We start from the raw sequence: 114,065 nt of genomic DNA, 5'->3' as shown, positions 1-114,065 counted from the left end.
TCCACCGCCGGTGGCGGCCGTCGGTCCGCTCGGCGGGACCGATCCCGTACCGGCGGTCCCAGGACCGCAGTGTCGTGGGCGACACCCCGAGTGTCCGCGCCAGGGAACCGGTGGTCACACCCACACCCGTGCTGCGCGCGGCCATGTGCTCGCTCACCTCCACAGGGCGGCCCCCGCCGGCACGGCGCCGGGCGGCGCCTGGGTGCGGGAGCACGGCCTTCTGAGGCGCCCGAGTGGGTGGAAGCAGCGGGTCGTCACCAGTGATTCGCCTCGATTCGAGCACCGTGCCGGAGCGGGGGTCCGTCCGGCTCACCGTTTCTTCGGCGCTCGGGGGTCCCATGGATGCGAGAACACCCGGCCCCACTCGATCGGTGTCGGTTCTGGAGTCCCCGCCCTCGGCGAAGTCGACGATAAGCGCCCGCCCCACCACCTCGGGGTCACGAGCCGGTGATCGCGTCGTGTTGTCCCAGCCCCGCCTGATCGAGCAAACGGTGCATCGTGATCACGGGAAGCAGCCGGTTCGCGGCGGCTCCTGCCGCGACGGCGGGATCAGCGGACCCGAGCAGTTCCACCAGCCGGTCGGCCGGAACGGCGGGGTTGGTCGCGGCTCGACCTCGCACGGTGGCCTCGTCGTCGGTCAGCAGCGCCTCGACCGTACTGGCCGGCAGGCCGGGATGTGCCGCGGCGACCGCGCGGTCGCGGACTTCGGCGGAGCGGGCCAGGCGATCGGCGGCCTCGGCGGGGAAGTTCTTGTGGGCGAGCATGTCCCATCGGCTGTAGCCGGTCCACTGCTCGGCGATCCGAGCCAGCAGCCGGCCGGGGGCGTTCGGCTGTCGCTCGCACACGAAAAGCCGAACCGCGAAGCTTTCGTCGCCGGCGAGGATCTCGACGATCTCGTCCGGCAGATCGGGACGCATGGCCAGGGTCTTGCGGAAGATCTGGTGACGGCTTCGGGCGAACGCCGGCCGATCCTGGTCGGACAGGTCTTCGGTCAGCAGCCAGTCGACGATCTTGCTGCTCCCGTCGTCGTAGTCGACCGGTATCGACTCGCGCGACACCGGGTCGAGGTCGCACCGTGCGACGACAGCCGCGCGTACGTCGTTGTCCGGATCGTCCGCCAACTCCGCGACGTGCTCGGCCGACAGCGTCGGGTTGGCCGCCACCGCCGCGCGCGAGTCCGGACTTGCCAGGAACCGGTCGGCCAGGTCGGCGTCCAGGTCGGCGACTTCGGCGACCTGCCGCAGCAGACCCTCGCTGTACGCAGTGCCCGCCGCGGCGTCGATGTCGGCAAGAATGGCGCGTGCTGACTCAGCGGGAAGCGGACCGTCCAGGTGGCTCAGAAGCATCTCCCGGCCAAAAGCGCCGGTCACCCTCGACAGGAGCTCTCCGATCCGGCCGGTCGGCGCCAGGGGCCATTCGGCTGCGGCTATGGCGGCTGTTCGCCAGTCCCTGTCATCGAGCATCCCGGCGCGCACATCCTCCGGCAGGCGACGGTTGAAGGCGAGAGCGCGGCGGACTTTCGGTTCCGGGTCGCGGGCCAGCAGTTCGTAGACCTCGCGCGGCAACGGGTCCGGGACCTGGCGTCCGTGCACACCGACCGTGGTGAAGTACTCCGCGCCTTCAGCCAGCCGGCCCCGTACCCGCGGGTCGGCGTCGCCGGCGAGGACGATCTGCACCGCAGGCGGGATGTTCGGATTCGAGGCGAGCTCCGACCGCACACTCGCATCACGGTCGTCGGCGAGCGCGGCCGCGGCGTTCGCGGGAAGGTCGCGGCGCCGGGCCAGCGCGGACCGATCGATGTCCGCCGACGCGAGGCGGACCAGGACCTCCGGCGGTGCGGACGGGTTGCCGGCCAGACCACGCAGCAGCGCTTCCAGTCCGGGTTGTGCGAGGGCGGGAAGATCGAAGGAAGCGGACACCGCCCCATGGTGCCAGGCATGCCGGTGGAATTGTCCCGGCATCTGCGCGCCCGTCGCGCCAAGGGGCTCGACCACGTTCCGGCCGCTCCGCCGCCGAGGGCGGCGGAGCGGCCGTGAGGCACGCGGGAACTGCCGTGCCGTCAGCGTCGATTGCGCTCACCTGGTACAACACCGTTCAGGATCAAGGTGGTTTCCCGCCCGCCTGCCGTGTCCCCGGGGGCAGGGTTGGCGCCGGGAGCCACGTGAACGCCGAATCGACGATCAGCGCGAGTCCGCCTCCTCGATGTCACGGCCGGCCGTCGGCGACGTGCCCCGCGAGGCCGGAAGCGCCCGTCCCAGGCGTGCGAGCGGGGACGAAGCCATCACCGCCGGCGACAGCAGCATGCCCCCGGCCGTCACCAGGAGGCTGGTGCGCAACCCCCAGGCGTCCGCGAGGAATCCGCCGAGCAGGGAGCCGAGCGGGGTCAGCCCCATGCCCATACAGGTGATCGTCGCAGCCGCGCGGCCCTGCATCCCGTCCGGAGTGACGGCCTGCCGGACGGCCATGACCGTGACGTTCACCAATTGGCCGCCGGTCCCGAACACGAAGCCGGATGCCAGGAGCGTGGCGACCGTCGGCGCGGAGGAGCCGTGCAGCGCGGGCACACACAGGAACGCGCCGTCTCCGACCGCCGCCGCTGACACGAGTACCGCGCCATGCCCGAACCGGTTGGGCAGGCGGGCGGCCAGCAGCGAGCCCAGGAGCGCGCCGGGTCCCGCCGCGGCGAGCGCCAGCCCGACGACGGTGCCCGACAGGTGGAGTTCCCGCGGCAGGAAGAGCAGGTAGACGGTCATCATCGCCGCGAAGGAGAACTGGAAGGCGGCCGAGGCCAGGCACACGGTTCGAAGCGCGGTATCGCCGACGACGAAGCGCAGGCCCTCATGAATGCGGTGCCAGACGCGAGGGGGACGTTCCGAGTGTTCCGGGATCGATTCGATCCGGCGGATCCGCCGGATCGACAGGAACGACAGCGCGAAGAACAGCGCGCCGACGGCGGCGGCCAACGGCGCCGACAGGGACACCAACGCACCGCCGAGGGCGGGGCCGCCGATCTGGGCGGCGGACCGGCTGCCCTCGAGCGCGCTGTTGCCGCGCACGAGGTGGTCGCGTTCCACCAGCCGTACCAGAGACGCCTGGTAGGCCACGTCGAAGAACACGGACAGGGCCCCGATGGCGAAGGCGAGCGCAAGCAGAGCGGGCAGGCCGAGCCGGTCGAAGAGGCAGGCCACGGCGGCGGCGCCCAGAGCCAGGGCCCGACCGACGTCCGTGAGCACCATCGTCGTGCGAGTCCGCCATCCGTCCACCCACGCGCCGGCGAAGAGCGAGAGCAACAGGATCGGCGCCTGCCCCACGGCGCGAAGGACACCCAGCCGGCCGGCACTGGCGTGGAGCGTCAGGACGGCGATGAGCGGCAGAACCACCAGACTCGCGTGCTCACCGAGTTGGGAGGCCGTCTGACCCGTCCAGAGTCTGCGGAAGTCGACGTCCCGCCACAGGCTTGACGGAACAGGTCGGTCGGAATCGGATACAGCGGAGGAAGCGGACGGCACGGGAATCCCTTGTGTTGCCGACAACGACGCCCGCCACCGGGCACCCGAGAGGCGCACCGACGGTTCAGGCAGGAGGAGGCTCGCTGTGCCGCAACGTCAAGGGCAGCACGCGATGACGGGCCGGTCACGGCCCACAACGTCAGCGCGCGCTCGGAAAACCGACCATGTTCTCGCTCCTCATGGGTCACTCGCCGCACCCGAACAGTAGCCCTCGGCCGCCCGGCGCGAAAGGCGAAGGCGCCCGCGGGACGTGATCCGCCGCCTGCTCCCGGTGTGGCAAGGGAGGGCGCATACCCGGCCTTCCGCGGGGTCCGTCACGTCGTGACGTCCCGCTGTTACTGCCGAGGGGTGGTGTCCTTGCGGAGGCAGGCCTGCTGCTCCCGGCGGTCGATCCGCTCGCTGATCTTCTCGGCGGCGATGCGCAGACTGTCCAGTACGCCGGGGTCGAGTACGTCGAAGACGAGGTCGCGGACCCGGGCCACGTGTCCCGGGGCGGCCTCGACGAGATGGGCGTGGCCGGCTTCGGTCAGGATCGCCTGGGTGTAGCGGCCGTTGGTGGGGTCGGGCTCGCGGCGGACGAAATCCCGGCGTTCCAGCCTGCTGATCAGGTGGGAGAGACGGGACTGCTCGGAGTTGGCGAGGACGGCAAGGTCGCTCATCCGCATCCGGTGTCCCGGCTGGTCGGACAGTCCGGCGAGGACGTAGTACTCGATGTAACTGAGGTGCGCGTCCTGCTGCAGCTGCACTTCCAGGGCGGCGGACAGTCTGTGCACCATCAGGCCGACCTGCCGCCATGTCTCCAGCTCGTCCGGGGTCAGCCAGTGGGGCTGATCGTTCGGGTGCGGAGGCTGTTCGGGCATGACGGGAGTCTAGCGGGCGTGAACGTTCACGAGTCCTCGCGCTTGAACTTTCATGTGCCACTCGTCTAGGATGTGACATGAAACTTCAAGTGCGAGGATCGGCCTCGGACCGGCCGGCCCATCAAGGAGAAGACCCCATGAGTGATCTGAAGATCGCCGTCATCCTCGGCAGCACCCGGCCGGGCCGCAACGGGAAGGCCGTCGCGGACTGGGTGGTGGACCGGTCCGGTGCCCGCGCCGGTGTCGAGTACGAGCTGGTCGACCTCGCCGACTACCCGCTGCCCCACCTGGACGAGGCGATGCCGCCGGCCATGGGTCAGTACCAGGGTGAGCACACGAAGACCTGGGCGGCGAAGATCGCCGAGTTCGACGGGTACATCTTCGTGACCCCCGAGTACAACCACTCCACCTCCGGCGTGCTCAAGAACGCGATCGACTACCTGTACGGCGAGTGGAACAACAAGGCCGCCGCCTTCGTCTCCTACGGTTCTCTCGGCGGCGCCCGGGCCATCGAGCACCTGCGGGCCGTGGCCAGCGAACTGCAGCTGGCCCATGTGCGTCAGCAGCTGTCCTTCTCGCTGTTCACCGACTTCGAGAACTTCTCCGTCTTCAAGCCGGGCGAGCAGCACGACGCTTCCGCGACCGCCCTGTTCGACCAGCTGGAGTCCTGGGCCCGCGCCCTCAAGACGGTCCGGGTCTGACACCGGGCCTGACATGGGGTCTGACGCCCCGCCCCTCGCAGGACGGGTGACGGCCACCTGAGGTGCGGTCCTGGAACAGACCGAGGTCGGGTTCCGGGACCGCATCCGAGAACCGCACTGTCCGCGGTGTCGTTCGTTGTCAGTGGGTCCGGGGGCGCTTCGTCAGTGGGGCCGGGCGCAACTCCTCGAAATGGCGCTGCGGCCCAGGCGCACGCTTGGCGACGGCCAGGTCCCACCGGTCCTGCGTCGGTCGGCGAGAGGAAGGAAGCGACCACCACGGCGAAGTCGGATGCCGTCGCGGCGATGAGTCCGCCGGCGCCCAGAGGTCTACCTGCCGACCGGTACACCCACATCGTCGGGAGCAAGGCATGGGCCTCATCCACATCGAGCTGTTCGCAACCCTCGACCTCGTCGGGCAGGCGCCCGGCGGCCCGGAGGAGGACCCGGTGGGGTTCCCGTTCGGCGGCTGGCAGGCGCCCCTGTTGGACGAGGTCGCCGGGGCACAGGTCGGTGCCGCGTACGAGGGCACGGACGCCCTCCTGCTCGGTCGGCGGACGTTCGACATCTTCGCCGCCTACTGGCCGCACCAGGAGGGCGGCCAGGACAACGAGATCGCCACGCTCTTCAACAGCGTCCCGAAGTACGTGGCCTCCCGCGGCAGGCCCGACCTCTCGTGGGCCGGGTCCACGCAGCTCGGCCCGGATCTGGCCGCCGCGGTGCGCGAGATCCGTGACCGGCACGAGCACGTGAAGGTCGTCGGGAGCCTGAACCTGGTGCAGACCCTGCTGCGCGAGAAGCTCTTCGACCGTCTCGACCTCTGGGTGCACCCGGTCGTGCTCGGCGTCGGGAAGAAGGTGTTCGACGGTGGCGAGGTGCCCACGAACGTCACACTCCTCGAACCGCCGGCAGCCGGTCCGAAGGGCATCGTGTACCTGCGCTACGGGCTCGCCGACGGGACGCCCGCGACGGGGGACATGAGCGCACCCGCCCGCGGCGCCGGGCGCGACGACTGAAGCCGCCCCGCGATAGGTGGGCCCGTGTCGTCGCCGGTGAATCTGCCAGGCCGCCCCCGTCACGCGTCGGCCTGGCGGGCCCGGACGCCCTAGAAGAGGTCGATCGACCCTTCCTGCGTGAGTTTCTCGAGGACCGTGCGCATCCACGGGCCGCGGACGGCCGGCAGCCGGACCAAGGTGTGCCGGAACGTTCCCCGGTCGGCCTGGAACGGATGGTTGGGGAGCAGCGGGAGGGGGTCGTCGCGGAGTACGTCCTGGGGCACGCGGCCGCCACGGGCAGGTCGCACGTCAGGCAGGCCATGTTGGGTCCGTCGGCTTCGTCGAGGCCACAGCAGGCACCGCCGCGCTTCTCGGGGATCAACCGGGTTCCGCGGACATCACCGGGCGCGATGACACTCGCGCCGGGCGCGCCGTCGGACAGGGCGTGGACAGGCGCGTAGATGCCGCGTGCCTCCGCCTCGCCCGGATGGATCTCGTCCCACATCCGCCACGGCCCTCCCCAGGGGTCCGGGTCCACGGCAAAGGTCCCCGCCTCCATGAGCACCGGAAGCTGGACCCCGTTCCCGTATACCTGGCGTGTGTGGGCCGGAAGGGAGACCTGGGACAAGGGGACGGTCAGCTCGGCATCGCACCTCGCACAAACGAATACGAACAAGGACCCTCCGCGTCGGAAACAGCCGCATCGTCGCAGCTCGGCGGCGGCCGGCCACCATGTTTTCTCGTCCGTGGGCTCGCGCTGCCGGGGAGGCCGGATCAGCTCAAGCCCCGACTCGCCGAACTCCTACGCGTGGGGGGGGTGCCCCTCGCGCCCGGGTTACGCCTGGCCCTGGGCGGTCGGGTCCTGGTCCACGTGATGTGGCTGCTGTGATCCGCATGTCCGACCCACCGGAGGATCAGTGGCACTGCTGTGGCCATACACGGAGCAGCAGTTGACGGGCCGTCACTCGACGGGGGAGGGCAGCCGGCTCCGCGAGGGTGCCATCGCCCATCGAACCACCGAGGTCACGACACCGCCGAGGGGGCGTACGAACAGACCGTCGACCACCGGCAGTCGGGGCAACCCGAGCTCCGCGGCGGCCCAGGAGGGCAGCAGCGAGACGGCGTTGGCGGCGAGCACCCCGTACGGCACGCGGGCGACCAGCGGCACGGGCGGGTCGAGCAGCAGGAAGCGCGCGGTGGCCCGCGCCTCGGGGGTGGCCCGTAGCTCGCCCCGGTACGCGGTCAGGCGCGCGGCCAGCTCGGCGCGGTTCGTCGGCGGGTCGGGGACACCGAGCGCGACGGCGACCCGGGCGGTGTCGGCGACGTACGCGTCGCAGTCGCCGTCGGACAGGGGGCGGACGCCGTAACGCTGGTGCGCGCGCAGGAAGCTGTCCGTCTCCGCGAGGTGGACCCAGCCGAGCAGCCGCGGGTCCGAGGCGTGGTACGGCGTTCCCTCACCGGTGACCCCACGCACCCGCTCGTGGACCGCACGAACCCGGGCGCAGGCCTCCTGCGCACTGTCGGCGGTGCCGTACGTCGTCACCGCCAGGAAGGTGCTCGTGCGCTGCAGCCTCCCCCAGGGGTCGCCCCGGAAGCCGGAGTGGGCGGACACGGCGGCCATGGCGAGCGGATGGAGCGACTGGAGCAGGAGCGCCGAGAGCCCGCCGATGAACATCGACGCGTCCCCGTGCACCGTGCGGATGGGGCGGTCCGGGCCGAACCACCGGGGTCCGGGCGTGCCGTGGATCCGGGCGCGGTTCTCGGGGCCGTCGGGTCCGGCGACACGGGCGAAGAGGCTGTTCCCCAGCCGTTCGCGCAGGCGGGCATGGGGCACGGTCGGCTGCGGTCCGGTCGGTCTCGTCATGGTGGCCTTCCGTCGGACGGTGTTCCCGGCGGTCCCGCCGTGCGGGCCTTCCACCCTTGACCGCGAAACGCCCGGGGACCACGGTCCATTGTCCTCACGGGCGGGGCCACGGCACCGTCCCGTCGTGGATTCCGTTCCCCACGGGCCCTCGGATGCGGTCCGGGACCGGTCCTTGCCTGCGACCGCCCCGGACTCCCTGCCTCGTCTCTCCCCCGTGCTCGTGGCTCAGGGCTCCTGCGGGGGCGGGGAGGGGAGAAGTCGATGCAGAGTCGATGCAAGTTGCCACGTCGCATCGAATCTCCGCATGGTGGCGGGGACGGAACGGCTCCGGACGACGGGAGCCCCCGACACCTCCGGGACGGCACGCCCTGACGGTGGGGCAGACAGTCCCGGAAGCCGGGGCGGATTCCGCCCGGCACGAGGAGCAGTCACCATGACCGCACAGCAGAGCACCGAGCGGAACCCCGACGCCGCGGTGCTGAGGGCCGCGGTGCGCGACTCGCTCACCGACGAGGAACTCGCCACCGGATTCACCGACGGCGACGAGGAGTGCCTCGCCGCCGCGTACCACCGCTGGGGCCGCCTCGTGTACACCCTGGCCCGGCGTTCCCTCGGGGACGCCGCCGAGGCGGAGGACGTCACCCAACTCGTCTTCCTCGCCGCGTGGCGGGGGCGCGCCGGGTACTCGCCCGAGCGCGGCGCCCTCGCCGCCTGGCTCGTCGGGATCACCCGCCGCAAGATCGCCGACGCGCTGACGGCCCGTACCCGGCGCGCCGACCTCGTCGCGGCGGCCGGCGCGGTGATGTCCCTGACCGCACACGACTCCGCGTCCCCGGCCGACACGGTCCTCGACCGGGTCCTCGTCCGGCAGGAACTGGCTCGACTGCCCGCACCGCAGCGCCGGGCCCTGAGCCTCGCGTTCTACGACGACCTCACGCACACCCAGATCGCCCAGCTCACCGGATGGCCACTGGGGACGGTCAAGAGCCACGCCCGGCGCGGGCTGCACCGACTCGGCCGTCGGCTGCGGGAGGAGACGGGCACCGGCAGTCGTCGCGGTTAGGGCGTACGTGAGGACGACGAGGAAGCCCGGCCGTCTCGTGAGCGCACGGTGCGCCGCGCGGCCCTCGCCGTTCTGTTAGGCGGCGGGACCCTGCGAGGGCGCCGTCTTCCGCGAGGACGCGGCCCCCGGGGACGACACGCCTTCACCGGTCGAGACGGGGACACCGAGCGGGCGGGCCAGACCGACCACCCCCTCGTCCAGCCGCTGCAGATGCCGCAGGACACGCGTGGTGACCCGGTCGTGGCGCGGGCCGTCGGGACCTTCCGGCTCCAGCAGGGCCGCGAGACTGGCACCGGTCTCGGCCACGCCCTCGCTGTCGTCGTCCTCGACGCGCGCGACGAGGACCTCGATGTTGTGCGCGATGCGCCGGCCGGCCTTCTTCAGACGCGGATCGGCCGCGACGGTCTTGCTGTGGGGGAGGAGTTGCGCCGTCGCCGCCAGGGAACGCGCGTGATAGGCGCACGTCTCCAGGAGGGCCACCAGATAGCGCGCCGTCTGACGGCGGGAGCGCAGCGGGGTGATCGGATGGGTCAGCGGCTGGACGGAGGACCGCAGATCGTCCAGCGCCTTGTCGAGGTCCCGCGCCCTGTCCAGCAGATCGAGCGTGGGGCCGCCGCTGAGCTGATCCACCGCCGCGCCGGTGACGTCCTCGAGCCGGCGCAGCACCGTGGCCAGCAGTTCGTCGGTCCGGCGGTCGGTGTGCACCGGCAGGACCAGGGCGGCCGCGATGACCCCGCAGACGGCACCGAGCGCGGTCTCCTCGATACGCAGGACCAGCACCGCGGTGCTGTAGGTGTTGAGCAGGGTGTACAGCAGGCCCAGCATCGCCGTGACGAAGAACGACATCAGGGCGTAGGACAGCGGCGCGGTGAAGAACATGGCGAAGATGAACAGCAGGACGAGCCCGAACGCCGTCCACGTGTGGGTGCCGACCAGGCCCGCCAGGAGGGCGCCGGCGACGACACCGAGGACGGTGCCGATCAGCCGGCGGTACCCCTTGACGAGGATCTCCCCGGTGGACGCCGTGTTCAGGAACACGACCCAGCAGGTCAGCACCGCCCAGTACCAGCGCTGACTGGAGAGGAACTCACCGCCGACGATGGCCAGCGCCGAGCCGACCGCGACCTGGACCGCGGTCCGCGTCGTCGGACGCTCCCAGCCCCGGCGACCGCTCTCCTCCCGCTCGGCCTCCTCGGACCCGGCGATGGAGACGTCCTCGGCGTCCAGTTCCTCGCGCGAACGGGTCGTCGACGGGGTGTCGTCGGACTCGTCCTGGGGCCCGTCGAGAGCCAGTCGCAGTCCGAGCACGGAGCGCGCCGTCTCGCCGATGCCACGGAAGACGTCCTGCACGGCGGTCGAGGCCTGCGGCAGGTTCTCCTCGTCGCGGTAGCCGAGGAGCCGGTTGCGCAGGTGGGCCAGCGCGGTGCCGCGGTCGTCGGCGATCGGGCGCAGGACCAGCAGGCGCAGCGCTTCGAGATCGCGGCGCAGGGTGGCGGTGATCCCGTCCTGGGCCCTGAGGCGGTCCCCGGGCGCGGGGACGGGTGCGTGCGGCAGATGCAGGGTGAGCGTGTCCGCCCGTTCCGCGCTGCGGGCGGTGAGCAGGAGCACGCCGAGCCGTTCGGCGGCGATCTCGGCTTCGGCGACCCGGCGCTGCACGAGCGAGGCGGTGGCGCTGTCACTGGTCCCCTCCGCCAGCTGCCCCTGGATCATCATCGCGCTCTCGTGGAGCCGGGCCGTGTGCCGCCGCAGTTCCTCCAGGGCCTTCTCGACGCGGTCGGGCCCGGCGTCCAGCAGCTCGATCTGGGCGGACACGAGCTGTGCCAGACGAGTCCGGAAGGCCTTGCGCAGCCGGTCCAGAACGCGTTCGGGCGTCTCGGGCACGACGACGAACCGCACCAGCGCGCTGCACACGAACGCGATGGCGAGCGTGACGCACAGGCCGGGCAGAGCGGAGAAGGTGGCCCTGACGAAGAGCGACACGAAGTAGATCTGGAACCCGATGAGCCCCAGGGCGGTCCCGCGGTCGCCGAACCGGCGGCTGTACACGGCGGCGAAGATCAGCGCGACGAAGAAGAGGTCGCCCACGACGACGGTCTTGTTGAGCAGCGCCCCCAGTGACATCGCCGCGAGCGCCACGGGCAGTCCCAGCAGGAGCGTCAGTGCCTGGTCGCGGCGCTGTTTGTCCTTGATGGCGAAGGTGCCGACCATAGCCGCCATGGCTCCGGCCACCATGTGCGTCACATCCACACTCATGACAGCCAGTACGGCGAGCGTGAGCGCGATGGCCCCCACCGTCCGCAGGCCGGCCATGAGCCGCAGCAGCCCGGGATCCGATGCCGCGAATCGGTCCCAGATCCTTGCCCGGCCCGGCCGTGTCGCTGTGCTCACGCTGCCTTTCGTCCCCGCTCTCCGCCATGATCAGCGTGTCCAGCATGGCACGACTCGATGTTTGTGCCGCCGACCGGGGGCCCGGCCGGCCGCCTCGTGGCGGGCGCCGCGACGGGCCGAACGCCGCGAGGGGGCGAACGCTGCGACGGGCCGAACGTCGCGAGGGGCCGAACGCCGCGAGGGGGCGAACGCTGCCTGCCGCGAGGAGGGGCCCGTCGCACCACGGCTCAGCTTCGCGCGACACTGGAGGTCGACGAGTCCGACCGTTCCGGAGCCGTGCAGTCGGGCCAGGAGGTCCGGCGGCTCCTTCGGGCCCCGTTTCCCGGAGGGCACGATCCGCACAGGGGGCTCGGGGTGACCCACGGCCTTTTCGATCCTGCCGAGTTCCGGACGAGGATGACCATGCCCAGGGAGGTGCCGCGGCCGGCCGGGTCCACCCCACCGAGGACGAACATCATCGCCTGGTGCGGGAAGACGACGAACGCCTACGTGTACCCCCGCCTGGTGGGCTTCCTCGACGACCTGCCCGTCAACGCCACGGGCAAGGTCCTCAAGCGCGAACTGCGGGAGGCTGACCTGTGGGTACGGGCTGGAGCGAAGCCGTGGAGAACACCGGCCGCCCGGCGGTTCTGGGGCTGTTCGGGTACCCGACGTGGCGTGGTGGTCCATCGGGACGCCGCTCGGGCAGTCTGGGTGGCGGAGGTGATTTCTGTGGCGGACGAGGACCCGACGCGATGGACGCCGGCGGGTGGGGACGTGGGGGACAAAGTGGGAGGGGCGATCTTGGATGCCTTGTTCACACAGTCACCGGTGGGGCTGCACGTTCTCGATACGGAACTTCGGGTCGTGCGGGTCAACACCGCCACGCAGGGCATGCGCGGCGTGCCCGTCGAAAGCCTGCTCGGACTGCATTTCGCCGAGGCGTACGCCGGACTGTCCGCCCCCGACGAGGCGGAGGCGATGCTGCGTGGCGTGCTGGAAAGCGGCGTGCCCGTGCGCGAGTACCTGGTCCCCATGCGGCTGGTGACCGAACAGGGGCGGGAAAAGATCCGGTCGGTCTCGGCGTTCCGCCTGCAGGACCCGCAAGGGACGGTCCTGGGGCTGGCCGTCACGGTGGTGGACGTCACGGAGGAGGAACAGGCGCGTGCCAGGCTGCGTGTCCTGAACGCCGTGCGCGAGCGTGTGGGACGGACCCTGGACGTGATCTCCACCTGCCACGAGCTGGTGGACACCCTGGTGCCCGACTTCGCCGACGTCGCCGTGGTGGAAGTCGTGGATGCCGTGGTACGCGGCGAGGAGCCCGCGACAGGGCCCCTCGCTCAGGATGTTCCCCTGCTCCGCGCCGCGTTCCGCACCCGCGACGCCCGGCAGACACGGGCCCACCCGGTGGGCGACGTGCGGAGCCTCAATTTCGTGACCCCCTACGCGGAGGCCATGACCGATTTCCGTCCCCGCCTCGTGGCCCTGAGTCCCGCAAGCCCCTGGCTCGACGCCGACCCCGCCAGGGCCGGGGCGATCCGTACGACCGGATCGCACACACTCATCGTGGCGCCCCTGGCTCTGCGTGGAACCCCACTGGGAGTACTGAGCCTCTATCGCATCGGCGCGTCCGACCCCTACACCGAGGACGATGTCGGCCTTGCTCTCGATGTGGCCTCCCATACCGCTCTGTGCATCGACAACGCCCGCCGGTTCACCCGCGAGCACACCATCGCCGCGACGGTCCAGCGACACCAGCTTCCCCGCTGTTCCGCCTCGGACACCACCGTCGAGACCGCGCACCTGTACGTGCCCGGCGCCGACGGCGGGGGAGGCTGGTTCGACACGATCCCCTTGTCCGGCGCCCGCACGGCCCTGGTCGTCGGAGAGGTCGCCGGCCGCGGCATCCAGGCCGCCACCACCATGGGACAACTGCGCACCGTCGTCCGCTCCCTTGCCGCGCTGGACCTGCAACCCGACGAGCTCCTCGCACGCCTCAACGACACGGCGGCATTCCTGGCAGCAGAGCGCGCGACTCTGCCCGTCGGCGACCCCCTGCACCGGCAACCGCTCTCGGCGAGTTGCGTCTACGCGGTCTACGACCCGCTCAGCCGCACATGCACCTTCGCACGGGCCGGGAACACCACACCCGTGATCGTCCGCCCCGACAGCAGCACCGAGGTCCCGGACGGCGCCCCAGGCCCTGACCTGGGCGGCGCGGAAGGTCCCCCCTTCGCCGCCACGACCACCGAACTGCCCCACGGCAGCATCCTCGCCCTCTGCACCCCCACGATCCTGCCCACACCCCCCGCCCATTCCGACGCTGCCGCCGCACTCCTGTCCGACGTCCTTGCTCAACCCGGCCGGCCCCTCCAGGACCTGCGCGACGACCTCCTCTCCACCCTCCGCGGCACGGACCGCGCCGGTGACGCGGTCGTCCTCCTCGCCCGCACCCGGCCCCTTCCCGCACACTCCCTGGCCGGCTGGCTCCTCGAACACGACCCCGCAGCGGCGGCCACCGCCCGCGAACACACCCGCCGGACACTCGCAGACTGGAACGTGGACGAAGACACCGCCTACGCAGCCGAACTGATCGTCAGCGAACTCGTCACCAACGCGATCCGCTACGGTGCCCCGCCCCTGCGGCTACGCCTCATCAAGAACCGCACCCTCACCTGCGAAGTGCACGACGACGCGGCCGCTTCCCCCCGCCTGCGCCACGCCCGCACAGTCGACGAAGGGGGACGCGGTCTGTTCATCGTCGCTCAACTCGCCCAACGATGGGGTACCCGCTACACCGCGGAAGGCAAGACGGTGTGGAGCGAACAGGCCCTCCCTCTCACCTCGGAATCTTCGGCCTCTCCGGAGACTGGATGATGCCTGTGTATCTGGACCGTGTACGCACCGCGGGCGACCGGACCGGACGACGTTGCGGCGACGCACTGGACGTCGGTTGCGGGGACGGGCTATCCGCACGGAAGCTCGCCGTGAGGGCGAAGCGCGTCACAGGAGATCGACAAGTCGCCTGCGACGGTTGCTTTCACCATCCTGGACCATCCGAGTGTCAGGTGATCGGCGGAGGCGGCCGTGCGGGTCAAGTCATCGGGGGGTGCCTGCGCGCGGTGGCATAGGCCTGTCGACTCGGGGCACACGAAGTCAGGCCTGACGCCCGCTCGGTGCTGAGTGCGGTGCCAGATGCCATACATGCGACCTGTTTCTCGCGCTGTCGGTCAGCTGTCACGCGAGCTGTGTTCTGGGGAGAGGAACCATCATGATCCTTCCGGCGGAGAGGGAACTGCGCGCGGTACTGGCCCGGTTCGCGCAGACGCGTATCGATCACGATGTCTGCCCCACCGGCCGTACCAGCCGGGCGCTGGACGACGTGACGTACACGCTGTGCGTGATGACCGGGGCCCGGACGGCCGAGCAGGCTCTGCGCGCAGCGGACGCCCTGCTGGAGCGCTACAGCACCGACCGTGAGGGCGGCACGCAAGCGGACGAGACCTTGGCCGCGTAGCAGCGGCGGCTCCTCCCCGCCCGCGAGATGAGGCGCACCACCGGGACCCGTTCAAGGCGCGGTCAGGAGCGGACCTCGTCGCCGACAGCACCGCCACCGCGGGCATCCGGGTCTGCCCAGCACCGCCGATCGCGACACCCGCACCCCTCCGGACAGTCCCCAACTCTCCAACTCTCCAAGGTTCAGGCGAATTCACATGGAAGCTGATGGAGTACAGGGATGAGGACCTGATCTCTGATCACCGGCAGTCCGATCACGGAAGCACCGGGCGAAGGAGTTCGGCGGATGGCGTTCCTGGTGTCGTCGACGGCGGGGCCATGGAGAGAGTCGGTGACAACTCCTCATTCTCCCGAATCAGAGCGATCACTTGGTCACTTGCTTCGGCAGCGGACCCTGTGATGGATATCCCGGACCTGTCAGTGCCGGGGAAGCCGGCCCCGTAGAAGGCGCGGTCATCGGCTACTGCCACTGCTGAGGAATCGAATGAATATGGGCACCCATCGGAATGACCCGTACCCGGACGTGACCGCTTCGGGCGGTCTCGCGGCTGCCATGAGAGAGGTGGCGGAGCTACGCGGACGCGACATCGGGCTGTCGCCTTGGGTCACGGACGTCATCAGTATCGAAACAGACAGAGGGTTCCTGTTGGTCGATCCTGCGGCTGAGGAACGTCTGTTCCGGCTGCATGCGCACATCCCCGGGTACGCCCGGGAGATCGGTTCTACGGGGGATCTCGGATTGCTTGTGGAGGCCGTCGCGGCGTGGCGGGAAGGCACGCCCCTGGACGAGTTGAAGGAGACATTCGAGTTCATGGAGCTCGATGAATTCGCCCGTGCGATCGCAAGTGGAGAGCCCACCTCGTTGCAGTGGTCCGAGCTCCTGTCGTCCGACTTCCACCGACGACAATGGAACCTGCTGCGCCGCCTCCATGCGGATGAGGTACTGCAGAACATGTTCCCGACGATCACGCACGGTGCCGTACGCCTGCGTGTTGATCCGTTGGACGCAACGAGCCGTCAGGTTCTGGTGCATGAGTTGGACGGGGAACGTTATGAGGTCAGACGTGTCGGAGGGCCTGAGGCCGCCTGGGTCGAGGTGCCGACCGGTGACCTGATCGCCTACCTGCGAGCTGCCTTGAGCCAAGAGTGATCTCGGCAGATCGATGAAGTCGAAACCCCGCCGGGCAGCCCGTACCCGCCCGTGGCCGCGCGTCCTGGCGCGCCACGCTGCCGCCCCGGTTCGCTGCCCGTGGCCCTGGTGATCGCTCCTGCCAAGGCGGCAGCAGCGGCTCGATCAGTGCCCATAAGTTGTCGTCCACGATCCACGGCCGAGTACTCACACCCTCTGAACGGCCGCATCGTCACCTCGGTCACGCCGCACCGGAGCCAACGCTCGAGCTCTTGTCACGAGCTCCGACTTGGGCTTTGACATCGGTCTCAAGATCGTTTCCGCCGTGGTGCCGCTGTGCAGCTCAGCGCCTAGGTGGCCCGGTTCTCGCATAGCTACGGCAGACAGAATGTTCCGGAGAGCGACGGCCCGTCTGGGCTTACCGCGGTACATGCGTGCAGCTCCCCGGGGACAACACGGCCGTCCCTGCTGGAGTGGCCCAGGCCGCTGATCAAGACGGATGGCTACAGGCGTCACCTGGCCGCAGCCAGACGAGAACAGTGCCGACACCGTTGTCGGTGCCGGATGACACCATCCGGCCATGAGTGATGAGTCTTTCAACTGGCACGCGTTCCTGGGACGGTGGCAGGAGGAGTGGGTTCCGCGCGCGGACGAGGACGAGGACGGCGGGCATTCCCTCGTCCGCCCCGGCAGGCCAGCGGCGGACGAGGCCGCGATCGCTGCGGCCGAGGAGCGGCTGGGTCGGCGGCTGCCGCCCTCGTACCGGGAGTTCCTGGCCGTGAGCGACGGGTGGCACGTGGACCAGACGGCCGGGGTCTATCAGCTTGGCGGCGCCGCGGACATCGACTGGTTCCAGGATCCGTTCGGCATGACCCCGCTGTACGAGGAGAACCTGGGCGACAACCCGCGCGAGGAGGACATCCTGCTGGCCGGGATGTGGCAACGGGCGCTACGGCTGGAGACGGACTCCGACATGTCGTACGCCCTGCTCGACCCGGGCGACAGTGACCAGGACGGTGAGTGGGCGCTCTACCTCTACAAGGGCTGGGGCGGTGAACTGCCAGACCGCTACCCGTCGTTCCGCGCGTACATGGAGGCCATGTACCGCGGCTTCCACTCGGACCGAGTGGAGCGGCCCGACTTCGTGAACACGACCACGCGCGACCAGGATGCCCAGGTGGAGGAGGCCCGCCTGCTGGCCCTGCGCGGACGGTACGAGGAGGCCCTGCCCCTGCTCGAGGAAGCACTGTCCTTCGGACGGCCACGCAGCGCCGTCCTCCTGAACCAGCTCCGGCATCTGCTGGCTCCGTGCAGTTCCCGGGATTACGGCAACCTGGTGGCCGACCCGCGCTACCTGCCCGAGCTTCTGCCCGTGCATGCCATGGCGCCGGCACGCGGCGAATGGCGGCTGGGCGGGGATGACCACTGGCTCGGGATGATGACCGCCCGCGGGGCCGCCCGGAAGACCGTCGAGACCGTACTGAGCACGATGCGGGACGGCACCCACCTCTACACGCCTCCCGGTCCATGGGGCCGGGCCGTCGCCGAGGCCCGGGAATCAGCCTGCTGGGGGGCGACCGACGCCGCGTGGCGGGTGCTGCGGGACGCACTCCCGCTGTGGGAGGCTCCCGGGCCCTTGCTGATCGCCCCGATCGGCCTGCTCGCCGATCCGGTCCTGGGTCCGCTGATCACCCCGGAGCGTGGGCGGGAAATCCTCGCGACACCGCGGGCCGGGGAGCGGGGTCCCGCTCCCGAGCCGGTGCCCGACCTCGACCCGCCAGGACTCGCCTGGTTGGCGGAGCCCGCGGCGAGCCGGCGGCCGCTCGACGGATACCGCTGTGTCTGGGTGGAGGGGATCGATCCCGCCCGACTTCCCGCCCTGATCGGGGAGGAAGGCACCGGACTGAGCGCGCCCACGGATCAGCGTGAGGCGTCCTGGCGGGCGCCCCGGCCTCGAGAGCGGGAGGGCGTGGAACTCTGGGAGGACCGTGCCGTGGTCGCCGTCGGCCGCACCCCCGAAGGGTGGGCCTTCGCCTTCGACGGCCACCCCCACCACCTGAACAAGCTGTTCCTGTCCCTCGCTCCGGCTGCCTCCTCGTCCGGCCGCGTGGTGGTGGTGTGGCGCGAGCCGAGGCGCTCGTCGCCGGGTGACCACCCGGCCGCATTCCACCTGTCGGTGGCCGAACAGAGCGAGGAGCTCTACGCGTTCACCGTGCGGGGTACAGAGATCCAGCGCTCCGGCGCAATACCCGAGGCGCTGGACCCCGCACGGCTGTTCCACCCGCAGGACACCGAACTGGACAACGAGCTGCGTGTACTGGAGGCCCTGCACGCCGAGCTCGGGCTCTCGCTCCCCCGCTTCGCGCTGACCCAGGGCAGGCTCCGCACCTTCACCACCCGGTCCTGGACCCGGGCGCCACGCGCGGGCGAGGGGTTCGCCTATGCCGGCTTCGTACGGCACCGGCCCTGAGCGGGTGCGGGCCCGCACCCCCGTGGAAGGCGGGCCCGCCCGGCACACCGGCCGTGGTCTCAGCTCAGGTCGATCGCGCGGGCGCTTGCTGCGCCGACCTCTTGGGCGACCTTCGTGAGGACCGGCTGCGGCTGCGTGTCGTCCGTGGTCAGAGCCCTGTTCTCGTCTGGCTGCGGCCAGGTGACGTCCGTAGCCATCCGTGGCTGCCCCAGCCGGCGGATTCCCCGTCAAGCTCCGCAGGTTGACGTGCAACGGCCCACCCGTCAGATCGACCGATGACCGGGCTGCAGCGTTCGACGGGACCCGGTCCCTCGTCGAACGAGTCGGCCCGATGCTGCGTCCACCGGAGAGGTTGCCGTTCCGCTACTCGGTGATACCGTATAGCGATACTCGGTACCACGTAGTACCGGCAGGGCTGAGGAGCACCCGCGATGGACGACCTGACGGAGATGTTGAAGGGCACGCTCGAAGGGTGCGTGCTCGAAATCATCGGCAGCGAGGAAACCTACGGGTATGCCATCACCCGCCGGCTGAACGAGCTCGGCTTCGCCGACGTCATCGAGGGGACGGTGTACACCATCTTGCTGCGGCTGGAGAGGAACGGGCTCGTCCAGGTGACGAAACGACCATCCGGGGTCGGTCCGCCGCGCAAGTTCTACGCGCTCAACGACGCCGGGCGCGAGGAGCTCGCGAAGTTCTGGGCGAAGTGGCAGTACCTCTCCTCACGCATCGACAGGCTCAAGGAGGGCGGGAGATGAACTTCTGGGAGAAGGTCACAGGCAGCGATCTCACCAGGGAATGGAAGGCGTTCGAAGCCCGGGCCGAGGCCCTGCCGGACGACTACCGGGCGGCGTGGGGACAGATCATCGCCCACCTCTTCCCCTACGGGGACCTCACCGGCCGCAACCTGATGCCGATCCTCGACGCCGCCCTGGGGCTGCTCGAAGTAGCGGCGGCGGACGGACAGAGCGTCCACGAGGTGCTCGGCGAGGACATCCGAGGCTTCTGCGCAGCACTTGCCGGCGGAGAAGGGGCCCGGACCTATCGCGACCGGTGGCGCGAGCAGTTGAACAGGAACGTCGCGAGGAAACTGAGCAGGTTGGGAGGCTGACGTGAGCATCCAGGACATCATCGAAGGCAAGAAGCAGTGGCGGGCGCACGTGGCCCGGGTCAAGGCACTCCCGCCGGATTACCAGATCGTTTACAGGGAAATGCAGAAGTACCTGTTCAAGGTCGGGCCGGTCAGCCTGTCCGACGGGCCCCTCCTCTCTGGAATCGTCGACTTCTTCGAGGAGGGCGTCGCCGCGGGCAGGGGAGTGGTGGAACTCATCGGCATCGACGTCGCCGCGTTCTGCGACGACCTGATCAAGGACTCTCCCACCTACGCGGATGCCTACCAGGAATCGATCGGCGGGGAACCCGGCGCGGCCGGGAAGTGACAGCCGCCGGACCGGTTCGCGACCGCCGATGGAACCGGTCGCGGCGACGGGCCTTCCGCCGGTTCCGGGAGAGGACCCGATGCCCGGAACCAGCCGCCCCCAGGTGCGAGCAGTTCTCCCTTCGGCGCGCCCTCGTCCGCGGCGACCGTCCATGTCTCCATCGGCCCTCCACGGCGTGGGCAGCGGGTTACCCGCCGGGCGCCGGTGCGCGCCTTCGGGTGCCGGGCGCGGATCAGCACGGCTGGCGCCACACCCCGAGCTCCAGCTTCTTGCGCATGGAAGACAGCTTCAGTCTGCGTGACTCGGCGCAGAACGCGCTGGTCGGCTCCTTGTACTCGACATGGAAGACCGCCTTGCCCGCCGCGATGAACGGACTGAGCCGTTCGCACTCGTCGTACTGGGCGCACTCCTCGTTGACCGCGAAGTCGAAGTCGCCCAGGAGCTGCGGGATCTGCGGGAGGTCGTTCTTGAGCCCCACGGACATCCCGCGCGCGTGCGTGATCCGCGCGATCATGCGGTTGTACGCGAGCTGGTCGCGCGCGGTCAGCGGGAACCCGGTGTCGTTGCCGTACCCCTCCACCAGGTCGGGTTCCACCGCGTCGAACCCCTTGTCGCGGCACATGTCGATACGGCGTTCCATGATCGGCCGCAGGACGGACAGACGGCGGATGTCCAGCCAGCGTTCGCCCGCCCAGCCGTTGTCGGCACCCAGCACGGAGCGTGGGAAGTCGTCCCTGTCGGGCCGGAAGTTCTCCCAGGCGCCGGCGTTGAGGTAGCAGATGACCTTGCGGCCGGCGCGGTGGAGACGGGCCACGTCCGTGGCGGTGTTCTCGAAGCCGTCGATGTCGTAGACGGGCACGTCGGCCGACGGCTGGACCTCTCCGTCGAGCTGCCACTGCCAGGCCACCCCCGGGCGCGGCCGCCAGCGGCCGGGCCGGTGAAAGCGGGTGGCGGGCGGCGCGGGCGAGCCGGCCGAGGCGCTCGTGCCGCCGCCACCGGACGCCTGCCCGGTGCCGGACGGCGGTCGGTGTGTCGCGCCGGGGGAGGCGTCGCCCGGCCCGCCCGAAGAAGAGGGACGACCGACCGCGGAGGGGCGTCGTCCGTCCGAGGCCCGGTCCTTGCCGTCGGACCCCGAGCACCCCGTCAGCATCGCGGTCACCAGCAGGCCGACCAGTGTCAGACGTGTCACCGCAGGGTGTCTCATCGCTCGGCCTCGCTCAGTGCCGGCGTCAACTGTGCCCAGGGATTCGGGGGTTCGCCGGTCACGGGTCCCGAGACCGCCGCGCCGCGTTCGCGCGCGGTGCGCACGGCGAGCGGCACCAGCGCCTCGGGCACTCCGTAGACCAGATGGCAGAACCTCTCGGGCGGGTGCCGCGCGGTCCACGCCGGTCGGCTGAACGCCGACACGTACGTCGACCAGTGCCCCTCGAAGGTGACGATCAGGTCGGCGACACGGGCGTAGCCGGGAGCCGGATGGACCCCCGGGTTGAGTACGACCGTTCCGGCGCCCAGTCGGCGGGCCTCCCGCACCAGCCTTCTGCAGGCGGGGAGTTCGGCCGGGGCCGAGGTCACCCGGTCGAGGAAGCAGCCGTCGGCCGCGTACCACTCCCGGTGCCGTACGACGTCGTCCGCGACCTCCGCCCGTGGACGCGCGCCGTAGTCGGTGTCCACATATCCGAGCAGGCGCGCGCCGGCCGCCCGCAGTGCCCCGGCCGCCGCGGTGAACGCGGGGTCGGGGCTCGTGCCGGGTCCGTTCGCGGGATTGAGGACGACCGCGTACGTGTGGGTGGCGGCGGTGATCAGCCGGTGCCAGGCACCGGGATCCTCGGCCGGATGGACGTAGAGCGGAATCAGCAGACTCACGGCGCGTGGCCGCCTTCCGGGCCGATGGGCGTGTCCGCGGTCGTGGCCGCCCAGAGTGCGGCCAGTGAGTCCTCCAGGGTGTGGGACGGCCGCCAGCCCAGGGCGTCGGCGGCGGCGGTGATGTCGGAGCACTGCCACGACACCTCACCCGAGCGCGCGGATCCGCCGCCGTTCTCCTCGATCCGCCCTCGGAACCCCGCGGTGCGCGCCAGCGTCCGTACCAGCTCGCGCACCGGGACCGCCACCCCTCCACCGATGTTGAGGACACGTGGCAGCGGTCCGGCCGACGTGGCCGCGAGCGCCGCCGCCTCCGCCACGTCGCGTACGTCCACGAAATCGCGGTAGGCCGACAGGTCGCCCAGCCGGATCACCGCGTCCGGGTCCTGGCCGGCCGCACGCAGCAGCCCGGCGATCCGGCCGGGCAGCCCGGTGGCCGGCGCGCCGGGCCCCACCGGGTTGCCCACGCGCAGCACCACCGCGTCGAGTCCGGACGTGGTGACGGTGATCGTGCCGGCGAGCTTGCCTGCGCCGTAGGCGGTGACGGGTCGGGTGGCCGCCGACTCGTCCACCGCCGTCCTCGGCGTGCCGGGGCCGTACTCGGCGGCCGAGCCGAGATGGACGAGGCGGGCGGCGGGGGCCGCCTCCCGCAGCGCCGCGCACAGCACGGCGGGGCCACGGGAATTGGCCTCGGCGAGGGTCACGGCGTCGCCGTCGGTGGATCCCGCGCAGTTGATCACGGCGTCGGGCGCCACCGACGCCATGGCCTTGGCCAGCAGGTCGGTTCGGGCGGTGGCGAGGTCGACGCCCAGGTCCGCGGCGGCTGAGCGCCCGCCGCCGAGCACGCGGGTGCCCGGCAGGGCGCGCAGCCGCTCGACGACGTGACCGCCCAGATAGCCGGTGAAGCCCAGGACGAGAATGCGCATGCGGTGGTCAGGCTCCCTTGAGCAGCATCGACTTGCGGGTGGTGAACTCGGCGTTGGCCCGGTCGTAGTCGTCGGGGCGCCCTATGTCGAGCCAGTACCCGTCGAACTCGTACGCGTGCGGGGGTTTCTGAGCTCCCAGCAGGTCGAGCACCAGCTCGTCGAAGCCCAGGGGCAGGCCCGCGGTGTAGCCGTCGAGGGTCGACCTCGACAGTCCGTAGACGCCCATGGAGACGTTGTAGTCCATGCTCGGCTTCTCGGTGAACCCGACGACCCTGCTCGCGTCGGTGGTCAGTACCCCGAAGTCGATGTGCACCTTGCGGGTGTAGGTGGCGATCGTCAGCGGTGCCCCCACGGTCCGGTGGCGCCGCAGGACGTCGGCGTAGTCGAGGTCGGTGAGGATGTCGCCGTTCATCACCAGGAACGACTCGGGCAGGCGCTCGCGCATGGTGAGCAGCGGGCCCATGGTGCCGAGCGGGCTCTCCTCGGTGGCGTAGTCGACGGCCATGCCCCACTGCGAACCGTCGCCGACATAGGCGCGGATGATCTCACCGAGGTGACCGATGGCGATGGTGCAGCCGGTGAATCCGGCCGTGGCGAGCTGGCGCAGCACGATCTCGAGGATGGCGTGCTGGTCGCCGATGGGAACGAGCGGCTTGGGCAGCGCGGTGGTGTAGGGCCGCAGCCGGACGCCCTTGCCTCCCGCCAGGATCACTGCGTGCATGGGACTCCTCCTTCATGGACGTGCCGGACGGTCAGATGTTGTAGATGCCGGTCTTGTAGCGGGCGAGATTGGCCGGGTCGCGGAAGAACTCCACGGTGTGCGCGAGGCCCTGCTCCAGGTCGTGGCCGGGGCTCCAGCCGGTCGCCTCGCCCAGCCGCGTGGCGTCGGCGACCAGCCGCATCACCTCGGAGTTGGCGGGCCGGATCCGCTGGGCGTCCTCGCGCACCTCGATGGCGGTGTCCATCACCTTGCCGATCAGCGTGACCAGGTCGCCGACCGAGATCTCCCCTCCGGTACCGGCGTTGAAGGTACGGCCGACCACCCGCGCGGCGGGTGCGGTGCCGACCGCGAGGAACGCCTGCGCGGTGTCCTTGACGTAGGTGAAGTCGCGGGTGGGGCGCAGATCGCCGAGGGTGATGGTGTGCGCGCCGGCCGCCACCTGTCCGATGACGCTCGGGATCACCGCCCGCATCGACTGGCGCGGGCCGAAGGTGTTGAACGGCCGCAGTGTCACCACCGGGGTGTCGAAGCTCGCGTGGTAGCTGTCGGCGAGCCGGTCCCCTCCCGCCTTCGAAGCGGCGTACGGCGACTGGGTGTTGATGGGGTGGTCCTCGGTGATCGGCACGGTCTGCGCGGTGCCGTAGGTCTCACTGGTGGAGGTGTGCACCAGGCGCGGGATGCCGAGGGCACGCACCGCCTCCAGCACGTTGAGCGTGCCGGTGACGTTGGTGTCCACGTAGCTGTGCGGAGCCTGGTAGGAGTACGGGATGGCGATGAGGGCGGCCAAGTGGTAGACGCAGTCGGCGCCTTCGAGGAGACCGCGGACCGAGCCGGGGTCCCGGACGTCTCCGAGGACGATCTCCACCTGGTCGAGGACGTCGGAGGGCAGGGTCTCCAGCCAGCCGTAGGAGGCGAAGGAGTTGTACTGCGCCATGGCCCTCACCCGGTGCCCGGAGGCGACCAGCGCCTCGGTGAGGTGCGAGCCGATGAAACCCTCGGCTCCGGTGACGGCGGCGAGCGGTGCGGAGGTCAACGCGTGGTTCCTTCCGGTCGGTTGCGCGGATCGGTTCGAGGCGTCCTGCACGGCCCGCAGGGGCCGGATTCGTGTGGTGGTTCCGTACGACGGTGTGCTGTTCGGTGGTACGTGGTGGCGTGCGGTGGTCGGTGGTGGCGTGCGGCGGTGCGGTGGTGCGGCAGTGCGGCAGTGCGGTGGTCGGTGGTGCGTGGTGGCGTGCGGCGGCACCGACCGGGCGGGTCAGGCATGCGCGGCGGGGCGCCCGAGCAGCCGTAGCGCGCACGCCGTGAGACACAGCGCGGCCGCTCCACAGCACAGCGGCAGCACCGCCGTGCCCGGTGGCAGCGAGAAGAGGGTGAGCGCTCCGGCCGCCGCGGCTGCCGTGAGGCACACCCCCGCCGGTGTCCAGGCCACCCCGAACGCCTGGAGCAGCAGCGCCGTCCACAGCGTCGCCGCGAGCGGCAGGAGCGAGGCCGGCTCGGCACCGGTGAGGAGGGACGCGGGCAGCAGTGGAAGCAGATAGACGAGCAGACACAGCGCGAGGACGCCGGCCGAACGCCACAGGAACGCGGCAGGGGTTGCGGTCGCCCGCAGGGCCGCCACCGAAAGCCCCCGGTAGCGGTACAGCAGCCACTCGGCCGGTCCCATGCTGACGGTCAGCACGATCACGCCGTACGGATCCCGGTGGCCCTCCAGGAGGACCAGCGTCCCGGCGGCCAGCCCGAACAGTCCGTAGGGCAGCGACCGCAACAGCCGCGGACGCGTGTCGTCCACCACCGGGGCGGCCACCAGGGTGGTCCGCAGGGCCCAGCCCGCCGCGGCGACCGTGCCGAGGAGCGCCAGCAGTGGCAGCCCGGCGCGCAGCGGATTACCCGGCTCCCACCACGGCAGCACCGCGGCGCCGCCGATCAGCGGGGTGAGCGCCGCCAGCAGCAACCGCTCCCGGCCCAGCACCAACAGCACCCCGGCAGCCGCCAGATACACCGACTGCGCGGCCGCCACCAGGGTCGCCGTGCCGGCCCCTGCGAGGATCGCCCCGGCGGCCGTCGCCACCGCCGCTCCCAGGGGCGCGCCCTTGAGGAGCGTACGGCCCGCTTCCCTGCGACCCGTGGTCATCCGCAGATAGGCCCGGTGCCCCAGCGCCTGGCCCCAGGCCCAGGAGACCAGCCCGGCCAGGATCAGGACATGGGTGTGGCGGTCGGCCTGCCACAGCGGCGCGGTGAGCAGATAGGCCAGTCCGGGCAGCGCGAACAGTGCCCCGCGCAGGGCGCACCGCACATGGTCGGGGCGCCACGGGTCGGACGGCTTCGCGGGCTCGGGGAAGGTGCGCGGCACCCGCTCGAACAGTGTGGAGGCGAGCGAGAAGAGATGGGGGTGTCCGTACCGCTGCTGGATCACCTCCGCGGTCAGCCCTTCCGACTCCAGCAGCGCCGCCACCTCGTACGGGTGGACGGCGGGCCCGACCCGGTCGGCCAGTTCGGCGGCGAGCCGGTCGACCGCGTCGTGGTCCGGTCCCTGGTCCGGCAGGCGCAGGGCGAGGGTGCGGTCCTCGGCGAGGCGGAAGGACAGCGTGTCCCCTTCCGCCGCCCCGGGTTCGAGCGCCATCGGTCCGCTCATCCGGCCAGGCTCCTCTGCCGCTCGTCCGCCGTGGTGAGCTCGGCGGCGGGGTCCGCCACCCACGGGTCGCGCGTCGTGATCCGGCCGAGCGCCGACAGCTCCAGATAGATGGAGCGGAAGGTGTCGACGGTCTGGCGGAGGGTGAACTGCTCGATCACCCGCAGTCGTGCCGCCTCGCCCATCGACCGCCGTCGAGCGGGGTCGCCCAGCAGTTCCAGCGCGGCGGCGGCCATGGCGGCCGGATCGCGCGGTGGTACGACGAGACCGGTGTCGCCGACGGCCTCCCGGACGCCCCCGACGTCCGTGGAGACGGTCGCACGCCCGCAGGACATGGCCTCGATCAGGGTGAACGGAAAACCCTCGCTGATGCTGGAGAGCATGACCACGTTGCCCGCGGCGTAGGCGTCCTTGATGTCCTCGACGCGGCCCTCGAACGTGACCGCGTCCGCGTGACCGAGTTCGGCGGCGAGCGCCTCGCACCGCTCCCGGTAGCCCTCACCTCCGCGTGGTGTCCCCCCGAACAACCGCAGCCGCAGGGACGGGAGTTGGGCGCGGGCGAGAGCGAAGGCGCGGATGAGGGTCTCCAGGTCCTTGATCGGGTCGACGCGGCCGGCCCAGCTGAGGGTGGGCTCGGCCGGCTCGGGTCCGGCGGCCGGGAACGCGGCCGGGTCCACCCCGTTGTAGACGGTGCGGATCGAATCGGGGTCGGCGCCGCCCTGTTCCTCCCACAGCCGGTTGTAGCGGTTGCCCGGAGTGATCAACGCGGCCCGCCGGTAGGTCTCCTCGGCCAGCAGCCGGAAGAAGCCGAGGACGACGGCCTTGACCGGCCAGCGGTAGGGCGCCGTGCGGTATCCGAGGTAGCGCTCGCGCAGGTAGACGCCGTGCTCGGTCAGCAACAGCGGTACGCCGTGCTGTTCGAGCGCCGCCAGCCCGGGCAGGACGGCCACGCCGCCGCTGACGGCGTGCGCCACGCCGTCCTCCGGCGGCGGTACCGCCAGGGGGCGCAGCGCGTGTTCCAGCAGGGCGGTGGCGGTGATCGCGTCGTGGAGGGTCGGGCGGGCCTCGCGCACGGCCAGTCCGGGGCGGTTCCAGACCGAGGTCAGGATGGCGATCGCCCGGTCACCACGCAGGAAGGGGCTGAGCATGCCGTCCGCCGCGGCCCGCGCCATCACCTGGAGGGCGGCGCCGAACCTGTCCTCGGCGCACGGATCGAGCAGGGCGGTCAGGAACTGCTCGTACGCGGTGGCGAGGCGGTTCCGGCGGCGCCCGCGCGGCTGACGGCCGTCGGGCGCGGGTCCCCACATGGGGACGGAGACGACGCGTGTGACGTGTTCGGGGATGTCCCAGACGAGCGGTTCGCGCCCGGTGCCGGTGACGGCGACGACGTCGAAGTCGATGTCGGGCATGCCGCCGACGAGTTGGTCGCACCACACACTCACGCCACCGTGACTGTGTGGATACGTTCCTTCGGTGAGCAGGGTGACGCGCGTCGCGCCGGGGCGTCGCGCGCCGTGGTGAACGTGCATCGGTGTGCTCCACGGCCGAGGTGTGGGGTGGTCGCTCCGGTCCCGGCCGCCGAGAGAGCGGCCGGGACCTGCGGTCGGTGCGCCGTTCAGCTGTGCGGGGTGTACGGCGTCCGCCGGGTCACGCCGGACGGCACCCGGGTGTGCGGCGTGGTGCGGGTGGCGGGAACCCTGGCCGCGGGGTGGACGGTCGCGGGCATCCGTGCGGCGGCCGACGGCAGGCCGAGCGTGAGCGGCACGCCGGCCGACGCGGTCCAGCCGGACACCTCACCGGCGTACGCGGAGCCGAAGCCGCCGGCGCCGTTCGTGGTGCCCGCGGGCATGGTGGCGGTCACCGCGACGCCGGCGGGCGCCTGGACGGTGACCGCGTCGCCGATGCGGTAGGCGGTGATCTGACCGGCGGCGACCGCGGTCCTCCACGCGCCGCGGCGCTGCATCTCGGTGCCGATGTCCTTCATCCGCAGGTTCACCACCGGGGTGTTGTCCGCGAACAGGCCGGAGTAGGCGTTAAGGACGCCGTCGAGCACCGGGTAGGCGATGCGGTCCTCGGCCAGGTTCGACTGGTGGATGAAGTGCGGCTTGGGGTCGTTGGAGAGGACGTGACCGAGGTCGATCCGGGTCTCCAGCGGCACGATGTAGTCGGTGTAACCGGTGCTGGTGTCGAGCGGAGCGGGCAGGCAGGTGGAGGTGTCGGGGTGGTCCTCGCAGATGCCGCTGCCGCCCTGGGCCCGGCTGGTGTAGATCCAGTTGTACTCGTCGACCTGTTCGGCCGCGCGCCCCGCGTTGTAGAACACGTTCATCGGGTAGCGGGGCACGGTCACCGCGGGACCGACCTGACGCTGCTGCGGATCACGGGAGTTGTCGGAGGCGAGCCAGCTGACGCCGTTGTCGGCGAGTGCGGGGGCGAGGTTGGGGTTGTCCTGCGGCTGCTGCGGGGTGACCTTCAGACCGGAGTGCTCTCCGGTCACCAACTCGCTGGTGTCCAGCGGCAGTCCGGCCGTCTGTCCCCAGACGCGGTTGTTGGCGATCTCGTCCGAGATGGCGTTGCGGCTGACCCACTTGGTGCTGCCGTCGGCGTTGGTGGAGCACTTCCACGGCACGACGGTGGTGTCCTGGTCGCAGCCGAGGAAGGCGTGCGTGTAGGTGTGGTTGATCCAGCGGAACCGGTTGCGGTCGGCGATCAGTTGGTCGGCGAGGAGGTCGACGCCGTTGTTGTCCTCGCGCTGGTCGACACTGCCGGCGCCGTTGTAGGCCAGGTCGAGGGTGAAGTTCCGGCTGCTCTCCCAGGCGGTGGCGTGGTCGACGTCGGCCGGGGTCATCCGGATCGGGTGGGGGACGCCCTGCCCGGGCGTGCAGTCCACGTCGCCGGGCGTGCAGTTGAGCTGGGTGTCCCAGCGGTCGTCCGCGGCGAAGACGTCGTCCACGTGGACGGCGAAGTAGTTGCGCGAGGCGCCGAGGTGCACGCCCCCGGTCATCCACTCGACGATGCCGCGGGCCAGCAGCCGGAACTGCTGCTGGTACTGGTTGTAGACGAACGTGACGACGAGCTCGCGACGCCCGTCGTGCCGGTACTCGCCCACCAGCGAGCCCCGCGTCGACTGCCCCGGTATCGGCGCGTCGACGTACGGCGTGAAGTCCGCCCCGGCGGCGGGTGTGGACAGGTAGGCGTAACTCTCGCTCACCGTGGGGGAGTTGTCCTCGAACGGCACGGCACCGGCGAGATAGGCGAATGGACCGGCCTTGCCCGCCGTTGTGACCTGGGCCCGCACGCCGTCGAGGCTTCCGGAGTAACCGCCGCTGACCGGGTACTGGAGACCGGCCTCCGGCCGCGCGTAGGTGTAGGCGTCGACCTGCGGGATGGCGTACGACTGCTCATAGGCGGACAGTGCGGCCATCTCGGCGGAGCCGGCCGGGAACGGATTGTCGTTGGGCAGGACGACGGCCTGGAACCTGGCGCGCGGCCGGCCGTCCACCGTGTCCGCGAGGAACCCGGCGTCGATCACGGGCCGCCCGGACTGCTGGAGGTCGACCTTGGTGTACGGCGTTCCGGAGGCGTCCAGTTCGGCCGCGATGGCGTCGGTCGAAGGCCCCCCGTCGCTCACGACCAGCACCCGCAGGTCGATACGGGGCGTGGTGGTGTCGGCCCGTGCCGCGCCGGCCGGCAGGGCGAGCGAGGCGATCAGCGTGCCCACGGTGAGCGCGGTCGTGCGTATGGTCCGCTTCATGCGGCGAAGTCCCCTCCCCGGGCAGGGGTGAGTACTGCTCCACCGGAGCGGACGCACCCCCTTGCGCGACGCCGCAGCCCCCCTCAGGTGTTGGTCGTCGACGCATCCGTCGCGTCACATAGTGGTGTCTGTGTGTAGCTTTCGTGGTCATGTTGCGAAACATGACGGAAAAGCGCAGGCGTCCATTTGGTCACGCCCGTGTCCGGAACGCCCATCCGGCGGTCGTCGTGGGACCAGGGGCGCTGAGGGCCACCGCGTCCCGTGGGCTGGTGGTGACCTGAGGCGGAGCCGATGCGGAGCGGCAACGTCCGTTCGTCCGACCGCCAGTGGTTCAGACCACGTGAACTCCCCGACTCCTGACCGGAATCGAGTTGACCCAAGAGCCCGGAACGCCGGGTGGCGGCCGGTCCGCGCGTCGCGCGGACCGGCCGCCACCCGGGCTCGGTGTCCCGCGGATGCCCTGTGCGGGGCTTGATCCGACGTGGACACCGGCCCGTTGTCGGGGCCCCGTTGTCAGGAGCAGAGGACGCGGGTCTCGGGCGTGTAGGCCGGGCCACCACTGGAGTTCGTGCTGTCGCTGAACTCGGCGTAGAAGTACGAGTAGAAGCCGATGTTCCCGTTGCATCCGGAGTCGGCGGCTACCTGGAGCGTCAGAGTGACGGTCCGGCTCTGGCCGGGCGGGACGGTCGCCCCGTAGTTGGCGCCGAGGTTGGCGGGTCCGGTGCCGGAACAGGGCGTGCTGCCGGCCGCCGTGGCCAGACTGCACCCGGTGAAGCTGTACTTGAGATCGGGCCGCTGCGTGGTCAGCCACGTCGGGTCGATCGTCTGGTACACGAACCAGATGTCGTAGGTCCTGTTGTTGGTGATCGTCATCGACAGGTTCACCGTGCCACCCGGATGGGTGGTGGCGCTGTCGGTCGTGAACGTCAGGTCGGCCGGAGCCGGTTCGGCCGCGCTGGCCTGCGGGGCCAGACCGAACACGGCGAGGACAAGGGCGAAGACGGCGGCGAGACCAAGGCGTCTCATCAGAGTGGATCGCATGGGCCGGGAGGCTAGGCAAACCGCGAGCGCACCGTCTGCCCCTGGCGGCACACCGGAAGCGCCGGTCGGCCGGAAGTGTACGTCGCGTGAAGGCGGTGTAACGGTGCTGTCACACAGAGTGATCTCCCTCATCGCCGCACGACATCGAAGGTGTGGAGCGCCGGAAGGGCGAACTCGCCGCGCCTCACGATTCCATGGCGTCACCGGACGCTATTGGCGAGTACCGCGTACGCCGGGCACCGCGGAAGGATTCCTACCGGATTCCCGTCGGAGATGTTCTCGGCCAACCCATGATTTCCGGCCGGGTCACGCCCGACCCCACGCTCCGGGAGCGGCAGGACGGTCCGGCGCGGGGCCATTCGCCCGGCCTCGAGCGGCGGGCCCTTCCGGCGCGTCCGAGCCACCCGTGTCAGACCTCTGTTCCAGCGACCTACCGGCCGGTATACAAGCGATGTTGAATCTGCAAGGGCAGGGCTCTCCTGACCGTGGTGGCGCTCGGCGTGGCCGGAGCGCCGGCGACGGCTGTGATCGGGCTTGCTGTGTCAGCGACGACGGAGGAGAGTTGATGAACCATCACATGGTCCCGAGCGGCACGGCCCCACGACGGCGACACGCACCCGCGCTGGGAGCGGCCCTCGGCTGCGGCGTCCTGTTCCTCGGCGTCGTCGCGGCGTCCCCCGCCGCGGCCGACGGAGGTCACGCGCACCGGGGCGAGAAGTACGTGGCACTCGGCGACTCGTACACCTCGGGCCCTCTGATCCCGCGTCAGGTCGACGCGAACTGTGCCCGGTCCGACCAGAACTACCCCTCCCTGGTCTCGGCCGCGCGCAGGACCGGCGCCTTCACGGACGTCAGCTGCAGCGGCGCGACGACCGAGGACATGTGGAAGGCGCAGGGGACCAACGGTCCCCAGCTGAACGCGCTGGGGCGCTCCACGGATCTGGTGACGGTGCAGATCGGTGGGAACGACGTCGGCTTCAGCTCCATCATCGGCACCTGTGCCGCGCTGAGTTCGAAGGACCTGTCGGGCGACCCCTGCCGGCAGTACTACAACGCGTCGGGTCTCGACCAGCTGACCCTGAGCATCCTGCAGACGGCTCCCAAGCTGGCGCGGGTACTGCGCGCGGTCCACGACCGGGCCCCGCACGCCCGCGTGCTCGTGGTCGGCTACCCGGACCTGCTGCCCGACGACGGCAGTGGCTGCTATCCGTCCGTCCCGTTCGCCGCGGGGGACTTTCCCTACCTGCGCGACGTGGGCAAGCGGCTCAATCTGGTGATGCGCGCGGTGGCGCTGTTCAACCGCGCCGACTACGTCGACACCTACAAACCCACGATCGGGCACGACATGTGCAAGGCGCCCGCCGACCGCTGGATCGAACCGCTGAAGCCCGCCTCACCCGCCGGTCCGGCGCACCCCAACGCCAAGGGCGAGGCGGCGATGGCCCGCGCGGTCCTCGCGCAGGTGTCCAGGGGTGACGGACACCGCCACTGAACCCCCGCCGTCGGGATGTCGCGGACGCCGGCGGAATGCCCCCGCACCGCATCCGGTGCGGGGGCATCGCCGTGTCGTCCCCCACGTCGGACGGCCCAGGCGAAGCGGGGGCGCTAGAGTCCCGAGTGCTGGAGGCCACTTCGGCCGGACCTGACGCCCGTCGGCCCGGCGGTCCGTTTCCGTGATCGCGGCGGCGGTCGCCGACGACGACGTCGGACCGTGCCGTGCGGCCGCACACCGGATGCCCGTCCGTTGTCCGCGCAGTACCAGGACACCTGCTCAGCGACCTGTCGCCGGCGATGACTCTGTGGGAGATCCCTTCATGACCACGGCCAAGGACCTCTTGATCATCGCCATCGAGGTGGACACAGGCGGCCCCGTGGGACAGGGCGATCTGTCCCTCGCGCTCGCCGGGGCCGAGCTGATCGATCTCCTCGGCGCGCGGGCCGTCACCCTGACGGGCGATCGCGTCGTGCCGGCCGGGCAGACCGCGGCCGAGGACCGCCTCCTGGCCGAGGCCCTGGCGTCGCTCGTACGGCAGGTGCCGTACGAGTCGGTCGACGACTGGCTGTGGCGCAGGGGCCGTGATCTGTTCTCGGCCTATACGGCCGTCCTGGAGGAGGAAGGCCAGCTCACGCGGGAACGCCGTCGCCGGATGTCTTTCGCGGCCGCCCGGACGACGGTGGCCGATTCTGCCGCCCGCCGTCGCGCCCTGCACCGCTGGGCGGCGGACGAGCCCGTGGTACTCGCCCTCGCGGCGGCCGTCGGGATCCAGGGCGACCAGACCGCGGACGAACCGGTCGTCACCGACGACGCGGTGACGACCGTACTGGCCGCCGTCCACGACGCGGTCATGGAGCTGGAAGCCGTCCGCCAGCGCCGGTCCTTCGAGAACGCGGCGTTCGCCAACGTGTGGCGAGGAGCGTGACGCCAGGGGCCGTCCTGGGCCGAGGGGGCCAACCCAGCGGTACGCTCACCGGCCGTACGCTCACTCGGACGTCTCGGACCCGTCCCCGGACGTGCCCGCGTTCCGGCCGGAGACGCCGTCCCGTGCCGTACGGCGTGGACGGATGACCCCGGCCACCCGCTGGAACGTCCGCGTCAGCTGCTGGGGCAGCCCGCGCCCGCCCGCGTCGTCGAACCCCTCGTGGGCCCGGGACGCGGCCCCTCGGAACTCCTTGATCTCGGCCAGCGCCGCGTGCGCGAGTTCGGTCGCCTCGCGGTACTGGTCGCGCGACCTGGTCATCGCGTCGAGCGCTTCGGCGTAGGCGGCCACCAGCGCGCGGGCGCGGTCCAGCTCCTCCTCCATCGTCAGCAGCTGCCACTGCTCCCGGAGCGCGGTCACGGCCTCCTCCGCCTCGTCGGCCAGCGGCCTGGGCAGGGCGGCGTACTTTACGACCTTCTCCAGGAGCTCCGTCGGCTCCGACCCGTCGAGGAACACACTGCGCACGGTGAAGTCCTGCTCCGTGTACCCCGTCCGGGCCGGCGAGCCGGGCAGGATCACGGCGCCTCCGCGCGGCACCCGTACGCCCAGGTCGTAAAGGGCCCAGTTGACCGTCTGGAACTGGTCGGGCGCGGCCCGGTGCTCCACGACGCGGTGGCGCAGGGCCGGCGGCAGCAGGCGCGCCAGGGGGACGCGGCCGCGCTGGTCGGTCGTCATCGCCTCGTGGACGACGACGTTGATGCTCCAGCTGTGCTGCGCCGACTCCCGGAGCAGGCGGCGCAGCGCCTTGTCCTCCTGCGGAAGTGGGTTGATGTCCTGCAGGGCGAGATCGCCGACCACGTCGTGGTCCCAGCGGACCTCGTCGTTCCCGGGCCAGAACATCGTCGCGGGAGAGGGCCAGGAGAGGTCCCAGGGCCGGTCCGCCTCGGCGGCCAGCGTCCAGCGTCGCTCCTCGCCCACGTGCTCGCGTCCGTCGGTCGTGAGGCGCGCACGCACGGTGACGGTGTCGTCGACGACCCAGCGAGCTTCGTAGACGTGCGCGTCGGGCTCCGTGGAGTTCCCGGTCTCCAGGAAGTCCTGGATGGTCTCGGCGGCCTTCAGTCTCCGCAGGTTCTCGCGGAGGATCTCCTGCGGCGCGGGCCCGGCCTGGCGTCCTCTGGCCAGCCAGACGGTGTCCGGAGCGGTGGGGCGGGCGGTGGTCGACTTGGGCATGAGTCACTTTGCAGGTGGGAGGCGGCGTGCGCTCCCCAGTATGGTCGCTACGGAGGGCGGGCGGCGAGGTGAGGGTCGGGTGGATCACCGACCTCCGCTCCCGTCCCCCTGTGGCCGGTTTTCTGCCGTGCGTACATCCCTGGGCATTAAGGGCCCATATGGATGCTTGTGTCCGCTGAGTCGGCATTCGCGGACGGCGTGTTCGCGGGCGTGAGGAATCGCAAAAAAACCCTGAGGGGGAACTCAGGAGGTTCGGCTCGCGCTGCCCTGGGTCAGGGCCGGCCGGACGTCGGCCTGGCGGAGTTCGGCCAGCAGTTCGCTCTGGCCGACGAGGAGTTCGGTCAGGATGCGGCGGGCGGCACGCAGGAGTTCGGCGACATCGCCGCCGGCGAGCGCGTAACTGACGGTGGAACCCTCCCGAATGGACACCACGATCCCGGAGCGGCGCAGCACTGCCAGTTGCTGGGAGAGGCTGGAGGGTTCGATCTCGATCTCGTTGAGCAGGTCGCGCACGGGCACGGGGCCGTTCTGCAGCAGCTCCAGAACGCGGATGCGCACGGGGTGCCCGAGCATGCGGAAGAACTCGGCCTTGGCCTGGTAGAGGGGGACCTGCATGGTGATCGTTCGCTCCCTACCGCGGTTGACGGACTGGGCTCTGGCCGGCGCGGCGGCCCTGCGCGTACCGCCGCGGGCGGACGCTTGCGGACCGATGACCGATCCTCGCGTCTCCCGCCCCGCACACCCATCGGATTGGCCTGATCTGGATGTGCCCAGATGAAGAACTCTTCAATTCGTGGGCGTGCGGAGGCGTGGAGGACGCGGCTGGCTAGACCTCCAGTTCGGCCTCGATGCGCTTGAGCTGGTGGCGGGCCATGGCCAGGTTGGATTTCGCCTTGTCGAGCACGAGGTAGAGGAACAGGCCGTTCCCGTCCCGGCCCTTGAGGGGCCGGATGAGGTGGTACTGATTCGAGAGGGTGATCAGCATGTCCTCGATGTCACTCTTGAGGCCGAGGTGTTCCATGGTGCGGGTCTTGGCGCGGATGACATCGGTGTTGCCCGCGGCGGCGACCGCCAGGTCGAGGTCCTTGCCCCCTCCCAGGGTGCCCAGCGCCATGCCGCTGGTGTAGTCGACGAGAGCGGCACCCAGCGCGCCCTCGATCGACGTCATGGTCTCCTTCAAAGAGATGTCCACACTTGCCATACCGGTCTCTCCTCGCTCTGCGCGGCCCGGAATCCCCGGGCGGCTCCGTGAGCGGACCCTACGTACCGTGCGGCCCGGTCGGCCGAGTTGTTCCGGGACTGACGGAAGGAGCGGCGGAGCGGATAACAGCCTGCTCTCTTCTGATCGTTGACATGCGGTGGGTGACCGTTGCGGTACTCCTGGTGCGGCAGGTGAACCCCCCGAACAGCGGTCCCGAACACCGGTCCCGACCGTCGGCGATCTTCGCCTGCCGCGCCTGCCGCGCCTGCCGCGCCTGCCGCGCCCGCCCCGTGGCCCCCCCCGCACGCTGGAGCATCCGGCAGGTGCCTGCCGCAGCGACCGCGTCCGCGCAGATCGGCATTGCATACCAGACAATCCGTCCGAAATTGCCACCTGGGAAAGGCGCCCGCGACGCTGGTCCGCACGAGCGGCTGTGATGGTGGCGATTCCGCCACTACATTTGGTGTCATGACTGCCATCACACTGAGGATCCCCGACACCATGGACAAGCCCCTGCGGGACGCGGCGGCGGCCGCCCCCTCGCTGAACGACTACATCCTCCGGGCCGTGCGCCGGCAGATGACCCTGGACGCCGCCCGCGTACTCGCCACGCTCGAGCCCCTCGACCTCGACGGCGAGGGCGACGCCCTGTGATGATCCGCAAGGGCGACGTCTGGGACATCGACACCGGCAAGGGTGTCCGCACGGTGCTCGTCGTGAGCCTCGACGGACTCGCCGACGCCTACGGTGCCGTGGTCGTCCTCGTCCTGCATGCCCCGGCCGTGCATCCCGACACGGCCATGAGCGTGCGCCTGACGACCCCGGTCGACGCCTCGGTCGTCGCCGTCAACGTCCTTCAGCTGTCCGCGGCACGGTTCGAGACCGCCACCCCGCTCGGCACCATCGGGCCCCAGCAGCAGGAGCTCGTCGACAACGCGCTCCGGGCGGTCCTCGACCTGTGAGCGGGGCCGTCCCGGCTCCGCCGGGGCGACTCGACCCGGCGTGACCGGGGCACCTTCGAAGCACGGTCGGCAGCCGGGGCCCGCCGACGTGTGTCAGCTCCGGCTCAGCAACCTGCTCGCCCCCGCCACCACCGAAGTGGCGAGCAGCCAGCCCGCGACGATCAGCAGGACGGCCACCACCTTGTCCACTCCGGCCGGATCCCAGGCGGTCCGCTGGCCGAGGCCGGCGACAGGGACGATCAGGTCGAGGGTGTAGAGCACGGGGTCCCAGTTCCGCTGCGTCCCGCCCTTGACCGGCGGCGGCGCGTGCGTGGCGAACCACGCGGAGCCCGCCCCCACCAGGACGATCAGCCAGACCAGGGCGCGCCCTGGCGCATACCCGTAGCCGAACAGCGCGTCCTGGACGGCGCCCCAGACGCGGGCGGGCAGCCGTTCCGACCGCCGAGTCCGGCGCTCGCGGGCGCGCCGGACGACCCGCGCGGACCGTTCGTCGCCGGTGCGCTGGTAGGACAGCGCAAGCTGTTCGAAAGAACCGGCGGTGGCCGCGCCGTCCCTGGCCAGCCAGGTCAGCCGTTCCTTCACCCCGACAGGTTCGACCGACCCGAGCCGGTCGTAGGTGAGCCCCTCCACGTCGAGCGCGCCCTCGGCCGGCCAGCTGCCCGGGGCATCCACGTACGAGCCGATCCGCGCGTCGCGAAGCACGACCGCGCCCGCCGGGTTCGTACGGAAATCCACGCGCAGGCGGGCCGTGCGCAGCCGGGTGAGGATCGCGGCACCAGCAGGGGCGCCGAGCACGGCGTCATGAAAGGTGACGATGCCGGCGACCTCGGCGCTGCGCAGGCGAACAGGTCCCGAGCAGCTGAAACCCCAGTCGGCGTAGAAGCCACCGTCGCAGCGCAGACCCGTGGCGTCGATCGCGGTCACCGAGGCGCCCTCGAAGAGCAACGAGTGACTGACCTGCCCGTCCCTGAGGTAGAGGCCGCCGGACGACTCCAGGCCGCTCGCGCGCAGTGAGTCACCGACCGTGACGCGTGGGGCGAACAGCGCCCACGGGCCGGGGCCGCCCAGCACCGCCCGTTCGAGGACGAGTGCGCCGTCCACGTGCGCGGCCACCAGGCGCAGCGGTGCGGTGGTCAGTTCCTCGGACACCCGACGTGCGGCCGGCACCCGGTCGCCGTCCGTACGGAAGTCGACGAACGGAGTCGCAGCGGTGGCGGCTCCGATCCGCGCTTCGCGCAGCACCAGGTCCCCGCGCACCCGCAGCCCGTCGGCGAGGAGAGTGGTCACCCGACTACCGCTGAGGTCTAGGGAGTTGACGACAGCGCCGGACAACCGGATCTCTCCGTCGAAGACGCAGTTCACGAACTCCAGGTGGGCATCGAGAACGGCCTGGCGCAGATCCACGGTCCCCGTGCACCGTGCCCCGGCGATGAGGACGCGCTGGGTGCGCGCGGCAGCACGCAGCACGTACGCGGCGAAGCGGACACCGTCGATCTCCCGACCCCGCGCGACGTCCCGGCGCAGACCGCGCACCCCACCGTGACCGGATGTCATCCGCCCTCAATGTCCCTTGTCCGTAGGAAAGTTGCCGCACTGCGTTGATGATGGCAGTTCGGTATCCGGGGGGGAAGAAGGGCGATATTTCCCCGGGGCGTGTGGGCAGAACCAGTCACAGGTACGGCAGCGGCGACCGGAAGAGAGAGGGCGCCAGACCATGGCAGGATTTCACTTCGCCCCCAGACTCACTCCCAGCAGCTGGGAGAAGGTGATGCAGCCCCGGCGCGCACCCCTGGCGGCGGACGGGCGGTGGACGCACCGGACTCTGGAGCAGGGGCTCCATCTGGACTTCGCCCGGGTCGAGTTCGCCGACATGGCGGCACTGGCGCGAGCCCTGCTGCTGATCGACGCGGCGGTCCGCGACAGTGTTCCGGTCCGGGTCACGCTGCCCACCGCGGAACTGCCCGGGTCGGGTGGTGATCCGGTGGACACCGACGGCGCGGAAGGCGAAGCGGATGCGGTGGGTGCGGAGCGGGATCGGGCGGCGGCGCAGCGGCTGCTGACCCGGCAGGCCCGGGCGCGCGGCGACGCGCGGGCCTTCATGGGGCAGGTCGGCTTCCTGGACGGCCTGCGGCCCGGCCGTTGGCCGGAAGGAGCGGTCGTGGTGGACGACGCGGCTGCGGTGGACCACCTTCCGCCCGCCGACGACGCGACACCGGGCGGCGGCAAGTCCACGGCCCGCGACGAGTCCCCCTACGTGAGGCGGCGCATCCTGCCGTTTCAGTGGCTGTCGCCGCTGGACGGCGACGAGTTGCGCGTGTCGCAGGCCTTCCTGGGGATCGTGGCCCGGCTCCGTGATCTCGGGCTGTCGGAGCCGGATGCCGACGCGCTGAGCCAGACGGTCCTTCTGGAGCTCCTGGAGAACGTGGCGGAGCATGGTGCTGCCGGAGTGGTCGGTGAACCGCCCCGCTGCCTCGTGGGCGCGGTCCTGCTCGACTCCGTGACGTATGGCCGGCGCCACGCCGACATGCCGCCCGCGTCCGCCGACCTGGCGGAACTGGCCACCACGACCCGCAGTCAGGTGCTGCGTCTGCTGGTCGGCGACTCGGGCAGCGGGCTGGGGACCCGGCTGGACCCGGCGCAGGCGCGGCACGGAGTTCCGTTCGGCGTGCGGCCGGCCTCGGGACACCGGCTGACCGAGGCTGAGGACACGGTGTTCCACGCCTTCGGGCACCACTTCCCCGTGCCGGACGGTACGCGTGCCGACGCGCAAGCGCCGCGGCCCGGCCAGAACGGGCTGTGGCGGGTGGCACACCTGGTCAGGAGTTACGGTGGCAGCATCATCGTGCGCACCGCGGACACGATGACCGGCTGGGTGTACACGGAGTCCGACGGTCAGGCGGTCATCACCGAGGGCTCACTCGGTCACGCGCCGGGCACACTGCACGAAGTGCAGGTCCTCACCGATCCGAAGACACACCGCACTCCGGTGTCGTGGATCGACCGCCCCCAGGCAGCAATGGGTCATCAACTGCGCTGGATCCGCTGCGAGTTCGACGCGGCGAATGGCCTGGACGAGGCCGGCCGTGCCGCGCTGGTGGACGCGGCCCGTGAAACCGCGGGGGATCCGGCGCTGGGCGGAGTGGTCGTGTCGGTGCCGTTACGGGACACCGGTTACCTCAGCCCCTCCGGGTTGCAGGACGCGCTGAGCGCGGCACTCGGTGTGGCCGACGGGCTGGCCGACCTCACGGCTGTCGCCGTCCTCTTCCCCGACGCCGACCCGCGGATCGTCGACCTGAGCGTGAGTGGGCTGCACGCCGAGCAGCGCCCCGGCGCGGTCGCACCACCGAGCCCGACACTGGTGCACGGCTGCTACGGACCACCCATCTGGTACGGCGGCTCGGCGGCCGTCCGCGCCGTCCTGACCGAACTGAGCAGAGTCGGAGGAGTGGTCTCGACGGAGACCGCGATGCGGTGTTGGAGACAGGCCGGAGGGGCACCGGGCGACGGCCTGTGGCGTGCCCTGGAGGAGTACCCACGGCTTTTCGAGGTCTCCGGCGGACGGGTGTCCCTTGCTCTGACCCCACTGGGGGTGCTGCGCACCCTGGAGCGGGAGGCGCACCGCGAGCTGGCCGAGGTCGTCGAGCACGGGGGAGAGGCCGCGGGTGTGGCGAACGGTCTGTTCCGGACGCCCGGGCTCCGGATCACCCGGCGCTGGGTCGACTCCGCGCTGCTCCTGGACGCGACGATCGGCACGGCGACGGCGGCGTACGTACTGGCCCGCAAGGTGGAGGCCGTGCTGAACGAACGCGGACACGGTGAGGTGCCCACGATGGTCGCGCATGTATCGGCGGCACCGAGGCCGCTGGCCGCGCGGCTGAGCGAGTGCCTGGCACTGGGTGGGAGGCACCACGCCATGCCGGGTGAACTCGACCTGGAGGGGCTGCATCCGAGCGAACCGGTCCAGGCCGGCGAACGGGTGGTGCTCATCACCGACCTGTTGTCGACGGAGAACACCACGCGGCGTGCGGCGGCGGCCATCGCGGGTGCGGGGGCCGAACCCGCGCTGATCGCCTGCGTCGTGGACGCGCGGCCGGAGCGCCGCGACATCCAGCTGCTCAACCGGAGCATTCCCGTGGTCTCGCTCACCGACGTCGCCATCGACATCTACGCGGCCGACGGGCGCACTCCGCCGACCGGTGACGCGGTCGGAGTGGACGTGGTGGACATCGATCCGATCCTGCGTCATCCGGTCGTTCCCTCGCCCCCGGAGCCGCCCCGCATCTCGGAGCTCGACTTCCTGCGGCTGTGCACGGGCGCGCCCGACACACTCTCGCTCGGGCATCTGGCGGGGCCGCGGTCCCACTCAAGCGCGATGCTGCACCTCGACCGCGCGCTGCGGCACCCGGAGACGGGCGCCCGGATCACGGACGCCGTCCTCGACGTGCTGGGCGAATCGCTCGCCTCCCTGGGGGAGACGCTCGGACCGGCGGACGCACGGACGCTTCAGCTCTGGTACGCGGGCACTCCGGACGCCATATTCGACAGCAGGCTCCCGGACGCCGTGCACGCCCGGCTGGGCGAACTCGGCCATGCGGTCGGATCGTTGGTGGCCGTGCCGCGCGGGGTGGCTCAAAACCAGTGGATCTTTCCGACGGCCGTACGGTACGACGCGCGCGGCCAGACCGTAGTGGTGGTGGACGGCCGTGCGACGACCGGGACGACACTCCAGCAGATGATCCGGCTGGCGGCGGCGAGCGGGGCGGTAGCTGTCGTCGCGGTGGTGCTGCTCGACCGGCTCGACCACCAGGAGGCAGCGGCGCTGCGCATGCTGCGGGCCGTGGCCCCGCCGGGCGGCGGTGCACCCGTGCCGGCGGTGGTCCGGTTCGTGAGCGCGAGCAGCATCCCGGGCGAGCCGCCGCACGACTGCGCGATCTGTGCCGCCCGGCTGCGCGTCCAGGACGACTCGGCCGCACCCGACCGGCTCCGGAGACACGCGGACCAGCTGCGCGAGCTGTTGCGTCCGCGACGCCGCGAGGAGGTGTTCAGCAGTGCGGCGGCGGACCTGTTCGCGGTTCCGATCGGCTCGGACGACGTGATCGACTACATCCGTTGGCGCGCGCTGCTGCGGGAGTCCCTGCGCGACACGGGCTCGCGACAGCGAGTGGTGGACGCGCTGCGCGCGCTCCTGGACGGCTCGCCGCGGTCCGCGTTCACGCGGTCCAACCTCATCCGGCTTCTCGCCGCCGAACAGCAGTGGCTGAAGCTGCCGCCGCTTCGGTTCACGGTGGCCCGGGACCTGCTGGCAGAGATCTGTGTGGCCGGGGTCGGCAAGTCGGTCAACGTCTCGCCGTGGCTTCGCGTGCAGGCGCTGATGGTGCTGGCGGCAACCACGCCACAGCAACTGACCGAGATGCTGCCCCGGTTGCTCAACCTGGCGCTGGACGAGCCGGTCCTGGTCGACCAGATGCTTCTGGAGTGCCAGCGGCTCCTGAGTCGTCCACCGCACGATTCCCCCATCGACGTGGTACGGCTGCGCAAGAGCCTGCTGCGCTGTCGCAAGAGCCTGGAGGAGCGGCGCGAGGCACGCGTCCCCGGTCTCGCGGACGAGTATCTGCACGTGGTGCAGCAGCTGATCACCGTCGCGGACCACAAGGTGGGACCCAAGCCGGATGATCCGCAGAAGGCGTGGGAACAGCTTCGCGAGGACTTGGGGCACGCGGTGATGCGGCACCGGCTGGACTCGGGGCTGTTGCGCGTACGGGACTACGTGGAGGACCTGGAGGACGCGGCACCCTCGCAGCGCGCGGCGCTCGACGCCCGCTCCGACTGGGAGACGTGCAAACGGCACCTTGCCGAGCGGGCGCTGGTCTGTCTGCCCGCTCTGCGGCACATCCTGGCCGGAGAGTACGTGGACGACCGGCTCGGCCGACGCGACCACGAACGGCTGATGCGCCTGGTGCCCAACGGGATCACGGCGCTCAGCGAGGTGACGGAGCGGCTCGACCGGCTGCTGCGCGCACCGCGCCAGGTGGATGACCCCGACTGGCAGACCGTACGGTACGAACTGCTCGACCGGCTCGACTGGTGGTACCGGATGTTCCTCGCGACGCATCTGCCGGAGACGGGCAAGCGCGCCCATCTCGTGGACCTGGTGTCGTCGGCCCCGGCCAGACTCGGGCCTCGGCTGGAGGCCCTCCGTGCCGCGCAGGACCCCGCGGTCGAGGTGGTGGCGCGCGGAGCCGCGGGGGAGGCCGAGGTGTTCTGTCCGCTGCCGCTGCTGACCGAGGCCGTGGAACACGTCCTGGACAACACGCGGCGCCATCGCGTTCCGGACGCCGAGTGCCGTGTCCACGTGGCGTACGCGACGTCCGGGCCGGGCACCGTCGAGGTCTCCTTCCGCAATACCGGCACCCGGCCGCGGCGCGCGCCCGGCCAGGGGCTGCGGGCACTGGACGCCAAACTCCGGCCTTTGGGCGCGTCGTTGACGGGGCACGCCCTCGACGAGGAGGACGGCGAGAAGGGCTGGACGTTCGAGACGCTCCTGGCACTGCGTCTGTGGGAGGGAGCCTGATCATGCAGGAGATCAGAGGGCTGATCATCGATGACGAGGAGCGCAACCAGCGGCGGTCCAAGGCCCGCCTCCAGGCGCACTTCGCAAAGATCGGCTGGGACGTCCTGTGGGACTCGGCCACCGAGCCGGACCGGGGCCAGGAACTGATCCGGGACGCGGACCGGCCCTACGACGTCGTCCTCGTCGACCTGCTGTTCGCGCGGGAGGACCTGCCGGACCTGCCGGAGCCGCGTGGCCTGGAGCTGATCGCCGAGGCGAAGGAGCGCTCGCCGCGCACGTACATCATCGCCGTCAGCTCCGGTGACGACACGAGGCCCGACCTGTTCGACCAGGCGCGCCGTTCCGGGGCGCATCACGTCTTCCGGCGCTACGAGTTCACCCAGGGATCGCTGGACAACAGTCCGGCAGCCGTGGTCCGGGCCGTGCGCGAGCATCTCCTCAACAACGGGACCGTGCGCGCGATCCAGGTGGAGGCGGACGCCGACGACCCTGCGGTTCAGTCCATCGTCGACGAGGTCGGCGCGCCGACGTTGTCACAGCTGTACAGTCGCGTCCTGGAGGCTGAGGGCGCGGAGACGGCGACGATGCGGCTGGCTCATCTCACGCCGGGGGCCTCGGGAGCGGTGGTGTGCTCGGTCGCGGCGATCTCACCGGGCAGTCCGGTGCTGCGGCATGTCCTGAAGGCCTCCCGCGACGAGCAGGCGCTGGCACACGAGGCGGAGCAGAACGCCCGGGCGGCGAAGGTGTTCCCCGCGCTGCTGTTGATCAGGCAGCGGCCCGAACGACCGGTGGGCCCGGTCAACGGCTGGTACGCGCTCGGCGCTCCGCTGCCCGAGAACGCGAGGACGCTGCGTGCTTGGCTCGCGGCGGGGCCGCCGAAACCGGACGTCGAGGACGTGATGTTCAAACTGTTCTGGGAGGGGCTGCGTACGCCGCACACCGAGAACCGGGAGAGCGCCGTCCCGCTGGTGGAGTTGCTGCGGTTCTCGTCCCTGCGTCGCCGGCTGGTGCTCCAGGCGCTGGAGGAGTTCTCGCCCGCGTTGAGGCGCCCGGACGGGGGCGGCCTGTCCGACGTGAAGGAACTGACCCGGGAGCTGCGGTCGTTCCTGGAGGAGGGCAGACCACTCGGCGTACCGCTGAGCGAGCTGACCCGGCCGACCGTGACGACATACGCCCACGGCGATCTGCACGGAGGCAACGTACTGATCTGCCTGGGCCGGCATCCGACGCCGGTGCTCATCGACACCAGCGCGTTCGGTCGGCTCAACTGGGCAGCGGACGCCGCCCGGTTCGGCGTGGACCTGCTGATGCGGTCGATCGACGCGGGTGTGGAATCGATGTTCTTCACTCGGTTCGCCACCTGGCGCGCTCTGGCGTCGAGGCTGGGCAGCCGCACCCCACCCGCCGAACCGGACGCCACGGGTACCACAGCCGCCCTGACGGCCTTGTCATGGCTGCTGACGCATCTGCACTCGGTGTGCCCGGACGCCGCGGAGCCCGAGCGCGGCTGGGAGTGGCACGTGGTGCTCGCCGAGTACTTGCTGCGCGCGGCCTGTCACACCGACGTACCACCCCCCAAGCGGGCTCTCGCCCTGGTGGCGGCCCACGATCAACTGAGGGCAGCCACCGTGATGTTGATGTCCTGAGTCAGTCGTACGGCGGCGGATGTCAGGACGCCGTGGTGTCGCCGACGGGCACCGCGTCGTCCTCGCCCTCCTCCAGCAGGTTCGCCGCCGCGCCCACGATGCTGGGGTCGGGGCTGCCGACGACCTCCTCGTCCTTGTCGGCGTAGGCGAAGCGGGCCAGCACGCTGCGCATGGCCTCGACGCGGGCCCGCTTCTTGTCGTTGCTCTTCACCACGGTCCAGGGCGCCTGCTCGGTGTCCGTCTCGCGGAACATGGCGACCTTGGCCGCCGTGTAGTCGTCCCAGAGGTCCAGTGAGGCCAGGTCCATGGGGCTCAGTTTCCACTGCCGTACCGGGTCGACCTGCCGGATGGTGAACCGGGTGCGCTGCTCACTCTGGGAGACCGAGAACCAGAACTTGACCAGGTCCACGCCGTCGTCGACGAGCATCCGCTCGAAGGCGGGCGCCTGCCGCATGAAGCGCCGGTACTCGTCGTCGCCGCAGAAACCCATCACGCGCTCCACACCCGCCCTGTTGTACCAGGACCGGTCGAACATCACGATCTCGCCCGCGGTCGGCAGATGCTCCACGTACCGCTGGAAGTACCACTGCCCGCGCTCCCGCTCCGTCGGCTTCTCCAGCGCCACCACCCGAGCCCCGCGCGGGTTCAGATGCTCGGTGAAGCGCTTGATCGTGCCGCCCTTGCCGGCCGCGTCACGTCCCTCGAAGACGATGACGAGCCGCCTGCCGGTCTCCTTGATCCAGCTCTGCAGCTTCAGCAGCTCTATCTGCTGGAGCCGCTTGTGCCAGTCGTACTCCTTGCGCTCCATGCGCTGCTCGTACGGGTAGTTCTCCCGCCACGTGTCGACCGGGCTGCCGTCCGGCCGGATCAGTACGGGGTCGTCGTGGTCGGAGTAGTCGACCCGCATGCCAGCCAGCAGTTCCGTCATCCGGCCCTCCTCTTTCCGTGCTTCGGGTTTCCCGCCACCCAGGTTCTTCCCGCTGTGTCAGTGGAACTGCGGCACGATCAGATATATGCCGTACGCCACCACGGCCGCGCAGGCCAGGAAACAGAGCCCGGCCTGGGCGAACCCCAGGGTGTCGCTGCCGCCGCCGCTGTCGCGCGAGCCCTCGACCCGGGCGATGCCCAGCACGCCGAGGGCGAAGACGACGACCACTGCCACGGTGACTCCTGTGCTCACCGCGGCGACCTCACCGAGTGCGGTCCAGTCGAGATGCATGTCCGGAACTCTCCTAGGCTCAGACGGACGTACCGACGCCGGCCGGCGTCGCGGTACGGACGGAGACCTCGTGGTGGTCGTTGACGTTCGAGGCGTGTACGGGGTTGCGGCGGGAGGCGACGACGATGAACGCGGCGACGGCCACCGCGACGAGCGCGATCACCACGGTGCCGAACGTCCCGCCGTGCTTCACGACGCTCGCCGACACCCCGCCGACCAGCGCCGCGGCCGGCAGCGTGACCAGCCAGGCGACCGCCATGCGGCCCGCGGTGCCCCAGCGCACCTCGGCCAGCCGCCTCCCCAGCCCGGCCCCGAGAATGCCGCCGGAGCAGACCTGCGTGGTGGAGAGCGCGAAACCCAGGTGGGCGGACGTGAGGATCACCGTCGTGGAGGCCGCCTCGGCCGCGAAGCCCTGCGGGGACTGGATGTCGGTGAGCCCCTTGCCCATCGTCCGGATGATGCGCCAGCCGCCCAGGTAGGTGCCGAGCCCGATGGCCAGGCCCGCGGACGCGATGACCCAGACCGGCGGACCCGCGTCGTGGCCCAGCGCGCCCGCCGAGATCAGCGTCAGCGTGATGACGCCCATCGTCTTCTGCGCGTCGTTCGTGCCGTGCGCCAGCGACACCAGTGAGGCCGAGGCGATCTGCCCGAGCCGGAAGCCCTTCGTCACCGACTTCTCACGCCCCCGGGCGGTGATCCGGTACGCGAGGTAGGTGGCCAGCAGTGCGGCGACACCCGCCACGAGCGGCGAGGCCACTGCGGGGATCAGAATCTTCTCGAGCACCTTGTCGAAGTGCACGCCCTGCTGACCCGCGCCGACCCACACCGCGCCGATGAGTCCGCCGAAGAGAGCGTGTGAGGAACTGGAGGGAAGCCCGAGCAGCCAGGTCAGCAGATTCCACAGAATCGCCCCGACCAGGCCGGCGAAGATCATGCCCGGAGTGACGAGGGTGTCGTCGACGATTCCGCCGGAGATCGTCTTGGCGACCTCGGTGGACAGGAACGCTCCTCCGATGTTCAGCACGCCGCTGATGAGGACCGCTGTTCTCGGTTTGAGTGCACCGGTCGCGATGGACGTGGCCATCGCGTTCGCCGTGTCGTGGAACCCGTTGGTGAAATCGAAGGCCAGAGCCGTGACGATGACGACCGCCACGAGGAACGTGATGTGGTCCATTCCTCGATGGAAGCAATCGGAGGCGTACGGGGGGAGAACCGGAGGCAAAGCCCACGCATGGCCGAGTGGAGGTGAGCGTGTGTTTGCGGTCGTATCGGGCAGCGTTCACACGCGCCGGGACCGACGACCCGCCCGCGTGGTCACAGGGCTGCCGCGGGGCGCGCCGATATTGGGGGCGGCGTCGGCGCCGACCTCATCGCCGACAACGGCCACCCTCGCGTGAACGAGGGTGACCCTTCGCCGGGACCCACGGGCCGCCTTCTCCCGGGGCCAAGGCCTCCGCTGGGCCTGACCTCCGCCCTGTGCAGGACTACGTCCGGGGACGCGAGGTGTTGGTGACCGGGAGCGACCGGCTCGCGCCCGCCACGTAGAAGTCCCTAGGAGCGGTGCGCAGTTCGAACGTGTCGTCGTCGGCCGAGACACGTACGGACAGGACGAAGAAGCCGTCGTCCTCGGTGGTCGTCCTCACGTGGTACTCGACCTCGTTGTAGGTCTGCAGGAAGACCTCGGTGCCGCCGGGCTCGACCCCCTTGGGGAGGGTGACCTTGCCCTGGACGGTGAGGATGTCGCCCGCTTTCACCTTCTTCTTGTTGACCTTGTAACTGAGGGAGCTGGACTTGGCGTCCGCGGCCACGGTGGTGTCCGCGTAGTAGCCGTCCTGCGGGGTGTTGAGATCTCCGTCCTCGTCGTAGAGGGCCGTGATCTGCACGCGGTGCTGGACGTTGAGCAGGCTGCTGCCGCCCACGTGGTCGATGTCGACATCGGGGATCGTGAACTTCCCGTCGGCGTCACTGACCGGCGTGCCCAGGTCGCGCGGCTCGTAGTAGGTGGGGTCGATCGGGTCGCCCCACGGATTCCAGGTGGTGAAGAGGACGACCTCCTGGACAGTGACGGGGATGTGGGGCGCCGGAGTGCCGTCGGCCCTGGTGACGGTGCCGATGACGTCGACGGTGCGGTGGTCGTAGTCGGTGCCGGCCGGGTTGGTGCTCACGGTCAGCACGTAAGCGTCGCCGGGGGAGGCGTCCGAGGGGTTCGCCGCGGCGGCGGGCGCGGACAGGGCGCCTGCGGCGAGCAGGAGCGCGGCGCTGGCGGCAAGCCGCGTCGGCAGGGACTTTCTGGGCACGGTCAACTCCAAGTTCGGTCGGGACTGGAGGAGTTGCACCGGGCGGGACTGGTCCCCGCGCGGCGCAGGTGTGGGACGTGCCAGGTTCGACCGGCGGGCGGTGGCGGGAGTTGTCCGTCGCGAGGCCGCTGTTACGCGAATGTGGCAGGAGAGGGGTTTGTCCGGGTTGCGGGTTCACCTGGACGTCAGCCGCGGGCCGCCCCCGATTGTCCCTGGCGCGGGATCTCCGGGTGCCGCCGGAGCAGTGGCGGCCAGGTGCCGTGCCGTCCGTTCCGCTCGTCCCCAGGTCCGGCGACTCCCCCCCCCGCCCTGGGGACGGGATCACGTGCCAGATGGATTCTGGTTCGGCTCGATGATGTCCAGGACGGCCATCATGCCCATGTCCTCATGGTTGAGGATGTGGCAGTGCAGCACCGTCCTGCCGGTGAAGTCGGTGAAATGGATGCGGATGACCGCCTCGCCGAGCGCGGGCACGTTGATGGTGTCGTACCAGCCGTGGGAAGGGTCGTGCGGCTTCCCGTCGATACTCATCAGCTGAAAGTCGTTGGTGTGGATGTGGAAGGAATGGTCTTCCTTCGCGCGGTTGCGGATGGTCCACTCCTCGACGCTGCCGAGGGCCGAAGTGAAGTCGACCCGCTGGGGGTTGTACATCCGGCCGTTGATGTAGAACTTCGTGCCCGCCCCGTTCTCCGTGTAGACGACGGTCTTGCGGGCCGCGATCGTCGCGTTGCTCAGGTCCTCGTGCGGGGCGAAGCCGGTCGGGAGGGCGGCACGGCTCATGGCGGTGCCGCCGCTGACGACGGTGGCCAGGTCGGCTCGGGGGAATTTGTTTCCGGCCGAGCCGGTGTCGTACGGGAGGGTCTCCAGCCGTGTGGTGCCGGGTCGGCCTCCCTGGACGAGCACGTCGAAGCGCGCGCCGGCCGCGATGACCAGAGTGTCCTGGTCGTAAGCCTTGGGGACGGGGATGCCGTCCTGGGCGATCACGCGGAAGCGGGTGCCCGGGAGGTGGAGCTTGTAGTAGATGTTGGCTCCGATGTTGGCGAGCCTCCAGAGCTGGGTCTCACCCGGCCGGATGTTGATCACCGGGTTCCGCTGGCCGTTGACGGTGCGGTGGGTGGCCGCCCCGATGTGAAGGGGATGGGTCTTCACCGCATCGCCCTGGACCTGGAAGTCCTTGAGGGCGATCGTGTGCTCGGTGATGCCGCGCAGCGCCGCGGGCAGGTACTTCTGCAGGCCGTCGACGATGATGACGCCCGACTCACCGCCTGCTACCTGCGGTGCGGACATCATGTCCGCGTGCGAGTGGTACCAGTAGGTACCGGTCGGGTGGTTGGACGGCAGCTTGTACGAGTAGTGATACGAGTGGTTGTACTTGATGGCGATGAAGATGTCGTCGGCGGGGGCGCGCGGCGAGACGTGGAGACCGTGCGTGTGCAGGTTGGTGTCCTCGTCGATGCGATTGGTCATCGTGAGGTCGATGCGGTCGCCGGGCCGTACGCGCAAAGTGGGCGGCATGTAGGCGCCGTTGTACGTGGTGGCGTACAACTGACGGTCACCCACCTGCACCTTGCGGCGCTCGACCGTGATGGCGGCCTTCAGGAGGCCCTTGCGGCTGACCAGCTCCGGCGGGTCCTGCAGTCGAGGGCCGGGCGCGGAACTGCGGGCGTCCCTCGGCGCGGGCTGGAGGGTGGAGCGGGACGGGCCGGTCGGTGCCTGGCCCCCGCAGCCGGCCGCCCAGCCGGAGGTCAGGAGCAGGCCGGCGGCGAGCCAGGCCGACGAGGAGCGGATACGGGACCGGGGCACATCTCTCCCAGGGAAGCCGAGCGGCCGGGCGGAGTCACGCCCGGGGAGGCCGAAGCCACGACGGTCCACCGACGGCCCGTCGGCCGTAATGTAGGAAGGAGGGGCACCGTCGGGCGACACGCCACGCCCGCGAAGCGGCGGCAACCACTCAGGGACCGTGCGACTTCCACACGGATGGCGGCAGTTCGATGACCACACAACTTCGCCTGGATGGCTCACACTTGGCTCGCTACAGCAGCGCCCCGGTCCGTCCATGGTGCGGACCGGGGCGTTGCGCGGGACGTCAGCCGGTGACCCGCGCGGCGTCTTCGACGAGGCGGGCGGTGATGCCCGGGATGGCTTGTCGGCGCCGGCGACCAGCCCTCAGGAGGGGATCGTGTGCCAGGCGGCAGCGGTGGTCGGATCGGTGAAGCACATGGCGCTGAAGGGCCGTTGGGGGGCCTGCATGAGGCGGGCGGCGGCGAGGGGCAGGTCGGCGGCGAACGCGGCACGGAACTGGTCGGCCTCGGGACACTGGTCGGTACCCGTGGTGCCGTCGGGGTTCGGCAGGGCACCTGTCGTGTCCCGGCCCGAACGATGCCGCCGGCGTATGCGTTGATCAGCACGCCGAGCCGCGCCGCCATCGGAACAGCACGCAGACCAGCGCGCCCGGCGGCCGTACCGTCAACGCGCGGCGGTCGCCGGCTCCTCGCACCGGGGAACGTCCGTCGTGCGCTGCTGCTCGTACGACATCCCGAAGGCATGGGCGATCTTCAGATCGCCGGCCGTGAACTGATCCAGCCGCCGCTCCTCGCCCTCCAGTCGTGCGGCAAGTTCGTCGGCGCCCCACGCGGGCGTGCTGGACAGTCGGTTTCCGATGATCCGCAAGGCCAACGGAAGCCCGTCCGTCGGGTCCGGGGCCGCGAATCGCGGGCTGCTCTCCACCGACAGGCGCCGCCGACGAGCGCCGTTTTCCGGATGGGCTGCCGCATGCCGGAATCGAGGGCCTCAGGGACGCCCGGTGCGGGGTCGTACACGGCTTCGGTGAGCCCTTGGACACGTTCCGGGCGCCGTACCCGGCTCCTGGGTCACCAGGGCTCCGGTACGCCCTCATCCGCCTGTCCGCGGCCTCGGCGAAATAGCCCTGACCTGCTGCTTTCCTGGATTCTCGCTAGGGTGTGGAGGTCTGCCGGACGCCATGGGAGGGGTCTTCGTGAGTGGAGAAGGCATGAGGTACGACGCTGCCCGGATCGAGGTACTGGAGGGGAGGGAAGCGATTCGGAGACGGCCCGGGATGTACGTCGGCTCGACCGGTGAACGCGGCCTGCACCAGCTGGTGTTCGAGGTCGTCGGCCGGGCGGTGAACCAGTTCCTGGCCGGCCGCTGCGGCTCTGTCGACGTCACGCTCACGCCCGACGGCGGCGTACGGGTCGCCGACGATGGGCCGGGGTGGTGTCCGTTGGAGGCCGCCGAGGACACCGGGGGACCGGACCTCGAAGCGCTGCTGACCAGCCTGTGCACCGAGTCCGAGCCCATCGGCCGGCACATCGCGGCGGTGGGCCCTTTCGGTGTGGGGCTCTTCGTCGCCAACGCCCTGTCGAGCCGGCTGACGGCCGAGGTACGGGGCGAGGGCGCCCGCCGGGTGCACGAATACGCGCGGGGTGTCGCCGTCACCCCGCCCGCCGTCGTGGAGCCGGCGACGGGAAACGGGACGACCATCGCCTTCCGGCCCGACACCGAGATCTTCGGGACGGCACGGTGCTCGTTCCCCGTGCTGGCGGAGCGTTTCCGGCAGGTGGCCTTTCTCAACCGGGGCTTGAGGATCTCCCTGACCGACGAACGCCCGGCAGGTGAGGCCCGGGCGGTGGTGTACCGCTTCCCTGAGGGAGTGCGGGACTTCGTGGCCGCCCTCGACGCGGAGGCGGGGGCGGCCCTCCACCCGGACGTCATCGGCTTCGAGCGGGAGGACCCGCGGATGGCCGGGACGATGGAGGTGGCCCTGCTGTGGAACGACTCCCGTGCGGAGCGGATACGCGGCTTCGCCAACAGCCTGGCCACTCCCCAGGGTGGCACGCACGTGGACGGCTTCCGAGACGGCGTGGCGGCCGCGGTCACCACGTACGCACGGGAACGGGGGCTGTTGGCGGCAGCGGACCCCGATCTCCACGCCGAGCGGGTCGGCGTGGGTCTCACGGCGGTCGTGGCGGTGAAGCTCGACCGTCTCGAATTCCTCGGCGCCACCCGCGGGTTGCTGGGCAACGCCGACGTGCGGGTCTGTGTCGGGGAAGCCGTTCAGGAGTACCTGGGCAACTGGTTCGGGGGGCGGCCCGAGCGGGCCGCGGAGGTCGTCGGCCGCATCGTCCGGGGCGTCCAGCAGCAGGACTGAACGGCGGCGGACGGTCTGGCGGCCTGTCGCCGAAGTACTGCGGACCGGCGCACCGAAAGCGCAGCCCGGCGGCGCCACACCGGCCCTCGACCACGCGACCGCGAACGCTAACTCAGGTGATGCCGTGCCCAGTCGGAGACGCCACTCAGCCGGGCGGCGGCTCTGGCGGGGTCGCCGGTTCGGGTGGGTTGGTCCACCTCGAAGTCGTGGCCGGTCAGGCCGCTCTCCTCCTCGACGATACGGGCGATGCGATAGACCAGATTCATCACGTCGGGTGCCGCCGGCCCCAAGTGGCGGTAGGCGACCTCGATGTTGGCCGTGTCCCCGTAGTAGTCGAACTGCACGCGTCCGGGTGGACCGACCGTCTCGAAGGTCAAGCTGTACGGGTACTCCTCGGACTCGACGGATCCGATCTCCCGCGAGACCCGGCCCAGGATGCGGCCCCACTCGGCCCGTTGTGCGCCGGTAAGGCGGAGCTCTGGCGGGTCGGCATCGGGATCGGAGCCGGCGCGGAGGTGGTCGAGCGTCTCGTGAAGCGTCAGGCCCTGTCGCACCCGCACGAACGTGATGTCGTAGGTCACCGGGTGAATCTACGAGACTTCAGGTTCCGCGGTGACACCATCGCCTCGACCCGGCGCCCTCGCCCGTGAACGGATGCCGCCGGGCAGGACAGCTTCGCCGCAGGGCCGGCCCGGATCGCGTGGGGACAGCGCCGCGAAGTCGAACCCGACCGAAGGACTGTGACGGGTGTCACACCCCAAGGTTCGAACTTCCGGGCTCGCCACGCATCTAGTCGGCGTCGGGTCACCGGGCGACTTCGGAACAGCACCTCCCACAGCCGCCCATTCCATTTCACCGAGGAATTTCAATGGGTTATCTGCGCGGATTCATCCCCTGGATCGTCTCCGGCGTCGTCTCGTCCTTCGACTGGCGCTGGGGCGCGGTAGGAGGACTCGTCACGGGGCTGCTGCTCCTGTTGCAGGACCGCCGCCGCGGGGTCGGCCTGGACGCGCTCATCCTGGAGATCAGCACCGTCGTGTACTTCGTGGTGGTCGGCGCCCTGGCCGTCGCCGATCCGCACTCGGCCCTGGCGGACCACACCGACGTGGTCTCCTTCGGCTGGCTGGCGGCCACCGCCTGGGGGACCCTGGCCATCCGGCGCCCCTTCACCCTGGGCATCGCCCGGCGCCAGACACCCCGTGAGTACTGGGACATGCCGGAGTTCATCCGGGTCAACAACCACATCACCAGTGCCTGGGGCGCCGGCTTCACCTTCATCGGCGTCAGCCTGGCCGTCTGCGGCGCGGTGGACGCCCCGGCCTGGGTGGGCATCGCCGCCCATGTCGCCGGTCTCGTCGGCCCCGCCGTCTTCACCAAGGTCTACCCCGCCCGGGCCCAGGCGCGCCTGCTGGCCCAGGCACCGGTGACGGCCCGTCCCCAATAGACCGTCTCCTCGCACGACGTCCGCAGCCCCTCGGAACCAAGAACTCACCACACGAAGGAGCAAGCACATCGTGAGCACCGTCCCGGAAGCAAGGAACATCGTTCTCGTCCACGGCGGATTCGTCGACGGATCGGGCTGGAAGGGGGTCTACGAACTGCTGCGCGCGGACGGATACACCGTGAGCGTCGTACAGAACCCCACGCTCTCGCTCGACGGCGACGTCGCCACGACCAACCTGGTGCTCGACGCTCAGGACGGCCCGACCGTACTGGTCGGACACTCCTACGGCGGCGCGGTGATCTCCGAAGCGGGCAATCACCAGAACGTGACGGCGCTCGTCTACGTCGCGGCGTTCGCGCCCGACAAGGGGGAGTCGGTGAACACCCTCATCGCCGACCCGCCGCCCGGAGCTCCGGTGCCGCCGATCCTGCCTCCCAGGGAAGGGTTTCTCTTCCTCGACCGGGAGAAGTTCGCCGCGTCCTTCGCCGGGGACCTGCCCGTCGACGAGGCCCGGTTCCTGGCCGACTCCCAAGTGCCCTGGGGCCTGGACGCCCTGGGCGGGACGGTCGGCCGGCCCGCCTGGCGCGCCAAGCCGAGCTTCTACCTCGTCGCCACCGACGACCACATGATCCCTCCGCCGGCCCAGCGCGCCATGGCCGAGCGGGCCGGCGCGACGGTGAGCGAGACCGGTGGAAGCCACGCCGTCTACGTGTCCAAGCCCGGTGAGGTCGTGGCGCTCATCAAGAAGGCCGCCTCCGGGCCCACCGCATGAGAAAGCTCCGCCAGCGACTGCGCGTCCTGCACACCACGACCGCCGCCACCGAGGACAAGGCCATGCTCCCCGCTCGCGAACGCTTCGGGTACCAGCGTGCCCACGCCCGTGCCGTCGAGGTGCGCGGTGCCTCACACGCGGCGATGGTCGGCCACCCGGGCACCGTGTCACCCATCTGACCGAGGAGGCGGCCCGCAACACGCCCTAGTGCCGCGGCACTGGGCACCCACGGCCCGGCCCACGACCGATCCGGCGCCACCAGGACGTTCGGCGTCCCCCGCGGATTCCGTGACCGCCACAGAATCCGCGGGGGCTCGATCAAGGAAAGCGGAATGACCGACGAGACAACGCTTCCCCCCTACCTCCGGGGCCGCTTCGCCCCGGTCCCCGAGGAACACAGCGCGAGTGGCCTCACCGTGCGGGGCTCCCTGCCATCGGAACTGGACGGCCGGTATCTGCGCAACGGCCCCAACCCGCTGCCCGGCGGGGACAGGGGCCACTGGTTCACCGGTTCCGGCATGCTCCACGGCATCCGGCTGCGCGGCGGGCGCGCCGAGTGGTATCGCAACCGGTGGATCCGCACGAGGGAGTTGGAGGGCCACCCGTTCATCCGCGAGGACTTCACCGTCGACCTGGCCTCGACGCCCGCCAACACCCACGTGATCCGGCACGCCGACACCGTACTGGCCCTGTGTGAAGTGGGACTTCCCTACTGGGTCTCCGAATCGCTGGAAACCGTCGGACCGTTCGACTTCGGCGGGCGGCTGACGACCGCGATGACCGCCCATCCCAAGGAGGACCCGGCCACCGGCGAACTGCACCTGTTCGGCGCCGGGTTCGCCCCGCCCTACCTCACCTACCACCGGGTCACCGCGGAGGGCCGGTTGCTCGACAGCCGGCCGATCGACGTACCGGGCCCGACGATGATGCACGACTTCGCCATCACCGAGCACCACATCGTCTGGATGGACCTGCCCGTCGTCCTCGACCCCGTGCTGGCCGGGCGCGGCGGCATGCCCTACCGATGGGACGAGGGGTACGGCGCGCGACTCGGGGTCATGCCCCGCACACCCGGCTGCACCGAGGTGAGGTGGTACGACATCGATCCCTGCTACGTCTTCCACGTAGGCAACGCTCACGAGAACGCGCAGGGGCACATCGTGCTGGACGCGGTGCGCTACGACCGGGCCGGCTTCCAGCGCGTCTGGACGGAGATCGGCGGACCCGCGGGGCCGAGCGGCCTGGTCGGGGCGATGGAACCGGGCTACTCCCAGGCCACCGCCGTCCTGCACCGCTGGACCCTGGACCCGGCCACCGGCCGCGTCACGGAGTCCCAACTGGACGACCGCGCCGCCGAGTTCCCCACCCACAACGAGACCCGCACCGGACGCCCGAACCGCTATCTGTACACCGTCTCCGGTGACGGCATCGCCAAACACGACCTCGCGCACCACACCAGCCGCGTCCACGGGACGCCCGGCAGCAGCCATGCCGGGGAAGCGGTCTTCGTGCCGGCGGCCGAGGCCACCAGCGAGGACGAGGGCTGGCTCCTGTCGCTCGTCTCGGACGACGACGGAGCGGCGGGAGAACTCCTCGTCCTCGACGCGGTGGAGCTTTCCGTCCAAGCAGTGGTGGAACTGCCGTACCCCGTTCCGGCCGGCTTCCACGGGAGCTGGTTGCCGGAGCCCGTCGCCCGGCCCTGAAGCGTCCGACGCCCAGGCCAAGGGAGCTCGCCCAGTTGCAGAAGAACTTGCTCGGAGTGACTTCCGCGTCGGTACCAAGGTGCGTGCCATGTCCCGGTGCGCCGACCCGCACGCCTTCTCAGGCGCGGTACTCACCGTGGTGGACACCGCGAAGCCGCCCCGGCGTATCGTCCCCGCGACGGGTCCCCTTGACCTGGTGCGCGAGGTCTACGCTGCGCGCAGCGTCGAGTGGGGACGAGCGATGTCATCTTTCGTAGGACACACGGTTCGTGAGAGGTAGTCAGGGAGGCGTCTGGACATGGAACCCCTCAACCCGGCCACGGACGAGGACCTCACCCGCAGGGCCCAGGCCGGCGAGACCGCGGCTCTCGGGCTGCTGCTCGCCCGTCATCAGGCGCCGATGCGGGCGGTGGCGCTGAGTCTGCTCGGCTACGGTCCTGACGCGGACGACGCGGTGCAGGACGCCGCGTTGACCGCCCTGCGGCGCATCGGCGACGTGCGGGACCCCGCGGCCGTGGGACCGTGGCTGCGGGCGATCGTACGCAACGCCGCCCGTATGCGCCTGCGCGCGGCCAAGGAGACCCCCGGTCTGGACGGCCTCGACCACGTGCACCTTCGTGACCACGAGCCCTCTCACCCCGAGCGGTTCATCGAGCAGCACGCGATGCGTGACTGGATCTGGGACGCGGTGGAGGAACTGCCGCAGCAGCTCCGGCTGGTGCTGATGCTGCGGCACTTCAGCGGCATCGCCTCGTACCAGGAGATCGCCACCGCGTGCGAGGTGCCGGTCGGCACGGTGCGCAGCCGGCTCAACCAGGCCAGGGCGAAGATGGCCCAGGTCCTGATGTCGACCGCCACCGAAGCGCACGACGACGCTTCCTCGCTCACCGAGGAGAGCCGGCACGAGGCCGTGGCGACTCTGCGGGCGTCCGAGCGCGGCCTCCTGCCCCGGGAGATATCCGAGTTGTGGCCGGCCGAGGCCGAACTCGTCGGCATCCTCAACCCGCAGGGAGAACGGACCCATCCCACCCCGGTCATGCGTCAGACGCTGGAAGCCGGAGTGCGCCAGCACGTGCGTCATGTGGTGGCCAGTCGCTCCATCACCATCTGGGAGATGGATGTCACCAACCCCATAGGCGCCCTCAACCCCTGCCCGCCGACCCTGGCCTGGCTCATGTTCCGCCGTGACGGACGAGTCCAGAGGCTTCGGGTGGTCTTTCCCCAGCCGTCGCGGTGAGGCCTGTTTCCGGCGGACGGTGGCGGATCTCGAGATCGGCGTGATCGCCGGCATTCCTCGGTCTCGTCACCGCTCCCGCGGGCCGTCCGCGGGTCCTGCCGCGGCCTGACAACTTCCTGATATTCGCACGTCATGTTGGATCCGTGTCCCGCCGCGACCGTGAGTTCCTCGCGCGCGGTCCTGCGCCATCACGCCGCTCCGCGTCGGCACCGTGCCGTCCGAACCGGGGCGGCTTCCCGGACTCGGTGGGACACACCACCCGACGCGAAAGACGGAGCTCCCATGCACCACACCCGGCCGGCCGCGGCCCTTGCCGTCCTGTCGATGTCAGCCTGCCTGCTGGCCGGCTGCAGCACCGGACCCGGAGGCGACAGCGACCGTGCACAGGCGTCCCCCGTCGCGGCCCAGGCCGCGGACACCCCGCACATACGCCTGAACGCCGCCGACGGACAGAAGCATGTCTCGGTCAGACTCGGTGGCCGTGTCACGGTCGCGGCCGGGAAGATCGCCAAGGTGTCCCTGGCGACCGCGAACGGCCGCGTCGTCCACGGCGCCGTCTCCTCAAGTGGCAGAGCCTGGGCGCCCGATGCCCTCCTCGACCACGACACCGCCTACCGGTTGACGGTGGTGGCCGCGGGAGCGGGGGGCCGCAGGGCGACGAAGGAGATCGCGTTCACCACGGTCGCCGCGTCCGACCGCTTCACCGCCACGGTCACCCCGGGCGACGGTTCCACGGTCGGGGTGGGGATGCCCGTGTCGTTCACCTTCGACAAGGCGATCACCGACAGGAAGGCCGTGGAGTCGGCCATCGAGGTCGGCTCCAGCAGTGGCCAGACCGTCGTCGGCCACTGGTTCGGCGCGCGGCGCCTCGACTTCCGTCCGGAACGGTACTGGAAGGCCCACTCCGTCATCACTGTCGGAATCCGCCTCGACGGAGTCAAGGGTGCCAAGGGCGCGTACGGCGAACAGGACAGGACGGTCCGCTTCACCGTGGGCCGCAGTCAGGTCTCCACCGTGGACGCCTCCACGCACCGGATGACGGTCGTCCGAGACGGCAAGCCCCTGCGGACGTTGCCCATCACGGCGGGCGCCCCGAACTCGACCACGTGGAACGGCCGGATGGTGATATCGGAGAAGCTGACCAGCACCCGGATGGACGGAGCCACGGTCGGGTTCGCCGGCCAGTACGACATCCCCGACGTCCCGCACGCCATGCGCCTGTCCACCTCGGGCACGTTCGTCCACGGCAACTACTGGGGCGCCGACTCGGTGTTCGGGCACACCAACATCAGCCACGGTTGTGTCGGACTCAACGACGTCAAGGGCGGCAACGACTCCCACCAGGACGGCGCCTGGTTCTTCGACAACTCCCTCATCGGCGACGTGGTCGTGGTCCGGAACTCCGACGACCGGACGATCGCCCCCGACAACGGCCTCAATGGCTGGAACATGGCGTGGGACCAGTGGAAGGCGGGCTCCGCACGCTGATACGGAGGTGGACACACAGCTGCTCCCATCGTGCCGGCCCCACGCGACCGTGCGGCAGAACCAGGAGCGGGCGCGGCCGGCCCGGCGCGGGGACCTGCTCGGGCCGACCGCGGTGCCCAAGCCCTTGTCCTGGGGCCCGGGGTGGCCGTGCCCCGCTCGGTGACGCCTTCCGCACCTTGATCACCGTGGCCGGGGACTGACGGCCCGCGCGTCGACCGGCCGCAGTCGACGATCACCGCGGGACGGACACCTCGAACGGTGATCCGGAGCGTGAAGATCGTCCGATCGGCCCGGAACCGCTGTTCCGGCGGCGTTCACCGCGATGCCACGCCTGTGTCCCTGGGGCCTGAATGAGTGGTTCCGCTAAGTGAGTCACTCGGAGGCACCGGAGGGCTGCCCCATGACCGGGATCGAACCCGAGTCCACCATCAACCGACGTCGTTTTCTGCTCGCCTCGGGCGCCGTGGTGGCGGCCGGAGCGGCCGGATCGGCCGGAGCGTTCCTGCCCCGGCAACGCCGCCCCCGCGCCGCGGAGCCCGCCGTGCGGGCCGCCGTTCAACGGTCCGCGCCGCATGCGACGACCACCCTGGAGACGACGGCCCGCCTCGGCGGAGCCCCGCGCACCGGCACCTACCGGCGGCTGGTCTCCGGTCCGGGCTGGCCCGTGGTCGTACGGGAGGAGATCGCTCCACCCCGCGCCGGGCGCGAAGACCGGCGTACCCCGCTCGCGTGCTTCGTGCAGTTCACCGACCTGCACATCGCCGATGTGCAGAACCCGCTGCGCACGGAATTCCTGCGCTCCCGCACACCGACCGCGTGGCGTGCCCAGGAGGCGCTGACCGTCGCGGGCGCCGTCGCGCTCGTGGAGCAGGTCAACGCGCTCGGCGGCGGCCCGCACTCGGGACTGCCACCGGCGTTCGTGATGACCACGGGCGACAACATCGACAACAACTCCGCCATCGAGCTGGAGTGGTTCCTCACGCTGATGAACGGCGGCCGGATCACCCCCAACACCGGGGACCCGAAGACGTACGAAGGCGTTCAGAACTCCGGGCTTCCGCTGTACTGGCACCCGGGCGACCCGGCGCTGCGCGACTTCGACAAGCGGCGCGGGCTGCCGTTGATCCCCGGTTTCCTCGACGCGGCGACCCGCCCCCTGACCAGCCCGGGCCTGCGGATCCCCTGGTACTCCACGGTCGGCAACCACGACGACCTGCCCGGCGGCTGCCTGTCGCCCGCGCTCGACGACGTCGCCGTCGGTTCCCGCAAACTGCTGTCGGTCCCCGACGCGGACGCGGCCGCGTACGCCAAGGCGCTCGGTTCGGGCGACGATCCCAAGAGCGAGGTGCTCACGGCGATCCTGAACAGGCACGCCGCCTCCGCGCGGACCGTGACCGCGGACGAGCGGCGCCACCTGTTCACCCCGCACGAGTACCTGGCCGCGCATCTCGATCCCGCCCGCGCCGGTGCCGGACCGGTGGGCCACGGCTACACACCGGACCACCTCGACGGCGACCGCATGTACTACACGTTCCAGGTCGCGGAGAACGTCATCGGGATCAGCATCGACACGACGTATCGCAGCGGCCACTACGAGGGGTCCCTCGGCGGCGATCAGATGCGCTGGCTGGAACAGACCCTGGCCGCGCACAGCTCCCGGTCCTACGACACGGACGGCCGTCTCGTACGCCGTCCCGGAGCCGACGACGCCCACATCCTGGTCTTCAGCCACCACCACAGCCCGAGCATGACCCGCCGCCCCGACGCCGCCCGTACGGACGAACCGCGCCACGACGGCGCCGAGGTCATCGCCCTGCTCAGCCGCTTCCCGAACGTGGTCGCGTGGATCAACGGTCACAGCCACGTCAACCGGATCACCCCCCACGCGCACGCGACGGCCGCCCGCTCCTTCTGGGAGGTCAACACCGCCTCGCACGTCGACTATCCGCACCACGCCCGACTGTTCGAACTGGTCGACAACAAGGACGGGACGGTGTCCCTGTTCACCACCCTCGTCGAGTCGGCCGCCCCGCACCGCACGGCACCGGACTTCGACGACCTCTCGGCGGTCGGCCTCGCGTCGCTGTACCGGGAGCTCGCCTACAACGCCCCCGGCCTCGTGGACAGCATGCGGGCAGGGGTCCAGGAGGGATGGGCGGGCGGTGCGGGCGACCGCAACACCGAGCTGTTGAACGTCGTCCCGTGACCCCTGCCGGGGGATCGCTCGCCTCCGCCGACCCGTACGACCTCGGGCGGAGACCGCGGCTTGTCTGAAGAATCGTTCTGTTGGCGTACAGGTTTCTCAAGCTTGTTTGTTCGGTTACCGATGCATCCGCAGCAAGAACGATTCCCAGGAAGGGTTGATTGCTGTGACGTCAGCATCGGTGCGACAGTCGCTGGACCTGCTCGCGGTCGCCGTCGACGATCTACGAGCCGGGCGGCCGGTCATCGTGGTCGACGACGCGGACCGGGAGAACGAAGGTGACCTGGTCATGGCGGCCGAGTTCGCGACCGCCGAGACCATGGGGTTCTTCGTCCGCTGGACCAGCGGGCTCATCTGCGCGCCGATGGCCCCCGAGGTGGCCGACCGGCTGGAACTGCCCCTGATGGTCCCGCCCGCTCCAGGCGTCCGTACGACCACCGGAACGCCATCCGACATGGCAGTCGAGACGACCGCCTACACCGTTTCCGTGGACGCGGTCGGGGTCGGCTCGGGGATCTCCGCCGCCGACCGGGCACTGACCGTACGGACCCTGGCCGACCCCGGCACCCGGCCCGACCGGCTGATCCGTCCCGGGCATGTGTTTCCGCTGCGCGCCCGCCCAGGAGGGGTCACCGAGCGACGTGGACACACCGAGGCCGGCGTCGACCTGCTGCGCATGGCCGGACTGTCGCCGGTCGCGGTGATCAGCGAGGTCTGCGAGGACGACGGCTCGGTCGCCGGCTCCGCCCGGTTGCGCGCCTTCGCCGACGAGCACGGTCTGACGCTGGTCTCGATCGAGCAGCTGTCGCACCGGCTGCGGCTCTCGGGCACGGCGACGGCGTGACCCGCGCGCTCCGAGCGACGGTCTTCGACCTGGACGACACACTGATCGACACCGGGGACGCCTGGGGGCGGGTGTGCGCCGACTTCGTCGCCCGTCACGGTCACCGCTGGCGCGCCGAGGACACCGTCGCCCTGCACGGGAACGGCGGCTGGGCTTCGTACGTCAGCGCCCTGTGCGGCGGTGCGGCCGGCGTCGCCGAGGTGGTCGAGACCTGTGCGGCCGCGATGGTCGACGAATGCGCCGCGGGACGGGTGCGGGCCCTGCCCGGGGCGGTGGAGCTGGTCCTCGAAGCCGAACGCCACGGGCCGGTCGGCGTGGCCACCGCCAGTCCCCGCAGCTTCGTCCTGGCGGCGCTCGAAGGGCTGGGCCTGCTGGCGGTGCTGCGCGCCGTCGTGTGCGGCGAGGACGTGGTCCGGGTCAAACCGGCGCCGGATCCGTATCTGCGCGCGGCGGCCGAGGTCGGCGTCCCGCCGTCCGGTTGTCTGGCGGTCGAGGACTCGCCGAACGGCATCCGGTCGGCGGCAGCCGCCGGCATGTACGTCCTGGCCGTCCCGCGCGGGGGCATGACACTGCCGGCCGACGTCGCCCACCTGCCCGCGGCGCGGGCGCACAGCGCGGCGGAGGCCCTGCCACTGCTGACCCGGCTGCTCGCGCCCCGGCCCGGGCTCCTGATCCATGAGGGCGCTTCATGAGGGCGCTCCATGAAACCGCGACCGGCGGAGGGGTGGGTTCCGTCGCGGCATCGCGCTTCGGTCAGGACCCCTGCGCCGCGGGCTGACCCGCCCACGCCTGCTCCAGCGCCCGGGTGAACCCCTCGGGCGACTGGACGCCGCTGACGCCGTAGCGCCGGTCCAGCACGAAGAAGGGCACTCCGCCGGCGCCGAGGTCGGCGGCCAGGCGTTCGTCGGCTCGTACCTCTTCGGCGTACGCGTCCGGGTCGCCGAGCACCGCCCGTGCTTCCGCCTCGCTCAGCCCGACCTCGACGGCCAGGTCCACCAGAGTCTCCGTGTCGTAGATCGAGCGCTCCTCCGCGAAGTTCGCCCGGAAGGCGAGATCCGTCAACTCGTCCTGGACGCCACGGGTCTTGGCGAAGTGGAGGAGCCGGTGCACGTCGAAGGTGTTCCCGAAGACCCGTCCGCCGACGCGGAATTCCAGTCCCACGGACCTCGCCATGTCCGCGGCCTGCTCCTCCCGGGCGATCTGTTGCTCACGAGTGCGCCCGTACTGGGCCGCGACCGCTTCGATGATCGGCACGGCACCGTTCTCGGCCCGCGGGTTGAGCTCGTAGGACCGGTGCACCACCTCCACCTGATCGCGGTGCGTGAAGGCGGCGAGCCCCTGGCCGAAACGGGCACGGCCGACGTAGCACCAGGGGCAGGCGATATCGGTCCAGATCTCGACACGCATGGGTGGCATCTCCTGTGTTGTCCGCGCAGGCGGCGCGTGCGCGGAATCGGACGGCCGGGGCGCGGTCCCGCCTGACGGGGATCCTGACGGGAAGGGTCACGCCCGAACCGCGACAGCTTGGTATAACGGTCAACCAGACAGTAGACGACCGATCGTCTACTGACAAATGGCGGTGGTGCGACGAAGGGAATGCGGGCCATGCGGGGCAGGTGTTTGGCATGCGAACGGTCAGTTGCTCCCGGCTGGTCCCGCCGGGTCGCCCGGCCGGACCGTTCCCTCCGGCCGGGCGCCCGATTTCGTGCGAGGAGCAGGTGCACCGACCGCCGCTCAGCCCAGTGCGAACTTCTGGGCGGCGGATCCGTTGCAGTCCCAGATGCGCAGGCGGGTGCCGTTGGCGGTGGCGCCGTCGGGAGAGTCGAGGCAGCGGCCCGACTGCGGGTTGAGGAGCGAGCCGTCGGCCTGTTGCTGCCAGATCTGACCACCGGCTCCGTTGCAGTCCCAGAGCTCGACCTGGGTGCCGTTGGCGGTTGCGTTGCCGTTGATGTCGAGGCAGCGGCCCAGGGTGTGCAGCCGGCCGTCCGAACTGTGGAACCAGTGCTGGTCGACCGCGTACGACTGGCAGCCCCACAGCTGTACGGCGGTGGCGTTGGACCCGTTGTCGTCCCCGGCCACGTCGGCGCAGGTGCCGCCAGGTCCCGCCACGGGAGCGCCGCCGTTGACGGCGAACTTCTGGGCGGCGGACCCGTTGCAGTCCCAGATGCGCAGGCGGGTGCCGTTGGCGGTGGCGCCGTCCGGAGAGTCGAGGCAGCGGCCCGACTGCGGGTTGAACAGCGAGCCGTCGGCACGCTGCACCCACTTCTGCCCGCCGACCCCGTTGCAGTCCCACAGCTCGACCTGGGTGCCGTTGGCGGTGCCGTTGCCGATGATGTCGAGGCAGCGGCCGATGGTGCCGAGGGATCCGTTGGCGTTGTGCGTCCAGTGCTGGTCCTCGGCGTACGACTGGCAGTTCCACAGGCCGACGGCGGCACCGTTCACGCCGGTGTCGTCCGCGCTGACGTCGACGCACTGGCTGCCCGGGCCGGTGATGGTGCCCTGCGGGCCGTTCGGGACGCTGGTCTGGCCCGAGTAGCCGACGGAGACGATGTTCGCCTGCACGGCGTTCTCGGCGGCGTCGGTGGGATAACCGGCGACCATGACGCCCTCGAAGAAGGACCCCATGTTCCAGTTGCTGTTGTCGCCGCCCGTGCCCAGGATGATGCCGCCCTCCTGCTGCATCGGCCGGTATCCGCCCCGCGAGGGCAGGGCCCCGTCCCACCATGTCGTCAGGCCGCCGGACTGGGAATTGCCTCCCTTCAAGGCGTAGGTGGTCTGACCGTTGTTCTTGAGGACCGCCGTCACGTACGTGCTGTTGTTGCCCTTGTTCGCGGTGTTGGAGCCGTTGTCGCCCTGGAACATCCCGTTCTCCAGGTCGGCTTCGACCCACGGTCCGGAGCCGCTGCACGGGGCGAAGTAGCAGGTGGTGGCGATGGATACGGCGTCCATGTGGCCGTTGCCCGTGTCCGCGGGTGTGGACTCCGCGTTCCCGTAGTCGAAGCAGCAGGCGGAGCCGACGTGGGTGCCGCTGGCGACCATGTACGCGCCCTCCGGCTGCCCGTTGACGGCGACGCCCGACGCGGCACCGTGCGAGCGGTAGCCGACGCCGGGGGAGATCCAGATCCCGTACACCTTGTGGCCTCCCGCGGTGACCGACAGCTCACTCGCGTCCGCGCCCCGGTCGGCGCCCATCCCGGCCGTGCCCGCGGGGCCGGGAAAGAGGTCGTTGTGGCGGGAGGTCTGGTCGTACACCTTGGAGATGCTGCACGTGGTGTTCGCGCAGAAGGTGTCCTGCTGACCGGCGTTGGCGTAACCCCCGGCCGACAGGAGCCCGATGTCGGTGCTCGCGCCGTCGGAGGCGCGGGTGACCTGGTAGAGCGGTCCGCTGTACGCGGAGGACAGCGCGCGGGTGGTGCTGTGGGCGGCGACGCACGGCGTGCCGGCACCGGCGTAGATGTCGCAGGGCTGTGATCCCGCCGCCTGGGCGACGCCGGGGAGGCCGACCAGGGCGGTGACCAGCAGGCCGATGGCGGCGGCGACGGACATCAGGGCCTGTGCGAGTCGGCGAGCGGGGCCGGCCGGGTGCCGGGGGTGGAGACGCGAGGTGGCAGATCTTCTTCTGCGCATAGGTGCTCCCAATGGGGGGATGGAGCTACAACTCGCCCTCGGGGCAGCTGAGTTCACGCTGCCTGGCGACTGCGTCGGAAGCTACGCGCGCTGGTTGATAGCGTCAATATTTGTCGCTTTTCTTTTTGCCTGGCCCATGGTCGTGTCTGAACGTGTTGCTTTGCGCCGATCAAGGCAGCGGCGACCTGTCGCCCCCCCCGTGGGGGTCACTTCAGGCCGAAGACCCGGGTGACGCGCTGGTCCACGCTGTTGCCCCGGGCATATCGCGCGGTGGCCGCAGGGGTGACGAACCGTGCCGCCCGCCCGCGACGAGCTCGCGGCGGCCGTCCCGGACACCGGACGCCTCCGGCCGGCACACCGCCAGGGTGCGGACGGCGTCCGGGCCGCCGAGCGGCTGACCAGCCCCGAGGCGACCCGGTCGCGGCATCATCGCCCGCCGCAGGGGTACCTGCGTCCCATGCCGTCCCCGCGCCAGGAAGTGAGAACGTCATGAGTGAACGCCGTGTGGAAGCCCCCGGGAACAGTGGGGGAGCGTCACCGAAGCCGATACCCAGGGACCTGCCCGATCAGCAGGCCACCTCCGACGAGGACCCCTGGGACGTCGTCGGTGTCCCGCCCCGGGACGCCGCCGACCAGGAGCCCGATCCCGAGATTCCCGATACGGACGAGGCCGGTACGGGCCGCAGGGGCGCGCCGCAGTCGGGCAGCGGACGACCGGCGCACCCCGTGCCCGACGAACCGCCGGCGTGACCGCCCCGCGCGCGGCGGGAGTTCCGGCGGGTGCAGCCGCCACGGGGTCTTCGCGGCGGCCGGCGCCTCCGCCGAGGACCCGAAGCGCGTCGTCGACCCTCAGCAGAAAGGAGTGTGACCCCGATGGTCACTGTGTCCCTCTCCGGAGCGTCCAAGGAGGACGCGGCCACCGTCTTCGACGTCCTGCGGACGGCGTTCCCCGTCGACCGGCCCGCGGACGCCGTGCCCCAGGAGCAGCCGGGGGACCACCCTGCCGTATGGACCGCGCAGTTCGTCCCGACGCAGGAGCGCATACCCACCGGGCCGACCCGGCTGGAGGGTTCGCTCACCGCCACCCTGCAGGGCGGCTACGTCGCCGTGGACCAGCTCTGCGAAGCCCTGAGAGCCGCCTTCGCCGTGGACGAGGAGGGCACGGCGTCGGGAGACCAGGAGAAGGAGGTCGACCTGCGCCTGCGCACGAAGCGGCCGTGACACCGGGACCGCGTCTCACCGCTCGCGCGCACGCCTGAGCGGCGCCCGCCGTCCACGCTGCCGGACGAGGTCACGCCTCCTGGACGGTGGTGAGGTCGGCGAGACCGGAGAACATCAGGACGGGAGTGAGCAGCGGGGCGGTGATGAGCTCGATGCGGTCCGCGTGGGCGAACAGAACGCTCAGCCCGGCGCTGTCGAGATAGTCGATCTCGGTGAGGTCGATGACGACGCGCCCCGGCATGTTCTCCAGCGCGGAGGCGAGCGCGTCGGTGTTGCTCATGTCGATCTCACCGGTGGCCTTGAGGAACGCGGTTCCGTCCGGCCGGTGCCCTGGGGTGAGAGTGAGGGGTGTGGTCATCAGGAGATCCTCGTGTGCATGTCGACGGTGGTGCCGACTGGTCCAGGGGTGATGGTGACCTGCTGCATCATCGCTCGCATCAGGGCCACTCCACGGCCGCGGTGCGCGTTGGCCTCGGGTTGGGGGGTCTTCCAACGTCCGGTGTCGGCGACGGTCAGCCGCAGGTCGCCCACGAGGGCTTCGGCGCGCAACCGCACGGTCTGCCCGGGAGCGTGACGGTGACCGTGCTCAATGGCGTTCGCGCAGGCTTCCCCCGCGGCGACCAGCACCCTCTGCGCCGTGTGGGGCGGGAGGTCGCACTTGGCCAACCAGGTGCGCAAGGCCTTGCGCACCGGCGCGAGTTGCTCCGACTCGGCCGGGAACGTCAGCTCCAGGGGAGCGGGGTGACGGTAGAGCAGCAGAGCTACGTCGTCGTCGTAGCCGTTCGCCGGGGCGAGGCGTGTCATGACCTGGGTGGCCAGCTCGTCGACCGCGGTCTCCCGGCCGTCCTGGACGGCTTCTCCCGCCTGGTCGATGCCGGTGGTCAGCGGGCGCCGCCGGCGTTCGACGAGGCCGTCGGTGTACAGCAGCAGGGTGGCGCGGGCGGGCACGGTGCATTCGGCCTGCGGCCGCTGGGCCCCGGGGCGTACGGCGAGCGGAGCGTACCGGCCGCCGTCGAGGAGTTGGGTGGTGCCGTCGGGGTGGGCCAGGATGCCGGGCGGATGTCCGGCGCTGGAGTAGGTGAGGTGACCGGTCTCCGGGTCCAGCACTCCGCAGAAGACGGTGGTGCACAGGGCACCCTGTACGCCGGCCGCGAAGTGGTCCAGTGCCATCAGTGTCCGGCCGGGATCCGAGTCCTGGAGCAGCAGGGCCCGGCAGGCGCTGCGCAGTTGACCCATCACGGTGGCGGCTTCCAGACCACGGCCCACACAGTCGCCGACCACGATGCCGATCCGTCCGTTGGGCAGGGCGATGGTGTCGTACCAGTCGCCTCCTACCTCCAGGGGGCGGGCGGCGGGCTCGTAGCGGACGGCGAAGCCCTCGGGCAGCTTGGACGGGCCGAGGATGGCTCGTTGCAGAGCCAGCGCGGTTTCCCGCTGCTGATCGATCTGGTGGGCGCGGGCGAGGCTCTGGGACAGGTGGCCGCCGAGCAGTGACAGCAGGAGTTGGTCCTGGTCCGTGAACGGCCGGTTCTGGTGCAGGTCGAGCCAGATGACCAGCGGACCGTCAGGGTGTTCCAGGGTGATGCCGGCCCCGGTGGCATCGGCGCGCGGTGTCAGCGTCGGGCCGTCCCGCAGCGCGGTCAGCGCCGCACGCCGATCCTCGTCCAGTGCGCTCCAGGTCAATGATGTGTCCGAGCCGGTCAGTTGCGGCCCCTGGTCCGCGGAGAACACGACGGCGACGACGCGCTGGGCGCGCCACAGGGTCCCGAACTCCTCCAGGGCTCCCGCCAGGGCCTGAGGAAGGCTGGTGGCCTGGGAAAGACGCATGCTGAGGGCGGCCAGAGCGGTCTCTCGCTGGATCGCGTAGTGCTCCGCGGTGACGTCCCGGAACGTTCCCACGGTGACGGTGCGTCCGGTGTCGGGGTCCTGTGCCTGGTTGAAGGAGGCACTCACCCACAGCCGGTGTCCGTCGCGGTGCGTGACGGGGATGGTGTAGCTGCCCCGGCTCGCGGCCAGCAGACCGGAGAAGGCCTCGGCGACCTGCTGGTGGGCGTCGGCGTCCGCTTCGGCGTCCGGCCACCAGGGGTGGACGGGCGCGTAGGGCAGACCCTCGGGCCCGTATCCGAGGATGTCGCTGAACGCGGTGTTGATCTCGATGACCGCGCCGTCCTCGTCGCAGACGAAGAACGCCTCCTGCAGGGAATCGACGAGCGCGGTGCGCCAGCGGGCATGGTGGTTGCGCAGCCGCGAGAGGTCCAGGTTGCCGCGCACCCGGGCCAGCAGTTCGGCCGCGGCGAAGGGCTTGACCAGATAGTCGTCGGCTCCTGCCTGCAGTCCCTCGATGGACGCTTCCTCGCCCGCGCGGGCGGACAGCAGCAGGACGGGGACGGCCGCGGTCCGCGCCTCGGCGCGCAGTGCCGTGACCAGGGCGAGTCCGTCCATGCGGGGCATCATCACGTCGCTGACGACGAGATCCGGTGGCAGTGCGCGTACGGCCTCCAGTGCCTCCACGCCGTCGGCGACCGTGGCGACTTCGTAGCCGGCCCCGGTCAGCAGCCTGGTGAGGTACTCGCGCATGTCGGCGTTGTCGTCGGCGACCAGAACCCTGGCGGCCGCGACCGGTCCGGCGGAGGACGTGTCGACCGACGGGTCCTTCACACCCTGGGGGACCGCGTCCGTCCGCTCCCCGGGCAGCCAGCGCAGGGCTTCCTCCACGTACGGTGCGGCCGCGGCGGGTATCGCGTCCCGTTGTGTGCCGGAGACGAGACTGTCGGGCGGCAGATGCGTGGTACCGAAGGGCAGACGGACGGTGAAGCGGGTGCCCTCGCCCTCGGCGCTGGACGCGGTGATCGTGCCCCCGTGCAGGGTGACGAGTTCCTGTACGAGGGCGAGACCGATACCGCTGCCCTCGTCGGAGCGGGACCGGGCGTTCTCGATACGGTGGAAACGTTCGAACAGGCGCGGCATCTCATGGGCCGGGACACCGATACCGGTGTCCGTGACGGTCACCACCGCCTCACGGCCGTCGCTGCGCAGCGCCACACCGATGGAACCGCTGAAGGTGAACTTCAGGGCGTTGCTCAGGAGGTTGAGGATCACCTTCTCCCACAGCCCGCGGTCGACGTACACCGGGCTGTCGAGCGTCGGGCAGTCGACCGTGAAGGTCAGCCCCGCCTTCTCGACGGCCGAGCGGAAGACGCTGGAGAGCTCGCTGGTGAGCGAGGCCAGATCCACCGGCTCGTACTGGGCCTGCATCCGGCCGGCCTCGATGCGCGAGAAGTCCAGCAGACTGTTGACCAGCTTGCCGAGCCGCAGCCCGTTGCGGTGGATGACCTCCAGTTCCTCCCGCACCTGTGGGTCCGACTCGGCCAGCCTGCCGCGCAGTTCCTGCACCGGGCCCATGATCAGGGTGAGCGGGGTGCGGAACTCGTGGCTGATGTTGGAGAAGAACGTGGTCTTGGCCCGGTCCAGCTCCGCGAGCACTTCCGCCCGCCGCTGCTGCGCCTGGTAGCTGCGCGCGCTGGCGATACCCGCCGCGATGTGACCCGCGGCCAGCTCGACGAAACCCCGGTAACCGCCGTCCAGCGGCCGGTAGCGGTTCAGCGCCGACACGAGGAATCCGTAGGGAGCGCTGCCGGGCTGCAACAGCGGCACCACCAGGGCCTGAGTCGGGGGCTCCTGCCAGCTTCCGGCGGGCAGCTCCGAGGACGGGACGCCATCGAGATCCATCAGCACCGCTTCGCCCTGGAGCAACTCGGTGACGGGCCACACCGTCCGAGCGCCGTCGGCGGGCAGCGTCCGCGGAGCCACGGGATCTCCCGGGCTCACTCCGGTCGAGGCCGCCAGCCGGGCGGAGCCGTCCTCCTCGAAGACGTACGTCAGCGTGAAGGGAAGGTCCTGCGGATTGTGTTCCAGCTGTCGGGCGGCGAAAGCCAGCATCTCCTGCTCGGTACGCACCACGCTGGGATCGGATCCGAGATCGCGCAGTGTGGCCATCCGCCGCTCGCCGATGACCCGCTCCGTGTCCTCACTGACCACGCACAGCATGCCGACCACGCGGCCGTCGTCATTGTGCAGGGGGCTGTAGGAGAAGGTGTGGTACGACTCCTCGGGGAAACCCGAGCGCTCCACGAACAGCAGGAGCGCCTCGTCCCAGGTCGCCCGGCTCGTGGTCATCACCGTGTCGATCCGCGGGCCGATGTCCGGCCAGATCTCCGCCCACACCTCGCGCGCCGACCGCCCAAGGGCCCACGGGTACTTCCCGCCCAGGGTGTCGCTCCGGTAGGCGGCGTTGCAGAAGAACGTCAGCTCCGGGCCCCACGCCATCCACATGGGGAACCGTGAGGACAGGAGAATGCTCACCGCCGTCTGCAGGCTCTGCGGCCAGCCGGACGGTGATCCGAGCGGCGTCGCCTCCCAGTCCACCGAGGCGAGATCGCGGCCGACCTCGCTGTCGGCGGCGAAGACATCGATCCCCGTCGCCGGTCGTGCCTCAGGCCCGGGCCTCTCGGTGCCCACTCGACATCCCCTCGTTCCTGTCTGCCGACACCGTCAAGCGCGGTACACGTCCAAAGAACCCTCACGCCCGCGCCGCCCTCGCCCCGCCCGCCCGCTCGGCGTCCCCCGGAAGTCGCGACCACGGCCGTGGTGCGGTGGCGCAATCCGTAGGATAGGACAGCCACTCTCACCATGGGCGTGGGGGGACGAACAGGAGTCGGCGGTGGCTGTGCAGGACGACGCCCAGTCTCCTCGAGCGATGACCTCGCTGAGGGGCGAGGCCAGGCGCCCGGACGTCACGCAGCGCTACGGCGGCCTGGAAGCAGCCGCCGTCGACAGCATCCTCAGCCGGGTCGCCTCGCTGGCCGCCGCCCTCTTCGACGCGCCCCTGGCGACGGTGGCGGTCGCCGGCACCGACGGTGCGTGGTTCCGGACGACGCACGGATCGGACCTGGTGGCCGACCCCGGCAGCGCCCCGGAGCCGTGGACCCGCACGCTCCTCCCCGACAACTCCGCCACAGCCGGTGACACGTCCACCGGTGCCCGTACGGTGATCGGTCGGCCGACCCACGGTGAGCCGGGCATACGATTCTGCGTCGCCGCTCCCGTCGTCACCGCGGGCGGCGAACGGCTGGGCAGCATCCAGGTGCTGGACACCCGGCCCAGGAAGGCCACCGACCGGCAGATGAGCGCTCTCGAGGACCTGTCCACCCTGCTGGTGGACGAACTCGAGCTGCGGCTGTCGGTGAGCGGCACCGTCGCGACCGAGCGCCGCATGCGCAGGGACGCCGAACGCCTGGCCCGCACCCTCCAGCGCACGCTGCTCCCGCCCGCCCTGCCGGAAGTTCCCGGGCTCGGGGTCGCCGCCTCGTACCACAACGCGTCTCCGGACGAGGTCGGAGGAGATTTCTACGACCTCTTCCCCCTCAACGACGGACGCTGGGGCTTCTTTCTGGGGGACGTGTGCGGAAAGGGCGCCGAAGCCGCCGCCTTGACATCCCTGGCCCGATATACACTGCGTGCCGCGGCCATATACGACCCCGATCCGTGCGCGGTACTGGCGAATCTCGACACCGTCCTCAAGGGCGAATACCAAGGTGATGATCCCCGTTACTGCACCGCAGTATTCGGAGTTCTCCAGCCGGAGTCGGACGGGTCCTTCGCCGTCACGCTGGCCGGCGGAGGCCACCCGCCGGCGCTCGCCCTGCGCGCGGACGGGGCCGTCCGTCCCATCTCCACCAAGGGAGGCCAGCTCATCGGTCTCCTTCCCGACCCGCACTTCGTGACGGCCACCCTGCGACTCGCCGCCGGCGAGACGCTGCTGCTGTACACGGACGGCCTGACCGAGGCACGCACCGAGACGCGGGCCATGCTCGGGGAAGCGGGACTGGTCGCCCATCTCTCCGCGATCCGCCCTCGGGGTTCCGGTGCCCTGCTGACCGCCATCGATGAGCTTCTTGGTGGCCTCGGCGCAGGTGTCACCGATGACACGGCACTATTGGCCCTCTCCGTCCCGCCTCCCCGCAATGAACCGACCGCCCAGGAGCTTCAGTGACCCAGCGCACCCTTACCGCCGCCTCCAAGGCTCATTCCTCCGGGGTCACCGTGCTCACGGCAACCGGTGAACTCGACTACCACACCGCCACGGAACTGCGCGCTGCGGTCGACGAAGCCGCCTTCACGGCCGACGGCACAGTGATCGATCTGAGCGGGCTCACCTACTGCGACTCCACGGGCCTCACCGTCCTGGTCACCGCGTACCAGCGGGCCGCGGCCGCCGGATCCCCTCTTGCCCTGGCCGGACTCAGCGCGGATCTCACCCACGTCTTCGAGATCGTCGGACTCGACCAGTTGTTCACCCTCTCCCCGACGATCGAGGAGGCCATCGAGTCGCTGCGCCGCTGACGCCCACCCCCGGCGTCACGAGCGCGCATGCGCTCCGCGGCGAATCTCCGGAACAACGCTGGAACGACGCTGGGACGACGTCCGGACCCGCTGTCGGCTCGCGGCGCGGGTGGACGCTCAGCTGTGGAGGGCCTGTTCGACGGTGGGATGGCACTCGATGACGGAGTCGAGGCCGACGAGCTGGATGACGCGCAGGACGGGTCCCTGCGCGCCGGCGACGCGCAGCCAGCCGTTGGCGTCAGCGGCAGCCTGGTGGGCGGAGACGAGGACGTTGATTCCGCTGGAGTCCATGAAGGTCACGGCGCTGAGGTCCAGCGCGGTTCGGGGCGGGTCCTGGCCGTCGGCCGGCAGCACGATGGCACGGAGGGCGTCCGTGACATCGTGGTCGATCTCACCGGCCAGCGTCACGACACGGATTCCGTTCGTCGTGTGTTCTTTGACGGACAGTCGGTCCGGCCTGTCCGTTCCCTGGATGCTGGTCACTGTCTCCTCGTTTGCGCTCGCCCGGTTCACCGCGTGGAGATTGTGCCCCAACGCCCGCGGCGGATGCAGCTGAACGGCTGTGCCGAAGAGCACGTTGTGATTACGTGATTGAGTGACGGGTACACGAGGGCTGTAACAGACGGGGAACGAGGGAGTCGGGATGGGAGCCCAGACCGGCGATGAGCGCGGTGTGGGGCATGTCACCACGGTACAGGCGAGCTACGCCCTGGGTGATGACGACGGCTGTATCGCCGACGCCCGCCATCTCGCTGTGGCCTTTCTTGAACAGGCGCGTACCGCGCACGGACTGGCCGTGTCCGCCCGTGTCATGGATCTGACGCAACTGGTCGTGAGCGAGCTGGTCACCAACGCCCGCAAGTACGCCCCGGGGCCGACGCTGATGCACCTTCGGATCGCCGACGGCATCGTGGACGTCGCCGTCTGGGACAGCGACCCCACCGTCCCCACCGCCCGGGCAGCCGACCCAGGCAGGATCGGCCAGCACGGTCTGGAAATCGTCAAGGCCGTGGCCTGGCACCTCGACGTCGAACGGGAAGCGGTCGGCAAGCGCATCACCGCCCGGCTGCCTCTGGCCGACACACCCCGGAGCGGGGTCACCGCGCTCCGTCTGCCGTGACGGAACGTCAAGCGGCCTTCTGACCAACGAAGCCCACCCACCCCTCCTGGCTCGGCCGTCCTGCCGCCGTGGGTGGGACGGGAAGCCGGTGGGCGGAACGTGAAGTGGGGGCCGGCCGGAAAGGATGCGGCGGGCCCCCACTCGTGGGGTGGTGCGGTGGGGTCAGGCGCGTCGTTGGCCCTGGTAGTAGGTGCCGACCTGCTCGTGGTAGCCGGGGTCGCCGACGTGCTTGTCCTTGTCGAACTCGGGGGAGTCCTTGATCTGGTCCTTGGTGAGAGCGACGTAGATCTTCTGTTCGGCCTGGTCGATCGTCGTCACGGTGCCGGCGGGCAGCAGGACGTGCTTGCCGAAGATCCATACGCCGGTGTCGACCACGAGGTAGGAGGAGTGGACGTCGTCCGAGTGCTTGTCGACCTTGCCGATGCTGCCGTCGGTGGCCTCGACCTTGTAGCCGATCAGGTCGGCGCCCGCGGTGTGGCCGGTGGTCGGCTGGTAGCCCCAGATGTTGTCGCTCATAAAAACGGCTCCTTCTTCGATATTTTTCGCTTCCCCGCTGTCAGAAAATGCGGGGTTGTACAGGCGCCATCGAATTCGGTGACGTTTTCCCGGAACGCCGGGTGCCCTGCGTCCCGGGTGCTACACATCGAATGTCTCAGGACGTCGGGATGTGGGGACCGATGTTTTCCCTGTGGAAACTTTCCAGGTTTGGGGGCCGTGAACGGGGTGAGACGGGGGGTGAATCCTTTTCCCGATACGACAGGATGTGAGTGGTTGTGGCTGCGGACGAGAAGGCTCAGGCCAAGGGCGAGCAGGCCGAGGGCAAGGTCAAGAAGGTCGTCGGTGGTGCGGTCGGCAACGAGTCCCTGCGGGCCAAGGGACGGGCCGAGGAGTCCAAGGGCGACCTGCGCGCGGCCAAGGAGAAGGCCAAGGACGCCGTCAAGCCCAAGTAGCTCCACAGCAGGCGCCTGTGACACCGACCTGTCCGGTCCCGGCAGTCCGTCTCCCCTTCGGACTGCCGGGATCAGTGGCGTCCGGGCGACGACGGCGAGGTACCCCGGCCCCTGGAACCGTCTGTTCGCCCCACGAATGTTTGAGCGGCGCTGAGACGTGCACGCGCCCCATATGACCTATTCGAAGCGAGAGACAGAGCGAAAGTACGAAGCCCCGTCGGCCGATGACACCGCGTGGCTGCCGGACCTCACCAGCGTGGACGGCATCGCATCGGTCGTCGGTGAGGGCCCCGACGAACTGGACGCCGTGTACTACGACACCGACGACCTGCGTCTGGTCGGCGCGTCGGCGACACTCCGGCGAAGGACCGGCGGGGCCGACGCGGGCTGGCACCTCAAACTGCCCCTGTCCGGAGACAGCCGGGAGGAGGTGCAGGCCCCGCTGTCCGACACGATTCCGGTCACCCTGCGTGACCTGGCGCTGTCCCGTACCCGAGGGGGCGAACTGAGGCCGGTCGTCCGCATCCGGTCCACCCGTAGCACGCAGCACCTCCTCGGTCCCGAAGGTACGGTCCTCGCGGAGCTGAGCCTCGACAGGGTTCGCGCCGAGTCGCTGCTCGCCAAGAGCACACGTGCCGCACACACCTCGTGGACCGAGATGGAGGTCGAGCTCGCCGAGGACACCGATCCCGCGCTGCTCGACGTCGTGGACAGGACGCTGCGCAAGAACGGCATCGACCGTGCGCACAATCCGTCCAAGCTGGCCCGGGCCCTGGAGGAAACGGGAGCGGGAACGGGAGCGCCGCGCCTCTCGCAGGAGCGTGCCGAGAACGTCGTACCCGGCTCGGCCGCCGAAGACGTCCTCGGGTACGTGGACGCGCAGGTGCACAGCCTGGTGGACCTCGATCCCGCGGTACGCCGCGGTCTGCCCGACTCGGTGCACCGGATGCGCGTCACCTGCCGTCGACTGCGCAGCACCCTGCGTACCCACCGGGCGGTGCTGGCGCGCGAGGTCACCGATCCGATCCGCGAGGAGCTCAAGTGGCTGGGCGGCGAGCTGGGTGCCGAACGCGACCAGGAGGTCCTCATGGAACGGCTCGACGCGCGCCTCGGGGCCCTGCCGAGCGAACTGGTCCTCGGGCCCGTCGGTGCCCGGCTGCGGGTGTGGAACGTCTCCCGCTCCTCCGAGGCGCGGCAGCGCACCCTCGACGCCCTGCTCTCACCCCGCTACCTGGCCCTGCTGAATTCCTTGACCACGCTCACGAAGCAGCCGCCGCTGCGTCGTAAGGCCGCCGGCGAGCCGGAACAGGTGCTGGTCAAGGCGATCCTCAAGGAGTTCGACCAACTGGCCGGCCGGGTAGCGCACGCGCTCGAGCTCTCCCCGGGGACGGAACGGGACAAGGCCCTCCACCAGGCCCGCAAGGCGGCCAAGAAGACGCGGTACGCCACCGAAGCGGCGCGCGCCTCGCTCGGCAAACCCGCCAAGCGGCTCGGCAAGCGCGTCAAGGCCGTGCAGAAGGTGCTCGGGGAGCACCAGGACAGCGTCGTCGCGCGGGACGTCCTGAGGAACCTGGCCCTGGCGGCGCACGCGGCGGGGGAGTCCGGCTTCACCTGGGGCCTGTTGTACGGCCAGGAGAACGCCATGGCCGAACGGTGCGAACGGGAACTGCCGACCGTGTGGGCCGACGCGTCGAAGCCGGGGCTGCGTGAGGCGCTCGTTCACTGAGACCGTTCTCTCCCGATGTCCGCCCTCACGAGGCGCGCGGACACCGACCACCTGGGGATGGCGCCCCCCTGCAACTCGACGGCCATGCATCTCGACCGCGCACGGCACCTCAGCGCGCCCGTCGTCGCGCTGCCCCTCCTGATCGCCGCCCGAGCCGCGCCCCTCGCTCGGCGCGCGGCCGTGACGATCCGCGTCTTCCTGCCCCCTCGGCGCCAGTCTGATCGCGATCACGCGGGCCGGCGGGGACCGCCTGCGCCCGCGGAACCGAACCCCGTCGAGCCGCGTTCCGGGGCTCCGTCCAGCCCACAGCCGCACGGGCGTTGACGGACGCACGCGCAGCACGGTGACGACGGGAGGCGCTCGACGGCGTAGGCCCGTTTCGGCGCCTCGCATGTCGTCGGCCACGGCGACCCTGATCCCCAAGAGCCGCGAATCCGCCCCGCGTTGCCATGGGCGGCCCACCCCCGCATCCGGGTTCCCCGGACGAACGACGCTGCCCAGACGCACCACCGGGGCCTCGACGGGTGCTGCGGGAATACACACCGTCAGGGGGCCGTCGCCGGGGGCGCCCGACGGAGCTCCCGTCGGTCGGCGAACCGTGCTCCGGCGAGCGGAGATGAAGGTTAACGCAACCTGACCTGGGCCGGAGCGAAACGCTCCAGATGGTCATCTGCTTCATCCGGTGGGGAAACCTGCGATCTCCCGAGACGGTGTGCGGTGGCTGTGCGCACCGGTGTCCACCGGTACGCACGTTCGTAAGGAATCACTCAATGACACTTCGCGCAAAGAGACCTGCGGGACCCGGCATACGCCGTACCGCGGTCGCAACCGCGGTGGCGCTGGCGTTCGCCGGTGCCGCGACCGGTGTGGGAACCGCTTTCGGTTCCACCGACGACGTGGCCTCGCACGGCCACGCGGTGGACCGGAACTGGCTCCCGGACACGCCGGAGAACTGGCCGCTGGTGGTGGACTACACGCGCACACCGGCCGAGACCGTCACCCGCGGTCTGCAGCACTACGGCGAGACCTACGACACCGTCGGCGGCCGCCAGCACATCCAGGTGCTCAAGGCCGACCTCGCCGACCCGAACCTCCGGGTCGGCGTGGTGGAGGCCGGCGACACCATCACCGACCCGGAGGACGAGACCCCGTCGTCGATGGCCCGCCGCACCCACGCGGTGGCCGGCGTCAACGGCGACTACTTCGAGATCCACGCCAGTGGACGCCCGCTCGGCGGCGTCGTCTCCAACGGGCACATGCTCAAGAGCCCCAAGCCGGGCTTCGCCTCCCAGCTGGGGGTCAAGCCCGACGGCACCATGGTGATGGGGCCGGAAACCTTCTCCGGGACGATCACCGCAGGCTCCGCGACCCGCCCGCTCACGTCGGTGAACACCGTGAACGACGCGGCGTCCGGCGGCGTCACCGAAGTCACCCCCGACCTCGGCGAGACCCCGGGCCTGACCCAGCCCTCCACCCTGGTCCTCGGTCACACCACCAGCGGCGGCTTCGTCGTCGACAGCGTACGGACCGGTGTCACCACCGTGCCGCGGCTGACCTCCGATCAGCTCGGTCTGCTCGGCGCCGGGACCGGCGGGCAGTGGCTGGGCGACAGCCTGCACACGGGTGACGCGGTGGGCATCACCGCGCGACTGTCTCCCGACAACGATGTCACACAGCTGGTCAGCGGCGTCGACACGCTGGTGAAGGACGGCAAGGTCTACAAGGACCCGACCGGCACCCCGCCCAGCGGCGCCAACCCGGAGACCGCGGTCGGCATCACCAAGGACGGCAAGCACGCCGTCGTCGTCGCCATCGACGGACACGGTGGCGCCGAATCGGCGTTCGGCGTGACGCCCGAGCAGGCAGCGGGCTACATGGTCGCCCACGGCGCCTGGACCGCGATGCTCTTCGACGGCGGCGGTTCCACCGGCATGGTCAGCCGCGCCCCCGGCGCCGATCAGGCCGAGGTCGTCAACACGCCCTCCGACCAGCCCGGCAACACCGAGCGCCCGGTCGCGAACGGCATCTTCTTCTACACCACCGCCAAGGAAGCCGGAGACGCCGTCAAGGTCGTGGTGAACGGCGGCGAGACGGTCACCACCGTCGCCGGCGGCGCCATCCCGGTTCCCGTGCACGCGCTGGACCGGTTCTCCAACCCGGCGGCCGGCCGGATCAAGGTCCGGATCGAGCCCTCGTCCCTCGCCACCTACGAGGACGGCGAACTGACTCCGCGCCACACCGGCACCGGCCGGATCGTCGCCTCCGACGGCCGGGTCACGACCTCCGAGAAGCTCGAGGTCGTCAGCAAGCTGCAGTCCCTGACGGTCTCCCCCGACAAGGCCGACCTCGACAACGGCGCCACCCAGCAGCTCTCCCTGTCCGGCACCGTCAAGGGCGGGGGCGCGGTGCGGATCCCCGCCGAGGCCGCCACCTGGAAGGTCACCCCGGACGACCTGGGAACCGTCGACGCGCACGGCCTGTTCACCTCGGACACCGAGCACGGCGGTCTCGCCGAGGTCAGCGCCACGGTGGCCGGCACCACCACGACCACGTCGATCGCGGTCGGCCGGGTCACCAAGGTCGTCGACCCGATGACCAGCACGGACGTCTGGCGGCTCAGCAACAACACCACCGGCAAGCCGGCCACGCTGAGCGCGGACCCGGGCGTCGTCCCGCCGGAGTCCACCGAGTCCGGTTCCCTGCGCCTCGACTACACGATGCCCGCCGGAGCCGGCGTCAAGCAGCTCGTGCTGGCACCGAAGGTCACGCTGAAGACCGACACCCACGACGGTCAGGTCCCCACCGGCATCGGTGTGTGGATCAAGGGCGGCGGCCCCGACGGCATCCAGCTCGCCGAGAAGTACATCAACGTCGACGGCACCGCCAACACCCCCCTGTACCTCACCGGTGTCACGTCCGACGGCTGGCGACTGGCGGTTGCCCAGCTCCCGGCGGGCATGAAGTTCCCGCTGACCGTCAGCTACCTCGACTTCCTGGCCATCAGTCCCAGCACCACCTACACGGGTTCGCTGAACGTCGCCGGACTGCAGGCGCTGTACTCGCCGCGGCCGGTCGTCGAGCCCGAGTACAAGGCGATCCCGAAGAACCCGTCGTGGCTGACGTTCGAAGAGGACTCCGCCCGGTTCGCCAAGCACGGCGCGACGCTCCTCACCGGTGACGACGCGCACCTGCTCGCGAACGACCCGGGTTCCGTGAGCAGCAACGTGATGGACTCCGTCGCGAAGAGGCTGCCCACCCTCACCCCGCAGGCCCGGCCGGACGCCGCCCAGTTCCTCGGAGACATGTCCGACGACGGCAAGCCGGCGGACCTGCAGTTCGCCAAGTCCAAGATGGACGCCCTCGGTGTCCCCGAGCGCGACATCGTCGGCAACCACGAGATCACCCAGGGCGCCGACGCCGAGAACGGCAACTACAGCGACACCTTCGGCGACACCCACTACGGCTACTCCCAGGGTGCGGCGCGGATGATCGTCACCGACAACTCGCACGGCAGCCTGCAGTCCTCGGACCCGTTCCAGGACCCGGAGGGCGAACAGTACCCGTGGCTGGTGCAGCAGTTGACGGACACCACCGCCAAGGACGTGCTGGTCATCACGCACATGCCGGCGTACGACCCGCACCCCGCCGCGAACAGCCAGTTCACGGACCGGTGGGAGGCGCGCATGTACCTGCGGCTGGTGCAGCGCTACCAGGAGACGCACCCGAAGCAGCACGTGATCATGATGTACGGTCACGCGCGCGGCTTCTCCGAGCAGATCCTCGACCCCGAGGGGCGGAGCGTGACGACGGCCGAGGGCGGCATTCCGCAGTTCGCCTTCGCGGACCTCGGCATGCCCGCCTACGCCCCGGCCGACCAGGGCGGCATCTACCACTTCGGCCTGATCCGGATCGGTGACGACGGAGACCTGCAGTACACGGTCGAACCCGCTCTCGCGTCGATCACCGTCAAGGGCCCCAAGGACCCCATAGTCGAGGGCGACCATGTCACCCTGACCGCGACCGGGGACCAGATCGCCGGCGACAACATCGCACCGCTCACCATTCCGATCGCGGACCCGGCGTCCCACCTCTGGAGCTCCAGCGACCCGAAGGTGGCGTCGGTGGATCCCTCGACCGGAGCCCTGACCGCCCACCGCCACGGCACCGTCACCGTCTCGGTGACCTCCGGCGGCATCACGGGCAGCGCCCAGGTCGTCATCCGGTGATCTGATCCACCACGGGGTGCCGGGCATCGCCCGCGCGGCCCGCGGACATGAGTGCGGGGAAGGAGTCGACTCCTTCCCCGCACGGCTTTTCCCACGTGGTTCGTCCGAAGCGCTGTTCGCCCCGAACCACTGCCGGGCGGCCGTCCGAACCGGCAACGGGCCCCCTGGAACGCCGGTCCGCCCCACCCGGATCTGACGTCTCTCGCGAACGGGTACAACCATCCGAACGCGTCGCGGGTCACACCAGACAGGAGCAACCGACTCCAACAACAACAAGGGGGAAATATGCGATTCAACCGGGCTGTCCTGACCGCATCCGCGTTGGCGGCGCTGTCGGTCGGGACCGCGACCGCGATGGCGGCACCCGCCTCCGCCGCGGCCAACACCACTCCGCAGAAGGTCTGCGGAAGCAGCTACCGGACGGTGAACTCGGCGCCCGTCGGGTCGCTGGGGACGGTCTACCTGACGTACAACTCCTCGAACGGCAGGAACTGCGTCGCGACCATCCGCAGCACCCCGGGTGCCCTCAAGGACATGTCGGCGTGGATCTACGTGGGCGCCACCGACGAGGGAGCCCAGGACTACGGCCGGTACACGTCGTACGCCGGCCCGGCCTCCGTCTACGGCAAGGCCTACTGCGTCGACTGGGGCGGCAACATCGGCAACGTGTACGTGCAGGTCACCGGCTCCAACTGCGCTGCCCTGAAGGAGCACCGGGTCACCACGACCCGTTGACCCGCTCTTCCCGCCCCCACCACGTCACGCGTGCCGCCGTCACCCGCGGCCCGGCCGTCGGGACGAACGAGTTGACGGTCGTCCGGTGACGACGTCGATGCGGTGGCCGGGCGGGAACCCGCAGTGATGCAGCTCGCCCTGGCGGAGCCCGCGCGGTTCCGTCAGGGCGAGGGCGTGTCGCGAGAGTCCCGCCTGCCTCGCGACGCCTGGCACGCCCCCTCGTCGCACCGCGCGAAAACCCTCGCAACACGCCCTAGTTGTGTGCGCCACCCCGGGCGACGACTTCTGTGATGTCGCCGGCCCTTCCCCAACTGACGTGGGCCCAGGCCGCCTTGCGGGCGATGCTGGACCGCAGTTCCCCGTGCCGTTCAGTCACCCGTGGTGGCGAGCGGCCCGCCGGGGGAGAAGGCCAGCGCGGCGAAGCGTTCGCCCATGCGGCGGTGGGTGGCGGCGTCCGGGTGGAGTTCGTCGGGGAGCGGCAGTTCCGCGGCGTCCGCCTCGCCATAGAGCTCGCGGCCGTCGAGGTGGTGCAGGTTCGGGTCCTCGGCCGCCCTCTGCCGGACGATGCCGTCGAGTTCGGCCCTGATGACGCGCAGGGTGAGCTTTCCGGCGGCGGTCTCCGCGGGATCGCCCGTCGCGCGGAAACGCAGTTGTCCGGCGCTCAGTGCGCTGAGGTCGGGGGCGCTCGGGCCGGGCGTGTCCTCGTGGATGGGGCACAGGACGGGCGACACGACCAGCAGTGGCGTGGTCGGGTGGCCCTCTCGGATGGTGTCGAGGAAGCCGTGGACGGCCGGAGTGAACGCGCGCAGCCGCATCAGGTCGGTGTTGACGAGGTTGATGCCGATCTTGACGCTGATCAGGTCCGCGGGGGTGTCCCGCAGCGCGCGTGCGGTGAACGGGTCGAGCAGGGCGCTGCCGCTCAGCCCGAGGTTGATCAGCTCCACACCGCCGAGGCCTGCGGCCAGCGCGGGCCAGGTGGTGGTGGGGCTCGCCGCGTCGGAGCCGTGGCTGATCGAACTGCCGTGGTGCAGCCACACCGCGCGGCCCCGGTCCGGCACCGGCTCGACGGGTGCGTCGGAACGCAGGGCGACCAGCTCCGTGGTCTCGTTGTGCGGCAGCCAGATCTCGACGTCCTTCACACCGGCGGGTAGATCGGCGAAGCGGAGGGTGCCGACCGGGCCCGGTTCGGTTCTCATGGATCCGGTGGTCATGTCGATGGTGAGGACATTGCCGCCCGCCACGCTCGCGTGACCGGCCAGGCGGCCGTCGACAAGCAGGTCGTACACCCCGTCCGGACGCGCCGGGGCGCCCACGTAGGCGCGTTTGGTGGGCAGCGTGTCCAGCTCGACGACAGTGGCCCGGGTGCGCAGAACCAGCCGTACGCCGGCGGGCTGGGCCTCCGCCATGGCCAACTGGCCGTCGGCGCACTGGGCGCGGGCGCGGGCCGGCAGCCGGTGGGGCAGTACACCCTGCTCCGTCCGTTCCAGTTCGAGGGCGCCACGCAGGAGATCCGCGGTGAGGGGCGTGGTGATCAGGGCGTTGTCGTTGCTCATGGTCCGGTGCCTGTACCTGTTCGAGTCGGTGCGTCGGTGCGTCGGTGCGTCGGTGTGGCTGTGCGGCTGGCGCGTCCGGTGTGTGTGGCGCGTCACGAAGGGCCTTGTGCCGCTCTGGACGGCGGCGACCGGTGGCGCTCTGCCCGTGACGTCAGGCCGGTGGGCGAGAGGGGCTCTGCGCGGGCGCGGACCAGGTGCGCAGCAGGGTGTCGAGGGCGTTCACGACCCACACCCAGGATTCCTGGGAGTCGGGGGCGCTGTGACTGAAACCTCCGCTCATCTCCAGGGTCACGTAGCCGTGGAACGTGCTGCCCAGCAGCCGGACCGCGTGGGTCTGGTCCGGTTCCGTCAGGTCGTAGCCGCGCAGGATCGCCCGCGTCATCCGCGCGTGCCTGACCCCGGCGCTGGCGGAAGCCGTCTCCGGATCGAGCCTCAGCTGCGCCGCGGCGTAGCGGCCGGGGTGTTCTCGCGCGTAGTCCCGGTAGGCGTTCGCGAAGGCCGTGAGGGCGTCCTTGCCGGCCCTCCCCGCCAGGGCGGCGGCGACCCGGTCGGCCAGTTCCCCCAAGGCCAGCAGAGCGATCCTGACCTTCAGGTCGTGCGAGTTCCTCAGGTGCGAGTACAGGCTCGCGTCCTTGACGCCGAAGCGCCGGGCGAGCGCCGCGACGGTCACCTTGTCGAAGCCGACCTCGTCGGCCAGCTCCGCACCCGCCAGCGTCAGCCGCTCCGCGGTCAGCCCGGCTCTTGCCATGACCATTCACCCATCAGTCAGAGTCACTAAATGATTTGCCTAACCCTCTTAGGCAATTTACTTTACTCCCATGGAACCGCTGACTGAGCAAGAGATCCGTGCCGCGTTCGTGAACTGCACCAAGGGCGAGGCCAGGCGTCTGTCCGTCCCGCGCGACCTGGCCGACCGACCCTGGGAGGATCTGGACTATCTCGGCTGGCGGGACCCCCAGGCCCCCGACCGCGCCTACCTGGTCAGCCCGCTCGACGGCGGGCTCAGGGCCCTCGCGCTGCGCTGTCCCAGCCCCGGCGCCCAGCAGATGCGTCGCAGCATGTGCTCGATGTGTCTGACCACCCATACCGGGGGTGTGTCCCTGATGGTCGCGCCGAAGGCGGGCAAGGCGGGGCAGCAGGGCAACTCGGTGGGCGCCTACATATGCAGCGACCTCGCCTGCTCGCTGTACATGCGCGGCAAGAAGGACGCGGGTGTCGGCGGCCGCCTGCACGAGTCGCTCACGCTGGAGGAGAAGGTCCAGCGGACGGTGTCCAACATCGCCGCGTTCATGGCCAAGGTGACGGCGTGACCGTGGTGAACCGCAGGCCGGCACGCGGTTGAAGGGACGGCGGCTCGGGTCCCCGTAGCTGCCGGGCGGGACTTCCCAGGTCGAGGCGCCCGCGCTGGGCGGATCAGTTGTGGATCAGCGCCGCCGGGGCCCGTGGCAACCGCCTGAAGGCCGGACGCGGAGACCATGACGCGGACGACGTCCCGGTCGGCCGTGCCCTACGACCACCTGACCCTCCTTCGCGCGACCCTGCTCTTCTCCGGTCAGAACCAGCCGCCGTCGGCCTGGATGGTCCGGCCGGTGATGAACGAGGCGTCGTCCGACACCAGGAACGCGACGACCGCGGCGATCTCGGCGGGTTGCGCCATCCGGCCGAGCGAACTGGCCGTGCGGATAAGGGTGTTGAAATCAGTGTCGACGTCGGGGTGGACGTAGTGGGAAGCCGCGTCGGTGGACATGTCGGTGACGGTTCCCCCGGGCGCGATGGCGTTGATGGTGATGCCGCGCCGGCCCAGTTCGGGACTGAGGTTGAGCGCCATGCATTCGACGGCGGCCTTGCTCGACGCATAAAGGGCGTGGTGGAAGACCGCCTTGTGGGCACTCCGCGATGACGTCAGGACGATTCTTCCTCCCTCACCCATGTGCCGTACGGCGTTCTGCACGGCGAAGAACTGGCCTCGTGCGTTGATGGCGAAGACACGGTCGAAGTCGGCGGGAGTGACGTCGGCCAGGCTGCCGAAGTGCTCGACTCCGGCATTGCTGACCAGAATGTCCAGCCCACCCAGAGCTTCGGCGGCCTCATCGGCCAGCCGCCGGATCTGGTCCGGATCGCCGACATCGGCCTTGATCGCGACCGTCCGGCGTCCGTCGGCGGTGATCTCGGCGGCGAGCGCCTCCGCCGCGTCGCCGTTGCTCCGGTAGTTGATCGCCACGTCTGCCCCGTCATCGGCGAGTCTGCGGGCCACAGCCGCGCCGATCCCTCGTGCGCCACCGGTGACCAGGGCCTTCCTGCCTGCCAGTCTTCCGCTCATCGGACTTCTCCCGTCCACGGGAATCCGGCGGTCACGCCGAATGCGGGCAACACGGTGTACCGGGCCGGGATGCGGGGCGGCGGACGACCCGCTTCACCACGCACAGGCGGTCCGGGACTGCCGTGACGGTGCTCGTCGCGGCGGGCGTTTCCTCGTTCGCCACCGGACCGTCCTTACAGAATCGCCCCGGCCCGGGCACCGACGCCACTCGAAGGAAGGGCCGGCCGGACGCCGGATTCTCAAGGGCCACGCAGGGGTCGGCCCGTGGCGGAGCTGTCGGTCGTATCTCCGGTGCCGCAGGTACGTACGTCCCATATAGTGCGTTTTGCGAAAGTGGCAGGTCTCTGACGTCACTCCCGACGTCGGCTGGGCTGCCGCATGCGGTCGCGCGCCTTCAGGGCCGGGGCTGAATCCGATCGCGGTGGCACCAGGGCGCGGGCGCCCTCACGGTCATCGCCCCGGCCTCCCGCGGAGTCGTCGCGACGGTCACCCTCGGCACCAGCCCTTACGGCGTCGCTGTGACCGGGACCCGCGACGTACCACCGGACCGACCAGGGGCACAGAAAAGGGGTCTTCCATGTCTCAGGCTTCCACCGTCGCTGTTCTGGGCGCCGGCGCACTCGGCGCCGCGATGGCGATGCGTCTCGGGGATACCGGCCACGAGGTACGGCTGTGGAACCGTACGGAGGACAGGGCCCGCGCGGTTGCGGAGCAAGCGGCCGGTGTCACGGCGGTGGGGGCGGTGGAAGACGCGGTCTCCGGCGCGTCCGTCGTCATCACTGTGCTCCGTGACGGCGACGCGGTCACGCAGGTCATGTCGGATGCCGTCGGCCGCCTCGACGACGACGCGGTCTGGGTGCAGGCGAGCACGGTGGGACCGAGGTACGCCGGCGTGCTGGCAGGCCTGGCCCGTGATCACGGTGTCGCGTACCTCGACGCACCGGTCTCGGGAAGCACCGCTCCCGCTCGGCAGGGCAAACTCGTCTGGCTGGTCGCCGGCCCTGAAGACGTCCTCGCGCGGGCGCGTCCCCTGCTCGACGATCTCGGCTCGTCCGTGCTCCACGTCGGGACGGGAGTCGAGGGCAGCGCCGTCAAGCTCGTGGTCAACGCCTGGATGGCCGCCTCGACGGTCGCCATGAGCGACGTCCTCGCGCTGTGCGACGCACTCGGCATCGACCACGCGACGTTCGTCCGCGTGCTCGAGGCCGGCCCGCTCGCCATGCCGTACGAGTTGCAGAAGGTAGGCGCCATGGACGACGCCTCGTACGCGCCCGGATTCGCGGTGCAACTCGCCCTGAAGGACATCGAACTGGCCGCGGCAGCCGCCACCCCCAGCCCTCTGCTCGAGGCCGTACGGGACCGCCTGGAGGCGACCGTCGCGGCAGGCCACGACAGGGACGACCTCGCCGCCGTCGACTACTTGAGGAAACCTCCGTCGTAGTCCGCAGTCGTAGTCCGTATGCGGGCGGTCGTTCCGGTCGCGGCCACCTGGGTGGGGCCGCCGAGCAGGAGCAGGGCGGCAGCCAGTGCGACGGTCGGTACGGGGCCTGCTGCCGGCGGTCCTCCGGTCCCGTCCCGTCCGCGACGCGCAGCCGTTCCTGACGGCCCGCCTCCGCGTGCCTGGCCACGGGCGTCCGGGCGGCCGACCTCCCCCGGCCGCCGGCCGGGCAGCCGTCGCGCGCCACGTCTTCGGACGGCACCGGCCGTGATCCGGAAGGGCGCGTCCGATCCGGCGACCATGCCGCGCCGCGGCCGAGAGAGGCCAAGCGGGTTCGCACCCACACCGACAGCGCAGAGGTGTCGTCATCGCGCGGGTGGTGCTCGGCCACTCGGCCGGACGGGGCAGGAAAGGCACGACTGAGCGGGGCGTGCCCGGCTGTAAAGCGCCGACGCGACCGGACGGGCAGGCGGCCGAACCCCGGTTGCGGCGCAGAGATGTGTTCGTAGGTTGGGAGGCGTCAGCCGACGGGCCTCCAGCGTCCAGGGGCCCACTCCCTTGTGCTCTCGAAGGAGAGATGCCATGACCGTTTCCTCTGCCCCCGGGGGCTCCCGGCGTACGCAGACCGATACCGCCGGATTCACGGCCTCGCCGCAGCTTGCCCAGGCCTTGCAGCAGATCGTGGTGGACCTGGTCGAACTGCACCTGCAGGGGAAGCAGGCCCACTGGAACGTGGTCGGCCACAACTTCCGGGACCTCCACCTGCAGCTGGACCAGGTCGTCGACGACGCGCGGGAAGGGGCCGACACCATCGCCGAACGCATGCGGGCGCTGGCGGCGTTCCCTGACGGCCGTACCGACACCGTGGCGGCGACCACGACCCTGCCCGCGTTCCCGGAGGGCGAGCAGAGTGTGAGCGCCGTCGTCGACCTCGTCACCGCACGCCTGCGCGCCACCGTCGACACGCTGCGCACCCACCACGACCAGGTCGACAGCGAGGATCCCGCCACGGCCGACCTGCTGCACGGGATCATCGACACGCTGGAGAAGCACGCCTGGATGGTCAGCGCGGAGAACCGATCCGTCTGACACCGCTCCCCGAAGTGGCCTGCCCTCGCCATCCCGCCCGGCACTGACGGGATTCCGCACGGAACCGGCGGCTCGGCGCAGCGAGGAACCGGCCCGAGAGCCGCGGAGCTAACCCGGGTGGGAGAGTTCCGAGCCGGGATGGCGTGGACCGTCGTGGCGCGCCCGGTAGGAGGTACGCAGGGTGTCGAGTTTCCGTGCGTCGGTCGCGGCCGCGGCCGCGTACGTGACGATCCTGAGATCGGAACCGGCGGCCATCAGGACGTCCAGGTCGAGGGCGATGTCACCCACCACGGGATGCTCGATGGTCTTGCGGTCGCCGACGAGGGCGCGGGCGGTGCCGTTGAACCACAGCCGTGAGAAACGCGGACTGCTTCCCAGCATGCGTTCGACGAACGAGGCCAGCCGCGCGTCGGCGGGATGGGCGGCCACCGTCACCCGCAGGTCGGCGACAAGGGCCTCCTCCTCGGCCGCGTCGCCGCTCCACGACCGCACCGGCCACGCCGCGACGGCGCGCGGCCTCCGTCCGCCGTGCGCACGGAATATCCCGGCGACGAGACTGCCCTCGTCCCAGTCGTACGTACGGGGGTCGCCGACCGTGACGGACCACATGGCGTTCCAGCCGATGATCGTCCAGTCGGCGGCGAAGACCGCGACGGGCACGTCCGTCAGCTGACGCACGAGTCGGTGCACCCGCGGCGGCACGTGCGTGGACACGTTCCCGTCCGCGGGCGGTGCGAGACGGGCGCAGCGGAACAGGTGGTCGCGCTCGGCCGGGTCCAGACGCAGGGCTCTCGCCAGGGCGGTCACGACCTGGGCCGAGGGGTGGCGGGCGCGGCCCTGCTCCAGCCGGATCACGTAGTCCACCGACAGGCCCGCGAGCCGGGCGAGTTCCTCACGGCGCAGTCCGGGTATGCGCCGGTGCGCCTCGGCCTCCAGGCCGCCGTCCAGCGGCGAGAGGCGTTCGCGCCACCCCCGCAGAGCGGTGCCGAAGTGGTGCGTCGATGCCATACGGACCATCATCGAACGCCCGGCGCGGACGAGGGGTTGGTTCGGTCGGGGCGAAACACGTTCTTTGCGTGCCGTTTCCTCCTGGTCGCCCGTGCCGACGAGAGGTGCGGGGGTGTCCGCCCAGCGTGCCCGGATGAAGACCGCTGCCGTACGCGGCGCGGTGGCAGCCGCGCCGTCACCCCCCGATGTCGAGCGGGGGCGCGGATCAGCGCGGCGGACCGACGATGACTTGACCGTACGTGTCGGCGGCCTCCGCCATACGGGTCTTGGAGATCTCGAAGCCCTCGGGACGAGGGGTCGTCAGGTCCCTTCCCACGTACCGGAACATGCCCTCGATGCCGCCGGGAGTGCAGATCATCAGCAGGTCGGCGGTGTCCGAGGTGATCCGGTACCCGTGCGGGACGTTGCGGGGCAGGAAGACGATGCCGCCCTCCGACAGTTCCCTCTCCTCGTCGTCGCACCACAGCAGCGCGCTGCCCTTGAGGAGCATGAAGACCTCGTCCTCGCGCGTGTGCATGTGGTACGGAGGGGCTTCGCCCTTGCTCACGGAGAACCGTCCGACGGTCAACTGCCCGCCGGTGGCCGCGCTGTCCAGGAGTACGGCGAACTCCCCGCCGTCGAGCCATTCGAGCTTCTGCTGCTGATCGGGCTGTGCGAGGTAGGCCATGGTCACGACGGTGTCCGTTCTGCGCGGTCGGCGGACGGGGAGCGTGCTTCGAGGGGTGATCTCCGAGGGGATGAGCGCGGTCGCGGGGCACCGGCGCCGCCCTGGGGCACCGGAGTGCGACGACGGTGGTCGATGTCGTCGCCGGATCCCGTCGTGCCCCGTGTTCGATCATCCTCGGGGAAACGCGGGGGCCGCCAGGCGCGAGGGTGGGAACAGCAGTACCACCCCACGTGCCGGCCCTCGTCGGCCAACTCGCGTCGGCGGCGCCGCTGTTCATGTTCCGTTATGGAAATCCTCACCCCGACGTCACCCGCCTTTTCCTGCCGACTTTCCGTTGCGCGAGGCGTACCGGAATTTGTTCCGTGCGCAATGGAGGGCAACCAATTGCCTACCCCGAGGGTCAAACGTGTGTTGTCAGGAACCACAACCGCCTCCTGGAGGCCATGCAATGCCCTCTTACCCCATAAGTCGTCGGGCTTTACGCGCCTCGGCCCTCGCGCTCGTTATCGGCGCGGGACTGACCGGTCCGGTCGCCCTGGCCACCACGGCCGGAGCCGCGGCCTCGTCGGCCATGGCCGCTGTCAACGACTACGACTGGCAGCTCACCTACAAGGCGGCCGCCGGCCAGACCAACAAGGTGACCATCGCCGAGTCGTACACCAGCGGGCACGAGGCCATCACCTATGTGATCGACGACATCGTGCCGATCAACGCGGGGCACGGCTGCTCCCACCCGGTCGCTACGGACCGCACCAAGGTCTCCTGCACGGTCGCCGCATTGGAGAGCCAGGACCCGTACGCCGCCCTGGAGATGAGCCTCGGCGACGGCAACGACACCGTCACCTCCCACAACGCCACCGGCCAGGTCTACTACCTCAACCGGATCGACCTCGGCTCCGGCAACGACAGGCTGACCGACAACACCGGACTCGACGGCAACGAGGTCGTCGGGGGGACCGGCGACGACACCATCACGGTCGGCAAGCTCGCGTCCGTCAACGCCGGTGACGGCAACGACACGGTCAACGCCGACGGCGGGGACAACATCGTGAGCGGCGGCAACGGCAACGACGTGCTTCGGGGCGGCGCCGCCGACCAGATCCTCAACGGTGACGACGGCAACGACACGATCTACGGCGGTACCGGCGACGACTCGCTGTACGGCGGAAAGGGCAACGACGTCCTGTACGGAAACAGCGGCGCCGACAAACTGTACGGGAACAGCGGCGACGACGAACTGTACGGCGGTCCCGGCACGGACACGCTTTCCGGCGGCCCGGGCAGGAATATCGTCCATCAGGACTGACAGTTCCGCCGTCCGGGGAATTGCGTGGCGATCCGTGCGGTTCCCCGGACGTGAACCGCGACTTCGCGGTTGCCTTTCGCCTTGACTTTCTTCCTTCCGCTGACGCGTACGCTGAATCGACGGCGCCACCCCGGGTGGCCGTCAGGCCGGTCAGTCGGAGACGGACGCGGACACCTCGCGCCACTTCTCGTCGGACTCGGTGATCGCCCGGGAGGCGGCCTGGGCGATCTCGTAGGCCTGGGCGCCGAGCACGATCCGGACGGGGGCGTCCTGCCGTCCGGCGAGGTCGCGTACCACCTGGGCGACCTTGACGGGGTCGGACTCCGCGGAGTTGGACGTCGAGCTGCTCCGGATCATGTCGGCGAAGGTGCCCACCGTCTGCTGGTAGGGCTCGCTGACGGGCGGGATGGTCATGGACGATCCCGCCCAGTCGGTGCGCATGCCGCCCGGCTCCAGCACGGTCACCTTGATGCCGAGCGGGGCTACTTCCTGGGCGAGGACGGTGGAGAAGCCGCCGACCGCCCACTTCGCGCTCTGGTAGGCGCTCAGCCCCGCCGAGCCGACCCGGCCGCCGACGGAGGAGACCTGGAAGATGTGCCCGAAGCCCTGCTCGCGAAGGACGGGCAGCACGGCCTTGGTGACCTGTACGACGCCGTAGAAGTTCGTGTCGATCTGGGCGCGGAAGGCGTCCAGAGTGACGTCCTCGACGGAGGCGATGTCGCCGTAGCCGGCGTTGTTGACGACGACGTCGTAGCGGCCGAAGGCGTCGAGGCCCTCCCGAACGGCGCTCCGGACGTCGTCGTCGCCGGTGACGTCGAGGGTCAGGGGAAGGATCCGATCGCCGTGACGGGCCACGAGGTCGTCGAGCTGGGCGGAGTCGCGAGCGGTGGCCACCACCCGGTCGCCGGCCTCCAGAGCGGCTTCGACGAGGGCGCGGCCCAGACCGCGGGAGCTTCCGGTGACGAACCAGACCTTGGACATGGACGTTCTCATTTCTTCCTGATGGAGGGGGAGCGCGGGACTGTTCCGCTGTGAACGGCCCTGCGGACTGCTGGTCCGCCGGGTCCGCTGGGAGCGCCGGGGTAATTGCAGACCGGCGGTCTCTTCTGTGCCCCACCGTAAGGGACCGCTGGTCTGATGTCAAAAGACCGACAGTCTGTAACATGGCGGCATGACGACTTTCCAGCGTGCGCGCAGCGAGGAGCAGCGTGGGATCCGCCGACAGGCGATCCTCGACACCGCGGCCGCGATGCTCGACGAGATGCCGGTCGGCGAGGTCAGCCTCAATGAGCTGAGCCGACGTGTCGGGCTGGCCAAGTCGAACGTGCTGCGGTACTTCGAGTCCCGCGAGGCGATCCTGCTCGAACTGCTGGACACCGCCTGGACGCGGTTGATGGGCGAACTGCCCGACCTGCTCGCCGCCGGCGTCGGTCCCGAGCATGCGGTAGGGCAGCGGGGTGACGAGTTCGCGGCGGTGTTCACCCGCTCGCTCGCGGAGCGCCGGGTACTGTGCGATCTGCTCAGCGCGCAGGCCGGCGTCCTGGAACACAACGTGTCGGCGGCGGTCGCCGCCCGGTACAAGAGGGCGGCCATCGGCAACGTCGACGCACTGGCCGGCCTCGCACGCCAGTACCTGCCCGAACTGGGCGACGGCGCAAGGCTGTTCAGTGCACAGGCCTTCATGATGGTCGGTGCCGTCTGGACCCACGCCCGGCCGTCCCCGGGCATGCTCGCCGCCTACGACGCGGACCCGTCGCTCGCGGCACTGCGCATGGACTTCGCCTCCACCCTGCGGGAGATGGTGGCCACCCTCATCGCCGGCACCCTCACCCGTACGGCGTCCTGACCGCCGTCTCACCCCACCCGGGAGCAATCATGCGCGTGGCCCTGTTCGGAGCGTCCGGAATGGTGGGGCAGGGCGTGCTGCGCGCCTGCCTCCAGGACGGGGGGATCGAGGAGGTGGTGCTCGTCGTGCGCACGCCGCTGAAGACGGAGCACCCGAAGATACGGGAGGTCGTGCACACGGACTTCACCGACTTCGGCGCGGTCCAGGGCGAGTTGGAGGGGCTGGACGCCTGCTTCTTCTGCCTGGGCGTCTCCTCGGCAGGCCGGGACGAGGAGGAGTACACCCGGATCACGTACGACTTCACGCTGGCCGCCGCCCGCGCAGTGAGCGTGAACAATCCTGAGCTGACCTTCACTTACGTATCGGGGGAGGGGACCGACAGCACGGAGTCCGGCCGTTCGATGTGGGCGCGGGTCAAGGGCCGTACGGAGAACGCATTGTTGGCCATGCCGTTCCACGCCTACCTGTTCCGTCCCGGCTACATCCAGCCGCGCAACGGAGCCGTCTCCAGGACGTCGGGCTACCGCCTGATGTACGGGCTCACGTCGTGGCTGTACCCCGTTCTCCGCAGGCTGGTCCCCAAGTACGTGACGACGACCGAGCACCTGGGGCGCGCGATGATCGCCGTCGTCGCGCTCAAGGGAGGTGGCCCGTCGGTGCTGCACAGCTCGGAGATCAACCGGCTCGGAGCCGAGTGACGCGGCGGGACGGCGACGCGCCTTCCCCGGCGAAGTGTGGGTGAGTACCGGCTCGGGGAGTTCCGGTGGCGGCGCCCGGCGACACGAACCAGGATTCCATCAGGATCGAAGTGATCGCCCCCCGGCATCGGCGCTCGCCATAGTGGTCGCATGCGTCGTCCATCGGCGCACGTGACCGTTCACCGCTCGGTGGACGACAACTCCGGGGGAACATATGCGTGTTCACAAGAAACTCGGTACGGCGCTGGCGACCGCGGCGCTGGCCGTCGGATTCGGCGCGGTGGCGGCCCCGTCCGCGCACGCCGCCGCGGGCTGCTGGACCAATGACGGCATCAGGTGGTACTGCAACAACGTCTCGGGCGCGGCCGTCTACGGAATCATCGGCAACAACCACTCCTACCCGGACCCCGACAAGATCGTCGGCCACATGTACTCGAACCCGAGCTGGTTCTACTGCAAGGAGGACGGCCAGGCATGGGTCGGCGGGCCGCACCCGACCCGCTGGCTGATGACCGTCGCCGACAACGGGCAACTGGGGTTCATGAAGGACACCGCGATCTACAGCGAGACGGACCCGGTGCAGAACTGCTACCCGGGCCTGCAGGCGACACCCGCGCGCTGACACGGCCCCTGGCCATGTCCGGCACGCGGCGAGAACGGCGATCGCGCGGGGCGAGGACAAAGGTGTGGGACCAACGGATGACGTGCCGGCCCGCGAGCGATCCGGGCCGGCACACCGCCCGGCGGATGCAGAGTTCCCTTGACGAAACCATGGAGACCTTCGGACGACCAGCCGAACCATGGCCACCACGTACGCGTCGGCCGGAGGCACGGACCCGGTGCGTGGTGCGCTTCCCGGCCCGGCTCCTTCCCGACCCGTGCGGCTCGGGGCATGATCGTGGCGACAGATGATGAATGATCTCATCGCTCGGTGATCCCCCTCGAAGGAGGCGCTCGTGTCGACGTCATCGCAGCCACGGGTATCGGGTCTGGAAATCCGTTCCATCGACTATGTCCCCCTGGACGAGCGGCATGGAAAGCTGTGGCACCTGGGGCCCCTGTGGTTCATGTCCAACGCGCAGATCGCCACACTGGCGGTGGGCCTCATCAGCATCACCGGAGGCGGCAACCTCGTCTGGTCGCTGATCGCGATCGCCGCGGGCACGATCCTCGGCACGTTCTTCATGGCCTTCCACTCCGCGCAGGGCCCGCAACTGGGACTGCCGCAGATGATCCAGTCACGGCCGCAGTTCGGCTACGTCGGAGCCCTGTTGGTGTGGCTGTTCGCCTATGTGCAGTACGCCGGATTCAACGTCTTCAACACGATCCTGGCCGGCGAGGCCCTGCACAGCACGGTGCACGGCGGAGTCAAGCCCTGGGTCGTCGTGGTCACGCTCATCGCGTTCGTCATCGCGCTGGTGGGCTACGACGTCATCCACCGCGCCGAGCGGGTCCTCACCTACGCCTTCCTCGTCATCTTCGGGGTCTTCACGGTGGGCATCCTGGTCACCCTGCACTATCCCGCCGGCTCCTTCGACCTCGGCGGCTTCAAGTGGACGCCGTTCCTCGCCCAGTTCGGCGTGGTCGCCGGCTACCAGATCAGCTGGGCCATCTACGTCTCGGACTACTCCCGCTACCTCCCGCCCGACGTGACCGTCCGCAAGACGTTCTACTGGACGTACTTCGGGTCGGCGCTCGGCGGTATCTGGCTGATGACCCTCGGCGCACTGCTCGCCGGGTGGGCGGGCAAGGACTTCGAGACGATCCGCTCGATCAACGCGGCGGGCGACAAGGTCTTCAGCGGGTTCGGCGCCATCGTGCTGCTCTTCGCCGCCCTCGGCCTGGTCTCGGTGACCGCGCTCAACATGTACGGCGGCTCCCTCACCCTCATCAGCGCGATCGACTCGTTCAGGAGAGTGCGGCCGACCGTCGCCGTACGACTCGTGACACTCGGACTCACCGCCGCGCTCTCCGTGGTGGGCGCGCTGGCCGCGACCGCCCACTTCCTGGAGAACTTCAACGACTTCCTGCTGCTGGTGCTCTACCTGTTCATCCCGTGGACCTCCGTGAACCTCATGGACTACTACGTGGTGCGCCGCGGCCACTACGCGGTCGCCGAGATCTTCAACCCCCGTGGCATCTACGGTCGTTGGGGCTGGCACGGCATCGTCGCCTACCTCGTCGGATTCGCCGTCATGGTGCCCTTCTTCTCCGTCGGCACGCTCTACGTCGGGCCCGCCGCGCATGCGCTCGGTGGCGCGGACATCTCCTTGTTCATCGGGCTGCCCGTCGCCGCGGTGCTCTACTGGCTGTTCACCCGCTCGATCGACGTCGAGGCCGAGACACGCATCGCCGAAGAAGAGCTCACGGCTCTGGAATCGGCCGCCCACGATCACCGGGAGCCATGACCTACGCCCTCGACCGCCGTCGACGCACTCGGTCCGCGCGTCCGCCACCCGGTTTCCCGGGAGACGAGGACTGCGCTATGCTCGATCATGAGCTTCCCGGCCGAACTCCGGTCGCCGCTCAATGCGTTGGTGGTCCAAGGAAAGACGTCCCGCTTCCTGCGGGAAGATGCAGGTGCAAGGCCTGCCCGGCGCTCCACTCAACCCCGTCTCCGGGCTTCCGGAGACGGGGTTCCTGCTTTCCCCGGGAAGTCGGGTCGGCACGTCAGGGTGCGGACAGTCCGAGCAGGTCCGCCGCGTTGGTGTCGAGGATCATCGTGACCTCCTCCGGACTCAGCCCCGAGTCGGCGATGTGGTCCACGGCCCGCAGGAACACCTCCCCGTCCTCGTACGGGAAGTCCGTACCGAGCACGACGCGGTCCGCCCCGAAGGACGCCACCGCGGCGACCAGCGCGGGCGGATGCGCATGGCTGACCGTGTCGTACCAGAGGCGGCGGGCGGCCACCGAGGGCGGTTCGGGCGTGCCGGGGGACTCGAAGGCCAGATGGTTGTCGAGCCGGCGCGGCAGCAGCGGCATCGCTCCGCCCAGGTGCGACGCCAGGACGCGCATCCGCGGATAGCGCGCGGGGATGCCCGCGAGGATCAGGTGCATGATCGCCACCGTGTCCTCGACCGGCGCCCCGACCATCCATGTCAGGTCGTGCTCGGTGATCAGCGGGCTGGCGGCGCCCTCGCCGGCCGGGTGGAGGTACAGCACCGCACCGCGCCGGTCCAGCTCCTCGTAGAGGGGGTGGAAGAGGGGATCGGCGAGCGTGCGGCCGAGGACGGTCGTGGTCACGCCGACACCGACCGCCCCCAGGTCGTCGAGGGCGCGGGTGAGCTCGCGCAGAGCCGCGTCGACATGGGGGAGGGGCAACGCGGCGAAGGCCCGGAAGCGTTCGGGGAACCGGGCCACCAGCTCCGCGTACGAGTCGTTCGCCGCCTCGGCCAGCGCCACGGCGTCGGACTCCCCGGACAGGTGCGGGGACTGCGGGGCCGTGGACAGCACCTGAAGGTCGATGCCCGCACGGTCCATCAGCGCGAAGCGGGCCTCCAGATCGGCCTCCGTCGCGTCGGCGCCGATCCCGCGCTGGGTACCCGTGTCGGACTTCCCCAGCCGTTCGAGACGGTCGAGGTAACCCGCGGTCCACAGATGGGCGTGCACGTCGATACGCGTAGGGGTCACCCTTCGATGGAACGCCCGGGAAGCGGTGCGGGCCACCCGACGGGGTGAGCGTTTCACCGGCACGGAACGCACCAACACGGTCTCTGCGGGCCGTTCGGGTGGCGATGCACGGGAGGCCGGACGGGCTCGCGCAGACTGGCCCCGCCGACGCGACCGTTCGGCATAGGACAGCCCCGAAGGAGTCTCCATGTCGAACGTCCCGAACGAGCTGAAGTACACCAGGGACCACGAATGGGTGCGGGTGACGCGTGACGGCGTGGTGCGCGTCGGCATCACCGACCACGCCCAGAAGGAACTCGGCGACATCGTCTTCGCGGAACTGCCCACCCTGGGGAACAGCTTCTCCGCGGGCGAGCCGTTCGGCACCCTCGAGTCGGTCAAGGCGGTGACCGAGGTCTACGCGCCGGTTTCGGGAGAGGTGACCGCCCTCAACGATGAGCTCAGCGACAGCCCCGAGAGGGTCAACGAGGAGCCCTACGGCGACGGCTGGCTGATCGAGATCAAGTTCACCGACAAGAGTGAACTCGACCAGCTGCTCAGCGACGACGGGTACGAGAGCTACATCAGCGAAGGCCGCGAGTAGCCCCTGAGCGGACGTGAGCGCGGTGACGGGCGCGCCGTGCGGATGTGATCGCGTCACCGCTGACTGCACCGCCCCGGCGGCCGTACCCGGCTCCGCCCCGACGCACGCGGCGCCTGCCGCCGCACAGCACCGGAGCCTCGCGAAGAGGACCCAGGACCCCAGGCGGACGATCCGGGTTCGCGGATCACCGCAAGGGGTCCCTATTGATACTTCCGTCCCTCAGGACGCCTCCACCGCAGCCTTGATCCGCCGCCCGAACGCGTCCGCGTCCTTGCGCGCCGCACTCAGCGCGAGGCCCACCAGAAGCTTCCCGATGCCGTGGCCCTCGAGGACGTTGAAGATCCTGACGTGGGTGGTGCCCGCACCGGTGGACTCGAGGTCGTAGCCACCCTGGTCGGCCGTCACGACGTTCTTCGAGACCTCCGTCCACCGGATCCGCCGGGGCGGGTCGAACTCGGTGATCCGGAACTGCCGGCCCGTCTTCATGCCCGCGTCCTTGACCGTGCTCGTGAAGACCGTGCCCACCGCCGTCGGGCCCTCCGGCGTCTTCTTGATCTCCTGCACCCTGGGGCTGAACTTCGGGTCGTTCGTGCCCTCGGCCAGGAAGGCGAAGACCTCCTCGACGGGGCGGTTGATCTCGGCTGTCGCCTCGAACTGACCGGCCACGGTTCCTCCTGTGCTGCGATCGCTGGGGCTCCGGCTGAGTGCACGTGAGTCCGCCGAGCAGGCTCAGCCTACGGGCCCGGTCCCACCAACGCGTCCCGTTGCCGGAGTCGGGCCGCCGACCACGGTCGCGCGAGGTCCGACACACCCAAGAGGGCCTGGTTTGACCCCCGGCAGGTCCACAAAGGGTAGTAATGGCTGGATGCACGTAAGTGGCTTCGACCCCACCTGTGAACGTCCTGTCCCGGACGCCGGCCCCTGGGCGGGCGCGTCATGGCCGGACCGGTGGGGCCGCCGAGCGGCATCACGCCTCCCGCGGACCGAGTGGAGCCCCCCGGGCTCGCGGAGGCTGGTGTGACGCTCCCCACGAGGCCGGAATGAAACATGACGAACAGGTAACGCTCTCCTTCATGCCCTCCACGAACACCCCTCGGCAGGTGACGCGATGACATCGGCGACCCGGACGACCTGGGCGCCGGCCCCGACAGCGACCACGACCGAGTCCGCTCCCACGCCTCGGCCGCCCTCGCTGCCCTCGCTCACCGGACTGCGGTGGGTGGCGGCGTTGCTGGTCTTCGGGCTGCACGTGCACAACTTCGGCTACTTCGGGGACACCGGCGGCCGCATCATGGCGTGGGGATTCGGGGCGGGTGCCAACGGCGTCTCGTTCTTCTTCGTCCTCTCCGGCTTCGTACTGATGTGGTCGGCACGGCCGCGCGACCGTGCCGTGGCCTTCTGGCGGCGGCGTGTCGCCCGGATCTACCCGGTCCACCTCGTCACCGCCGCGATCGCACTGGTCATGGGATTCACCCTGTCCGGCCAGATGAGGCCGACCCTGAACTCGGCGCTGGCGAATCTGCTGCTGACGCACTCCTGGTGGCGTCCGTGGTGGCAGACACTCGACCCCGTCAGCTGGTCGCTCGCCTGCGAGGCCTTCTTCTACGCGGTCTTCCCGCTGCTGGCCCTGGGACTGCGCCGGATCGAGGCGCGAGCAGTGACCGTCGTCGCCGGGCTGTCGGTGCTGGCGGTGCTGGCCCTGGCCTGGTCGGACGCGCACCACTGGATGAGCCAGCCGGTGTACTCCTTTCCCGCGGCCCGCCTCCCCGAATTCGTCCTCGGTGCCGCCGTCGCCCGTCTGGTGTTCCTCGGACGCTGGCGCGGGCCCGGCATGGAGGCCTCACTCGCCCTGACGATCATCGGCTACTTCCTGGTTCCCCAGGTCACCCCCGGGTATTCGGCCACCACCTGCACCATCATCGGCTTCGCCCTGCTGATCCCGGCGGCGGCCGTCGCCGACCTGCGGGGACGGCCCTCACTGTGGCGGCACCGACGTCTGGTGCGGCTCGGTGAACTCTCCTTCGCCTTCTACATGATCCATCTGCTCGTCCTGCGGGCCGGTATCAATCTGCTCGGGAAGTCCCCGCACTTCGGTGTGGCGGCCGGACTGACCGCCACCGCCGCGGCGTTCACCGTGGCACTGGGACTGGCCTGGCTCCTGTACGAAGGGGTGGAGAACCCGGCCCGGGAACTGCTGCTGCGCCGCCGAGGCGGAAAGTCGAAGCCGCCCGTGACCGAGCAGGACAGAGGCGTCGTCCGAGGAGGCTAGGGGCCGTCCCGGGCGGACGGCCGTGGGGTGGCACGGACCGCCCGACGGGCCGACCGCGGGCGGGTTCGGCACCCGGACGGTCGGCCTGTCACCGTCTCCCGCCACCGTGACCGTGGCCGGGGGCCGCCTTAGGCCAGCTGGGTGAAACGGATGTTGTTGCCGAAGGGGTCACGGAGGCCGCAGTCGATGCCGTACGGACGCTCGGTGGGCTCCTCGGTGAACTCGACGCCCCGGCCGAGCAGCGTCTCGTACGTCTTGCGGCAGTCGTCCGTGCTGAAGATGAGCGAGCCGCCGGTCGCGCCCTTGGTCACCAGCTCCCGGACCTGCTGCGCCGTCTCCTCGGACAGGGCCGGAGGGCCCGGCTTCTCGAGGAGGATCTGCCGATCGGGGTGTCCCGGGACGTTGACGGTCAACCAGCGCATGAAGCCGAAGTCGACATCGGAATTGACCTCCAGGCCGAGCTTGCCCACGTAGAAGTCGAGGGCCTCGTCCTGGTCGAGGACGTAGATCTGTGAGTGCGTGATGGCGTTGAACATGGACGTCACGCTACCGGGCGGCCCAGGCGGAAACTTGTCCAAAACTGCTCAGTCGACGGCCTGCGGGAAGGCCGGGGGGCGGGCTGCGGGGGGCCGGGGGAGAGGGGTCCGAACCACCGCGGGAGGTCGGTGTCTCCGACGGCCTCCGGCCCGGTGGGTCAGCCGGTGGGCCGCATCCACGCCATGGTGAAACACGTGGGTACGTTCGCGGGGGTCGCTTCCTTGCGGTACGCCCTCGGTGACCGGCCGACGATGTCGTGGAACGTGCGGCTGAACGTTCCGGGGCTGCCGAAGCCGACCGCGAAGCAGATGTCCGTCACACTGCGATCGGTCTCCCGCAGCAGGAACATCGCCCGCTCGACCCGGCGTCGCTGCAGGTAGCGGTGCGGTGTCTCGCCGAACGTGGCGCGGAAGGTGCGGGTGAAGTGGGCCTGGGACACATGGGCGATCCGGGCCAGGGCCGCGACGTCCAGCGGCTGCGCGCAGGCGCGGTCCATCGCGTCCCGTGCCCGCAGCATGCGGCGGTTGGTGTCTTCGGTGGCGCGGCTCACGGCGTCATCACACCATGATTCTCCGTCGTCCCTCACCCGTCCGGACCCGTCCGGCGGGTGCCCCGGGCCGTCCGCATCCGTGGAAGCGCTGGGTCGGTGCCCGCACAGGGACCCCGAGAGGAGTCCGGGCCGGCCGGCGCGGGGCCGGCCGGCCCGGACGTCATGCGTCAGACCAGATCGAAGCGGTCGAGGTCCATCACCTTGCTCCACGCCGCGACGAAGTCGTTCACGAACTTCTCCTTCGCGTCATCGCTCGCGTAGACCTCCGCGAGCGCGCGCAGCTCCGAGTTCGACCCGAAGACGAGGTCGGCGCGGCTGCCGGTCCACTTGACCTCGCCCGTGGCCGCGTCGCGACCCTCGAACGTGTTCGCGTCCTCGGAGACCGCCTTCCACGTCGTCCCCAGGTCGAGCAGGTTGGTGAAGAAGTCGTTGGTCAGCGCCCCGGGGGTCGTGGTGAGGGCGCCGAGCGAGGACTGCTGGTAGTTCGCGCCGAGCACGCGGAGACCACCGACGAGGACCGTCATCTCGGGAGCGCTCAGGGTCAGCAGGTTCGCCCGGTCGATCAGCAGGTACTCGGCCGGGAGCCGGTTGCCCTTGCCCAGGTAGTTGCGGAACCCGTCGGCGGCCGGCTCGAGCGGAGCGAACGCCTCCACGTCCGTCTGCTCCTGCGAGGCGTCCGCACGGCCCGGGGAGAACGGGACCTCGACATCGAAGCCGGCGTCCTTGGCGGCCTGCTCGACGGCGGCACCGCCGGCCAGCACGATCAGGTCGGCGATCGAGACCCGCTTGCCGCCGGTCTGGGCGGAGTTGAAGGCGCTCTGGATTCCCTCCAGGGTGCGCAGCACCGTCGCCAGCTGGTCGGGGTCGTTGACCTCCCAGCCGCTCTGCGGCTCGAGGCGGATGCGCGCGCCGTTGGCGCCGCCGCGCTTGTCGCTGCCGCGGAAGGACGACGCCGACGCCCAGGCGGCGGACACGAGCTGGGCCACCGACAGGTCCGAGGCGAGGACCTGGCTCTTGAGGGAGGCGATGTCCCCGGCGTCGACGAGCTCGTGCGTGACCTCGGGCAGGGGGTCCTGCCACAGCAGCTCCTCGGCCGGGACCTCCGGACCGAGGTAGCGCACGACCGGGCCCATGTCACGGTGGGTGAGCTTGAACCATGCGCGGGCGAAGGCGTCGGCGAACGCGTCGGGGTTCTCGAGGAAGCGCCGGGAGATCTGCTCGTAGGCAGGGTCGACGCGGAGCGCCAGGTCGGTCGTCAGCATCGTCGGGGCGTGGGTCTTCGACGGGTCGTGGGCGTCGGGGACGGTGGTCGCGCCCGCACCGTCCTTGGGCCGCCACTGGTTCGCGCCCGCGGGGCTCTTGAACAGCTCCCACTCGTAGCCGAACAGGATCTCGAAGAAGCTGTTGTCCCAGGTGACGGGGGTGTTCGTCCAGATGCCCTCAAGACCGCTGGTGATCGCGTCGCCACCCTTGCCGGTGCCGAAGGAGTTCTTCCAGCCGAGGCCCTGCTCCTCGAGCGGGGCGGCTTCGGGGTCGGCGCCGACGCTGTCCGCCGGGCCCGCGCCGTGGGTCTTGCCGAAGGTGTGGCCGCCCGCGATCAGCGCGACGGTCTCCTCGTCGTTCATGGCCATCCGGCGGAACGTCTCGCGGATGTCGCGGGCCGCGGCGAGCGGGTCCGGGTGGCCGTTCGGGCCTTCGGGGTTGACGTAGATGAGGCCCATCTGGACCGCGCCGAGGGGGTTCTCCAGCTCCCGGTCACCGGTGTAGCGCTCGTCGCCCAGCCAGGTGGTCTCGGGACCCCAGTAGACGTCCTCGTCGGGCTCCCACACATCCGCGCGACCGCCGGCGAAACCGAACGTCTTGAAGCCCATCGTCTCCAGGGCGACGTTGCCGGTGAGGATCATGAGGTCGGCCCACGAGATGCTCTGCCCGTACTTCTTCTTGACGGGCCACAGCAGCCGGCGGGCCTTGTCGAGGTTGCCGTTGTCCGGCCAGCTGTTGAGCGGCGCGAAGCGCTGCTGCCCGGCGCCGGCGCCGCCGCGGCCGTCGCTGATGCGGTAGGTGCCCGCGCTGTGCCACGCCATGCGGATCATGAACGGGCCGTAGTTGCCGAAGTCGGCCGGCCACCAGTCCTGCGAGTCCGTCAGCACCTCCGCGATGTCCCGCTTCACGGCGGCGAGGTCGAGGCCGTTGAACGCCTCGGCGTAGTCGAACTCCTCGCCGAGGGGGTTGGCGACGGCCGGGTTCTTGGCAAGGATCTTCAGGTTGAGGCGATCGGGCCACCACTGGCGGTTTCCGCCGCCCTGCGTCGGGTGCGTGGCACGTTCGTGCGCGACGGGGCAGCCACCTCCGCCCTCCGTCTTCGCGTCTACGACGATTGCATCATGGTTCTCAGACATGGGAATCCTTCCGGACCAGGCGGATCGTGGTGCTCAGGTACTGCGGGTGGGGGAACAGCCGGGGCAGGGGCCCCGGTGGACGACTCCCGGCCTCGACGGCCGGGAGGCCGTGATCGTCGTACGGGTTCGGACGGGGCGCCGGGGCGCAGACCGGTCCGATGCGGCGAACGGGCGCTGCTGCGCCGAGCGTGGGGAGATCCTCACGGACGGCCCGAGGGGAGACGCGGTCCGCGCGATCGCGCGGACCGGACGTGGCCGCCCCGATGCCGAGGTGGTCACGCTCCCGGACGGTCGCGAGCCGTGCGACGCGGGCGGCCGTCACCCTCGGGCCGGCACCGCGCAGCTTCCCGGCGGTGGTCCCGTCACATCTCTGTCTCATGCCGTTTTGGAGTCTTCCTGTCCCTTGGCCAGCGCCAGAACCGATCCTACGATGGACAGAGTCTTAGTCAAGAAGCGCGCCAAACCCGTATCCAATAGGAGCCCGGACGTTCACTGGTAAAATTCGGGTATCCCGCCGAACCTGAATAGGTGAACCGATATGAGTGACCTGCTGGAGCGACTGCGAGCGCGTGGCTGGCGGATGACCTCCCAGCGACGTGTCGTCGCGGAGGTCCTCGACGGCGACCACGTCCACTTCACCGCCGACGAGGTGCACGCCCGCGCCGCGCAGCGACTGCCCGAGATCTCCCGGGCGACCGTCTACAACACCCTGGGCGAGATGGTCTCCCTCGGTGAGGTCATAGAGGTCGCGACGGACGGCCGCGCCAAGCGCTACGACCCCAACGCCCACCACGCCCACCAGCACCTGGTGTGCTCCAACTGCGGCACCATCCGGGACGTCCACCCGACCGGGGACCCGCTGGCCGACCTCCCGGCGGTGGAACGTTTCGGCTTCCAGGTGTCCGAGGTCGAGGTCACGTACCGCGGGCTGTGCCCCTCCTGCGCCTGAGAGCCGTACCCGCGAGCCGTGGCGGGCGCGCGACGGCAGCCGACGACCTCTGACGCACCTCGTCGCGCCGCCGGAGCCGCGAACGGGGCAGGTGTGTTGCCCGCGCCGCACACTCGGCGCACGCTGGTCCTATGGGTGCTCACGACGGCCCCACGCTCATCGCGTCCGTTCAGCGGGCCTTCCGCCTGCTGGAGGCCGTGAGCGCGCACGAGAACGGCGCTCCCGCGAAGCAGCTGGCGCGCGAGACGGGCCTGCCGCTGGCCACCGCGTACCACCTGCTGCGGACGCTGGTGCACGACGGATACATACGGAAGCTGGACGACGGCGGCTTCATCCTCGGGGACAAACTCCAGGCGCTGCACAGCACCGCCCACAGCCAGACGCTGCTGAGCCGGATCCGTCCGACGCTCGCCGCGTTGCGGGACGAGCTCGCGACCCCTGCCTACCTCACCTTCTACGAGGAGGGCGAGATCCGGGTCGCGGAGATCGTCGACGGTCCCCGGGCACCCCGGGTCGACCTCTGGGTGGGATTCGAGGACGCCGGCCACGCCACCGCTCTGGGCAAGTCCGTACTGCGGGAACTGGACGGCGACGCCCGCAACGACTACCTCTCCCGGCACGGCCTCGCCGACCTCACGCCGCGGACCGTGACCAGTACCTCGGAGCTGCTCCGGCGGCTCGACTCCTCACCGGTGGCTCCGGCCGTCACGGACCTTGAGGAGTACGCCCTCGGCACCGTCTGCGTCGCGGTGCCCGTCTACTGCGGGGACACGCTGGGCTCGCTCGGCGTCTCCCTGCCGGCGGAGCGCGTCTCCCGGCTCGAAGACGTCGTGACACGGCTCATCCCGATCGCAAACCGTGTCACCAGAAGTCTCTCTCTCACTATCTGAAATCTGTCTCCTTGTGAGGCTCGGACCGAACGCGTTTCCTGGATGAAACGGACATACCGGGAATGTGATCCGGCACACAGGTGAGGACTGCGGACGAAACATGAGTCATGCCCGAGACCATGGTGGCGCCCACAGGCCGTCGCGGCCGACCAGGGATCGACTGGCGCCCCTCAGGGCATTCGCCCAGCGACGTGCCACCGCCCAGCTCGCGGCCGGAGTACCCGTACTGCCCCTGCTGTTCGTCTTCGTCATCGTGCTCGTCGACGTCGTCGGCGGAGCCGGGATGATCTGGCTGTCACTGCTGGCGGCCGCCCCCGCGCTGGCCGCCACGACCAACGGGCCGCGCGGGGTGTTCTGCATCGGACTCCTCGCCGCCGTACTCGGCGCGAGGCTCGGCGTCAGGGACGGCGTACCCGCCGGTGAACTGGCGGCCGTGCTGTCCGCGCTGACGGCCGTCACCCTGGCGAGCGGCCTGGCCAGCTCACTGCGCGGGCGCCGGGAACGGGTGCTCGCCGCCGTCCGCTCGGTCGCGGAGGCCGCCCAGCACGCACTGCTCACGCCGATACCGGAGACCGTCGGCCCCTTCCAGGTGGCCGTCCGCTACAGCGCCGCGGCGGCGGAGGCCCGGATCGGCGGAGATCTCTACGCCCTGGTGTCCACCCCGTACGGCGTCAGGCTGATCGTCGGCGACGTGCGCGGCAAGGGTCTGCCGGCCGTGGGGACCGCCGCGCTCGTGCTCGGGGTCTTCCGCGAGGCCGCCTACGACGAGCCCGATCTGCTCGCCGTCGTCGGCAGGATCGAGCGGAGCCTGGCCCGCAATCTCGGCGGGGACGACTTCGTCACGGCCGTGGTCGCCGGATACGGACAGGCGGGGCATCTGGAGGTCGTCAACTGCGGGCACGCTCCTCCGCTGCTGGTACGCGCGTCCGGGAGCGTCCTGCCGGTGGAGCCCACCCACCCGGCTCCGCCCCTCGGGCTGCGCGCCCTGTCCGGCGAGGTCCCCAGCCTCCAGGTGCTGCCCTTCGACGACGGGGATCAGCTGCTGCTCTACACCGACGGGGTCACCGAGGCCCGCAACCACGATCGCGAGTTCTATCCGCTGGCCGAGGGGCTGGCGCGCCATGTGTCCGAAGAGCCGGCGGGCACCCTCGACGCGCTCCACGACGAACTGCTGACGTATGTGGGGGGCCGACTGCACGATGACGCCGCGCTGCTCCTGCTGCGCAAGCCGGCCGCTTCCCGAAATGCCGCCGCTGCTCCGGCCACGCCGGGTCCGGCCACCTCTGCTTCGGGCGCGTCCGGTCCGCTCGCGTCCGAGCCGGCCGGGTCAGGTCCGCCGGTGTCGGGTCGGACCGCTTCGGATCTGGTGGTCTCTCGTCCTACGGGTGCGCGCTCCGACCGCTTCTGACCGCGCCGCCGTACGACGTCGGTCGCGATCCCTTCTCCGTGAACGGAGGTGTCGAGCGACGGGTTCCGCATGGATGGGGGTGTTGGGCGACGGGATCTCCATGAGCGCGGGCCTCGCGCCACGCGCTCTCACGTACGCACGTTCTCACGTACGCCCGCTCCTGTTCACGCCGCGACGAGATCGGCCCATCGGGTCACTCCGCCGGGGTGGAACCGTATGCCGTACCGGGCCGCCAGGGCCTTGACGATCTCCTCGCCGCGGCCGTGCTCGTCGGGGTCGATCCCTTCGAGATCCTCCCCGGCGGCGCGCGCGGGTCCCGCGTCGGTGACCTCGACCCGCAGGGTGTCGTATCCGTTGCCCCGGATCCAGGACAGTCGCAGCTCCGCCGGGGGCAGGGCGTGCACGATCGCGTTGGTGAGGAGCTCCGACACCACCAGCAGCGCGTCCTCGAAGATTCCCGGAGACACGTTCCAGTCGGTGAGGACCGTGCCCGCGCGTCGTCGGACGGCCGAGACGGCCCCAGCGACGGGCGGCAGCGGAAAGACGTACTCGACTGCCTCGCGAAGCTTCGTGTCACGAAGCCTCGTATTGAGCTGTAGCGCCATCTCTACTCCTCCGGGGTGAGCGCTGTCGGCCGGTTGCCGGAACCTCAGCGCGTTGCCGGGCCTCAGAGCACGTTAAGGACCGAAATGAGGTGGGTCAATGAACGGCGGTCGGCATTACCGAACGGCGCGTCCGGGGCAGCGTTCGCACCGTCTCCCCACACGTCAAGCGGACCCTCCGCAGCGGTAATAGGCTCGGATCATGGCCGGCCCAGTCCAGTCGATCGAACGGGCGGCTGCGATCTTGCGTCTGCTCGCCGGTGAGCCTCGCCGACTCGGGCTGGGCGAGGTGGCGGCCTCCCTCGGGCTGGCCAAGGGCACCGCCCACGGCATCCTGCGCACACTCCAGCACGTGGACTTCGTGGAACAGGACGCGGAGACCGGGAAGTACCAGCTCGGAGCCGCCCTGCTGCACCTCGGCACCAGTTACCTCGACATCAACGAGCTGCGGTCGCGCTCCATCAACTGGGCCGACGCGCTGGCCGCGCGCAGTGGGGAATCGGTCCGTCTGGGCACGCCCCTGGAGGGCAAGGTCCTCGTCGTCCACCATGTGTTCCGGCCGGACGACACGCTCCAGACCCTGGACGTGGGCTCGCTGCTGCCACTGCACGCCTCCTCGCTCGGCAAGGTGCTGCTGGCCTTCGGGGCCGTGACCGTGGAGCCGGTCCTGGAAGCCGGTCTCGAGGCGTACACCCGGCACACCCTGGTCACCCCGGAGCGGCTCACCCGGGCGCTGACCGAGATCCGGGACCTCGGCTGGGGTGCCGAGGTCCAGGAAATGACCATGGGCGAAGCGGGCATCGCCTCGCCGATCCGGGGGCACGGCGGTCTCGTGGTCGGCGCGATCGGCCTGTCCGGCCCGGTCGAGAGGATCTGCGACGGTCACGGCGTTCCCCGGTCCAGGTTGGTCACCCTCCTTCGGGAAGCCGCACGGGCCATTTCCAGGGAGCTGGGCGCAGCTCGCTGGTGACACCACCGCCTCACCGACACATCGGAAGGCAGAAGCCGATCATGGTTGAACGGTATGTAATGTCCATCGATCAGGGCACCAACTCCACGCGATGCATCCTGTTCGACCATCACGGGCGCTTGGTGTCGGTCGCCCAGCGTGAGCACCAGCAGCACTTCCCGCGCCCCGGATGGGTCGAGCACGACGCCGTCGAGATCTGGCGCAACCTGCAGCGCATCGTCCCGGAGGCCCTGTCGGACGAAGGCGTCGGCGCGGCGGAGGTGGCCGCCATCGGTCTCGCGAACCAGCGGGAGACGACGGTGGTCTGGGACCGGCGGACGGGCGTCCCGCTGGGCAAGGCCATCGTCTGGCAGGACACCCGTACGGCGCCGCTCGTCGAGGACCTCAGAATCGACCCCGGAGACGACTTCTTCCTCGAGCGCTGCGGTCTGCCTCCCTCGACCTATTTCTCGGCGCTGCGGATCCGCTGGCTGTTCGACCATGTCAACGGACTGGAGCGGCGGGCCGAGGACGGCGAGGTGCTGTTCGGCACGATGGAGAGCTGGCTGATCTGGAACCTCACCGGAGGTGTGGACGGCGGCCTGCACATCACGGACGCGACGAACGCCAGCCGCACCATGCTGATGAACATCCGTACGCTGAAGTGGGACGACGAGCTGCTCGCGTTCTTCGGGGTCCCCCGCCCCATGCTTCCGGAGATCCGCTCCTCCGCCGAGAGTTACGGGGAGGCCCGTTCACTTCTCCCGGGCGTCCGCATCACCGCCGCTCTCGGCGACCAGCAGGCCGCCCTGTTCGGCCAGACCTGTTTCTCCCCGGGCGAGGCGAAGTGCACCTACGGAACGGGCAGCTTCCTGCTGCTCAACACCGGTACCGACGTCGTGCGGTCGCGGCACGGACTCCTCACGACCGTCGCCTACAAGATCGGGGACGAGCCTCCGGTCTACGCGTTGGAGGGGTCGATCGCGGTCACCGGCTCGCTGGTCCAGTGGTTCCGTGACCGCCTGGGACTGATCAACAGCGCGCCGGAGATCGAGACCCTCGCGCGGACGGTCGAGGACAACGGCGGCTGCTACATCGTCCCCGCCTTCTCCGGTCTGTTCGCACCCCGCTGGCGCAGCGACGCGCGCGGGGTCATCGTCGGACTCACCTCGTACATCACCAGGGGACATCTGGCCCGGGCCGTCCTGGAGGCCACCGGCTGGCAGACCCGGGAGGTCGTCGACGCCATGAACGCCGACTCCTCGGTGGCCCTGAAGCAGCTCAAGGTCGACGGCGGCATGACCGCGGACAACCTGCTCATGCAGTTCGTGGCCGACGTGCTCGATGTGCCGGTGGTGCGGCCCATGGTGGCCGAGACGGTCTCCCTGGGCGCCGCCTACGCGGCGGGCCTTGCCGCCGGCTACTGGCCGGACCTGGAGATCCTGCGCCGCAACTGGCACCGGGCCGGCCAGTGGCTGCCGAACATGGACCCCGCGCACCGCGAGGCGGAGTACGACAACTGGCAGCGGGCCGTCGAGCGGTCCCTGGGGTGGATCAAACCACCGGGCTCCACTTGACGGGGGGCCGGGCGGACGATGCCGGCAGCCGGCGCGGAACTCACCGACCGCCGGCCCGCATCACTCACTGCATCGCCGACCCACTCCCTCGCCGGCCGACCGCGGTGCAGGGTGCCGGGGTCCGGCTACGCGGTCTTCGGTGCCGCCTGCTGCACGACGTCGAACGACCACAGCGTGGACCCGGAGGCGGCCGGCTTGGGGCGCTCGCCGCCCTCGCCGGCACCCTGGTGGGCCGCCTTCATGGGCCCCTCCATCCAGGCCTGGAAGGACGCCTCGTCACGCCAGCGGGTGTAGACGAGGTAGCTGTCGGTGCCCTCGACCGGGCGGAGGAGTTCGAACCACTCGAAGCCGTCGGAGTTCTCCACGGCGTGGGCGCGGGAGACGAAGCGCTTCTCCAGCGTCTCCCGCTGCTCGGCGGGGACGGTCAGTACGTTGATCTTGACTACGCTCATGGCCACATCCTGCCGCATTCCGACGGCTCCCTCTTCCGCGACGGACTGGGCGGCCGGCACGACCAGGTGCCCGTGCGGCGGGTCGGGCCCGTGTGGCGGGTCCTGTCCGGGGCCGGCCTCCGAGAGGACCGGACCCCACCCGCCTGGGGTGCGGCGTCCGGCTCAGCGGCTCCCGGCCGCCCGGATCGGCTGCAGGGCCGTTGCCTCGGCCGCCCGTGCGGTGACGTCGGCGGCCGCGCGCGCGGCGCGTCCGGTCACCTTCCAGGCGACCATGCGCAGGGCGGTGGCCGGGGCCGGGGGGAACACGCCGAGCTGTCCGAGCATGGTGATGTCGTCCCGTACCGCTTCGTGTCCGACCACCTTGCCGTCCCGCAGGTCGAGCACATGGATCTGTTCGAAGTCGATCTCGCGCCCGGTGGGAGGTATGGCCTGGTCGAGGGCGCCGTCGCGGAAACGGACGAACGGGCCGGTGTGGCGGCCCCGCATCCGCAGGCGTACCCAGACCTGCTCGTCGTTCCCGGCGGTGCCGAGCACGGGGAAGCGCAGGTCGCTGAAGGCGGACCGCATCCACGCGCTCGAGGCGAGGACCCCCGCCGGTCCGGGGATCGAGCAGGCGGCGGGCGCCACGGCCGCTTCGCGGTTGTGGAAGTCCTCGCCCACCACCTCGGCGGCCAGTGCCGGATCCCCGGTCTCGAGGATGCGGAAGAGCCCGTGGGCCAGGCCCGTGGTGTCCATGCCCATTGCGTCCGTACCTTTCACCGGTTCTCACCGGCTGTGCGATCTGTGCAGCGACGTCGGTCTGCCCGGGGGACGGAGGCAGCGCGTGTTCACGCCGGTTGTGCCCGCCGAACGATGATTGAGGTTACAGGGCACCTAATGAATAGGGAAACGGTGTGATGACCTTGACTAGGATGTCCGAATGCCCTCCAAACGCTCCTACGTCTCTCCGCTGCGGGAGCAGGCCGCCGCGCGGACGCGTGCGCTGATCCTGCAGTGCGCAGCCGAACTGTTCGCCGGACGTGGCTATGGGCGGGTGACCGTCGCCGACATCGCGGCGGCGGCCGGTGTCGCCGCGAAGACCGTCTTCGCGAGTGTCGGCAGCAAGAGCGACATCCTGGACCGGATCGTCGACCAGGGCGTGGTCGATTCCGGCTATGAGCAGGCCATGAGGCAGGTGCTCGCCCTGCCGACACCCGAGGCGGTGCTGAAGGCGCTGGCACACGGCACACGCCTGGGCAACGAGGAGCAGTTCACGGTGCACGAGGCGATCCGCAAGGCGCTGCCCGTCCACGAGAACGGCGAGGCGCTGTGGGAGCGCGCCACCGCGGACTACCGGCTCGCGCTGCGCGCCGCCGCCCGCCACCTGCACACCCTGGACCCGCCGCCTCCCGGCCCGGTGGACGAGACGGCCGATCTCCTGTGGTTCTGGTTCGGCCCCACCGGCTGGCGCACGCTGGTGGTCGAGAACGGCTGGCCCTGGGGGCGGGCCGAGGAAGCGCTCCGCCGCACCGCGGTCGCCACTCTGTGCACGGGCTGAGCGGTCTTCGCGTCCGCCGCCGTTTTGGGCGCGGGGTTCGGACGCCCCCGCCGACGACCGAGGGTGGCCCACGTGAGGCACCGGTCAGGACGTGGGGTGGGGTGCCGCCGCGGCCGCCAGATTCGGTTGGAGCCGGCGGGCGACGTCGAGGTGGTCGGCGGTCCAGATGATGCGGACGGCCGTGGCGGTGGGCTGCCCCCGCTCGTCGGTCAGGTCGCGGCGCAGGGACTCGACGAGCCGTCTCTCGGCCGTGGGATTGCGGGGCAGCGGTTCCGGGACGGGAGCGGCCTGGCCCAGGGCGGCGGCCAGATCCCGGTACCAGCCGGTCACATGGCCGGCGGCGCCCAGGATCACGAGCCGTGCCTCGGCCCGGTCGGTACCGGCGTCCTCGTCGCCGGCGCGCTGCCACAGTCCCAGGACGGCGTCCCCGGCGAGGCGCAGTCCGACGATGCCGGTGACGAGCGTGGTCATGTCGGCGAGGGGCATCGGTTTGGCGCCGCGTTCGGCGAGATAGCTGCGGAAGGCGTCGTCGAGCCGCCGTGCGGCGGCGGCCGCCGCACGGCCTTCCTCGAGGGGAGGGCCGGCCGCGGGCGCGGGTCCTGAGCCGCACCGGCCCACGGCGTACGCCACCGTTCCGGCCAGGTAGCGGGCGCTGTCCGTGTACGCCTCGGCGAGGGCGCGGTCGACGGCGGCCGTCGCGCCGCGTGGCCAGAGGAACAGGGCCATCAGCACGCTCACGGCGCAGCCGACGGCGACGTCCTGGATCCGCAGCAGGACGATGTGCCAGTCGGGGTTCTGACCGATGTTGAACAGGATGACGACGGTGACGGTGAACGCGGCCTGGCCCGCCGCGAAGGAGATCGCGGCGGGGGCGATGCCGGCGATGAGCACGGCGAGAGGCAGCAGGATCCACAGCACGGTGCTGTGGTGGCCGATGAGCTGCAGCAACCCGGCTCCGATGATCGAACCCGCCAGGGTGCCCAGCACGGCGCGCATCGCGTTCTGACCGGTGTTGAGGGCGTTCGAGCGCAGCACCGACAGGGTTCCCAGCAGGACCCAGAACGAGTGCTGGAGGCTGGTGAGGTTGGTGAGGGAGACCGCGATGCCGAGGCCGAGGGCGCCGCGGAGGCTGTTGTGCAGCCAGACCGACTGCGGCCGGAGGTGCGCGGCGGCCCGCTCACGCGCCGAGAGCAGCGGTTCGGTGAGAGTGCCGGGCTCGCGGCCGAGCAGGCGGTCGTGCCAGCTGCGCCGCTCGGCGGACGCGGCCAGGTCCACGTTGTTCGCGATCTGCAGCGTCGCGAACCCCAGCTCCTGCGCGCGGAACGACAGGTCCAGCATTCCGATGACCGGGTGCACCCGTGACGGTGTCGCCGCTCCCGCCTGGTGCCCGCTCAGTCTGCCGGTGGCGTGGCGCTCCATGCCGGCCATGGACGCACCCAGGTCGTCCGAGGCGGCGCGCAGCGCGTCCCGGGGGTTCGCCGGGACGTCGAGCAGTCCTGCCGCCTCGTCCAGGACACGCGCGGCGGCCCGTCGTACGGCGTGGGCGTCGGGGTCGCACGCC

The 114,065-nt window shown here is 70.5% G+C and carries 101 protein-coding genes and 1 pseudogene (2 of these 102 cut by a window edge); 51 read left to right on the top strand and 51 right to left on the bottom strand.

The genetic code is table 11. The annotated features are described in order from the left end of the window. The 4 genes from OG199_RS02380 to OG199_RS02365 form a co-directional block, all read right to left on the bottom strand. A protein-coding gene (locus OG199_RS02380) for a MerR family transcriptional regulator (protein ID WP_405827623.1) crosses the window boundary here: on the bottom strand, positions 1-145 show its 5' end (the start). 887 nt of this gene lie to the left of the window's left edge; 145 of the gene's 1,032 nt are visible here — the first part of the coding sequence; its start codon is at positions 143-145; the stop codon falls past the left edge of the window. 292 nt (positions 146-437) lie between these two features. Then, complete coding sequence (locus tag OG199_RS02375) at positions 438-1,919, bottom strand: hypothetical protein (RefSeq protein WP_405827621.1); 1,482 nt, start codon at positions 1,917-1,919, stop codon at positions 438-440. Between the two features lie 261 nt (positions 1,920-2,180). Next, complete coding sequence (locus tag OG199_RS02370) at positions 2,181-3,509, bottom strand: MFS transporter (protein WP_405827619.1); 1,329 nt, start codon at positions 3,507-3,509, stop codon at positions 2,181-2,183. 335 nt (positions 3,510-3,844) lie between these two features. Next, positions 3,845-4,369 (bottom strand): MarR family transcriptional regulator, encoded by a 525-nt coding sequence (locus OG199_RS02365; protein ID WP_356809699.1) that lies wholly within the window; start codon positions 4,367-4,369, stop codon positions 3,845-3,847. Between the two features lie 137 nt (positions 4,370-4,506). Here OG199_RS02365 and OG199_RS02360 point away from each other — a divergent pair, with 137 nt between their 5' ends. Then, positions 4,507-5,070: an NADPH-dependent FMN reductase gene (locus OG199_RS02360; protein ID WP_401801637.1), complete on the top strand. Its 564-nt coding sequence runs from the start codon at positions 4,507-4,509 to the stop codon at positions 5,068-5,070. A 368-nt stretch (positions 5,071-5,438) separates the two neighbouring features. Beyond that, positions 5,439-6,083, top strand: coding sequence for a dihydrofolate reductase family protein (locus OG199_RS02355; RefSeq protein ID WP_405827616.1), 645 nt, complete (start codon positions 5,439-5,441; stop codon positions 6,081-6,083). 89 nt (positions 6,084-6,172) lie between these two features. Here OG199_RS02355 and OG199_RS02350 read toward each other — a convergent pair whose 3' ends face one another. The 3 genes and pseudogenes from OG199_RS02350 to OG199_RS02340 form a co-directional block, all read right to left on the bottom strand. Beyond that, positions 6,173-6,370, bottom strand: coding sequence for a hypothetical protein (locus tag OG199_RS02350; protein ID WP_405834853.1), 198 nt, complete (start codon positions 6,368-6,370; stop codon positions 6,173-6,175). Then, positions 6,349-6,738 (bottom strand): annotated as a pseudogene (locus OG199_RS02345) (hypothetical protein); the annotation flags it as partial. The pseudogene OG199_RS02345 and the gene OG199_RS02350, both read right to left, overlap by 22 nt. 285 nt (positions 6,739-7,023) lie before the next feature. Continuing rightward, positions 7,024-7,926 carry an oxygenase MpaB family protein gene (locus OG199_RS02340; protein ID WP_356808034.1) on the bottom strand — a complete coding sequence of 301 codons (903 nt, stop codon included), beginning with the start codon at positions 7,924-7,926 and terminating at the stop codon, positions 7,024-7,026. A 433-nt stretch (positions 7,927-8,359) separates the two neighbouring features. On the opposite strand from OG199_RS02340, the gene OG199_RS02335 reads away from it, so the two are divergent. Further along, on the top strand, positions 8,360-8,989 hold the full coding sequence (locus OG199_RS02335; RefSeq protein WP_356808036.1) for a sigma-70 family RNA polymerase sigma factor: 630 nt from the start codon (positions 8,360-8,362) through the stop codon (positions 8,987-8,989). Between the two features lie 75 nt (positions 8,990-9,064). Here OG199_RS02335 and OG199_RS02330 read toward each other — a convergent pair whose 3' ends face one another. Continuing rightward, on the bottom strand, positions 9,065-11,299 hold the full coding sequence (locus tag OG199_RS02330; RefSeq protein WP_405834397.1) for an FUSC family protein: 2,235 nt from the start codon (positions 11,297-11,299) through the stop codon (positions 9,065-9,067). Between the two features lie 480 nt (positions 11,300-11,779). On the opposite strand from OG199_RS02330, the gene OG199_RS02325 reads away from it, so the two are divergent. From OG199_RS02325 to OG199_RS02310, 4 genes are all read left to right on the top strand, one after another. Then, positions 11,780-14,233, top strand: coding sequence for a SpoIIE family protein phosphatase (locus tag OG199_RS02325; protein WP_405827613.1), 2,454 nt, complete (start codon positions 11,780-11,782; stop codon positions 14,231-14,233). Positions 14,234-14,627: 394 nt separating this feature from the next. Further along, positions 14,628-14,873 carry a DUF5133 domain-containing protein gene (locus tag OG199_RS02320; protein WP_405827611.1) on the top strand — a complete coding sequence of 82 codons (246 nt, stop codon included), beginning with the start codon at positions 14,628-14,630 and terminating at the stop codon, positions 14,871-14,873. A 483-nt stretch (positions 14,874-15,356) separates the two neighbouring features. Beyond that, positions 15,357-16,022, top strand: coding sequence for a hypothetical protein (locus OG199_RS02315; protein WP_356809691.1), 666 nt, complete (start codon positions 15,357-15,359; stop codon positions 16,020-16,022). A 559-nt stretch (positions 16,023-16,581) separates the two neighbouring features. Next, positions 16,582-18,471, top strand: a complete 1,890-nt coding sequence (locus OG199_RS02310) for an SMI1/KNR4 family protein (RefSeq protein WP_405827609.1) — start codon at positions 16,582-16,584, stop codon at positions 18,469-18,471. A gap of 59 nt (positions 18,472-18,530) precedes the next feature. Here the strand turns inward: OG199_RS02310 and OG199_RS02305 are convergent, their stop codons facing one another. Further along, positions 18,531-18,668, bottom strand: coding sequence for a hypothetical protein (locus tag OG199_RS02305; RefSeq protein ID WP_405827607.1), 138 nt, complete (start codon positions 18,666-18,668; stop codon positions 18,531-18,533). A 234-nt stretch (positions 18,669-18,902) separates the two neighbouring features. Here OG199_RS02305 and OG199_RS02300 point away from each other — a divergent pair, with 234 nt between their 5' ends. From OG199_RS02300 to OG199_RS02290, 3 genes are read left to right on the top strand one after another with little or no spacing between them, the layout of a single operon-like run. Further along, positions 18,903-19,229 carry a PadR family transcriptional regulator gene (locus OG199_RS02300; protein ID WP_356806770.1) on the top strand — a complete coding sequence of 109 codons (327 nt, stop codon included), beginning with the start codon at positions 18,903-18,905 and terminating at the stop codon, positions 19,227-19,229. Next, positions 19,226-19,582, top strand: coding sequence for a DUF1048 domain-containing protein (locus OG199_RS02295; RefSeq protein WP_405827605.1), 357 nt, complete (start codon positions 19,226-19,228; stop codon positions 19,580-19,582). Before OG199_RS02300 ends, OG199_RS02295 begins: the two co-directional genes overlap by 4 nt. A gap of 1 nt (position 19,583) precedes the next feature. After that, complete coding sequence (locus tag OG199_RS02290; protein WP_356806766.1) at positions 19,584-19,910, top strand: DUF1048 domain-containing protein; 327 nt, start codon at positions 19,584-19,586, stop codon at positions 19,908-19,910. 232 nt (positions 19,911-20,142) lie between these two features. Here OG199_RS02290 and OG199_RS02285 read toward each other — a convergent pair whose 3' ends face one another. The 9 genes from OG199_RS02285 to OG199_RS02245 form a co-directional block, all read right to left on the bottom strand. Continuing rightward, the gene (locus tag OG199_RS02285) at positions 20,143-21,114 is read right to left on the bottom strand and encodes an endo alpha-1,4 polygalactosaminidase (RefSeq protein ID WP_405827603.1); all 972 of its coding nucleotides are present in this window, start codon (positions 21,112-21,114) and stop codon (positions 20,143-20,145) included. Continuing rightward, positions 21,111-21,773, bottom strand: coding sequence for a spherulation-specific family 4 protein (locus OG199_RS02280; protein ID WP_266707201.1), 663 nt, complete (start codon positions 21,771-21,773; stop codon positions 21,111-21,113). The genes OG199_RS02285 and OG199_RS02280 overlap by 4 nt, the downstream gene beginning before the upstream one ends. After that, positions 21,770-22,696 (bottom strand): NAD-dependent epimerase/dehydratase family protein, encoded by a 927-nt coding sequence (locus OG199_RS02275; protein ID WP_405827600.1) that lies wholly within the window; start codon positions 22,694-22,696, stop codon positions 21,770-21,772. The genes OG199_RS02280 and OG199_RS02275 overlap by 4 nt, the downstream gene beginning before the upstream one ends. Positions 22,697-22,703: 7 nt before the next feature. Continuing rightward, positions 22,704-23,417, bottom strand: coding sequence for a sugar phosphate nucleotidyltransferase (locus tag OG199_RS02270; protein WP_356806761.1), 714 nt, complete (start codon positions 23,415-23,417; stop codon positions 22,704-22,706). Positions 23,418-23,448: 31 nt separating this feature from the next. Beyond that, complete coding sequence (locus OG199_RS02265) at positions 23,449-24,450, bottom strand: SDR family NAD(P)-dependent oxidoreductase (RefSeq protein WP_401804641.1); 1,002 nt, start codon at positions 24,448-24,450, stop codon at positions 23,449-23,451. Positions 24,451-24,672: 222 nt separating this feature from the next. Further along, positions 24,673-26,049: a hypothetical protein gene (locus OG199_RS02260; protein ID WP_401804644.1), complete on the bottom strand. Its 1,377-nt coding sequence runs from the start codon at positions 26,047-26,049 to the stop codon at positions 24,673-24,675. Continuing rightward, positions 26,046-27,575: a GT4 family glycosyltransferase PelF gene (gene pelF, locus OG199_RS02255; RefSeq protein ID WP_405827597.1), complete on the bottom strand. Its 1,530-nt coding sequence runs from the start codon at positions 27,573-27,575 to the stop codon at positions 26,046-26,048. Before pelF ends, OG199_RS02260 begins: the two co-directional genes overlap by 4 nt. Before the next feature lie 86 nt (positions 27,576-27,661). Next, positions 27,662-29,797, bottom strand: a complete 2,136-nt coding sequence (locus OG199_RS02250; protein ID WP_405827595.1) for a hypothetical protein — start codon at positions 29,795-29,797, stop codon at positions 27,662-27,664. Between the two features lie 513 nt (positions 29,798-30,310). Further along, positions 30,311-30,838 carry a hypothetical protein gene (locus tag OG199_RS02245; protein WP_405827593.1) on the bottom strand — a complete coding sequence of 176 codons (528 nt, stop codon included), beginning with the start codon at positions 30,836-30,838 and terminating at the stop codon, positions 30,311-30,313. Between the two features lie 565 nt (positions 30,839-31,403). Here OG199_RS02245 and OG199_RS02240 point away from each other — a divergent pair. Continuing rightward, positions 31,404-32,330: an SGNH/GDSL hydrolase family protein gene (locus OG199_RS02240; RefSeq protein WP_405827592.1), complete on the top strand. Its 927-nt coding sequence runs from the start codon at positions 31,404-31,406 to the stop codon at positions 32,328-32,330. A gap of 322 nt (positions 32,331-32,652) precedes the next feature. Then, positions 32,653-33,258, top strand: a complete 606-nt coding sequence (locus OG199_RS02235; RefSeq protein WP_356806697.1) for a GPP34 family phosphoprotein — start codon at positions 32,653-32,655, stop codon at positions 33,256-33,258. A gap of 60 nt (positions 33,259-33,318) precedes the next feature. Here the strand turns inward: OG199_RS02235 and OG199_RS02230 are convergent, their stop codons facing one another. The 3 genes from OG199_RS02230 to OG199_RS02220 form a co-directional block, all read right to left on the bottom strand. Beyond that, positions 33,319-34,485 carry a hypothetical protein gene (locus OG199_RS02230; protein WP_405827590.1) on the bottom strand — a complete coding sequence of 389 codons (1,167 nt, stop codon included), beginning with the start codon at positions 34,483-34,485 and terminating at the stop codon, positions 33,319-33,321. A 243-nt stretch (positions 34,486-34,728) separates the two neighbouring features. Next, positions 34,729-35,100: a metalloregulator ArsR/SmtB family transcription factor gene (locus OG199_RS02225; RefSeq protein WP_356806701.1), complete on the bottom strand. Its 372-nt coding sequence runs from the start codon at positions 35,098-35,100 to the stop codon at positions 34,729-34,731. A gap of 211 nt (positions 35,101-35,311) precedes the next feature. Next, complete coding sequence (locus OG199_RS02220) at positions 35,312-35,686, bottom strand: hypothetical protein (RefSeq protein ID WP_356806702.1); 375 nt, start codon at positions 35,684-35,686, stop codon at positions 35,312-35,314. Between the two features lie 468 nt (positions 35,687-36,154). Between OG199_RS02220 and OG199_RS02215 the strand changes: the two genes are divergently transcribed. Both OG199_RS02215 and OG199_RS02210 read left to right on the top strand, forming a co-directional pair. Next, complete coding sequence (locus tag OG199_RS02215) at positions 36,155-36,340, top strand: hypothetical protein (RefSeq protein WP_356806704.1); 186 nt, start codon at positions 36,155-36,157, stop codon at positions 36,338-36,340. After that, positions 36,340-36,648: a type II toxin-antitoxin system PemK/MazF family toxin gene (locus tag OG199_RS02210; RefSeq protein WP_405834395.1), complete on the top strand. Its 309-nt coding sequence runs from the start codon at positions 36,340-36,342 to the stop codon at positions 36,646-36,648. Before OG199_RS02215 ends, OG199_RS02210 begins: the two co-directional genes overlap by 1 nt. A 93-nt stretch (positions 36,649-36,741) precedes the next feature. Here OG199_RS02210 and OG199_RS02205 read toward each other — a convergent pair whose 3' ends face one another. Next, positions 36,742-38,202, bottom strand: a complete 1,461-nt coding sequence (locus OG199_RS02205) for a hypothetical protein (RefSeq protein ID WP_405827587.1) — start codon at positions 38,200-38,202, stop codon at positions 36,742-36,744. 160 nt (positions 38,203-38,362) lie between these two features. Between OG199_RS02205 and OG199_RS02200 the strand changes: the two genes are divergently transcribed. After that, the gene (locus OG199_RS02200) at positions 38,363-43,219 is read left to right on the top strand and encodes a hypothetical protein (protein ID WP_405827585.1); all 4,857 of its coding nucleotides are present in this window, start codon (positions 38,363-38,365) and stop codon (positions 43,217-43,219) included. Positions 43,220-43,221: 2 nt separating this feature from the next. Continuing rightward, positions 43,222-44,865, top strand: a complete 1,644-nt coding sequence (locus OG199_RS02195; RefSeq protein WP_401804659.1) for a hypothetical protein — start codon at positions 43,222-43,224, stop codon at positions 44,863-44,865. A 22-nt stretch (positions 44,866-44,887) separates the two neighbouring features. Here the strand turns inward: OG199_RS02195 and ppk2 are convergent, their stop codons facing one another. The 6 genes from ppk2 to OG199_RS02165 all read right to left on the bottom strand — a co-directional run bounded on the left by ppk2 (position 44,888) and on the right by OG199_RS02165 (position 51,057). Continuing rightward, positions 44,888-45,793: a polyphosphate kinase 2 gene (gene ppk2, locus OG199_RS02190; RefSeq protein ID WP_405827583.1), complete on the bottom strand. Its 906-nt coding sequence runs from the start codon at positions 45,791-45,793 to the stop codon at positions 44,888-44,890. A 57-nt stretch (positions 45,794-45,850) separates the two neighbouring features. Further along, on the bottom strand, positions 45,851-46,084 hold the full coding sequence (locus OG199_RS02185) for a hypothetical protein (protein WP_405827582.1): 234 nt from the start codon (positions 46,082-46,084) through the stop codon (positions 45,851-45,853). 19 nt (positions 46,085-46,103) lie between these two features. Continuing rightward, on the bottom strand, positions 46,104-47,258 hold the full coding sequence (locus OG199_RS02180) for an anion permease (RefSeq protein ID WP_405827580.1): 1,155 nt from the start codon (positions 47,256-47,258) through the stop codon (positions 46,104-46,106). A 310-nt stretch (positions 47,259-47,568) separates the two neighbouring features. Next, on the bottom strand, positions 47,569-48,381 hold the full coding sequence (locus OG199_RS02175; protein WP_405827578.1) for an acyl carrier protein: 813 nt from the start codon (positions 48,379-48,381) through the stop codon (positions 47,569-47,571). A 321-nt stretch (positions 48,382-48,702) separates the two neighbouring features. Then, a complete protein-coding gene (locus OG199_RS02170) occupies positions 48,703-50,184 on the bottom strand; it encodes a multicopper oxidase family protein (protein ID WP_401804670.1) in 1,482 nt (493 codons plus the stop codon). A 663-nt stretch (positions 50,185-50,847) separates the two neighbouring features. Continuing rightward, positions 50,848-51,057 (bottom strand): hypothetical protein, encoded by a 210-nt coding sequence (locus OG199_RS02165; RefSeq protein WP_405827576.1) that lies wholly within the window; start codon positions 51,055-51,057, stop codon positions 50,848-50,850. A 334-nt stretch (positions 51,058-51,391) separates the two neighbouring features. On the opposite strand from OG199_RS02165, the gene OG199_RS02160 reads away from it, so the two are divergent. Next, positions 51,392-52,549, top strand: coding sequence for a DNA gyrase subunit B (locus OG199_RS02160; protein WP_405827574.1), 1,158 nt, complete (start codon positions 51,392-51,394; stop codon positions 52,547-52,549). A gap of 107 nt (positions 52,550-52,656) precedes the next feature. Here the strand turns inward: OG199_RS02160 and OG199_RS02155 are convergent, their stop codons facing one another. Then, positions 52,657-53,130: a hypothetical protein gene (locus tag OG199_RS02155; RefSeq protein ID WP_405827572.1), complete on the bottom strand. Its 474-nt coding sequence runs from the start codon at positions 53,128-53,130 to the stop codon at positions 52,657-52,659. Positions 53,131-53,417: 287 nt separating this feature from the next. Here OG199_RS02155 and OG199_RS02150 point away from each other — a divergent pair, with 287 nt between their 5' ends. From OG199_RS02150 to OG199_RS02110, 9 genes are all read left to right on the top strand, one after another. Next, a complete protein-coding gene (locus OG199_RS02150) occupies positions 53,418-53,993 on the top strand; it encodes a hypothetical protein (RefSeq protein ID WP_356807350.1) in 576 nt (191 codons plus the stop codon). 70 nt (positions 53,994-54,063) lie between these two features. Continuing rightward, positions 54,064-54,765 carry an alpha/beta fold hydrolase gene (locus OG199_RS02145; RefSeq protein ID WP_401804681.1) on the top strand — a complete coding sequence of 234 codons (702 nt, stop codon included), beginning with the start codon at positions 54,064-54,066 and terminating at the stop codon, positions 54,763-54,765. Next, positions 54,762-54,944 (top strand): hypothetical protein, encoded by a 183-nt coding sequence (locus tag OG199_RS02140; RefSeq protein WP_405827570.1) that lies wholly within the window; start codon positions 54,762-54,764, stop codon positions 54,942-54,944. The genes OG199_RS02145 and OG199_RS02140 overlap by 4 nt, the downstream gene beginning before the upstream one ends. 153 nt (positions 54,945-55,097) lie before the next feature. Further along, positions 55,098-56,468, top strand: a complete 1,371-nt coding sequence (locus tag OG199_RS02135) for a carotenoid oxygenase family protein (protein ID WP_405827568.1) — start codon at positions 55,098-55,100, stop codon at positions 56,466-56,468. 298 nt (positions 56,469-56,766) lie between these two features. Further along, positions 56,767-57,705, top strand: a complete 939-nt coding sequence (locus OG199_RS02130) for an RNA polymerase sigma factor (RefSeq protein ID WP_405827566.1) — start codon at positions 56,767-56,769, stop codon at positions 57,703-57,705. A 282-nt stretch (positions 57,706-57,987) separates the two neighbouring features. Beyond that, on the top strand, positions 57,988-59,193 hold the full coding sequence (locus tag OG199_RS02125) for an Ig-like domain-containing protein (RefSeq protein WP_405827564.1): 1,206 nt from the start codon (positions 57,988-57,990) through the stop codon (positions 59,191-59,193). Positions 59,194-59,593: 400 nt separating this feature from the next. Beyond that, entirely contained in the window at positions 59,594-61,399 is a 1,806-nt protein-coding gene (locus OG199_RS02120) for a TIGR03767 family metallophosphoesterase (protein ID WP_405827562.1), read from the top strand. Positions 61,400-61,562: 163 nt separating this feature from the next. Then, positions 61,563-62,240 (top strand): 3,4-dihydroxy-2-butanone-4-phosphate synthase, encoded by a 678-nt coding sequence (gene ribB / locus OG199_RS02115; protein ID WP_405827560.1) that lies wholly within the window; start codon positions 61,563-61,565, stop codon positions 62,238-62,240. Further along, positions 62,237-62,932, top strand: a complete 696-nt coding sequence (locus tag OG199_RS02110) for an HAD family hydrolase (RefSeq protein ID WP_405827558.1) — start codon at positions 62,237-62,239, stop codon at positions 62,930-62,932. The genes ribB and OG199_RS02110 overlap by 4 nt, the downstream gene beginning before the upstream one ends. A gap of 61 nt (positions 62,933-62,993) precedes the next feature. Here OG199_RS02110 and OG199_RS02105 read toward each other — a convergent pair whose 3' ends face one another. After that, positions 62,994-63,647, bottom strand: a complete 654-nt coding sequence (locus OG199_RS02105) for a DsbA family oxidoreductase (RefSeq protein ID WP_356805056.1) — start codon at positions 63,645-63,647, stop codon at positions 62,994-62,996. A gap of 327 nt (positions 63,648-63,974) precedes the next feature. After that, positions 63,975-65,867, bottom strand: coding sequence for an arabinofuranosidase catalytic domain-containing protein (locus OG199_RS02100; protein ID WP_405827555.1), 1,893 nt, complete (start codon positions 65,865-65,867; stop codon positions 63,975-63,977). A gap of 489 nt (positions 65,868-66,356) precedes the next feature. Here OG199_RS02100 and OG199_RS02095 point away from each other — a divergent pair, with 489 nt between their 5' ends. Together OG199_RS02095 and OG199_RS02090 are read left to right on the top strand one after the other, a co-directional pair. Further along, positions 66,357-66,617: a hypothetical protein gene (locus tag OG199_RS02095; protein WP_405827553.1), complete on the top strand. Its 261-nt coding sequence runs from the start codon at positions 66,357-66,359 to the stop codon at positions 66,615-66,617. Between the two features lie 123 nt (positions 66,618-66,740). Further along, positions 66,741-67,088: a hypothetical protein gene (locus OG199_RS02090; protein WP_356805061.1), complete on the top strand. Its 348-nt coding sequence runs from the start codon at positions 66,741-66,743 to the stop codon at positions 67,086-67,088. Positions 67,089-67,158: 70 nt separating this feature from the next. On the opposite strand, the gene OG199_RS02085 is transcribed toward OG199_RS02090, so the two are convergent. Beyond that, positions 67,159-67,446, bottom strand: a complete 288-nt coding sequence (locus OG199_RS02085) for an STAS domain-containing protein (RefSeq protein WP_266707146.1) — start codon at positions 67,444-67,446, stop codon at positions 67,159-67,161. Beyond that, positions 67,446-71,606: a SpoIIE family protein phosphatase gene (locus OG199_RS02080; RefSeq protein ID WP_405827551.1), complete on the bottom strand. Its 4,161-nt coding sequence runs from the start codon at positions 71,604-71,606 to the stop codon at positions 67,446-67,448. The genes OG199_RS02085 and OG199_RS02080 overlap by 1 nt, the downstream gene beginning before the upstream one ends. Before the next feature lie 238 nt (positions 71,607-71,844). Between OG199_RS02080 and OG199_RS02075 the strand changes: the two genes are divergently transcribed. Both OG199_RS02075 and OG199_RS02070 read left to right on the top strand, forming a co-directional pair. Then, positions 71,845-73,140 carry a GAF domain-containing SpoIIE family protein phosphatase gene (locus OG199_RS02075; protein WP_356805062.1) on the top strand — a complete coding sequence of 432 codons (1,296 nt, stop codon included), beginning with the start codon at positions 71,845-71,847 and terminating at the stop codon, positions 73,138-73,140. After that, a complete protein-coding gene (locus OG199_RS02070) occupies positions 73,137-73,490 on the top strand; it encodes an STAS domain-containing protein (RefSeq protein ID WP_405827548.1) in 354 nt (117 codons plus the stop codon). The genes OG199_RS02075 and OG199_RS02070 overlap by 4 nt, the downstream gene beginning before the upstream one ends. 117 nt (positions 73,491-73,607) lie before the next feature. Here OG199_RS02070 and OG199_RS02065 read toward each other — a convergent pair whose 3' ends face one another. Next, on the bottom strand, positions 73,608-73,973 hold the full coding sequence (locus OG199_RS02065) for an STAS domain-containing protein (protein WP_405827546.1): 366 nt from the start codon (positions 73,971-73,973) through the stop codon (positions 73,608-73,610). Positions 73,974-74,133: 160 nt separating this feature from the next. Here OG199_RS02065 and OG199_RS02060 point away from each other — a divergent pair, with 160 nt between their 5' ends. Beyond that, positions 74,134-74,610: an ATP-binding protein gene (locus OG199_RS02060; RefSeq protein ID WP_401804714.1), complete on the top strand. Its 477-nt coding sequence runs from the start codon at positions 74,134-74,136 to the stop codon at positions 74,608-74,610. A gap of 162 nt (positions 74,611-74,772) precedes the next feature. Here OG199_RS02060 and OG199_RS02055 read toward each other — a convergent pair whose 3' ends face one another. Continuing rightward, positions 74,773-75,126, bottom strand: a complete 354-nt coding sequence (locus OG199_RS02055; RefSeq protein ID WP_405827544.1) for a PRC-barrel domain-containing protein — start codon at positions 75,124-75,126, stop codon at positions 74,773-74,775. A 257-nt stretch (positions 75,127-75,383) separates the two neighbouring features. On the opposite strand from OG199_RS02055, the gene OG199_RS02050 reads away from it, so the two are divergent. The 4 genes from OG199_RS02050 (at position 75,384) to OG199_RS02035 (ending at position 82,247) form a co-directional block, all read left to right on the top strand. Further along, positions 75,384-75,560 (top strand): CsbD family protein, encoded by a 177-nt coding sequence (locus OG199_RS02050; protein ID WP_401804717.1) that lies wholly within the window; start codon positions 75,384-75,386, stop codon positions 75,558-75,560. Between the two features lie 172 nt (positions 75,561-75,732). Beyond that, positions 75,733-77,286 (top strand): CHAD domain-containing protein, encoded by a 1,554-nt coding sequence (locus tag OG199_RS02045; protein WP_405827542.1) that lies wholly within the window; start codon positions 75,733-75,735, stop codon positions 77,284-77,286. Between the two features lie 770 nt (positions 77,287-78,056). Further along, positions 78,057-81,512 carry a phosphodiester glycosidase family protein gene (locus OG199_RS02040; protein ID WP_405827540.1) on the top strand — a complete coding sequence of 1,152 codons (3,456 nt, stop codon included), beginning with the start codon at positions 78,057-78,059 and terminating at the stop codon, positions 81,510-81,512. A gap of 285 nt (positions 81,513-81,797) precedes the next feature. Then, a complete protein-coding gene (locus tag OG199_RS02035; protein ID WP_356803159.1) occupies positions 81,798-82,247 on the top strand; it encodes a spore-associated protein in 450 nt (149 codons plus the stop codon). A 368-nt stretch (positions 82,248-82,615) separates the two neighbouring features. On the opposite strand, the gene OG199_RS02030 is transcribed toward OG199_RS02035, so the two are convergent. Together OG199_RS02030 and OG199_RS02025 are read right to left on the bottom strand one after the other, a co-directional pair. After that, positions 82,616-83,800, bottom strand: coding sequence for a GDSL-type esterase/lipase family protein (locus tag OG199_RS02030; RefSeq protein ID WP_405827537.1), 1,185 nt, complete (start codon positions 83,798-83,800; stop codon positions 82,616-82,618). 151 nt (positions 83,801-83,951) lie between these two features. Further along, entirely contained in the window at positions 83,952-84,548 is a 597-nt protein-coding gene (locus tag OG199_RS02025) for a TetR/AcrR family transcriptional regulator (protein ID WP_401804729.1), read from the bottom strand. Between the two features lie 70 nt (positions 84,549-84,618). Here OG199_RS02025 and OG199_RS02020 point away from each other — a divergent pair, with 70 nt between their 5' ends. Further along, positions 84,619-85,110, top strand: coding sequence for an FBP domain-containing protein (locus OG199_RS02020; RefSeq protein ID WP_356803164.1), 492 nt, complete (start codon positions 84,619-84,621; stop codon positions 85,108-85,110). Between the two features lie 242 nt (positions 85,111-85,352). On the opposite strand, the gene OG199_RS02015 is transcribed toward OG199_RS02020, so the two are convergent. Continuing rightward, positions 85,353-86,120: an SDR family oxidoreductase gene (locus tag OG199_RS02015; protein ID WP_356803166.1), complete on the bottom strand. Its 768-nt coding sequence runs from the start codon at positions 86,118-86,120 to the stop codon at positions 85,353-85,355. Between the two features lie 577 nt (positions 86,121-86,697). Here OG199_RS02015 and OG199_RS02010 point away from each other — a divergent pair. Together OG199_RS02010 and OG199_RS02005 are read left to right on the top strand one after the other, a co-directional pair. Next, complete coding sequence (locus OG199_RS02010; protein WP_405827534.1) at positions 86,698-87,561, top strand: NAD(P)-dependent oxidoreductase; 864 nt, start codon at positions 86,698-86,700, stop codon at positions 87,559-87,561. Between the two features lie 579 nt (positions 87,562-88,140). After that, positions 88,141-88,647, top strand: a complete 507-nt coding sequence (locus OG199_RS02005; protein WP_405827532.1) for a Dps family protein — start codon at positions 88,141-88,143, stop codon at positions 88,645-88,647. Between the two features lie 108 nt (positions 88,648-88,755). Here the strand turns inward: OG199_RS02005 and OG199_RS02000 are convergent, their stop codons facing one another. Both OG199_RS02000 and OG199_RS01995 read right to left on the bottom strand, forming a co-directional pair. After that, positions 88,756-89,655 carry a helix-turn-helix transcriptional regulator gene (locus OG199_RS02000; protein WP_405827530.1) on the bottom strand — a complete coding sequence of 300 codons (900 nt, stop codon included), beginning with the start codon at positions 89,653-89,655 and terminating at the stop codon, positions 88,756-88,758. A 205-nt stretch (positions 89,656-89,860) separates the two neighbouring features. Then, positions 89,861-90,322, bottom strand: a complete 462-nt coding sequence (locus OG199_RS01995) for a cupin domain-containing protein (RefSeq protein ID WP_356803173.1) — start codon at positions 90,320-90,322, stop codon at positions 89,861-89,863. Between the two features lie 571 nt (positions 90,323-90,893). On the opposite strand from OG199_RS01995, the gene OG199_RS01990 reads away from it, so the two are divergent. Continuing rightward, complete coding sequence (locus OG199_RS01990; protein ID WP_405827528.1) at positions 90,894-91,628, top strand: calcium-binding protein; 735 nt, start codon at positions 90,894-90,896, stop codon at positions 91,626-91,628. A 150-nt stretch (positions 91,629-91,778) separates the two neighbouring features. Here OG199_RS01990 and OG199_RS01985 read toward each other — a convergent pair whose 3' ends face one another. Next, entirely contained in the window at positions 91,779-92,609 is an 831-nt protein-coding gene (locus OG199_RS01985; RefSeq protein WP_356803176.1) for an SDR family NAD(P)-dependent oxidoreductase, read from the bottom strand. Between the two features lie 190 nt (positions 92,610-92,799). On the opposite strand from OG199_RS01985, the gene OG199_RS01980 reads away from it, so the two are divergent. From OG199_RS01980 to OG199_RS01965, 4 genes are all read left to right on the top strand, one after another. Then, positions 92,800-93,474 carry a TetR family transcriptional regulator gene (locus OG199_RS01980; protein WP_401804745.1) on the top strand — a complete coding sequence of 225 codons (675 nt, stop codon included), beginning with the start codon at positions 92,800-92,802 and terminating at the stop codon, positions 93,472-93,474. Between the two features lie 29 nt (positions 93,475-93,503). After that, complete coding sequence (locus OG199_RS01975) at positions 93,504-94,172, top strand: NAD(P)H-binding protein (protein ID WP_405827525.1); 669 nt, start codon at positions 93,504-93,506, stop codon at positions 94,170-94,172. A 214-nt stretch (positions 94,173-94,386) separates the two neighbouring features. Then, positions 94,387-94,794, top strand: coding sequence for a hypothetical protein (locus OG199_RS01970; protein WP_356803181.1), 408 nt, complete (start codon positions 94,387-94,389; stop codon positions 94,792-94,794). Positions 94,795-95,128: 334 nt separating this feature from the next. After that, on the top strand, positions 95,129-96,580 hold the full coding sequence (locus OG199_RS01965) for a purine-cytosine permease family protein (RefSeq protein ID WP_405827523.1): 1,452 nt from the start codon (positions 95,129-95,131) through the stop codon (positions 96,578-96,580). Positions 96,581-96,842: 262 nt separating this feature from the next. Here the strand turns inward: OG199_RS01965 and OG199_RS01960 are convergent, their stop codons facing one another. Continuing rightward, positions 96,843-97,802: an amidohydrolase family protein gene (locus OG199_RS01960; protein ID WP_356803185.1), complete on the bottom strand. Its 960-nt coding sequence runs from the start codon at positions 97,800-97,802 to the stop codon at positions 96,843-96,845. Between the two features lie 187 nt (positions 97,803-97,989). Between OG199_RS01960 and gcvH the strand changes: the two genes are divergently transcribed. Then, positions 97,990-98,385: a glycine cleavage system protein GcvH gene (gene gcvH, locus OG199_RS01955; RefSeq protein WP_356803187.1), complete on the top strand. Its 396-nt coding sequence runs from the start codon at positions 97,990-97,992 to the stop codon at positions 98,383-98,385. 219 nt (positions 98,386-98,604) lie between these two features. On the opposite strand, the gene OG199_RS01950 is transcribed toward gcvH, so the two are convergent. Continuing rightward, complete coding sequence (locus OG199_RS01950) at positions 98,605-99,051, bottom strand: SRPBCC family protein (protein ID WP_356803188.1); 447 nt, start codon at positions 99,049-99,051, stop codon at positions 98,605-98,607. Positions 99,052-99,493: 442 nt separating this feature from the next. On the opposite strand from OG199_RS01950, the gene OG199_RS01945 reads away from it, so the two are divergent. Continuing rightward, positions 99,494-100,654 carry an acyltransferase family protein gene (locus OG199_RS01945; protein WP_405827521.1) on the top strand — a complete coding sequence of 387 codons (1,161 nt, stop codon included), beginning with the start codon at positions 99,494-99,496 and terminating at the stop codon, positions 100,652-100,654. Between the two features lie 128 nt (positions 100,655-100,782). On the opposite strand, the gene OG199_RS01940 is transcribed toward OG199_RS01945, so the two are convergent. From OG199_RS01940 to OG199_RS01925, 4 genes are all read right to left on the bottom strand, one after another. Further along, positions 100,783-101,190 carry a VOC family protein gene (locus tag OG199_RS01940; RefSeq protein WP_356803192.1) on the bottom strand — a complete coding sequence of 136 codons (408 nt, stop codon included), beginning with the start codon at positions 101,188-101,190 and terminating at the stop codon, positions 100,783-100,785. Between the two features lie 158 nt (positions 101,191-101,348). After that, a complete protein-coding gene (locus tag OG199_RS01935) occupies positions 101,349-101,741 on the bottom strand; it encodes a helix-turn-helix domain-containing protein (protein WP_405827519.1) in 393 nt (130 codons plus the stop codon). Positions 101,742-101,908: 167 nt separating this feature from the next. Beyond that, positions 101,909-104,140 (bottom strand): catalase/peroxidase HPI, encoded by a 2,232-nt coding sequence (gene katG / locus OG199_RS01930; protein WP_405827517.1) that lies wholly within the window; start codon positions 104,138-104,140, stop codon positions 101,909-101,911. Continuing rightward, the gene (locus OG199_RS01925; protein WP_405827515.1) at positions 104,133-104,519 is read right to left on the bottom strand and encodes a hypothetical protein; all 387 of its coding nucleotides are present in this window, start codon (positions 104,517-104,519) and stop codon (positions 104,133-104,135) included. Before OG199_RS01925 ends, katG begins: the two co-directional genes overlap by 8 nt. Before the next feature lie 159 nt (positions 104,520-104,678). On the opposite strand from OG199_RS01925, the gene OG199_RS01920 reads away from it, so the two are divergent. From OG199_RS01920 to OG199_RS01910, 3 genes are all read left to right on the top strand, one after another. Then, on the top strand, positions 104,679-105,089 hold the full coding sequence (locus OG199_RS01920; protein ID WP_266707090.1) for a Fur family transcriptional regulator: 411 nt from the start codon (positions 104,679-104,681) through the stop codon (positions 105,087-105,089). Between the two features lie 131 nt (positions 105,090-105,220). Then, entirely contained in the window at positions 105,221-105,979 is a 759-nt protein-coding gene (locus OG199_RS01915) for an IclR family transcriptional regulator C-terminal domain-containing protein (protein WP_356801260.1), read from the top strand. A 100-nt stretch (positions 105,980-106,079) separates the two neighbouring features. After that, a complete protein-coding gene (locus OG199_RS01910) occupies positions 106,080-107,387 on the top strand; it encodes a PP2C family protein-serine/threonine phosphatase (RefSeq protein WP_405827512.1) in 1,308 nt (435 codons plus the stop codon). A 164-nt stretch (positions 107,388-107,551) separates the two neighbouring features. Here OG199_RS01910 and OG199_RS01905 read toward each other — a convergent pair whose 3' ends face one another. Beyond that, positions 107,552-107,992: an ATP-binding protein gene (locus OG199_RS01905; protein WP_356801258.1), complete on the bottom strand. Its 441-nt coding sequence runs from the start codon at positions 107,990-107,992 to the stop codon at positions 107,552-107,554. Positions 107,993-108,191: 199 nt separating this feature from the next. Between OG199_RS01905 and OG199_RS01900 the strand changes: the two genes are divergently transcribed. Beyond that, a complete protein-coding gene (locus OG199_RS01900) occupies positions 108,192-108,959 on the top strand; it encodes an IclR family transcriptional regulator (protein ID WP_405827510.1) in 768 nt (255 codons plus the stop codon). A gap of 41 nt (positions 108,960-109,000) precedes the next feature. Beyond that, a complete protein-coding gene (gene glpK / locus OG199_RS01895; RefSeq protein ID WP_356801256.1) occupies positions 109,001-110,515 on the top strand; it encodes a glycerol kinase GlpK in 1,515 nt (504 codons plus the stop codon). A 125-nt stretch (positions 110,516-110,640) separates the two neighbouring features. Here glpK and OG199_RS01890 read toward each other — a convergent pair whose 3' ends face one another. Both OG199_RS01890 and OG199_RS01885 read right to left on the bottom strand, forming a co-directional pair. Next, positions 110,641-110,967: an antibiotic biosynthesis monooxygenase family protein gene (locus OG199_RS01890; RefSeq protein WP_405827507.1), complete on the bottom strand. Its 327-nt coding sequence runs from the start codon at positions 110,965-110,967 to the stop codon at positions 110,641-110,643. A gap of 162 nt (positions 110,968-111,129) precedes the next feature. After that, positions 111,130-111,708 (bottom strand): ester cyclase, encoded by a 579-nt coding sequence (locus tag OG199_RS01885; protein WP_405827505.1) that lies wholly within the window; start codon positions 111,706-111,708, stop codon positions 111,130-111,132. 178 nt (positions 111,709-111,886) lie between these two features. Between OG199_RS01885 and OG199_RS01880 the strand changes: the two genes are divergently transcribed. After that, positions 111,887-112,504, top strand: coding sequence for a TetR/AcrR family transcriptional regulator (locus OG199_RS01880; RefSeq protein WP_405827503.1), 618 nt, complete (start codon positions 111,887-111,889; stop codon positions 112,502-112,504). Between the two features lie 84 nt (positions 112,505-112,588). Here OG199_RS01880 and OG199_RS01875 read toward each other — a convergent pair whose 3' ends face one another. Continuing rightward, positions 112,589-114,065, bottom strand: the 3' portion of a protein-coding gene (locus OG199_RS01875) for an FUSC family protein (protein WP_405827501.1). The gene runs 818 nt beyond the window's last position; 1,477 of the gene's 2,295 nt are visible here — the last part of the coding sequence; its start codon lies off the right edge, out of view; it ends in the stop codon at positions 112,589-112,591.

This window comes from Streptomyces sp. NBC_01176, from assembly GCF_045039825.1.
Classification (GTDB): Bacteria; Actinomycetota; Actinomycetes; order Streptomycetales; family Streptomycetaceae; genus Streptomyces.
Note: the sequence above shows the minus strand (reverse complement) of the source record. Positions and strands in the feature narration are given on the sequence as shown.

Bases quoted from the DNA above. Each gene is read 5' to 3' on its own strand.
- OG199_RS02005 (WP_405827532.1), top strand. From the start codon at position 88,141: ATGACCGTTTCCTCTGCCCCCGGGGGCTCCCGGCGTACGCAGACCGAT.
- OG199_RS01900 (WP_405827510.1), top strand. From the start codon at position 108,192: ATGGCCGGCCCAGTCCAGTCGATCGAACGGGCGGCTGCGATCTTGCGT.
- katG (WP_405827517.1), bottom strand. From the start codon at position 104,140: ATGTCTGAGAACCATGATGCAATCGTCGTAGACGCGAAGACGGAGGGC.
- OG199_RS02075 (WP_356805062.1), top strand. From the start codon at position 71,845: ATGACCTCGCTGAGGGGCGAGGCCAGGCGCCCGGACGTCACGCAGCGC.
- OG199_RS01985 (WP_356803176.1), bottom strand. From the start codon at position 92,609: ATGTCCAAGGTCTGGTTCGTCACCGGAAGCTCCCGCGGTCTGGGCCGC.
- OG199_RS02200 (WP_405827585.1), top strand. From the start codon at position 38,363: ATGGCAGGATTTCACTTCGCCCCCAGACTCACTCCCAGCAGCTGGGAG.
- OG199_RS02330 (WP_405834397.1), bottom strand. From the start codon at position 11,299: ATGGCCGGCCTGCGGACGGTGGGGGCCATCGCGCTCACGCTCGCCGTA.
- OG199_RS01925 (WP_405827515.1), bottom strand. From the start codon at position 104,519: ATGAGACAGAGATGTGACGGGACCACCGCCGGGAAGCTGCGCGGTGCC.
- OG199_RS02260 (WP_401804644.1), bottom strand. From the start codon at position 26,049: ATGAGCGGACCGATGGCGCTCGAACCCGGGGCGGCGGAAGGGGACACG.
- OG199_RS02195 (WP_401804659.1), top strand. From the start codon at position 43,222: ATGCAGGAGATCAGAGGGCTGATCATCGATGACGAGGAGCGCAACCAG.
- ppk2 (WP_405827583.1), bottom strand. From the start codon at position 45,793: ATGACGGAACTGCTGGCTGGCATGCGGGTCGACTACTCCGACCACGAC.
- OG199_RS02000 (WP_405827530.1), bottom strand. From the start codon at position 89,655: ATGGCATCGACGCACCACTTCGGCACCGCTCTGCGGGGGTGGCGCGAA.
- OG199_RS01940 (WP_356803192.1), bottom strand. From the start codon at position 101,190: ATGTTCAACGCCATCACGCACTCACAGATCTACGTCCTCGACCAGGAC.
- OG199_RS01890 (WP_405827507.1), bottom strand. From the start codon at position 110,967: ATGAGCGTAGTCAAGATCAACGTACTGACCGTCCCCGCCGAGCAGCGG.
- OG199_RS01945 (WP_405827521.1), top strand. From the start codon at position 99,494: ATGACATCGGCGACCCGGACGACCTGGGCGCCGGCCCCGACAGCGACC.
- glpK (WP_356801256.1), top strand. From the start codon at position 109,001: ATGGTTGAACGGTATGTAATGTCCATCGATCAGGGCACCAACTCCACG.
- OG199_RS02025 (WP_401804729.1), bottom strand. From the start codon at position 84,548: ATGGCAAGAGCCGGGCTGACCGCGGAGCGGCTGACGCTGGCGGGTGCG.
- OG199_RS01975 (WP_405827525.1), top strand. From the start codon at position 93,504: ATGCGCGTGGCCCTGTTCGGAGCGTCCGGAATGGTGGGGCAGGGCGTG.
- OG199_RS01980 (WP_401804745.1), top strand. From the start codon at position 92,800: ATGACGACTTTCCAGCGTGCGCGCAGCGAGGAGCAGCGTGGGATCCGC.
- OG199_RS02270 (WP_356806761.1), bottom strand. From the start codon at position 23,417: ATGCACGCAGTGATCCTGGCGGGAGGCAAGGGCGTCCGGCTGCGGCCC.
- OG199_RS01995 (WP_356803173.1), bottom strand. From the start codon at position 90,322: ATGGCCTACCTCGCACAGCCCGATCAGCAGCAGAAGCTCGAATGGCTC.
- OG199_RS02150 (WP_356807350.1), top strand. From the start codon at position 53,418: ATGGGTTATCTGCGCGGATTCATCCCCTGGATCGTCTCCGGCGTCGTC.
- OG199_RS02105 (WP_356805056.1), bottom strand. From the start codon at position 63,647: ATGCGTGTCGAGATCTGGACCGATATCGCCTGCCCCTGGTGCTACGTC.
- OG199_RS02205 (WP_405827587.1), bottom strand. From the start codon at position 38,202: ATGACATCCGGTCACGGTGGGGTGCGCGGTCTGCGCCGGGACGTCGCG.
- OG199_RS02035 (WP_356803159.1), top strand. From the start codon at position 81,798: ATGCGATTCAACCGGGCTGTCCTGACCGCATCCGCGTTGGCGGCGCTG.
- OG199_RS02235 (WP_356806697.1), top strand. From the start codon at position 32,653: ATGACCACGGCCAAGGACCTCTTGATCATCGCCATCGAGGTGGACACA.
- OG199_RS01915 (WP_356801260.1), top strand. From the start codon at position 105,221: ATGGGTGCTCACGACGGCCCCACGCTCATCGCGTCCGTTCAGCGGGCC.
- OG199_RS02365 (WP_356809699.1), bottom strand. From the start codon at position 4,369: ATGCCCGAACAGCCTCCGCACCCGAACGATCAGCCCCACTGGCTGACC.
- OG199_RS02125 (WP_405827564.1), top strand. From the start codon at position 57,988: ATGCACCACACCCGGCCGGCCGCGGCCCTTGCCGTCCTGTCGATGTCA.
- OG199_RS02100 (WP_405827555.1), bottom strand. From the start codon at position 65,867: ATGCGCAGAAGAAGATCTGCCACCTCGCGTCTCCACCCCCGGCACCCG.
- OG199_RS02140 (WP_405827570.1), top strand. From the start codon at position 54,762: ATGAGAAAGCTCCGCCAGCGACTGCGCGTCCTGCACACCACGACCGCC.
- OG199_RS02285 (WP_405827603.1), bottom strand. From the start codon at position 21,114: ATGAGACACCCTGCGGTGACACGTCTGACACTGGTCGGCCTGCTGGTG.
- OG199_RS01990 (WP_405827528.1), top strand. From the start codon at position 90,894: ATGGCCGCTGTCAACGACTACGACTGGCAGCTCACCTACAAGGCGGCC.
- OG199_RS02325 (WP_405827613.1), top strand. From the start codon at position 11,780: ATGCCCAGGGAGGTGCCGCGGCCGGCCGGGTCCACCCCACCGAGGACG.
- pelF (WP_405827597.1), bottom strand. From the start codon at position 27,575: ATGCACGTTCACCACGGCGCGCGACGCCCCGGCGCGACGCGCGTCACC.
- OG199_RS01970 (WP_356803181.1), top strand. From the start codon at position 94,387: ATGCGTGTTCACAAGAAACTCGGTACGGCGCTGGCGACCGCGGCGCTG.
- OG199_RS02120 (WP_405827562.1), top strand. From the start codon at position 59,594: ATGACCGGGATCGAACCCGAGTCCACCATCAACCGACGTCGTTTTCTG.
- OG199_RS02225 (WP_356806701.1), bottom strand. From the start codon at position 35,100: ATGCAGGTCCCCCTCTACCAGGCCAAGGCCGAGTTCTTCCGCATGCTC.
- OG199_RS02135 (WP_405827568.1), top strand. From the start codon at position 55,098: ATGACCGACGAGACAACGCTTCCCCCCTACCTCCGGGGCCGCTTCGCC.
- OG199_RS02095 (WP_405827553.1), top strand. From the start codon at position 66,357: ATGAGTGAACGCCGTGTGGAAGCCCCCGGGAACAGTGGGGGAGCGTCA.
- OG199_RS01880 (WP_405827503.1), top strand. From the start codon at position 111,887: ATGCCCTCCAAACGCTCCTACGTCTCTCCGCTGCGGGAGCAGGCCGCC.
- OG199_RS02185 (WP_405827582.1), bottom strand. From the start codon at position 46,084: ATGCATCTCGACTGGACCGCACTCGGTGAGGTCGCCGCGGTGAGCACA.
- OG199_RS02220 (WP_356806702.1), bottom strand. From the start codon at position 35,686: ATGGCAAGTGTGGACATCTCTTTGAAGGAGACCATGACGTCGATCGAG.
- OG199_RS01905 (WP_356801258.1), bottom strand. From the start codon at position 107,992: ATGGCGCTACAGCTCAATACGAGGCTTCGTGACACGAAGCTTCGCGAG.
- OG199_RS01885 (WP_405827505.1), bottom strand. From the start codon at position 111,708: ATGGGCATGGACACCACGGGCCTGGCCCACGGGCTCTTCCGCATCCTC.
- OG199_RS02180 (WP_405827580.1), bottom strand. From the start codon at position 47,258: ATGGACCACATCACGTTCCTCGTGGCGGTCGTCATCGTCACGGCTCTG.
- OG199_RS02215 (WP_356806704.1), top strand. From the start codon at position 36,155: ATGACTGCCATCACACTGAGGATCCCCGACACCATGGACAAGCCCCTG.
- OG199_RS02320 (WP_405827611.1), top strand. From the start codon at position 14,628: ATGATCCTTCCGGCGGAGAGGGAACTGCGCGCGGTACTGGCCCGGTTC.
- OG199_RS02315 (WP_356809691.1), top strand. From the start codon at position 15,357: ATGAATATGGGCACCCATCGGAATGACCCGTACCCGGACGTGACCGCT.
- OG199_RS02240 (WP_405827592.1), top strand. From the start codon at position 31,404: ATGAACCATCACATGGTCCCGAGCGGCACGGCCCCACGACGGCGACAC.
- OG199_RS02160 (WP_405827574.1), top strand. From the start codon at position 51,392: ATGAGGTACGACGCTGCCCGGATCGAGGTACTGGAGGGGAGGGAAGCG.
- OG199_RS02250 (WP_405827595.1), bottom strand. From the start codon at position 29,797: ATGAAGCGGACCATACGCACGACCGCGCTCACCGTGGGCACGCTGATC.
- OG199_RS02010 (WP_405827534.1), top strand. From the start codon at position 86,698: ATGTCTCAGGCTTCCACCGTCGCTGTTCTGGGCGCCGGCGCACTCGGC.
- OG199_RS02020 (WP_356803164.1), top strand. From the start codon at position 84,619: ATGGAACCGCTGACTGAGCAAGAGATCCGTGCCGCGTTCGTGAACTGC.
- OG199_RS02295 (WP_405827605.1), top strand. From the start codon at position 19,226: ATGAACTTCTGGGAGAAGGTCACAGGCAGCGATCTCACCAGGGAATGG.
- OG199_RS02090 (WP_356805061.1), top strand. From the start codon at position 66,741: ATGGTCACTGTGTCCCTCTCCGGAGCGTCCAAGGAGGACGCGGCCACC.
- OG199_RS01910 (WP_405827512.1), top strand. From the start codon at position 106,080: ATGAGTCATGCCCGAGACCATGGTGGCGCCCACAGGCCGTCGCGGCCG.
- OG199_RS02015 (WP_356803166.1), bottom strand. From the start codon at position 86,120: ATGAGCGGAAGACTGGCAGGCAGGAAGGCCCTGGTCACCGGTGGCGCA.
- OG199_RS02130 (WP_405827566.1), top strand. From the start codon at position 56,767: ATGGAACCCCTCAACCCGGCCACGGACGAGGACCTCACCCGCAGGGCC.
- OG199_RS02045 (WP_405827542.1), top strand. From the start codon at position 75,733: ATGACCTATTCGAAGCGAGAGACAGAGCGAAAGTACGAAGCCCCGTCG.
- OG199_RS02355 (WP_405827616.1), top strand. From the start codon at position 5,439: ATGGGCCTCATCCACATCGAGCTGTTCGCAACCCTCGACCTCGTCGGG.
- OG199_RS02305 (WP_405827607.1), bottom strand. From the start codon at position 18,668: ATGGCTACGGACGTCACCTGGCCGCAGCCAGACGAGAACAGGGCTCTG.
- OG199_RS02030 (WP_405827537.1), bottom strand. From the start codon at position 83,800: ATGAGCAACGACAACGCCCTGATCACCACGCCCCTCACCGCGGATCTC.
- OG199_RS02300 (WP_356806770.1), top strand. From the start codon at position 18,903: ATGGACGACCTGACGGAGATGTTGAAGGGCACGCTCGAAGGGTGCGTG.
- OG199_RS01920 (WP_266707090.1), top strand. From the start codon at position 104,679: ATGAGTGACCTGCTGGAGCGACTGCGAGCGCGTGGCTGGCGGATGACC.
- OG199_RS02275 (WP_405827600.1), bottom strand. From the start codon at position 22,696: ATGCGCATTCTCGTCCTGGGCTTCACCGGCTATCTGGGCGGTCACGTC.
- OG199_RS02360 (WP_401801637.1), top strand. From the start codon at position 4,507: ATGAGTGATCTGAAGATCGCCGTCATCCTCGGCAGCACCCGGCCGGGC.
- OG199_RS02335 (WP_356808036.1), top strand. From the start codon at position 8,360: ATGACCGCACAGCAGAGCACCGAGCGGAACCCCGACGCCGCGGTGCTG.
- OG199_RS02340 (WP_356808034.1), bottom strand. From the start codon at position 7,926: ATGACGAGACCGACCGGACCGCAGCCGACCGTGCCCCATGCCCGCCTG.
- OG199_RS02310 (WP_405827609.1), top strand. From the start codon at position 16,582: ATGAGTGATGAGTCTTTCAACTGGCACGCGTTCCTGGGACGGTGGCAG.
- OG199_RS02085 (WP_266707146.1), bottom strand. From the start codon at position 67,446: ATGACCACACCCCTCACTCTCACCCCAGGGCACCGGCCGGACGGAACC.
- OG199_RS02245 (WP_405827593.1), bottom strand. From the start codon at position 30,838: ATGCGATCCACTCTGATGAGACGCCTTGGTCTCGCCGCCGTCTTCGCC.
- OG199_RS02230 (WP_405827590.1), bottom strand. From the start codon at position 34,485: ATGCCCAAGTCGACCACCGCCCGCCCCACCGCTCCGGACACCGTCTGG.
- OG199_RS02040 (WP_405827540.1), top strand. From the start codon at position 78,057: ATGACACTTCGCGCAAAGAGACCTGCGGGACCCGGCATACGCCGTACC.
- OG199_RS02055 (WP_405827544.1), bottom strand. From the start codon at position 75,126: ATGAGCGACAACATCTGGGGCTACCAGCCGACCACCGGCCACACCGCG.
- OG199_RS02210 (WP_405834395.1), top strand. From the start codon at position 36,340: ATGATCCGCAAGGGCGACGTCTGGGACATCGACACCGGCAAGGGTGTC.
- OG199_RS02060 (WP_401804714.1), top strand. From the start codon at position 74,134: ATGGGAGCCCAGACCGGCGATGAGCGCGGTGTGGGGCATGTCACCACG.
- gcvH (WP_356803187.1), top strand. From the start codon at position 97,990: ATGTCGAACGTCCCGAACGAGCTGAAGTACACCAGGGACCACGAATGG.